Here is a 112,535-nt window from a genome sequence, read left to right on the forward strand (position 1 = left end):
CTGCGCGGCCTGGGCGCCGGCTCCACGCTGGTGCTGTTGAACGGCCGCCGCATGGCGACCTACGGCCTGGCCGACGACGGCCAGAAGGTGTTCACCGACCTGAGCACCATCCCGCTCGACGCGGTCGAGCGCATCGACATCCTCAAGGACGGCGCCTCGGCCATCTACGGCTCCGACGCGATCGCCGGCGTGGTCAACATCATCCTGCGCAGCGACTTCGAAGGCGCGATCCTGCGCGGCTCCTACGGCATCTCCGGCGACAGCGACGGCGACACCCGCAAGGCGACCCTGACCGCCGGTACCGGCAACCTGGCCAGCGATGGCTGGAACGCGTTCTTCAGCCTGGACGTGGGCAAGTCCGACGCGATCAAGATCAGCGACCGCAAGGACCGCAAGTGGATCGGCACCGGCGACACCCGTCGTTGGGGCTACGGCAACGATGCCCAGTTCCTGGGCGGCGCATTCCTCAGCGGCGGCACCCGCGGCGGCGTCGGCCCGAACGGCTCGGTGCTGGACAACACCGCACACCTGGTGGCCCTGCCTGGCTGCGCCGGCGTGACCACCATCCCCGGCCAGGACGACGCCACCGCCCAGGCCCAGGGCTGCCTGTGGGATCCGGCGCAGCAGTACCGCGACCTGAGCCCGGAAGAGAAGTACGTCAACGTGTTCGGCCGTGCCAGCTTCGCCTTCGGCGAGGGCGGCGAGATCTACACCGAGATCGGCTACTCCAAGAAGGAAACCACCTTCTCCAACACCCCCTCCGGCGTGTCCGGCGGCTGGGGCTATCCCGAAGGTCCGGTCAACGCCAACAGCGGCGACGGCGCCACCGTGCTCTACGCCAACCATCCCGACAATCCGCTGCCCTACGCCGCGCGCCTGCGCTACAGCGCCTGGGACGTGGGCCCGCGCGTGACCGACAACACCAACGAGTTCAACCGCTTCCTGGTCGGCGTCAAGGGCAACTGGGGCGAGTGGAGCTACGACACCGCCTACCTGCACTCGGGCACCGACCTGGTCAACAAGCGCACCGGTTTCCTGCGCTACAGCGCGGTGCGCTGCGTGCTGGGCAACCCGGCCTGCCCGGCCGGCACCTGGCGCATCGGCGACAACGCCAGCGAAAACTCGCAGGCGCTGTACGACTATATCTCGCCGACCATCAGCGCGCGCGCCAAGTCCAGCCTGGACATGTTCGACTTCACCGTCTCGCGTAGCCTGGCCGACCTCAAGGGCGGCCCGCTGGGCCTGGCGCTGGGCACCGAATGGCGCAAGACCAGCAACAGCCTGACCCCGCAGACCTACACCGACATCGGCGACATCATCGGCCTGGGCTACTCGGCCTACGACGGCACCCAGAACGTCTACGCCGGCTACGCCGAGCTGTCGGCGCCGGTGCTGGAGCAGCTGGAACTGTCGGCGGCGGTGCGCTACGACAAGTACGAGAGCGGCGACGGCAAGGCCACCCCGAAGCTGGGCGTGAAGTGGACCCCGGCCGACTGGATCGCCCTGCGCGCCAGCTACGCCGAAGGCTTCCGCGCGCCGAACCCGGCCGAGAACGGCGACGGCGGCCTGGCCGCGTTCTCCAACGCGTCCGACCCGGTCCGCTGCGCGATCGATGCGAGCGAGTGCGGCGCGCGTTCGGTGGCGATCATCACCCGTCCGAACCCGGCGCTGAAGCCCGAGGAGTCCAAGAGCTACTCGGTGGGCTTCGTACTGCAGCCGACCGCGACCACCTCGCTGACCGTGGATGCGTGGCAGATCAAGCGCACCAACGAAATCGCCCAGGGCAGCACCGCGGCCGCGATCGCCGCCGGCAACGTCCTGCGCGACAGCAACGACATCGGCGGCGTGGCCAACAGCGGCAGCATCCTGGCGGTCAACACCGGCTATGTGAACGCCAACTCCTCGCGTGTGCGCGGCATCGACACCGATGTGCGCCAGACCTTCGAGATCGGCCCGGGCCAGCTGGAAATGGACCTGCAGTGGAGCCACCTGCTCAAGTTCGAGCGCACCGAAGGCGGAGACACGGTCGATTACGTCGGCACCCACGGCAATTGCGACGTGACCAACTGCATCGGCACCCCGCAGGACCGCGTCAACTTCGGCACCACCTGGAAGCAGGGCGACTGGAGCGTGAGCGGCGTCGTCAACTACATCTCCAGCATGGAGAACAAGGACCGGCGCGGCGGCGACTACCTGGCGTTCTACGCCGACGGCAGCCCGGTGACGAAGATCGCCTCGTTCACCACGTTCGACCTGTCGGGCCGTTGGAACATCACCGACGCGTTCGAGCTGAACGCCTCGGTGCAGAACGTGTTCGACCGGATCGCTCCGCTGGATCCGACCACCTACGGCAGCGTCAACTACAACCCGCTGCACTTCAGCGGCGCGGTCGGCCGCTACTTCACGGTGGGCGCCAAGTACACGTTCAACTGATTGAACGCGGTATGTGGTACACGAAAAGCCCGGGCGCGAGCCCGGGCTTTTTCTTTGCGCGGCGTTCGTCCCTCGTACGTGTTGTTGGCCGAAGGCCGGCGTCGCCACCAGCGTTGCCACGGCGACGCGGCGTCCTTGCAATCGGAGTGGCGCGTGTTTTCGCCACGGCGCCCCCACGGCAGCGACGACCACGCCTGCACGCCGGCAGGAGGCTGCATCGGGAGTAACACGCGCGCGACCGCCGCACGATGCGGCATCCGCACCGGACGCTCGACTCAGCGGTCAGCGGTCAGCGGTCAGCGATCAGGCGCGATGGTAGGGATGGTTGGCCAGCATCGCGGCGGCGCGATACAGCTGCTCGGCCACCACCAGGCGCACCAGCATGTGCGGCAGGGTCAATGGTCCCAGCGACCAGGATTCGCTGGCCACCGCCAGCACCTCGTGCGAATGGCCTTCCGGGCCGCCGATCAGGAACGCCAGGTCGCGCCCCTGGCCGCGCCAGTGTTCCATGCGCTGCGCCAACTGCTCGGAACTATGCGGCTTGCCGGGCACGTCCAGCGCCACCACCAGCGCGTTCTTGGGCAGCGCGGCGAGCACGCGGCGGCCTTCGTCCTCGATCGCGCGCTGCGCATCGCGGCCCTTGCCGCGCAGGCCCGGTTCGATCTCGACCAGGTCCAGCGGCAGCCAGTGCGACAGGCGCTTGCGGTATTCGGCGAAGCCCTGCGCCACCCAGGCCGGGGCACGTTCGCCGGTGGCGATCAGGCGCGCCTTCATCGCTGCGCGTGCGCGCCGCGCCTCACCAGCGCTCGTCCAGCAGCATGGCGTCGTACATCGCCTCGTCCAGTGCCTGCTCGGCCAGCCGCGCACGCTCACGCTTCAACCAGTGCTTGAGCGTCTCGGCACTGCGCACGGCGGCGCGATCGTCGGCGCAGGAGCGGATCTCCTCCTGCACTTGTCGCTTGATCTGCGCCAACAACGCATCCAGACGCTGCGGCTGCGGGGCGCGACCGTCGTAAAGGCCGTAACGCCCCATGAAGTCGTCGACCAGCCCGGCCAATGTCCGTTCGACCTGCTGCAGTTGCGTGGCGAACAGGCTGTTGTAATCGCGGATGCGCTCCTCGGCCATCGCCGCGATGCCGGCCTGGTCCAACTGGCCGATCTCGAGTTGCAGCTCGAGCAACGCCAACAGATCGTCGTCCTGATACGCCTGGTTGAGCCGCTGCATCAGGGCGGTCTTGCGCTCGCGCTGCTGCGGATCGGGTTCGCGGTCCGGATGCAGTGCGGCCACCAGGTTGCGGTACAGCGCGCGACGCGCCTGTTGCGGATCGGCGGCGGCCTGCGCGGCCTTGCCGGCACCGGCGCGGCGGCGCTTGTCGCGCTGCTGGGCGCGTCCGGCGGCATGCGCCTGTTGTGCGTGCAGACGCTCCTGGACCTGGGCATACAGCGCTTCGGGAGACTGGATGTGGGCCAGTTCCTCCTCGGTCAGGCCGAATTCCTCGCCGACCACCGATTTCAACAACGCCTCCGATTCGGCCAGTTCCTGGTCGAAGCCGAGCGGGCTATGGCGGTCGTAGATATCCTTCAGATCGTCGTTGCCGCCATCCTCGATCAACAGGGCGGCCAACTCGCAGATCAGCTCCGACAGATCGGCGCGATCGCGCTTGCTCAACTTGTAGCCGGCGTGCGCCGCATCCAGCTCCCGCAGCAACTGGACCTGGGCCGCGTCGCGCTCCCGCAGCAAGGGATCGACCTGTTCGTGGAAACGCTGCTCCCACCGCGGCAGCGCTTCCTGCCACGCGTGCAACTGCGCGCGGGCGCGCTCCAGACGCTTGACCAGGGAGTCGAAGCGCTTGCGTGCCGGCGTCGCGGGTGTCGACACGCTCGCGCCGACACGCACGCCGACCGGCAACGTCCCGCCGCCGGCGCTGCGCGCTGGATCGCGCCGCTCAGGCATCGCGGGCCGAATCGTCGTCGCCCGGCGGCTGGTCGCCGACCGTCCACAGGCGCTCCAGCGCATAGAACTCGCGCACCCGCGGCAGCATCACGTGCACCACCACGTCGCCCAGGTCGACCAGCACCCACTCGGCCTCGCGCTCGCCCTCCACGCCCAGCGGCATCACGTCGAGCTTCTTGGCGAACTTGATCACTTCGTCGGCGATCGACTTGACGTGGCGGGTCGAGGTGCCGGAGACCACGATCATGTAGTCGGTGACGCTGGACTTGCCGCGCACGTCGATTTCCACCGCGTCCTTGGCCTTGAGCTCCTCCAGCGCGGTTCGGACATGGGCGAGCAGCACCGGCAACGGCGGCGGCGGATTGGGAAGTTGGGTCTTGATGACGTGGGCTTGTTGGCTGGACAAAGCGGCGAACTCGATGGAATGGGGCGAATTATAGGGAACTGCGCGGCGGCGCGTATTCAGCTGGCCGCGGCCGGGGCCGGCGCGTACAGCCCGGCGGCACGGATGTAGTCCGCCACCACGGCCGGCAGCAGCGCCGCCCAGTCGCCGCCGGCGGCGATGCGCGCACGCGCCTCGCTGGCCGATTCGGTGCGCAATGGCTGCCGCAGGCGCCACAGCAGGCCGCCCGGTGCGCGCGTCAGCGCCTGCGGCGCGTCGGCCCAGCGCCCGGCCACGGCTTGCGCCAGTTCGGCCGGCAGTGCGCGTTCCCAGGCGCTGCCGGGGCGGTCGGCGACCACCAGGTGCGCCGCGTCGAGCAGGCTGCGCCAGTCGCGCCAGGCGTTGAAGCCGGCGAAGCTGTCGGCGCCGATCAGCAGCGCCAGCGGCGCGTCGGCACCGAGTTCGGCGCGCAGTTCGCGCACCGTGTCGATGCTGTAGGAGGCCACGCCCGGCTGCGCCAGCGCGCGCCGCACTTCGTGCAGGTCCAGCAGCAGGCCAGGTTCGTCGGCGATGGCCAGCGCCAGCATGGCGCAGCGCTGCCGCGCGTCGGCCCCGGGCGCCGGCCGATGCGGCGGATCGGCGGCCGGCATCAGCCGCACCGGCACGCCCAGCGCATCGCGCGCCGCGCGCGCGATCGCCAGGTGACCGTTGTGGATCGGGTCGAAGGTGCCGCCGTAGATGAGGTGCAGTGGTGGGGAATCGGGAATGGGGAATGGGGAAGAAGCAACAGCCGCAGGCTGCGAGGTCTCTGGCGGGACCGCAGCGCCGCTGTTCCCATTCCCCATTCCCGATTCCCGACTCCCCGCGCTCATGCCACCAACAACCGCACCGCGCGCGCCTCGGCGATGGCCAGCAGCAGCCGCTCCAGCGCGACCCAGGCGTCGCCGTCGGCGCGGCCCTTGGCGATGCGGTCGATGCGCCCGGCCTCGGCGGCGAAGCGCTCCCAGCGGCGCGGTTCGGCGTGCCGCTGCAGGGCGCGCTTGAACGGCGCCTGGCGCGATTCCCAGATGCCCTGCCCCTTCATCTCCGCGGCCAGGTTGCCGCCAGCCGCCTGCACCTTGGCCAGCGCCGCGGTGCGCAGCAGTTCCTTGATCAGGATCGGCAGCAACGCGGCCACCGCCTCGCCCTCGGCGCGCAGGCCGGCAAGCATGCGCCCGACCGCCGGCGCCTGCCCGGCCAGGGTCGCCTCGGCCAGGCGGAACACGTCGTAGCGCGCGGCATCGGCGACCAGCGATTCCATCGCCGCCACGTCCAGGCCCTGCCCGTCGGCCAGCAGCGCCAGCTTGTCGATCTCCTGCGCCGCCGCCAGCAGGTTGCCCTCGACCCGTTCGGCCAGGCGCTGCACCGCGCCGGCATCGGCGCGCAGGCCCTTGCTGCGCAGGCGGCGCTCGATCCAGTCGCCCAGTTCGTGCGGCTTGATCGCCCAGGCCACGGCGATGACGCCGATCCGGCCGACGGCGTCGGCCCACTTGCCCTGGTGCGCCTTGCTCCACTCGTTGCAGGTGATCAGCAGCACCACGTCCGGCGGCGGATCGGCGCAGAACGCACTGATCACCTCCCCGCCCTCCTTGCCGGGCTTGCCGCTGGGCAGGCGCAGTTCGATCAAGCGGCGCGCACTGAACAGGCTCGGCGCGTTGAAGCTGGAATACAGCTGGCTCCAGTCGAAGTCGCGGCCGTCGGCATCGAACACCTCGCGCTCGCCGATGCCGGCGGCGCGGGCGCGGGCGCGCACCGCGTCGGCGGCCTCGAGCACGCGCAGGGTCTCCGGGCCAGCGATCAGGTAGACCGGATGCAGCGGCTGCGAGACCGGCTGAGTGGCGAGTTGTTCGGGACGCAATTCCATGCGATCAGCCTACGCCCTGTCGGCGCGATTGGGAGCGGTCGGCCCGCCGCGGTGGCGGCAGCGCGACCGGGCGGCCAGGGTGCACCGCGTGGCGCCACGCGGCGCGGGCGCGACGCGTTCGCCGCCGGCCATGCGCGACGGCGCCGGCACGGCCCAGGCGGTCAAGGCTGCGGCGTGGTCGCCGGCAGGCCTTCGACCGGCGTACCGTCGGCCGCCGGCGGCGCGGCGTTGACGTCCTTGCCGTCGCGCACCTGCGCGCGCACCACGCTGTCGATCCGGCGCAGCATCGAGGCCGACATCTCGCGACGCAGTTCGTCGGCGAGGATCTCGCGCTCGGTGGTGGTGCCGGTGGCGTCGGTCGGCGGCGACACGTAGTCGCGCGACAGCTCGATCACCTGCTGCGGCACCAGCACGCTGCCGTCGGCGCGGCGGAACACGAAGATCGCCGCATAGCGCAGGCTGTACTCCTGGGCGCGGCCTTCGGCGTCGAGCGCGATCGGCAGGTCGCCCCAGCGCTCGGACAACACTTCCAGGCGCGCCACGCCGGTATTGACGTCCTTCGGCGCGATCTCCGCGCCGGCGGCGCGCAGGCCGCGTTCGAGCAGCTTCACCAACTCGCTGTACGGCGCCGAGGACACCACCTTCACCGACGGCGTGCCGGCCGGCAGGGTCAGCTTGTCGCGCAGATGGAAACCGCAGGCGGTCAGGGACGTCGCGAGGACGAGGGCGAGCAGGAATCGGGTCATGGACACAGTCTGGAGGAGCCGGCTGGGCGCGGCAACAGGCGGCTAGCCTGCCCGATGCCGCGTGAACGAGGGTTGAGATGGACCGCCGCGGCGGCGCGGGCGCGCGGTGCCGCAGCGCCGCGCGTGCCGGCACCGCCCGCGGCACGCGGGTTCATGCCGCCACCAGGTTCACGATCTTGCCCGGCACGATGATGATCTTGCGGATGCTAAGGCCTTCCAGGAAGCGCGCCGCGTTCGGCTCGGCCTGGGCCAGCGCCTCGATCTGCTCGCGCGGGGTGTCGGCGCCGACCTCGATGGTGCCGCGCAGCTTGCCGTTGACCTGCACCGCCAGGGTCACCGCGTCGCGCACCAGCGCGGCCGGGTCCGGCTGCGGGAACGGCACGTCCTCCAGCAGCGTCGGCGCATGGCCCAGCGCCTGCCACAGCGCGTGGCTGGCGTGCGGGGTGATCGGATTGAGCAGCAGCACCGCCGCTTCCAGCGCTTCCTGGCGCACCGCGCGGCCCTGGTCGCTGGCGTCGTCGAACTTGGCCAGCGCGTTGGTCAGTTCCATCACCGCGGCGATGGCGGTGTTGAAGCTGTGGCGGCGGCCGTAGTCGTCGGCGACCTTGCCGATGGTCTCGTGGGTCTTGCGCCGCAGCGCCTTGTGCTCGGCGCCCAGCGCGGCCGCATCCAGCGCGGGCGCGGCGCCATCGGCGGTGTGCTTGTGCACCTGCGCCCACAGCCGGCGCAGGAATCGCGCCATGCCGTCCACGCCGGCCTCGTTCCACTCCAGCGACTGCTCCGGCGGCGCGGCGAACATCGAGAACAGGCGCACCGTGTCGGCGCCGTACTTGCCGACCATGGCCTGCGGATCGACGCCGTTGTTCTTGGACTTGGACATCTTCTCGGTGCCGCCGATCAGCACCGGCTGGCCGTCGCCCTTGTGCATCGCACCGATCACCCGCGCCTTGTCGTCGCGCTGCACGTCCACGTCGGCCGGGTTGATCCAGTCCTTGGAGCCGTCCGGGTTCTGCCGGTAGAAGGTCTCGGCGATCACCATGCCCTGGGTCAGCAGGTTGGTCGCCGGCTCGTCGCTGTCCACCAGGCGTGCGTCGCGCAGCAGCTTGTGGAAGAAGCGGAAGTACATCAGGTGCAGGATCGCGTGCTCGATGCCGCCGATGTACTGGTCCACCGGCAGCCAGTAGTTGCCGCGCTTGTCGACCATGTCCTTGGCGCCGGGCGAGGTATAGCGCGCGTAGTACCAGCTCGACTCCATGAAGGTGTCGAAGGTGTCGGTCTCGCGCTCGGCCGCCGCGCCGCACTGCGGGCAGGTGGTCTTGCGCCATTCCGGGTCGGTCTTCAGCGGCGAGCCGGTGCCGCTCAGGGCCACGTTCTCCGGCAGCAGCACCGGCAACTGGTCTTCCGGCACCGGCACCGCGCCACAGCTTTGGCAGTAGATCACCGGGATCGGGCAGCCCCAGTAGCGCTGGCGGCTGACGCCCCAGTCGCGCAGGCGATAGTTGACCCGGCGCTGGCCCTGGCCCTTGCGCTCGAAACGCTCGGCCAGCGCCTCGAACGCGCCCTGGAAGTCCAGCCCGTCGAACTCGGCGGAATTGACCAGTTCCAGCTCGCGGGTCTTGTCGCCGTACCAGTCCTGCCAGCGGGTCGGGTCGTAGCTGCGCTCGTCGTCGTGCTTCGGCGCCTTCAGCGCGATCACATGGCGGATCGGCAGGGCGTACTTGCTGGCGAACTCGAAATCGCGCTGGTCGTGGCCGGGCACCGCCATCACCGCGCCGGTGCCGTAGCCCATCAGCACGAAGTTGGCGACCCACACCGGCACCTGCTCGCCGCTGATCGGATGCACCGCGGTCAGGCCGGTGGCCATGCCGCGCTTTTCCTGGGTTTCCAGTTCGGCCTCGGAGACGCCGCCCTGCTTCAGCTCGGCCAGCAGCGCGGCCAGCTCGGGATTGGACTTGGCCGCATGCAGCGCCAGCGGATGCTCGCTGGCGATGGACACGAAGGTCACGCCCATCAGCGTGTCCGGGCGCGTGGTGAACACGCGCAGCGGATCCAGCGCGCTGCCGTCGGCGTCGCGCACATCGAACTGGATCTCCAGGCCCTCGGAGCGGCCGATCCAGTTGCGCTGCATGGTCTTGACCGACTCCGGCCAGCCCGGCAACTGCTCCAGGCCGTCCAGCAATTCCTGCGCGTAATCGGTGATGCGCAGGAACCACTGCGGGATCTCGCGCTTTTCCACCAGCGCGCCGGAGCGCCAGCCGCGGCCGTCGATGACCTGCTCATTGGCCAGCACGGTCTGGTCCACCGGGTCCCAGTTCACCACCGCGTTGCGGCGGTAAGCCAGGCCCTTGCGCATCAGCCGAGTGAACATGCGCTGCTCGTGCACGTAGTACTCGGGCCGGCAGGTGGCGAACTCGCGCGACCAGTCGATGGCGTAGCCCAGCGACTTGAGCTGGCTGCGCATGTGGTCGATGTTGGCGTAGGTCCACTTCGCCGGCGCGGTCTTGTTCTTGATCGCGGCGTTCTCGGCCGGCAGGCCGAACGCGTCCCAGCCCATCGGCTGCAGCACGTTCTTGCCGATCATGCGCTGGTAGCGGCTGATCACGTCGCCGATGGTGTAGTTGCGCACGTGGCCCATGTGCAGCGCCCCGGACGGGTACGGCAGCATCGACAGGCAATAGAACTTGGGCTTGTCGGAGGTCTCGTCGACCTCGAAGGCGCGGGTGGCGTCCCAGAACTGCTGGGCGGACGATTCGACCTGCTGCGGGTCGTAGGCGGTGGGCTCGACGGCGGACATGGAAACGGGCAAGGGCCAGGCGGCAACAAAGCGGGCAAGGGTACCGCAGCGCAGCAGGCGGCTCCAATCGTGGCGACGGACGGCGCCGCCCGCGGTCCGTCCGCGACGGGCGTGGCGCCGCGCAGGCGTGGCTGGCGAGCGCCCCCAAGGCCGGGAAAAGCGCCGATTCCGGCCATGCATGAAGGCGCGGCGGCGGCACTACGACCCGCGCGGCGCGGCGCCGGGCCGGGCTGGCGCCCGCGGCCAACTGCGCAGCGGCGGCGGCCCGCTCAGGCCGTGCGCGGCGCGCGCGGGCCCGGGCTGCAGGCCAGCAGCGCCAGCCAGGCCCACCACAGCACGAACACCAGGCGCTGCGCCACCGCTGCCGACAGCAGCGCGTCCAGCGCGAACGCGCCGAGCGCGGCCAGCAGCGCCACCGCCAGCGCGGCCCCTGCCCAGCCGCGCGCGCCCGGCCGGCGCCACGCCCCGATCGCGAGCAGGCCGGCCGCCACCACCAGCGCCACCATCCACAGCAGCCAGGCGCTGGCGTGCAGGCGATTGGCGCGCGCCTGCAGATCGGCCGGGTCCAGCGGCAGCAGGCCCATGCCGGCGAAGGCCAGCCCGGCCAGCAGCAGCGCCTGCCCGCCCACCCGCAGCGCCCACGGCGCCGCGTGGCCAGCGCGCCGCAGCAGCCGCAGCGCCAGCAGCACCGCCAGCGCCCCGGGCAAAATGAAGGCCAGCAGGTCGAACGCCCAGGCATGCGGGATGCCACGCGCGCCTAGCAGCGCGACCGGGTGCGACCACGGCAGGTAGCCGGGCAGCGCGTGGCCGAAGCCCACCACGGCGGCCAGCGCCGCCAGCGCCAGCAGCGGCCCCGCGTAGCGCAGCGCCTGATCGTATCGATTCACCCACTCGCCTCCCGGCCTCTGCGCGGCCATCGCGGCGCGTCCGACGCCCATTGTCGCCGCTGCGGCTGCCGCTGGCATCCAGGTGCGCCGCAAGCGGGCGCGCACGCGATCGCCCCGCGCGCTGTGCGCTGAAACGCTGGCCCACAGCATCCGCAAGTGGTTGATGCACATGGCGCCGCTGTCGGAGCCGGGTGCTGTTTGAAGGTTCCATCAGGCGCATCGCGGCGCGCACGCAGGCCACCACTCGCGGTCGTGCGCCCTTGCGTCATGGCCGGTCTGTCACCATAGAAGCCATCATTCTTCGCCTGCCACGATGCCCCCATGTCCGAGATGCCCCACGTATTCGACGCCAAGACCGAGACCTTCGAAGCGGACGTCCTGCAGAAATCGCTGCAGACCCCGGTGCTGGTGGATTTCTGGGCGCCCTGGTGCGGCCCGTGCAAGACCCTGAGCCCCATCCTGGAGAAGCTGGCCGCCGAGTATCACGGCGCGTTCGAGCTGGCCAAGGTCGACGTGGACCAGGAGCAGCAGATCGCCGCCGCGTTCCAGATCCGCTCGGTCCCGACCGTGTTCCTGGTCAAGGACGGGCAACTGGTCGACGGTTTCCCCGGCGCCCTGCCCGAAGGCCAGTTGCGCGAATTCCTGACCCAGCACGGCATCGTGCCGCTGCCGGCGCCGGATGCGGCGCAGGACGAGGCCCCGGCCGCGCCGCTGGACCCGCACGCCGAGGTGCAGCGCCTGCGCGAGGCGGTGGCAGCCGAACCGGACAAGGACGAGCTGAAGCTGGACCTGGCGCTGGCGCTGGTCAAGACCGGCGCCGCAGCCGAGGCCGAGGCGCTGATCGACGCGTTGCCGGCCAACCTGGCCACCGACGAGCGCGCGGTGCGGGCGCGGGCGCGGCTGGGCTTCGTTAGCGCGCTGCAGGCGGCGCCGCCGCTGGAGACCCTGCAGGCGGCCGTCGCGCAGGATCCGGCCGACCTCAAGGCGCGCTACCTGCTCGGCGTGCGCCAGTTGATCGCCGGCGACGACGAGGCCGCGCTGGAACAATTCCTGGAGATGCTGCGGCAGGACCGCGGCTTCGAGGACGGCCTGCCCAAGAAGTCGCTGATCGACGCGTTCCGGGTGATCGAGGACGAGGATCTGGTCGGCCGCTACCGGCGCAGGATGTCGGCGCTGCTGTTCTGACGCCGCGCCCCGAGGCAGCCACGGCGGCTGCCTCGCCGCCGCCCGCCAGCGGCGCGCCAGAGCACCATACCCATGCGAATGGTAAGCTCGCCCTCCCCTAGCGCTGCCTGCCGCCCGCGATGAAAGCCTCCCTGTTCCGCCTGGGCCTGAACCTGTGGCCGCCGTTCCTGTTCGCCGGCATCCACCTGGCGGAACTGAGCCCGGACTACCGCTATGCGCGGGTCGAACTGCGCATGCGCCCTTGGAACCGCAACTACGTCGGTACCCACTTCGGCGGCAGCCTGTTCGCGATGACCGATCCGTTCTGGATGCTGCTGGCGATGCAGAACCTGGGCCGCGCCTACTACGTCTGGGACAAGGCCGGCAGCATCGAGTTCGTGCGCCCCGGGCGCGGCACGGTGAGCGCGCAGTTCCGCCTGGACGAGGCGATGCTGGACGACATGCGCCAAGCCACCGCCGGCGGCGACAAGTACCTGCGCTGGTTCGACAACGAGATCCTCGACGCGCAGGGCGAAGTGGTGGCGCGCACGCGCAAGCAGCTCTACGTCAAGCGCAAGCCGGCGCGTTAGCGCGGGCGCGGCCGCCCAGGCCGGCGAACGACCAGCCTGTTGCAGCCGCGCTCGCCGAAGCGATCGATGCTGGCATGCGCTGGCTCAGTGCCGCAGCCGACTGCCCGGCAACGGCAGGCGCAGCGCGCCGCCGTCGGCATACAACGCCACCTGCATGCTCTGTCCATCGGGCGTCGCCTGCAGCGGCCGCTGATCGCCGCGCAGCGCCGGCGGCAACGCGGCCAGGCGCTGCGGCAGCGGCCGGGGGTCCGGATGCGCACGCAGCCATAGCAGCGCCGAGGTCAGCCGCATCGCCGCGGCGGTGTCCTGCAGCCGCCATTGCACAGCGCCGGCGAACGTGGACGGCGGCAGGCGCACCATCGCGCAGCCGAGCCGGTTGGCCAGGCAGGCGAACGCCGACCCCACCGGCGCGGTCATCTGCGCCGGCGTCAGCCGCCGGTCCGCGCGCAGGCTGGCGCGCACGTCGTCCGCGCATGGCCGGGTATAGGCCGGCGCGACCAGCGCCCCGCTGCGGGCGCGGTCGAACAGCAGGGGCAACCCCATCGATGCATACCAGCGCTGGCCCGGCGCGCTGCGCGTGCGGCCGAGTTCGTCCAGCGCCGCGAACAGCATCTGCGCCTCGGCGCGCAGCGGACGGCACAGGCTGACCTCCTCCACCGACAACGGCGCGAACGCCTGCGCGCACTGCGCCGGCAGCGCGTGCTGCGCGGGCAGCTCGGCGAGCATGGCGGCGAACAGCCGCGCATTGCCGCGCAACATCGCCGCGCCGATCGACGTGGTCAGGACGTTGTCGCCCGAGCGCAGCAACACCCGCGCCAGGCCGGCGTCGTTGCAGACCCCGGCCAGGGCCGGATCGACCCGGCCCTCGACGAAATCCAGGGCGCGACGCATCGGCGAGGTCTGCAGCACCGAGAACGATGGCAGCATGCGCGCTGGGTCCGACGCGAACGGGCCGCGATAGTCCGCGGTCGGCACCGGCACCGGCATGCGCGCCAGCAAGGCATCCTGCGCGGCCAGCGCCTGCGCATAGTCCTGCGTCCGCGCCCGCACCTTGGCCAGGCAATCGTCGTCGCTCCAAGCGCAGCGCGGCAGGCGCTCGGACGGCCAGTCCGGCGTCCGCGGATAGGCGCTGGCCGCGCTGCGTGGCGGCTGCCCGTCCCACGCCTGGCGGAACCGGCGTACGTCCTCGGCGAACACCGCCTGCCGCTGTGCCGGCGGAACCGCGTAAGGCAACAGCCACAGGTCCACGAACAGGTTCGGCCCGCGCAGCGGCGCCGGCGGCTGCCGCAGTTGCGCCAGCGCCGCGCGTTGCGCCGCCGGCACCGGCCACAATCGCGACGCCAGGAACAGCGCCACCACCAACACCAGCGCCACTCCGAGCCCGCCCGCGATCCACTTGCCGATCCTTGCCATGCCGCTTCCCCAATCGCACCTGCACGGTAGCGGGCCATCTTAGCCGGCGGGGCACCCGCAGGCGCAGCGCGCCGCTACACTAGGCGGATGTCGCCCGATACCCCCGCTCCGCACGCGCGCCCGTCCCTGCAACGGCTGTTCTTCACCGGTCTGCTGACCCTGCTGCCGATCTGGCTCACCTGGGTGGTGGTCAAGTTCGTGTTCGTGCTGCTCTCGGGCATCAGCAGCCCGTGGGTGGTGCCGCTGTCGGCGCGCATCGCCGCCTCGTTCCCGCGCGAGCTGGGCTGGGCCACCGCGCAATGGGTGCAGAACACCATCGCCCTGGTCGCCACCCTGGCGGTGATCCTGCTGGTCGGCATCCTCAGCCGGCGCATGATCGGCCAGCGCCTGCTGCGCTGGTTCGAGGCGGTGATGCGCCGCATCCCGCTGGCCAGCGTGGTCTACGACAGCGTGCGCAAGCTGGTGGACATCCTGCAGACCCAGCCCGGCAGCACCCAGCGCGTGGTGCTGATCGACTTCCCGCACCGGGACATGAAGTCGGTGGGCCTGGTCACGCGGGTGATCAAGGAACACGGCACCGGCCGCGAACTGGCCGCGGTGTACGTGCCGACCACGCCCAACCCGACCTCCGGCTACCTGGAGATCGTGCCGGTGGAACTGCTGACCCCCACCGACTGGAGCGTGGACCAGGCGATGAGCTTCATCATCTCCGGCGGCGCGGTGGCGCCGGACAGCGTGCCCTTCACCCGCACAGTGGACCGCTGAGGCCCGGCGCATGCGCAACGGCACGCTCGACGACCGCGCCGTCCGCCTGTTCATCGCCCTGGCGGCGTTCTTCTGCGTCAACGCCGCGCTCGCCGAGTTCATCGGGGTCAAGATCTTCGCCCTGGAAGACACCCTGGGCATCGCGCCGCTGAACTGGAACCTGTTCGGCCAGAGCGGCTCGATGAACTTCACCGCCGGCACCCTGCTGTGGCCGCTGGTGTTCATCCTCACCGACACCATCAACGAGTTCTTCGGCCGCCGCGGGGTGCGCTTCATCTCCTGGCTGGCGGTGGCGCTGATCGGCTACGGCTTCCTGTTCGCGTTCGCCGCGATCGCGCTGGCGCCGGCCGGGTTCTGGGTGTCCGCGGCGCAACACCAGGGGGTGCCGGACTACCAAGCCGCGTTCGCCGCGGTGTTCGGCCAGGGCCTGTGGACCATCGCCGGCTCGCTGGTCGCGTTCCTGGCCGGGCAGCTGATCGACGTCGCCGTGTTCCACCGCATACGCAACGTCACCGGCGAGAAACACGTGTGGCTGCGCGCCACCGGCTCCACCGCGGTGTCGCAGCTGATCGACAGCTTCGTGGTGATCTACATCGCCTTCGTGCTCGGCCCGCAGCACTGGTCGATCCCGTTGTTCCTGGCGGTGAGCACGCTCAACTACATCTGCAAGATGCTCTTGGCGATCCTGCTGATACCGCTGCTGTACCTGATGCGGTGGCTGATCACCGACTACCTGACCCCGGCCCGCGCCGCGCAGTTGCGCGAGGAAGCCGCGGCCGACTGAGCGCGCGCAACATGCGCGGCGCCGGTGCATCGGGTGGGCGTGTTGCGACGCCTGCGCGTTCGCCGGACATCGCCGCCGACGTGCCCGCAGCCAGGGGCGTGCACGCATGGCGCCAGCGCTGCAGACCACCGCCCCGCCTGGCCCGTGTCCGACCGCGCGACGGCCGCCGCGGCGCCGATGACCTGCGGCCAGCCCGATGCTTCGCTGACCGCGCACGCGGCGATGGGTGGCCTCCGCGGTGCGGATCGGGCAAGCTCCCGTGCTCGCTTGCCGTTGGAGCCCGCAATGCCGCCCAGCTTTCCCCGCCTGCTGTCGCTTGCCATCGCCGCCGTCCTGAGCCTGTCGCTGGCCGCGCCGGCGGATGCGGCCAAGAAGAAGACCGCCAAGAAGCAGCAGACCGTCCAGACCCGCAAGGCGAAGAAGGCGCGGCCGGCGCCGGCGCCGGTGGTGCTGAGCAAGGCGCAGCAGCTCAACCGCCTGTACGACGACTACTGGGAAGCCTCGCTCAAGCTCAATCCGCTGCAGGCGACCTTCCAGGGCGACAGCCGCTACAACGACCAGTTGCCGAACTTCCTCTCGCCGGCGTTCCGCCAGCAGTCGCACGACTTCACCGTGCAATGGCTGGGCAAGGCCGAGGCGATCGGCAAGGACGGGCTGAGCGGCCAGGACCTGCTCAGCTACGAGATCTTCGTCGGCGACGCGCGCAATGCGCTGGAGGCGGAGAAGTACCCGAGCTGGATGCAGCCGGTGAACCAGTTCTACAACGTCGGCAGCATCATGGTCATGCTCGGCTCGGGCACCGGCGCGCAGCCGTTCCGCACGGTCAAGGACTACGACAACTGGTCGCGTCGCGCGCTCGGCATTCCGGCGCTGTTCGACCAGGCCATCGCCAACATGCGCGAGGGCATGAAGGCCGGCGTGGTGCAGCCGCGCGCGCTGATGGAGAAGGTGCTGCCGCAGCTGGACGCGATCATCAAGCCGACCGCCGAGGAGAGCCTATTCTGGGGCCCGGTGCGCAACCTGCCGGCGGACATGCCCGAGGCCGAGAAGCAGCGCATCACCGCCGAATACAAGCGCCTGATCGAGTACCGGATCATGCCCGCCTACCGCGCGCTGCGCGGCTTCATCGCCACCGAGTACATGCCGGCCACGCGCAGCACCGCCGGCGTCGGCGCGCTGCCAGGCGGCGAGGCCTGGTACGCCTACAACGTGCGCCAGAGCACCACCACCGACCTCACGCCCGCGCAGATCCACCAGATCGGCCTGGACGAGGTGGCGCGCATCCAGGGCCAGATCCAGGCGGTGATGAAGCAGGTGAAGTTCCGCGGCTCGATGCCGAAGTTCTTCAAGTTCATGCAGACCGACAAGCGCTTCACCTTCAAGAGCGAGGACGAGCTGCTGACCTACTACCGCGGCCTGGAGACGCGGGTGGACACGGCGGTGCCGCGCCTGTTCACGCTCAAGCCCAAGGCCGCCTTCGAGATCCGCCCGGTGGAACCGTACCGCGCGCAGTCGGCGGCCGGTGGCTCGTACATGCGTCCCAGCGAGGACGGCTCGCGGCCAGGCATTTTCTACGTCAACACCTACGACCTGCCCAGCCGCAAGACCTGGGACGCCGAGGATCTGTACCTGCACGAAGCCATCCCCGGCCACCACTTCCAGCTCGGCCTGCAGCAGGAGCTGACCAACCTGCCCAAGTTCCGCCGCTTCGGCGGCGAGACCGCGTACATCGAGGGCTGGGGCCTGTACACCGAATCGCTGGGCAAGGAACTGGGCCTGTACCAGGACCCGTACAACTACTTCGGCTACCTGCAGAACGAGTTGTGGCGCGCGATCCGCCTGGTGGTGGACACCGGCGTGCACAGCAAGGGCTGGACCCGCGAGCAGGTGATCGACTACATGCTGCAGAACTCGGCCACCAGCCGCACCGACGCCGAAGCCGAGGCCGAGCGCTACATGGCCATTCCCGGCCAGGCGCTGTCCTACAAGATCGGCGAGATGAAGATCCTGCAACTGCGCGACTACGCCCGCGCGCAACTCGGCGACAAGTTCGACATCCGCGAGTTCCATGCCGAAGTGCTCAAGGACGGCTCGGTGCCGCTGAACGTGCTGCAGGAGAAGATCGAGCGCTGGGTGGCGAGCAAGAAGGGGTAAGCCGGGCGTCGGATGCGATTGCGTGTGCGATCGCACGCTGCCGATCGCACCCTCTTGTAGGAGCGGCTTCAGCCGCGACAGGCACGTTCCGTAGTGCCTGTCGCGGCTGAAGCCGCTCCTACACAGACGCTGGCTTGCGCGAAGGTTGAGCGCCCTCCGGCAACATCCGAACCGGAAGTTTCTCGCTGCGTTTCGCTGAAAGTGTCGGGACAGACGGCCCTCCCACAGGGTGATTCCTGCAAAGCGGCGAGACCTTACCCCTGCGGCGCCGCCAGGCGCTGCGCGAGTTGCGCGATGTCCTGCGGCGTGGTGCGGCAGCAACCGCCGATCAGGCGCGCGCCGGCGGCACGCCAGGCGTCGAGTTGATCAGTCAAGGTACCGGCATCGACGCTGTCGGCCCGCCAGCATTTGCGGTCGGGGTCGTAGCGTTCGCCGGCGTTCGGATACACCACCAGCGGCAGACGGGTCAGCGTCGCAAGATGACGCAGCGCGTCGGTCGCCAAGGCCGGGGCGACGCAGTTGATGCCGAGCGCGACCACCTGCGGATGGCCGTCGAGCACGGCCACCGCCTCGCGCAGCGGCGTCCCGTCGCTCAGGTGCGCGGCATCGCGCAGGGTGAACGAAAACCAGGCCACGGCCTGCGGAAACTCCTGCAGCAAGTCCAGCAGCGCCGCGACCTCGGGCAGCGACGGTTGCGTCTCGCAGGCCAGCAGGTCCACGCCCGCCTCCACCAACGCGGCGACGCGCGGACGATGGAACTCCCGCAATGCCGCCCGCGGCAACGCGTAGTCGCCGCGATACTCCGCGCCATCGGCCAGATAGGCGCCATATGGTCCGATCGAGCCGGCGACCAGCAGCGTGCCGGCCTGCGCGTGCGTCGCCCGATACGCTTCGCGCGCCTGCAGCGCCAGTTGCGCGCTGCGCACGATGAGCTGTCGCGATCGCGCCATGTCGAGGCCGCGCGCGGCGAAGCCCAGCGGCGTGGCCTGGTAGCTGGCGGTGATTGCGCATTGCGCGCCGGCGGCGAAATAATCCAGATGCACCTGCTGGATCAGCTGCGGCTGTTCCAGCAGGATCTTCGCCGACCACAGCGGATCGCGCAGATCGCAGCCGCGCCGCTCCAGTTCGGTAGCCAACGCGCCGTCGAGCAGCAGGCAACGGTCCTCGGCCAGCAGGGCGGCGAGCGGATTGTGCGGCATGGCGCGGCCTCGCAGCGACGGAACACGCAGTGTCGCAGACCGCGGCGGCGCGGTCGCGCCGCTGCGCTATGCTGCCGGCATGCCATTGCCCTGCCCTCGCACCGCACAGCGCCGCTGCACTGCCACGATGCCCCGCGCACATCGCACCACGACCGCACGCCGCGGTCGCCGGAGCGCGCCGCGATGACCTCGCCGCTGACCCTGCAAGGCGTGCACCACGTGGCGATCATCGCCTCGGACTATGCGCGCTCCAAGGAGTTCTATTGCCGCATTCTCGGCCTGCGGGTGATCGCCGAGGTCTACCGCGACACGCGCGACTCCTGGAAGCTGGACCTGGCGCTGCCCGACGGCAGCCAGGTCGAACTGTTCTCCTTCCCCGCGCCGCCACCGCGGCCCAGCCGCCCGGAAGCCTGCGGCCTGCGCCACCTGGCGTTGCGCGTGCACGACCTCGATGCCGCCGTCGCGCACTTGCAGGCGCACGGCGTGGATGTCGAGTCGATCCGCGTAGACGAATACACCGGGCGTCGCTTCACCTTCTTCGCCGACCCGGACGACCTGCCGCTGGAACTGTACGAAGCCGGCTGAGCGGCACGCGCCAGCCCGATCCCGCGGCGGGTGCAGCCGGCGCGCTCGCTCCTCGCTCGAGGCCGTGCCGGAAGCGACGGCCTCGGCACATCGTCCCAGCAGCGCAGCCCGGCCCCCGCGCCGACGACACGCTGAACCGCCGGCGGCCGCCGATTCCCAGCACCATACGCTTGGGTATACAGTCGGCGCCAGGTCGGCATCGCGCCGATCGCTTCGAACACCCTGGGAGGGGACACATGCGCACCACCTTCAAGACCCTGATGCTGGCCCTGCCGCTGAGCGTGGCCGCATTCGTGGCGCAGGCCGCCGACACCTCGCCGGTCGGCCGCTGGCAGACCATCGACGACGAGACCGGCAAGCCCAAGTCGATCGTGCAGATCGAACAGGCGGCCAACGGCACGCTGAACGGCAAGGTCGTCGAGATCCTGCAGTCCAACCATGGCCCGAATCCGATGTGCGACAAGTGCGACGGCGCGCAGAAGGGCAAGCCGATCAAGGGCATGACCATCCTGTGGGGGCTGAAGCCGGACGGCACCGCGGTGTGGAGCGGCGGTTCGGTGCTGGACCCGGCCAAGGGCAAGACCTACAAGGCCAAGGTCACCCTCACCGACGGCGGCAAGAAGCTGCAGATGCGCGGCTACATCGGCATCGAGGCGCTGGGGCGGACGCAGACCTGGATCAGGGAGTAGAAGCCGGGAATCGGGAGTGGAGAATCGGGAATCGTAAAAAGCGGCTTATGCCGGCCTGATGCCTCCCCGCTCACCACCTTTGAAGGCGCCTGCAAAGGCGCCTTTTTCGTGGGCGATCAGGTCGCGGGCAACCGCTGTCGCGACTCCCCATTCCCCATTCTCCATTCCCACCGCTCTTGCGATTCCCCATTCCCAATTCCCCATTCCCAGCTCCATGCAATAATCCTCGGCCCCCAGAAACGCCGGCCGCCATGACCCGCACCGCTCTCGTCACCACCGCCCTGCCCTATGCCAATGGACCGCTGCATCTGGGGCATCTGGTCGGCTACATCCAGGCCGACATCTGGGTGCGCGCGCGGCGGCTGCGCGGCGACCGCACCTGGTTCGTGTGCGCCGACGATACGCACGGCACGCCGATCATGCTCGCCGCGGAGAAGGCCGGGGTCACCCCGGAGAACTTCATCGCCACCATCCAGGCCAGCCACGAGCGCGACTTCGCCGCGTTCGGCGTGGCCTTCGATCACTACGATTCGACCAACTCGGCCGCCAACCGCGCCTTGACCGAAGCGTTCTACGCCAGGCTCGACGCCGGCGGCCACATCGCGCGGCGCTCGGTGGCGCAGTTCTACGACCCGGCCAAGGGCATGTTCCTGCCCGACCGCTACATCAAGGGCATCTGCCCGAACTGCGGCAGCGCCGACCAGTACGGCGACAACTGCGAGGTCTGCGGCGCCACCTATGCGCCGACCGAACTGAAGGACCCCAAGTCGGTAATCTCCGGCGCCACGCCGGAACTGCGCGACTCGGAGCACTTCTTCTTCGAGGTCGGCCGCTTCGACGGCTTCCTGCGGCAGTGGCTGGCCGGCGATGTCGCCCTGCCCGGGGTCAAGGCCAAGTTGATGGAGTGGCTGGACAGCGAGGGCGGCCTGCGCGCCTGGGACATCTCCCGCGATGCGCCCTACTTCGGCTTCGAGATCCCCGGCCAGCCGGGCAAGTACTTCTACGTGTGGCTGGATGCGCCGATCGGCTACCTGAGCAGCTTCCAGACCCTGTGCGCGAGCCTGGGCGAAGCGTTCGAACCGCATCTGGCCGCCGGCACCGCCACCGAGCTGCACCACTTCATCGGCAAGGACATCGTCAACTTCCATGGCCTGTTCTGGCCGGCGGTGCTGCACGGCACCGGCCACCGCGCGCCGACCCGGCTGCACGTCAACGGCTACCTGATGGTGGACGGCGCCAAGATGTCCAAGTCGCGCGGCACCTTCGTGATGGCGCGCACCTACCTGGACGTGGGCCTGGAGCCGGAAGCGCTGCGCTACTACTTCGCGGCCAAGTCCTCCGGCGGCGTGGACGATCTGGATCTGAACCTGGGCGACTTCGTGGCCCGGGTCAACGCGGACCTGGTCGGCAAGTTCGTCAACCTGGCCAGCCGCTGCGCCGGCTTCATCGACAAGCGCTTCGGCGGCACGCTCGCCGACGCGCTGCCGGACCCGGCGCAGTACGCGCGCTTCGTCGCCGCGCTGGCGCCGATCCGCGAGGCCTACGAGCGCAACGACCCGGCCAGCGCGATCCGCCAGACCATGACCCTGGCCGACGAGGCCAACAAGTACATCGACGAACACAAGCCGTGGGTGATCGCCAAGCAGGACAGCGCCGACGCGCAATTGCAGGCGGTGTGCACGCAGGGCCTGAACCTGTTCCGGGTGCTGGCTGGCGCGCTGAAACCGGTACTGCCGCGCACCAGCGCCGAGGCCGAAGCGTTCCTGTCGGCACCGCTGACGGCCTGGGACGACCTGGCAACGCCGTTGCTGGCGCACGTCATCCAGCCCTACGCCCCCTTGTTCACCCGTATCGACCCCAAACTGATCGACGCCATGACCGACGCCTCCAAGGACACCCTCGCCCCCGCCCCCGCCGCAACCAAGCCGGCCCCGGCCAAGGCCGAGGCCAAGCCCGCCGCGAATCCAGAATCTCCACTCTCGAATCCCGGCGTCATCGGCATCGACGATTTCGCCAAGCTCGACCTGCGCATCGGCAAGGTGCTGGCCTGCGAATTCGTGGAAGGTTCCGACAAGCTGCTGCGCTTCGAACTGGATGCCGGCGAGCTGGGCAAGCGGCAGATCTTCTCCGGCATCCGCGGCAGCTACGGCGAACCGGACAAGCTGGTCGGCCGCAGCGTGGTGTTCATCGCCAACCTGGCCCCGCGCAAGATGCGCTTCGGGATCAGCGAAGGCATGATCCTGTCGGCCGGCTTCGACGGCGGTGCGCTGGCGCTGCTCGACGCCGACGGCGGCGCGCAGCCGGGGATGCCGGTGCGGTAAGAGCCGGGAAGGGAGAATAGGGAATCGGGAATGGGAAAAGGCAAAACCTCGTCTGCACCGACACAGCCGCTTCCACCATTCCCGTTTCTCCATTCCCCATTCCCATGCACTTAGCTCTGTTCGATTTCGACCACACGGTCACCACCACCGACACCTATTCGCGGTTCCTGCGCCGCGTCGCCACGCCGCGACAACTGGCGCAGGCGAAGTGGTCGGTGGGGCCGTGGCTGGCGGGCTATCGGCTCGGCGTGGTGTCGGCGCAGGCGATCCGCAAGCGGGTCACCCGCCTCGTCTTCGCCGGCCGCCGCACCGAGGAGATCGCCGACCACGCGCAGGCCTACGCGTACGAGACGCTGCCAACACTGCTGCGGCCGGAAGTGATGCAACGCATCGCCTGGCACCAGGCGCAGGGCCACCGCGTGGTGCTGGTGTCCGCATCGCTGGACCTGTATCTGCAGCCGTGGTGCGCGCGCCATGGGATGGAACTGATCTGCAACCGCCTGGAAGCGCACGACGGCGTGCTGACCGGCCGCTATGCCGACGGCGACTGCGGACCGCGCAAGGAGGCGTTGATTCGCGCACGCTACGACCTGACCGCCTATCCGCGCGTGTTCGCGTACGGCGACAGCCGCGAGGACCGGCCGATGCTGGCACTGGCCCACGAGCGCTGGTACGGCGGGCGACGCATCGCTTGAACGTGGCGGCATGGCGCGGCGCCGCTGGCGGCACCGGGCTTAGCGCACATCCCGCGACCTTCGCGCGAACGGATGAATCCAGATGCGCGCGGATCGATCACACTGGTCGCCGGTCGCGGCATCCACACCGTCGCGGCGTCCACCATTCCACGCCACCTCTTCCCGGACCTGCATGAGCGCCACGCCGCACACTCCACCGCTCCCGCAGCCGGCCAAGCCACGCCCGCCGGATCGCGCCGCCCCCATCGCCGTGGTCATCCTGTCCATCGTCACGCTGCTGGTACTGGCCTCCGCGGTGGCTGGCGCCGCCCTGTGGTGGCTGCACCACGACCGCATCAAGCGCAGCGACGATGCCCAGGTCACCGCAGCGTCGCCGCCCGCCGCGAGCATCGTGGTGATCGCACGCTTCAAGCAGGAGGACGCCGCCGCGATTCGCGTCGGGCAACCTGCCTTGGTCGTCCCGCCGCAGATCCCGAGCATACGAGTGCCCGGCCGTGTCATCGCGGTCGGCATGCAAGCGGACCAGGCCACGCCTGAACAAGGCAACGTCGTGCAGGTCGTGCAGCGCCAGCCGGTGCAGATCCGCGTCGATGCCGCGCCCGCCAAGCGCGCGCTGTTCCTGCAGGGCATGGCGGTACGGGTGCAGGTCAAGACCCGCCCCGAGTTCTGAGCATTTCACCGCTGGCGCCAGGTAGGCGGGCATTTTCCGTCGCTGCCACGCAACCGGCCGTCGACGCGCAGCCGGCGTGCCGCACAACGCAGCGGCGAACCCGGCAAGCAGCGCGCTGGAGCCGATCGCCCTGCAGCAGGCGCCTATGCGCCGCGCGCTACAATGCCGCGACCGCTGCCTGCCGCCAATACGGGTCGTCCAGCGGATGCGCGGCGCCTTCGCTCTTTGCCGCATGCCACACCGCACGCGCCGACCCCGCCATGATGCCCAGCCACGCCGACCTGCTCGAACGCCTCGATCGCCTGCTGCCGCAGACCCAATGCGGCCAGTGCGGTTTCGACGGTTGCCGCCCCTACGCCGAGGCGATGGCGCGCGGCGCGGCGCAGGTCGACCGCTGTCCGCCCGGCGGCGACGCCGGCGCGCGCGCGCTGGCACGTGTGCTGCACACCGCGCCGCTGCCCTACGACCGCGGCCGCGGCACGCAGACGCCGCCACAGGTGGCGGTGGTGGTCGAGGCCGACTGCATCGGCTGCACCAAGTGCATCCAGGCCTGCCCGGTGGACGCCATCGTCGGCGGCGCCAAGCACATGCACACGGTGCTGGCACCGCTGTGCACCGGCTGCGCGCTCTGCGTGCCGCCCTGCCCGGTGGATTGCATCGAGCTGCGCCCGGCCTAAGGCGTCGCGATCCGGGGCGCGCAGCGTAACGCCGCAGCCGTCGCACACAAGGGCGTATCTCCACTGCCCGAGCATGCCGCGGCCCTTCGGGTTGGGCCTGGCAGGCGCCACACCGACGCCGCGCGGCTTGACCTGAAGGCCAGTCAGGCGCCGCGCCGTGCAACACCGGCGTGGCGCCGGCCAGACCCAACGCGGCATCCTCGGGGAGTGGGGATACGCCCTGGCGCGACCGTTCCCGAGCGCATCGCAGCCGCAGCACGCCCGGCATCGCGCATCGGCGCATCCGAATGGGCGCCGGCCGCGTATTGCTAGCTGTCACCCCGTCCTGCGGAAGCGCTGCGCATGCCTACGCCGATCGCCCCTGCCCCGCTCGCCCGCGCGCGCCTGGCGCCGGCGACCCTCCTGTTGTGCAGCGCCATGTTCGGCATGGCCGCCCCGGCGCGGGCGATGCTGCACTACGAGGGGTTGGCCTACGCGCCGGACAGCCAGCAACTGCTGTACCGCGAGAGCCACTGGGTCCGCGACGACGGCACGCGCTTGGTGCTGTACCGCTGCGCCGATGGCAGCGCGTTCGCGCGCAAGCGCGTCGACGGCGGCATCGCCCCGGACTTCGAACTGGTCGACGCACGCAACGGCTATCGCGAAGGCGTACGCCGTGCCGGCAGCGGCCGGGCGATGTTCAGCCAGCGCGCCGGCCAACCGGAACGCAGCTCGCCGTTGCCGGCGACAGCGGTCCCGCTGGTGATCGACGCCGGCTTCGATGCCTATCTGCGCACGCACTGGGACGCGCTGCGCCAAGGCACGCCGCAGCGCATCGCCTTCGCATTGCCGAGCGGCCTGCGCACGCTGGAGTTCCAGATCAAGCCCGCGGCCGGCGACGCCGACGTCCAGCGCTACACGCTGAGCGTGGACGCCTGGTACGGCGGCGTGCTGCCGAACATCACGGTCGCCTACGCCCGCCGCGATCGCCGCCTGCTGGAGTTCCGCGGCATCGGCAATGTGCGCGACGCGCGTGGCCGCTATGCGCAGGTGCGCATCGCGTTTCCCGAACGCCTGCGCGGCGAGGCCGATGACCGCGCCTGGAACCAGGCATTGCAGCAACCCCTGGTCGCGCAATGCGCCACGCCCTGAACCACGCAGGCGCCGCATTCACGCCGGACTCCGGCGCGGACGCTACAACCGTGCCGCGGCATCCATCCACTCCCGACAAGGAATCCCCATGGCCAAGGCCTATCTGTGGTTCAACGCCGCGCTGTACGCGGCCCTGGCGCTGTGGTGCACGCTGCTGCCGGCGCAGACCGCCGCGGCGGTCGGCTACGTCGGCCTGGACCGCTCCGGGCAATCGGAGTACCTGGTCATCTACGGCGGGCTGCAACTGGGCATGGCCTTCCTGTTCGGCTACTTCGCCCGCACCGGACAACTGCGCACCGGCTTGCTGCTGGCCTTGGCGTTCTACGTGCCGATCGTGCTCTACCGCAGCGCCAGCCTGCTGCGGCTGTGGCCGGTCGGGCCGACCACGACCGGCCTGGCCGCCTTCGAAATCGTGCTGCTGCTCGCCGCGCTGGCGCTGTGGCGCGGCCAGCGCCGTTGAGCGACGCGCGCACCGAAAGCCTGTAGCATCGCCGCGACCTTCGCCACCGCTCCCCGGCATGACCGAGACGCCCGATCACGACGAAGCAGGACAATTGCTGGTGGCCACCGCGGCCGGCGACAGCGCCGCGTTCGAGCGCCTGTACCGCAGCACCGCCGCGCGCCTGTTCGGCGTCTGCCTGCGCATCGTGCCGCAGCGCGGCGACGCCGAAGACGTGCTGCAGGAGGTGTTCGCCTCGGTCTGGCGCAAGGCCGCGCAGTTCGATCCGCAACGCGCGCGCGGCCTGACCTGGCTGACCATGATCGCGCGCAACAAGGCCATCGACCATCTGCGCGCACGCGCGCCGGCACGCCAGTCGGTGGCACTGGACGACGCCGGCGAACTGCACGACGAGGGCCGCGATCCGCTGGCCGAGACCGAGTGGCGCGTGGCCGGGCGGCGCCTGGACGTGTGCATGGGCGAACTGGAACCGCCGCGCGGCGAGCTGATCCGCACCGCGTTCTTCGAAGGCATCACCTATGAAGAACTGGCCCAGCGCAGCGGCACCCCGCTGGGCACGGTCAAGAGCTGGATCCGCCGCGGCCTGGCCAAACTGAAGGCGTGCCTGGAACGATGAACGCCTCCATGACCGATCCGCAGGACACTCCGCCGCCGCGCGACGTGCTCGCCGGCGAATACGTGCTCGGCGTGCTCGACGCGGACGAGCGCCGCGCCGCCGAGCGCCGCATCGACAGCGACCAGGCATTCGCCGCGGCGGTGCAGCAATGGCAGCAGCACCTGATGCCGCTGGCCGACGAAATCGCCCCGGTCGCCGTGCCCGAACGCGTGTGGCTGCGCATCCGCGCCACGCTCGGGCTGGAGACCCCGGCGCCGCGCGCGTCGGCGGCCGCGCCCGGCTTCTGGGAAAGCGTACGCACCTGGCGCTGGCTGAGCGCCGGCGGCTTCGCCACCGCCGCGGCGTGCCTGTTCGCGCTGATGATCGCGCGCACGCCGCTGCCCTCGCAGTTGCCGCCGCCGACGCCGCCCCCGGTGGTCGCGCCGCCGGCCGACACCGGCATCGCGATGACCTCGACGCTGATGCGCGAGGACGGCAAGCCCGGCTACGTGGCGCTGATGGACGCCGACAAGCAGCGCATCACCCTGACCCCGCTGGGCGGCAGCCGCGACGCCGAACGCGTCCCCGAACTGTGGCTGATCCCGGCAGATGGCAAGGCGCGCTCGATGGGCGTGTTCGACGACGCGCAGGCGCGGGCGGCGCGCATTCCCGATGCGCTGATGCCCCTGCTCAGCGACGGCGCGGTGCTGGCGGTGACGATGGAACCGCCGGGCGGCGCGCCGGGCGGCATGGCCACCGGTCCGGTCGTGGCGAAGGGCGGCATCAGCACCTTGCCTCTGGCGCCGTAGCGGGCGTCGCGGCGCTGACTGTTCCTTCTCCCCTCGGGAGAAGGTGCCCCGTAGGGGCGGATGAGGGTACGGGCGCAGCCGCGTGCACCCCAACTCCGCGCGTCGCTTTCGCGCCGGACCCTCACCCCAACCCCTCTCCCGATGGGAGAGGGGCTACTGGCTTTCCCTTCTCCCCTCGGGACCACGGCCCCCTTTTCGGGGGAAGGTGCCCCGAAGGGGCGGATGAGGGTGCGTGCGCAGCCTCGTGCACCCCAACTCCGCGCGTCGCTTTCGCGCCGGACCCTCACCCCAACCCCTCTCCCGACGGGAGAGGGGCTACTGGCGTTTCCTTCTCCCCTCGGGAGAAGGTGCCCCGCAGGGGCGGATGAGGGTGCGTGCGCAGCCTCGTGCACCCCAACTCCGCGAGTCGCTTTCGCGCCGAACCCTCACCCCAACCCCTCTCCCGACGGGAGAGGGGCTACTGGCGTTTCCTTCTCCCCTCGGGAGAAGGTGCCCCGCAGGGGCGGATGAGGGTGCGTGCGCAGCCTCGTGCACCCCAACTCCGCGAGTCGCTTTCGCGCCGGACCCTCACCCCAACCCCTCTCCCGACGGGAGAGGGGCTACTGGCGTTTCCTTCTCCCCTCGGGAGAAGGTGCCCCGCAGGGGCGGATGAGGGTACGGGCGCAGCCTCGTGCATCCCAACTCCGCGCGTCGCTTTCGCGCCGCCCCCTCACCCCAATCCTCTTCCAGGTGGGGAAGAGGCGGATGCAGCTTCTGCGCGCTCTGGATGACGCCGCAGACAGCACGCCTGCGTCCCGGCACCGCGCGCATTCACCCGCTCACCACCCGCATGCGGTCACCATCGCGCCGCCGTCGCGCATCCGCATGACAGCCCGATCTTCCGACGATTCCGACCGGTGTGGACGCCGCCGCGCGCGGCGCCCATGCGGCGCTGCACATGCCCAGCGTCGCGCAAGGACGAGGCGCCGCGACTGCATCCGTCTGCCGGCTTTGCCCGTATCGCCATACGACTCCCCACGAGATGCGCCTGTGCCGAGCCCCGTTCCGGACCATTCCCGTGCACCGCCCGCCGCGCCCGCGGCGGCACCTGCGCCCGGCCGCGGCCGCGTGGCGCGCACGCTGCGCCGCTGGTTCGACACCGGCGCGGAGATGGAACTGGACGAGGCGCGTGCCGACCGCATCGACTGGCTGCGCGCCGCGCCCTACATCGGTCTGCACCTGGCGTGCCTGGCCGTGTTCTGGGTCGGCGTGTCCTGGTTCGCGGTGGGCATGGCGCTGGCGCTGTACGCGGTGCGCATGTTCGCGCTCACCGGCTTCTACCACCGCTACTTCGCCCACCGCGCGTTCAAGACCTCGCGCGTGGTGCAGTTCCTGTTCGCCGCGCTCGGCGCGACCTGCGTGCAGCGCGGGCCGCTGTGGTGGGCCGCGCACCATCGCAACCACCATCGCCATACCGATACCCCGGCCGATCCGCATTCGCCGCGCCAGCACGGTTTCTGGTGGAGCCACAGCGGCTGGTTCCTGACCCCGCGCGGCTTCCGCACCGATTGGGACGCGATTCCGGACCTGCGCCGCTTCCCCGAGCTGCGCTTCCTGGACCGCTTCGATCTGCTGCTGCCGGTGCTGCTGGCGCTGGCGCTGTTCCTGCTCGGCGGTTGGCTGCAGCGTGCGTATCCGCAACTGGGCACCGATGGGCCACAGCTGTTGGTCTGGGGCTTCTGCATCTCCACCGTGGCGCTGTTCCATGCCACCTTCACCATCAACTCGCTGGCGCACCGCTTCGGCAGCCGCCGCTTCGACACCCGCGACGACAGCCGCAACAACCTGTGGCTGGCGCTGCTGACCTTCGGCGAGGGCTGGCACAACAATCACCACTTCTTCCCGGGTGCCGCGCGCCAGGGTTTCCGCTGGTGGGAGGTGGACGCGACCTGGTATGGCCTGAAAGCGTTGTCGTGGGCCGGGCTGATCCACGGGCTCAAGCCGGTACCGGCCGGGCTGCTGCGCGCGCGGGAGCGCGCCCGATGAGCCGGATCGCGGTGGTGGGCTCGGGCATCGCCGGCCTCGGCGCGGCGTGGCTGCTGTCGCAGCGCCACGCGGTGACGCTGTACGAGGCCGCGGACTATCTCGGCGGCCACACCCACACCCACATGATCGAGCTCGATGGCGCGCACTACGCGGTGGACAGCGGCTTCATCGTGTTCAATCCGCAGCACTACCCGCTGCTGAGCGCGCTGTTCGCGCAGCTCGGGGTGGACTCGCAGCCGACCACGATGAGCTTCTCGGTGCATGAGCAGCGCACCGGACTGGAGTACAACGCCGGCAGCCTCGATGGGCTGTTCTGCCAGCGGCGCAACCTGCTCTCGCCGCGCTTCTGGCGCATGCTGGGCGATCTGCGCCGTTTCTACCGGCAGGCGCCGCAGGTCCTGGCCGATGCCGCGCAGGCGCAACTGACCCTGGGCGAGTTCCTGCAGCGCCACGGTTATTCGGACGTGTTCCGCGACGCGCACCTCGTGCCGATGGCCTCGGCGCTGTGGTCCTCGCCCTCGCAGCAGATCCTCGGCTTCCCGATGCGCCAGTTGATCGGCTTCATGGCCAACCACCACATGCTGCAACTCAGCGGCCGCCCGCAATGGCGGGTGGTGCGCGGCGGCTCCAACAGCTACGTGCGCGCGCTGCGCAGCCGCTGGCGGGTCGACGAGCGCATCGGCACGCCGGTGCGCTCGGTGCAGCGGCTGGCGCAAGGCGTGTCGGTGTTGACCGCCGCCGACAGCGACGCCGACGCCCAGCACTACGACCACGTGGTGCTGGCCTGCCACGCCGACGACGCGCTGCGCCTGCTCAACGATGCCAGCGCCGCCGAACGCGAGATCCTCGGCGCCATCGCCTACCAGGACAACGACACGGTGCTGCACACCGACGCGCGCGTGCTGCCGCGCGACCGCCGCGCCTGGGCGGCGTGGAACGCGCACGTGCCGGCCGATCCGCAGGCGCCGTGCACGGTCAGCTACTGGATGAACGCGCTGCAGTCGATCCGCGCGCCGCAGCCGTTCATCGTCAGCCTCAACCGCGACGACGCCATCGACCCGGCCAAGGTGTTGCGGCGCATGCGCTACCGGCATCCGCTGCAGACCCAGGCCTCGGTGGCGGCGCAGGCGCGCAAGCACGAGATCCAGGGCCAGCGCGGCACCTGGTTCGCCGGCGCCGGTTGGGGTTTCGGTTTCCACGAGGACGGCCTGCGCAGCGCGGTCGAGGTCGCCGCCGGGCTTGGGGTACCCTGGCCGTGAGCGTGCTGCGCGGCGCTACCGTGTCCGCCCCGCCGGCTGGCGCCGTCTCGACAACGCCGGCGGCGGCGGGCGCGACCACGCATGGCCTGCACAGCGCGGTGTACACCGGCTGGGTGCGGCATCGCCGCTATGCACCCAAGCCGCTGGCATTCCGCTATCCGATCTTCCTGATGTACCTGGACCTGGCGGAACTGGAGCAGGTGTTCGCGCGGCGCTGGCTGTGGTCGGTTGGCCGCCGCAACCTGGCGCAGTTCCGCCGCAGCGACTACCTCGGCGACCCCGCGCAGCCGCTGGACGAGGCGGTGCGCGACCGCGTGCAGCAGCACACCGGCGAGCGCCCGCTCGGCCCGGTGCGCATGCTCGCCCACCTGCGCTACTTCGGCCATTGCTTCAACCCGGTCACCTTCTACTACTGCCACGACGCGCAGCAGCGCCTGCACAGCATCGTCGCCGAGATCACCAATACGCCGTGGCGGCAGCGCCATGCCTACGTGCTGCCGGTCGCCGCCGCGCGCAGCCACGGCAGCGTGCATGCGTGGCGCTTCGACAAGCGCTTCCACGTGTCCCCGTTCATGGCGATGGCGCACCAGTACGCCTGGCGCCTGAGCGAACCGGGCGCGCAGTTGCGCGTGCACATGGACGTGCTCGATGCGCAACCGGCGGCCAGGCGCTTCGACGCCACGCTGGTGCTGCGGCGGCGCGAGATGTCCGGCGCCAGCCTGGCGCAGGCGCTGCTGCGCTACCCGGCGATGACCGTGCAGGTGCTGGCCAAGATCCACTGGCAGGCACTGCGCCTGTGGCTGCGCGGCAATCCGGTGCACGACCACCCCGACCTTTCCCTTCCGCGAGAACGCTGATGAACGCTCCGCATGCGCCCTCTTCCGCCGCCGCGCTGAGGCCCGCCGCACCGCCGTTGCGCGGGCTCGATCGCCTGTTGCGGCAGCGCCTGCTCGCCACCCTGGACGGCCTGCGCGAGGGCCAGTTGCGCATCGAGGAAGCCGGCACGCTGACCACCCTGGGCGATGCCGCCGGTGCGGACCCGCTGCACGCGCACCTGCGCATCCACGACCCGCGCTTCTACCGCCAGGCCGCGCTCAACGGCAGCGTCGGCGTCGGCGAGGCGTACATGGACGGCCTGTGGGACTGCGACGACCTGGTCGCGCTGGTGCGCCTGCTGGTGCGCAACCGCGACCGCCTGGACGCGATGGAGACCGGCCTGGCCCGGCTCGGCGGCCTGGCGATGCGCGGCCTGCACGCGTTCGCGCGCAACACCCGCGCCGGCAGCCGCCGCAACATCGCCGCGCACTACGACCTGGGCAATCCGCTGTTCGAACTGTTCCTGGACCGCAACCTGATGTACTCCTCGGCGATCTTCCGCGACGCCGACGCCGCCTTGGGCGAGGCCGCGCTGGAACGCGCCGCCGAGCGCAAGCTGCAGCGCATCTGCGCCAAGCTCGACCTGCAACCGCACCACCACCTGGTGGAGATCGGCACCGGCTGGGGCGGCTTCGCCCTGCACGCGGCCAGGCACCACGGCTGCCGCGTCACCACCACCACCATCTCGCGCGAGCAGTACGACCTGGCGCGCCAACGCATCGAGGCGGCCGGACTGTCCGACCGGGTCGAGGTGCTGCTGCGCGACTACCGCGATCTGGACGGTCGCTACGACCGCCTGGTCTCGATCGAGATGATCGAGGCGATCGGCCACCAGTACCTGGACACCTACTTCGGCAAGGTCGGCAGCCTGCTCAAGGACGACGGCCAGGCGCTGATCCAGGCCATCACCATCGAGGACCACCGCTACGCGCAGGCGCTGAAATCGGTGGACTTCATCAAGCGCCACATCTTCCCCGGCAGCTTCATCCCCTCGGTGGCGGCGATGACCGGCGCGATCGGCCGCGCCAGCGACCTGCGCCTGTTCAACCTGGAAGACATCGGCCCCAGCTACGCGCTCACCTTGCGCGCCTGGCGCGCGCGCTTCATGGCCAAGCTGCCGCAGGTGCGCGCGCTCGGCTACGACGAACGCTTCATCCGCATGTGGGAGTTCTACCTGGCCTACTGCGAAGGCGGCTTCCTGGAGCGCTCGATCGGCGACGTGCACCTGTGGCTGAGCAAGCCGCGCGCGCGGCCGGCGCAGTTCGCCCCGGCGCTGGCGGGCGACGCATGAGCAACCTGATCAATTACCTCGCGCTGCAGGGGCTGTGGCTGGCCGCGGTGGTCGGCGCCACGCACGGGCAGGCCTGGGCCGGCCCGGCGGCGCTGGCGCTGTTCGCGCTGTACCAGTTGTGGCCGCGCCGCCGCGCCCGCGGCGACGCCACGTTGATGGCGCTGGCGCTGCCGCTGGGCGCCGGCGTGGATGCCGCCCTGCGCGCTGGCGACTGGGTGCGCTACGCCGCCGCGCCGCCGTCGCCGTGGCCGCCGCTGTGGATCCTGGCGCTGTGGGCCGGCTTCGCGCTGACCTTCCAGCACTCGCTGGCCTGGGTGATGCGCCATCCCTGGCGCGCGGCGCTGTTCGGCGCCACCGCCGGCCCGCTGGGCTATGTGCTGGCCGCGCGCGGCTGGCAGGCGGTGACGCTGACGCAGCCACTGCCGCAGGCGCTGCTGGCGCTGGCGCTGGACTGGGCCGCGGCGCTGACCCTGCTGAGCCTGGCGACGCGGCGCCTGATGGCGACTGCGACGCCGACCGTGCCCGCAACCGGAGCGGCACGATGAACGCCTGGCCGTTGTTGCATGTGGGCGTGTTCACCGTGCTGGTCATGCTCGCCGGCTGGGCCTGGCAGCGGCAGACCCGCAACGCCGGCGTGGTCGACGTGCTGTGGTCGGCGTGCATGGCGCTGACCGCGGTGTACTGCGCCTGGCGCGCCGACGGCGCGCTGCTGCCGCGCGTGCTGACCGCCGCGATGGGCGGTCTGTGGGGCGCGCGCCTGGCCTGGCACCTGGGCGTGCGCGTATTCGGCGATGCGCACGAGGACGGCCGCTATCGCGCCCTGCGCGAGCACTGGCACGGCGATCAGCGCAAGTTTCTGGCGTTCTTCCTCGGCCAGGCGCTGGTGGTGCTGGCATTCGCGGTGCCGCTGTCGGTGGCTGCGCACAACCCGCAGCCGCAGTGGAGCGTGTGGACCACGCTGGCGGTGGCGACGTGGCTGATCGCGGTGGGTGGGGAAAGCCTGGCCGACCGGCAACTGGCCGCGTTCCGCGCCGCGCCCGGCAACAAGGGCAGGACCTGCCGCCAGGGCCTGTGGCGCTATTCGCGGCATCCGAACTATTTCTTCGAGTTCGTGCACTGGTTCGCCTACGTGTTCCTGGCGGTGGGCGGCGGCGCGCTGTGGGTCGGCGTGGCCGCGCTGGGGCCGCTGCTGATGTTCGCGTTCCTGTACCGCGTCACCGGCATCCCCTACACCGAACAGCAGGCGTTGCGCTCGCGCGGCGAGGACTACGCCGACTACCAGCGCAGCACCAGCGCCTTCTTCCCCATGCCGCCGCGGCACTGAACCCGCGCCAGGAGATCCGCCCATGTCCAGTACCTTCGCCAGCTCTTCCCCGCCCGCCGCACCAGCCGAACCGGTGGCCACGCGCCTGGCCGAATCCGGTCTGCTGCCCGACGCCGTGCTGCGCGCGGCGATGCGCCGGCTGTGCGCGCAACGCCTGCGCGAGGAGCGCGACGGCGGCGCCGACGCGGCCTGGGAGCGCCAGCGCCTGCTGATCGAATCGCTGCGCGGCAGCGCCATCGCGATCGAGACCGATGCGGCCAACCGCCAGCACTACGAAGTGCCGCCGCGTTTCTTCGAGTTGTGCCTGGGCAAGCGGCTGAAGTACAGCAGTTGCTACTGGGACGCGACCACGCCCGACCTGGACGCGGCCGAGGAGCGCATGCTGCAGCTGTACGGCGAGCGCGCACAGTTGCGCGACGGCCAGCGCATCCTGGAACTGGGCTGCGGCTGGGGCTCGCTGACGCTGTGGATGGCCGAGCGGTTCCCCGCCGCGCGCGTCACCGCGGTGTCCAACTCGCGACCGCAGCGCGAGCACATCGAAGCGCAGTGCCGCGCGCGCGGGCTGAGCAACGTCAAGGTGATCACCCACGACGCCAACACCCTGACCCTGCCGGCGGAGAGCTACGACCGCGTGGTCTCGATCGAGATGTTCGAGCACATGCGCAACTACCGCGAACTGCTCAAGCGCATCGGCCACTGGCTGGCGCCCGGCGGGCGGCTGTTCGTGCACATCTTCTGCCACCGCGACCTGGCCTATCCGTTCGAGGTGCAGGGCGAGGACAACTGGATGGGCCGGCACTTCTTCACCGGCGGGCTGATGCCGGCCGCCGACACGTTGCTGCAGTTCCAGGACGACCTGGCGATCGAACAGCGCTGGCTGCTGTCCGGCGAGCACTACGAGAAGACCGCCAACGCCTGGCTGCGCAACCAGGACCGGCACCGCGCCGCGCTGATGCCGGTGCTGCAGGCGACCTACGGCGCCGACGCCAGGATCTGGTGGCAGCGCTGGCGCATGTTCTGGATGGCCTGCGCGGAACTGTTCGGCTACGAGCAGGGCCAGCAGTGGGGAGTGGCGCACTATCGGTTCGTGCGGCGCTGAAGGGCCGGGATTGGGGAATAGGGAATGGGGAATGGGAAAGGCGGCGTGCCGCCGTCTGATGGGCCGCGTGTAGGAGCGGCTTCAGCCGCGACGGCGTTACCGATAACGCCTCGTCGCGGCTGAAGCCTCCTACAGGCTGGCATCCGCCTGCTCCGCGACCACGCGGCGCGCGATGGCGTCCATCGCGGCGCGATCACAGCGAGAAGGTGTTTCCGCTCTCGGCCTCGGCACGCAACCACGGGAACAACTGCGCCACGTCGTCCACGATCGGAACGAACACGGCGTATTCCTCGTGCGACCAGAAGTACACCGCGCCGGCATCGGGGCCGTTGGTGCGCAGCATGAAGCAGTCGCTGGCGTCCTCGTCGCCCACGATCGGCAGCATGTGCAGCGGTTCGATGCCGCTTTCGGCGATGGCGCGATGGATGTCCTGCGCGAATTCGGGCGAACTGTCGTCGTGCATGTGCAGCCAGCCGATGAAATCCTCGTGTTTGACCAGCGCCTGGGCCACAGTGAACAGCGCATACCGTTGCCGCTGTTCGCCATCGATCACGCTGAGCGCGCGCGGCTGCCCGGACTCGCCGAGCAAGCAGCGATACGCGGCGGACACCTCCAGCGCAGCGGGAAAGCGCTCGCGCAGCTGCTGCAACTCGGCAGGCGATGCCGGCACGCCCTCCTCGTACGCGAACCGCAGGCCGGCGATGCGCTGGCGCTCGGCCTCCCGCCGCTGCGCCTGTTCCTGCTCCAGGAACGCGCGATAGGCCGCCTGCTCCATCACCTCGGGCATCTGCAGTCGCCAGTTGCGATGGATGGGGTAAGCCTCGGCGTGGCGACCGAGCTGCAGCAAGGCGGCGACCTGGAACTCGCGCAGTCGAGTGTTGGCGTAACCCGTGGTCTCGGCGACCTCGATCATCTGCAACGCCTGCTCGGGCTCGCCCGCGATGCACAACAGGTACTCGGCCACGGTCTGCGCAGCGCCGGCCAACTGCGGCGCCGCGCCGTCGTAGCGGTCGCCAAAACTGTAGCCGGCGCCGCCGGTGGACATCCGGTACGCAGCCCCGCCCTGCTCGGCCGCACGGGCGAGGATGAACCCCGCATGCTCCAGTGCGGCCGCCCAGACCTCGTCGGCCTCCGGATCCGCCAGCCCGCGGGCATGGTGGGCATGCAGGCGCCGGGCGACCGTGTGCCAATACCAGGTCTGCGCGCTGTCGCGGCACTGCTGCAGCGCCGCCAAGGCCTGGACATGGTCGCCGCACTCGGTGTGCAGCATCGCCAGGTCCATCCAGCACTCGTCGTCGGTCTTGGCGCGATAGTCCTCCAGATCGCGTGGCGCATAGAGTCGGCTGGACGGCACGATTTCCTGGAAACCGCGCTGCGCCAGGGTCGCGCGTAGTGCAAGCAGACGCTGCAGTAGCGCCCGCGGCCCTTCTTCGGGCTCCCCCTCGCAGGTGTCGACCGTGGCGAACTGGCGCGCGGAGACCGGCGCCTGTTCATGCCGCCAGTCGCTGCGCCCGGCATGGCCATGTGGCGTGAGGCTGAGTCGGACAAGCTGCGGGTCGGCGCCATCGGCGTGGGCCAGTTCCCGCCAATGGCAGGTGTAGGTGGTCATGGGCTGTGGGTCGAAGTATCGGCAGCCTGGCTTCAGGCGGCCCGACAGAGGGCGCGACGCGGCGCAGCACGCCGATCCGGCAACGTCCAGGACCGCAACGCGCGCGCCGGGGGAGCGCGCATCTCGCGCCGGAACCCCGGCAGGAACGCCATCGCGACGGCATGGCGGCGGCGACGCATCGCCAAGGTGGCGCGCCGCCGCCTCCAGGCGCAGTGGCCGGTCCCGGTTTACACGGCCGCGGTGACGACGATCTCGATCTTCCAGGCCGGATCGGCCAGCTTGGCCTGCACGGTGGCGCGCGCCGGGGTATGGCCGGGGCTCACCCATTCCTCCCAGACCTTGTTCATCTCGGCGAACTCGGCCAGGTCGGTCATGAAGATCTCCGCGCGCAGGATCTTGCTCTTGTCGGTGGCCGCGCGTCCCAGCAGCGCGTCGATCGCCGCCAGCACCTGGCGGGTCTGGCCGGCGATGTCGGCGCTGGTGTCGTCGGCGATCTGTCCGGCCAGGTAGGCCACGCCGTTGTGCACGGTCATCTCCGACATGCGCGGGCCGGTATCGAAACGCTGGATCATGATGGGCTGTCCTGAAGAGGGGAAACCCGGCCATTGTCGCGCGATTGCGCCGCCGCTGCAGGACGCCACAACCGGTACGCGACCGCCAGCAGCCAGGCCAGGATCAGCACGATCGCCAGCTTCTGGGTGAGCCCGCGCGGCGGCGCGCGCCACAGCACGTGCACCCACAACGCCACGAACGCCGCGGCCGCCAGCGCCGGCAAGGCCACCGCGCCGCCGCGCCAGCCGGGTTGCCGGCGCAGCCACGCGCTCTGCAACAGCATCGCGGTGGTCGCGCACAGGAACGCGGTCTGCGCGAACAGGCCGTGCAGCAGCGGCGCCAGCAACGGCGCGCGGTGCGGCAGGTAGCTGTCGCCGATCGCCACGCCGCACAGGCCGATCGCGGCCACCACGAACAGCAACGGCGGCGCGGCGCTGCGCGCCTGCGGCGCGGCCTGCGCGTACAGGCCGAACGCCATGCCGACGATGCCCGCGGCCAGCAGCACGTACACCGTCCGCAGCAGCAGTCCGCCGGGACCGTGCAGGTACAGGCTCAGCGTCGCCTGCTGCCAGTGCAGGTCGGCGCGCAGCAAGTGCAAGGCCAGGGCCACGCCGAGGAACAGCAGGCAGGCCAGCGTGGCCAGCGCGCCGGCGACACGCGGCCAGCGCGGCGGCGCGGCGATGGCGTCCAGGGATGGCGGCATGGCAACGGGCTCCGGTGGCGGCGGGGCGCGCGGCGGCCGCGCAGACGCACGCCGACGCGGTACCGACCTGCGATTCCACTATCATGCGCGACGCCGGCGCCGCCGGTACAGTCCTGGGCCCGGCGCGTGCGCTGGCCCAGTCCCCTTCCCCCCCGCAGGCGCGCACCGCGATGACCCGCACCGCCCATGCCGCCTCCCTGCGCGCCGCTGCCGGCGTCCGCGCATGGCCCTTCTCCCTCTTCGCCGACGCTCTCCCGCAATGACCGACGCCGCACCTACCGCTTCCCCTTCCTCGGCCGCCGGCTGGCGCCGTGCGCTGCCGGTGGTGTTCAGCCTGGTGATCCTGGCGCTGGCGCTGCGCGCCCTGGCCACCGAATTCAGCACCCACGGTTATGCCGCGATCCGCCATGCCTTCAACCAGCTCGGCGCCGGCCAGATCGCGCTGACCCTGCTGCTGGGCCTGAGCAGCTACGCCTGCCTGATCGGGTTCGATGCGGTCGGCCTGCACCGCAGCGGGCGCAAGCTGCACCCGATGCGGATCGGCATCACCGCGTTCCTGGCGCATGCGGTCGGGCAGACCCTGGGCTTCGCCGCGCTGACCGGCGGCGCGGTGCGCCTGCGCGGCTATGGCCGGGTCGGGCTGAGCCTGGCCGAGATCGGCCAGGTGGTGCTGATGAGCACCCTCGGTTTCGTGTTCGGCGCCTGGCTGCTGCTGGCGCTGGCGCTGGCGCTGGAACCGGCGTCGGCGGCGCTGGCATTGCCGCTGGCCGCGCCGGCGGTGCGCGCGATCGGCATCGCGCTGCTGGCCGCCTTCGCCCTGATGCTGCTGCTGGCCGGGCGCCACGGTCGCACGCTGCGCTGGCGCAGCCACGAACTGTGGCTGCCGGACCGGCTCACCACGCTCGGCGTCACCGCGCTGAGCGTGGTCGAACTGGGCCTGGCCAGCGCCGCGTTCTATGTGCTGTTGCCGAACGAATCGGGCATCGAGTTCGTCGGTTTCGTCGGCCTGTACCTGGTCGCGGTGGTGGCCGGCCTGATGTCGACCGTGCCGGCCGGGCTGGGCGTGTTCGAGTGGAGCCTGCTCAAGCTGCTGCCCGGGGTGGCGCCGGCGGCGGTGCTGGCCGCGGCGCTGATCTACCGGGTCACCTACTACGTGGTGCCGCTGTTGCTGTCGGTGCTGATGGCCGCCGCCTCCGGCCTGCGCCGGCCGCTGGCCGCCGGCGCCGGCGGGGTGCGCGTGGCCTGGGGCACGCTGCGCCCGTGGCTGCCGCAGATCATCGCACTGGCGGTGTTCGCGGTCGGCGCGGCGCTGGTCATCGACGGCACCCTGCCCACGCCCAAGCGCCGCCAGGGCATGGCGCCGCTGTCGATCATGGAGACCTCGCACCTGCTGGCCAGCCTCGGCGGCGTGGTGCTGCTGCTGATCGGCCAGGGGCTGCAACGGCGCAGCCACGCGGCCTGGGTGCTGGCGATCGGCATCTGCGTGCTGCTGCCGCTGCCGGCCTGGCTGCGCGGCGGCCACGCCTCGGTGGCGCTGTCCTCGCTGGTGGTGGCCGCCGGGCTGTGGGGCGCGCGCCGCGAGTTCTACCGCCAGGGCGCGCTGCTCGACGAAGCCTGGTCGTGGCCATGGCTGCGCAACCTCGGCCTGGTGCTGATCGCCACGGTGTGGCTGCTGTTCTTCGTCTACAGCCACGTCGAATACCAGAACGAGCTGTGGTGGCAGTTCGCCACCTCGGCCAACGCGCCGCGGGCGCTGCGCGCGGTGCTGCTGGTCAGCGTGGCGGTGGTGATCTTCGGCATGGCGCGGCTGCTGCACAGCACCCGCTCGCCGCTGCCGCCGGCCGATGCGGCGCAACTGGACGCGCTGGCGCCGGTGCTGGCCACCGCCACCGACACCCAGGCCTGCCTGGTGCTGACCGGCGACAAGGCGCTGCTGCATGCCGAGGACGGCCAGGGCTTCGTGATGATGCAACGCTACGGCGGCTCGCTGGTGGCGATGGGCGACCCGGTGGGGCCGCCGGAGGTCGCGCGGGCGCTGATCTGGCGCTTCCGCGAGGAGGCCGACCGCCTCGGCCTGCGCCCGGTGTTCTACCAGGTCGGCGAACAGCACTGGCAGACCTATCTGGACCTGGGCCTGACCCTGGTCAAGCTCGGCGAGGAAGCGATGGTGTCGCTGGAGGGCTTCCACCTGGAGGGCCGCGACCGCGCCGACCTGCGCCAGGCCTGGAACCGCGGCAAGCGCAGCGGCCTGAGCTTCCGCATCGTGCCGGTGGACGAGATCGACGCGCTGATGCCGGCGCTGGCCGAGGTCTCGCAGCAGTGGCTGGAGGAAAAGGCCGGCGAGGAAAAGGGCTTCTCGCTGGGCAGCTTCGATCCGGCCTATCTGCGCCGCTTCCCGATCGCGGTGGTCGAGGCCGAAGGCAGGATCGTCGCCTTCGCCAACCTGTGGCAGGCGCCGGCGGGACACGAGCTGTCGGTGGACCTGATGCGGCACATCGCCGATGCGCCGAAGGGCACGATGGATTTCCTGTTCATCGAACTGTTCCTGTGGGGCCGCGACCAGGGCTACCAGCGCTTCTCGCTGGGCATGGCGCCGCTGTCGGGCCTGGCCCAGCATCGCCTGGCCGGGCGCTGGAACCGCTTCGGCAACCTGATCGTGCGCCATGGCGAGCGCTTCTACGGTTTCACCGGCCTGCGCCGCTTCAAGTCCAAGTTCGCGCCGGCCTGGCGCACCCGCTACCTGGCCGCGCCGGGCGGCATGCATCTGCCGGCCGCGCTGCTGGACGTGACCCGGTTGATCTCGCTGGATCCGCGCAAGCCGGAGTAGCGGGGACTGGGGGCAGGATTGGGGAGTCGCCCGGTCACCGACATCTACCGCGACTCCGAGGCAGCCTTAGCCCCTCTCCCATCGGGAGAGGGGTTGGGGTGAGGGTCCGGTCGCCATGGAGCGTCCGGTGATAGCGACCGCGCTTATCGCGACGTTTCAGCGGTCAGCCTCGCGCCCAAGCCGCCCCGCCGGCGGCGCGAACTGGCCCGCACGCGCGACCAGCCCACCACTCCCCAATCCCGACTCCCCAATCCCGGCCTCTACTGAATGTGCTGCAGGATCTGCTTGGCCAGCGTCGCGTAGTCGCCTTCGAAGTGATGGTCGCCGGGCAGCTTGACCAGTTGCGCCCCACCCTTGGGCAGGTCCGGGCACAGCGCGTCGTCGTCGTCCTCGCCGTAGATGCACAGGGTCTGCGCGCTCGGCATCTTCGCCACTTCCGGTGCGATCGGCAGGCCGTCGTCGTCGGAGCTGATCCAGTTGGAGACGTGGAATTCGTAGTCGGCGGTCTTGCCCAGCGACAGCAGCGCGGTGGTCTGCACCTGCGCGCGCGTGGCCGCCGGCAACTGGTTGTACGCGGCCGGCAGCACGTCGGCGCCCTGCGAGAAGCCGATCAACACCACCCGGTCGCGCTGCCACAGGCGGCTGTAGTGGCGATAGATCCGGTCCAGGTCGGTGGCGAAGCCCTGCGGGGTGCGCTCGCTCCAGAAGTAGCGCAGCGAATCCACGCCGACCACCGGGATGCCGGCCTGGGCCAGCGCGCCGGCCACTTCCTGGTCGAGCCCGGCCCAGCCACCGTCGCCGGACACGAAGATCGCGAACACCGCGCCGTCGCCGGGCGCGGCGGCGCCGGCCGCGGCCGGCACTTCCACCACCGGCAGACCGGCCAGATCGGCCGGCGTCGGCGGCAGGCTGACCCCGGGTTGCGCGCCCAGCGAGCGCACTGCCGCGCGCAGCCCGGGCAGCGCATCGCCGCTGGCGCTGCGGCGGAACTGCCGCGCCTGCGGCACCTTCTGCACGAACGCGGCGCTCTGCTGGCTGCAGCGCGTGGCCGGCGTGGCCGGCGCCGCCACCAGCCACGGCAACGGCAACGCGGTGGGTTGCAGCGCGCGGGCCGGCGCGGTGATGCCGGCGCCGCAGATCTGGTCGTCCAGTACCTCCACCGGGCAGAACGCCTCGGTGACCATGCCGGCGAGCAGATGCTTGGGCGCCTGTGCCGCCATCGCATACGCCAGTGCCGCGCCATCGCCATCGCCGACCAGCAGCGGCAGATGGTAGGTGGGCACGTGGTAGTAGGCCTGCACGTAGCGCGAGAAATTCTCCACGTCGCCGGAGGAGAAGCCGCAGGTGCCGTCGATCTTGGCCAGCACCGCCTGCAGGTGCGCGCCGTCGATCACCGCCACCATCGCGCCGTCGCGGCGCAAGGCCTCGATCTGGCGCGCACGCTCGGCCTCGCCGTGCTTGCCGCCGGCGAACCACAGCACCACCCGTTGTGCATCGCCCTGCGGCAGCAGCACCGGCACCTGCTCGAAGCGGCCGTGGCTGAGCTTCTCCGGGGCGGCGGCGGGCGCCGCTGGCGCAGCGGGCGGCGTGGCGGCAGGCGCCGCCGAGGCGGTCGCCGCGAACAATCCGGCCAACGCACATCCCCACATCGATCCGCCACGCATTCGCATCATCCGGCAATCCTGAAAAGGCGTGTAAAGATAATCCCGAACGGCGGCAGCGCGAAGCGCGGCGCGGCGGACGGTTCATGCCAGGTACGTGCGCGCGGTGGTGCCGGCACTCAACCGCCCGCCGGCGCGTCAGGATGGCGCAGCCGCCAGGCCGCCAGTGCCTGCCGATAGCGCGCCAGTTCCTCGGCGTACAGATCGTGGACGCACAGCGGGCAGCCGCTGTCGCAGCAGTCGCTCGGTGCCGGCGGCTCGGGCGGCTGCGGGCACGGGTCGGTGGGGTCGGTAGCGCGATCGGACATCATGCGGCGTGATGGGCGGCACGCCGGCGCGTGCGCGAAGACGCCAGTGTAGACCGCATCGCCGCGACCTCAGCCGATCGCCTGGCGCAGGTTGGCGCGGGCGGCCGCGTCGTAGCGCGCATGGAACCAGTCGCTGAGGAAGATGCGCGGCTGCGCCAGCACCGTGCGCAGGAACGCGCGGCGCTTGCGCCGGTACAGCCAGCGCGGCACCACCGCGCGGTACTCCTCGGCGATGGCGGCGTCGTAGGCGGCGAACGTGGCGGGATCGGCGCCGAGAATGGCCATGTCGCAATCCAGGAACAGCGCCGTCTCCGCATCCACCGCGCCGACGCTCAGTTGCCCGTGGCGCGCGGTCAGTGCGATCAGCGCGACCACGCGCGCCGTGTCCACGCCGGCATCGGGCAGCCACTGCGCGATCGCCGCCTGCGCCAGGCGCGCCGACTGCGTCTCGTTGTCGCCGCGCCCGGCCTGGTACACCGCGTCGTGGTACAGCACCGCCAGGTAGACCTCGCGCGGCTGCCGCCAGCCCACCGCATCGGCGACCTCGGCGTAGTGACCCAGCACCGCCTGCACATGGCCGAAGTGGTGGTAGGCGCGCGGCGGCGTGGCGTACGCGGCACGCAACTGCGCCCACTGCGCCTCGGGCAGTTCGAGCGGCGCCGATGCGCTCATCGCACCGCCTCGCCGTTGTCCGCGGCAAGCACAGGGTCCGCGCGCAACGGCCAGTCCGCTTCGTGCAGATAGTGTCCCTGCCCTTGCACGCTGCGGATCAGGCTCAGCCTGGTCGCCGTCCAGCGCAGTTCCGGAACCGCCTGCGGCGGCAACGCGCGCGGGTCGTAGGCCAGGGTGAGGTGCGGGACGTAGGCCGGATCGAGGCGCGTGGCCAGGCCTTGGCGGCCGAGTTGGCGCTGCAGCGCCTCGCGCAACTGGCGCAATCCAGTCGGTTCGGCGTCGCCCAGCAGGACCAGCGGCCGCGGACCGGCGCGGTTGCCGAAACTGACGATGCGATCGAAGCACAGCGCGAACGGCCCGGCCGCCAGCGCCTGCCCGGCGGCATGCGCCTGCTGCAGCAGCCGCGGCGGGATGCCCGCGTAGTCGCCCAGATAATGCACGGTGACGTGCAACCGTTCGGGTGGCAGCGCACGTGCGTGCAGGCCATGCGCCGCGCGCAGGCGCTCGCCGACGGCGAAGGCGTGCTGCGCCGTGGCCGGATCCGGCAACAGCGCGAAGAACAGCCGCTCGCGCGGTGCCGGCGCGGCGAAGCCCAGCGAGAACTGCGCGTCTGGAGAGGAAACGTCGTGGGCCATCGGCATGAGGCGGGCGAACCCGCGGCGGACCTGCAAGCGAACGGAGCGCCATGGTAGCAAGCGCGCCGCGCCGCATGCCGCGCAGATGGCGCCTGCCGTCGCCTCGACAAAAGGCCGACCGGACACATCCGGTCGGCCTTTGCCAGGCGGCACCAAGCCGAGCGCGCGCGATGCGCAGCGGCACGGTGCCGTCGAGGGTCCGGGCCGGCAGCGGCCCGGGCTGCGGCACTTACGCCGCGTTCTTCATCGCCAGCTTGCGATTGCGCATCACGTCGTGACACGCGCGCACTTCCGGCAGCAGGCGGGTGGCGGCATCGCGCGCGGCGACCGGGGTGTCGCTGTCGGCGATGGTCTCGTTGAACGCCTTCATCAGGCGATCCTCGGACTCCTCCAACTCGGCCACGTAGCCGTACTTGGTGTCGCCCAGCGCGGCGCGCACCTTGCCGTACATCTGCTGCATGCTGCCGACCATCGTGCCGTGCTCCTCCGGCTTGCCGCCGACCGACTGCACCACCGCGCTGAGGCTGCTGACGATGTCCGACTTGACCCCGGCGATGCGCAGGAACAGCGCCGACAGTTCCGCGTCGCCGACCTTCTGTGCGGCTTCCTCGTAGAACTGCTTGCCGTCGCGGGAAATGGCGATGAGATCGTTGAGGCTGTGGGTGGTCTTGCTCTGGATGCTCATGGTGGAACTCCTGTCTGGAAGGGCCGGCGAAGTCGCGCAACGGGCACGTCGGGTCGTGTGTTCCCTGGACTGCGTTCGGCCGCGGATGGAGAGTCTTGCCGCGTTGCGTCAGTGGCGACGATGCTGGCGACGGCGGCATAAAGCGCACGTGAGCCATCGCGGCATCGTCCTCACGCACCGTTGCCGGCGATGAACATGCGTTCATGGCGCTGGCGACAGCGTGGCGATCGTTTCGCCAGGGCGAAGCGCCGCCGCGCAGACCTGGGGCCGGAGGACTTATCCCCCTGTTTGCCCGTGCATCGTCCACAGCGGCTGTGGATGAATGCGCGCGGGATCTGGGCATCCGCGCCGGAGGGCGAGAGAGGCACACCGCTCCCACCCAAAACCGGCGGTGCAGGCCTATAGTGCCGGGAGGACCCGCCGCCCGGGCCGTCGCGAGGTGCGCCATGTTCGGTTGGACTGCAGTCGTCCTGCTCGCCGCGACAGCGATCGCACCGCCGCCGTCTTCGCCGCCGTCGCTGCCGCCGCCCCCACCTCCGCCGGAGCAACTGCTGCAGATTCCGCCAGAGCTGCACGCGCTGGTGCAACAGCGTGTGAATCTGCACGCCTCGCGCGAACAGCGCTTGGAGCAGTTGGTGCAACTGGCGTTCGATGCCGATGGCCTGAACCTGCAGTACGACACCAAGGCCACCCACAGCGTCGCCGAAAGCTACGCCACCCGCCGCGTCAACTGCCTGTCCTTCACCCTGTTGTTCGTGGCGCTGGCGCGCGACGCCGGGGTCGAGGCGCAGGTGCAGGAAGTGGGCCGCGTGCTGAGCTGGTACGAGGATGGCGATGCGCTGTACAACGCCGGCCACGTCAACGTCGGCGTGCGCATCGACGGACGCCAGGTCAGCATCGACCTGGACCGCAGCGTGCTGATGGAGCGGCGCGGACCACGGCTGATCTCCGACCGCCGCGCGCTCGCGCACTACTACAACAACCGCGGCGCCGAACTGATGGCCGACGGCGCGCTGCCGGCCGCGCAGCAGTACCTGGCTATGGCGCTGCAGATGGACCGCGGCTTCGTCGCGGCCTGGAACAACCTGGGCGTGCTGGCGTTGCGCGAGGGCGACACGCAGGGCGCCAAGGAGGACTACGCCAACGCGCTGGCGATCGAGCCCGGCCACGTCGCCACGCTCTCCAACGCCGCCGCCCTGTACCGGCGCCTGGGCGACCGCCGCCAGGAAGCCGCGATGCTGGACCGGCTGCAGCGCGCGCAGCTGACCGACCCGTTCCACCAGTATCTGCTCGGCAACGAGGCCGAGCGCCGTCAGGACTACCCTGCCGCGATCGGCTACTACCGGCATGCGCTGCGCCTGTACGACAGCGCGCATCTGCTGTACTTCGCGCTGGCCCGCGCCTACCTGCTCAACGGCGATCGGCGCCGCGCCAACTGGGCGCTGCAGCAGGCGCTGGCGCATGCCGACAGCAGCGCCCAGCCGCGCTACCAGGCCAAGCTCGACGCGTTGCGCAGGCTGTCGCACAACCCGCAGGCGCGGCGCTGAGGCGACGCGCAGGTATCGGCCGACGCCGCTGCGCCTGCACGGCGCAGCCGGCTGGTACCGCGCGCAGCGTCGGGAAGGCGCTGCGCGCTAGCCGGCGGCGGCCACGCGCTGCGTGCGGCGCGCATCCCGGCGCGCCCACAGGTACACCAGCAGCCCACCGAGCGCGGTCGCCGCGCCGACGTAGCCGGTCGCGGTCCAGCCCAGCCCGGCGCTGATCGCGATCCCGCCCATCCACGGCCCCAGCGCGTTGGCCAGGTTGAAGGCGGCGTGGTTGGAGGCCGCGGCCAGGGTCTGCGCGTCGCTGGCCACGTCCATCAGGCGGGTCTGCAGCACCGGTGCCAGCGCGCCCATGGTGCCGACCGCGACCACCGCCGGCAGCACCGCCCACGGCGATTGCGCGGCCAGCGGCCACGCCAGCAGCACCGCCATCGACCACAGCAGCACCAGCGGCACCGCGCGGAACTGCAAACGGTCGAACAGCCAGCCGCCGGCCAGATTGCCGACCAGGCCACCCAGGCCGAACGCGCCCATCGCGAACGGGATCCAGCGCTCGGAGACGCCGGTGACGTGGGTCAGGGTCGGCGCCAGATAGCTGAACACGCAGAACATGCCGGCGAAGCCGATCGAGCCGATGCCCAACGCCAGCCACACCTGCGGACGGTTGAACGCGCGCAGCTCGCGCAGCGGCCGCTGCCGCGGCTCGTGCGGATCGGCCGGCAGCAGCCGCAGCACCAGCACCACGGTCAGCACCGCGATCGCCGCGACCAGCGCATAGGCGTAGCGCCATTGCGCCACCTGCCCCAGCCAGGTCGCCAGCGGATTGCCGACCAGCACCGCCAGGTTCAGTCCGAGCAGCACCCGGCTCACCGCCGCGCCGCGCTGGTCGGCGGGACTGATCGAGGCGGCGACCAGCGTGGCCACGCCGAAATAGGCGCCATGCGGCAGCCCGGCGATGAAGCGCACCAGCAGCATGCTGTGATAATCCGGGGCCAGCGCGCTGGCCAGGTTGCCGGCCGCGTAGAACGCCATCAGCGCCAGCAGCAGCGTGCGCCGCGGCCAGCGCGCGCCGACGATCGCCAGCAACGGCGCGCCGACCACCACGCCCAGCGCGTAGGCGCTGATCAGGTGCCCGACCTGCGGCTCGTCGATCGCCAGGCCCTTGGCGATGTACGGCATCAGGCCCATCGTGGAGAACTCGCTGGTGCCGATCGCGAAACCGCCCATCGCCAGCGCGAACAGGATCAGCACATAGCCGCGGCGCGACAGCGGCGTCGGGGAAGTGGCGGGAGTGGACATGCCCGGGGCCTGTTCGAGGAGGGCCGCCCATTATTGTGCATCGCAGCAAATGCGCAAACCCTCGACGCTGCAACGGCGCGTTGCGCGAGCTTCGGCCGCGCGCGCGGGCATTGGCGGGCGCATCCATCGATCCACAGTGAGGCGCTTTCCGAGCGCCGCTGGACCACGCGGTCTCTCAGGCCATGCTGGGCCGGCGCGGCTCGCAGCGGCAACGCAGTGTCCCAGCAGTCGCACGCGCAATCGCCCAATGCCGTCCCAATCTGCTGGAAAGCGATGTCCTGCGCCGCCGGCGCTGCGTCGCCCCCCTTCCTTCATGAGACCCCTTGCCGATGACCGCTAACGCTTCCCCGCTGTTCACGCCGCTGCGCCTGGGCGCGATCGCACTGGCCAACCGCATCGTGATGGCGCCGCTGACCCGCAACCGCGCCGAAGGCGAAGGCCGCATCCCCTCGCCGCTGGCCGCCGAATACTACGGCCAGCGCGCCAGCGCCGGCCTGCTCATCGCCGAGGCGACCCAGATCAGCCCGATGGGCCAGGGCTACAAGGACACGCCGGGCATCTACAGCGACGCGCAGGTCGCCGCGTGGAAGACGGTCACCGACGAAGTGCACCGCCGCGGCGGCAAGATCGTGCTGCAGCTGTGGCACGTCGGCCGCATCTCCCACGTCAGCCTGCTGCCGGACGGCGCCGCGCCGGTCGCGCCGAGCGCGCTGCGCGCCGACGCCAAGACCTTCACCGCCGAGGGCTTCACCGATGTCTCCGCGCCGCGCGCGCTGCGCCTGGACGAAATCCCCGGGTTGGTCGAAGACTTCCGCCGCGCCGCCCGCAACGCCATCGCCGCCGGCTTCGATGGCGTGGAAGTGCATGCCGCCAACGGCTACCTGATCGACCAGTTCCTGCGCGACGGCAGCAACCACCGCGACGACGCCTACGGCGGCAGCATCGAGAACCGCACCCGCCTGCTGTTCGAGGTGGTGCAGGCGGTGGCCCAGGAGATCGGCGCCGACCGTACCGGCGTGCGCCTGTCGCCGGTGACCCCGGCCAACGATGCGCGCGACAGCGATCCGCAGCCGCTGTTCGAGCGGGCGGTGGAACGCCTGGATCCGCTGGGCCTGGCCTTCGTGCACGTGATCGAGGGCGCCACCGGCGGCCCGCGCGACAACATCGCCTTCGACTACGCCGCGCTACGCGCCAAGTTCCATGGCCCGTGGCTGGTCAACAACGGCTACGACAAGGCGCTGGCCGAGGACGCCGTGGCCTCCGGCCGCGCCGACGCGGTGGCGTTCGGCCGCCCGTTCATCGCCAACCCGGACCTGGTGGAACGGCTGCGCCGCGACGCCCCGTTGAACCAGGTGGACGCCGACACGCTGTATGGCGGCGGCGCCAAGGGCTACACCGACTACCCGACCCTGGACTGAGCCGGGGCGACGACGCGGCTGGCGGTCCGCGCCGCCGGCCGCGCGTCAGGGCGTCACGGCGGCGGCGCGTCGGCGGCCAGATGCGCCTGCAGGAAGCCGGCGACGCCGCTCCACAGCGCGGCGCGGTGCTCGACCTCGGCGAAGCCGTGGCCTTCGCCCTCGAAGCGCAGCCCCACCGGCGGATTGCCGCCCAGCTCCAGCATCCGCGCCATGCGCCGGGTGTGTTCGTAGTCCACGCGACGGTCCTCCACGCCGTGCGCCAGCATCACCGGCACCTTGATCGCGTCGTAGTGGTACAGCGGCGAGGTGGCGGTCATCTGCTCCTGTTGCGTGTTCGGATCGCCGAGCAGGCGTTCCAGTTCGGCGCGGGACTTGGCGCGGCTGCCCGAATCGCTGGCGGTATAGAACAGGATCCGGTCGGCGACGCCGGCGATCGACACCGCGCAGCGGAAGCGCTGCGGCCAGCGCACCGCCATCACCAGCGCCGAGTAGCCGCCGTAGCTGGCGCCGAGCACGCACATGCGCTGCGCATCCAGCGGATAGCGCGCCAACGCCTGCTCGATCGCCGCGTCGATGTCGTCCTCGATCAGGGTGCCGAAACTGCCGCGTCCGGCCTCGCGGAACGCGCGCCCGTAGCCGCCGGAACCGCGGAAGTTGACCCGCAGCACCGCATAGCCGAGCGAGGCCAGGAACTGCGTGTCCGGATCGAAGCCCAGCGAGTCGGCCACGCCGATCGGCCCGCCATGCGGGAACACCACCAGCGGCCGCCGTCCGCCGCCGGGCGGCAGGGTCAGGAACGCCTCCAACGGCAGCCCGTCGCGGCCCTTGAACGCGATCACTTCGCTGGGGGCGAAGCGCATGCCCTGCAGCCACGGCCGGTCCTCGCCGATCGACACCGCGGTGCGCTTGCGCAGATCCAGGTGGAACAGCTGCGGCGGGCGGTCGCTGGCATCGGCCCACAGGATCACCTGCTGCCCGTCCGCGCTGCTCGCCGTCACCTGCAGGTCGCGCCCGGGCAGCGCCGCGTTCAGCGCGCGGCCCCAACGCGCGTCCTCGCTGGCGAAGTAATGGCTGACCAGGCGCCCGCCCTCGTAGTAGGTGACGCCGATCGGCGTGCGCCGCGGCCCCTGGATCAGGTCGACCACGTCGACCCCGGGCCGGCTGAACAAGGTCGCACCACCTTGCGCGTGGCCATGTCGTAGGCGACCAGGTCGCGCTGGGCGCGGTCCTGGTCGGTCGCCGCGTAGAGCTCGTCGGCGCCGAAGGACAGGCCCAGCGGCTGGAAATCGCGCAGGTCGTTGAGCTTCATCACGTCGCGATAGGTCGCGCCGAGGCCGTCGCGGTACACCAGCACATAGTCGTCGTCGCGGCGTACCACCGCCAGGCGCAATCGCCCATCGCCGTCGGTCAGCCAACCGACATCGCGTTCCAGGCCGACGTTCAACCGGTCCTGGAAGCGCGGCCGCCAGCCGTCGATCGCCGCCTGGCTGGACACGTCCAGCAACTGCACCGCGATGGCGCCGTTGTGCGCGGTGTTCGCGTACAGCACCTGATTGGGCGCGCTCGGCAGCATGCCGACGATGTAGCCGCCGTTGGGCAATGTCAGCGGCGTCCAGCGGCGCTTGCCGTCGGCGCCGACCGCCACGCGCATGCCGCGCACCACGTCCGGGCCGTTCGGCACGCGCACGCTGAACAGCAGCGTGTCGTCGCCGGCCCACTGCAATTGCTTGATCGGCTCGACGCTGGTGGCCAGCAGGCGCTGTTCGTTGCCTGGCAGGTCCAGCAGTTCGATGCGCCATTCGTCCTTACGCTCGTGCAACTGCAACGCCAGCAGGTCGCCACGCGGGTTCAACTGCAGCGTGCGGATCAGGCTGTCGCGGAACAAGGTCGCCGGCGCGATCGGCAACGCGCCCGCCGCGGGCGGCGCAGGCATGGCCGGCCTGGCCGCCGGCGTGGCATCGGGATGCTGCGCCAGCGCCTTGCGGTAGAACGGCGGGAACGGATCCGGATAGTGCCCCGAATACGTCAGTTCGTAGCGCGACCACAGCGCCGGATGGGTCCGCTGCAGCCAGTCCAGCGCCGCCAGCGCGCGGTTGACCATGCTCATGTCGGCATGGAACATCGCGCTCGGGCGGAACAGCAGGTCGCCCGGATAGGTGATGCGCCCGGCCTGGATGCGGAAACGGAACTCGTCGCTGTCGCGCAGGTTGTAGCCCAGTTGCGGCACCAGTTGCACCTTGCGCCAGGCATAGTCCCCGACCGGGGCGATGTAGAGCCGGTAGCTGATGCCCGGCTTGAGCTTGGACATGGTGCCGGCACCGAAGGTCTTGCCGTCCTTGTTCAACTCCACGCCCTGCAGTGCGACGCTGGTGTCCACCGCGACCAGCACCAAGCCCTCGTCGGGCGCCAACTGCGGCGTCTGTCCGGGTTTGACTTCCTGCATCCGCGCCCACGCCGGCAGCGCCAGCAGGCACAGCAGCCACACCCACGCCAGCCGGCGTCCGGCGTGGCCGGCGGCCGCGACAACGTGCTTTTCCATTGCATCCCCTGTGCCCATCCCGGGCGGCGCCCCCCGGCGCCCAGCGCGCATCATAGCCGTGCGCCGACCGGTCACGGCAAGCGCCGGCAAGGTCGGCGCATGCGGCCCGCATGGTGGTTCGCACGCCGCATTGCCGAGGGCGGCGTCCCGGAGCATCCTCGTTGCGCCATCGCCCCGCATCGCCGCACCGCTCCCGCCAGCCGCGCCCACGCCCCCATGCCCGCTCCCCCATCCGCATCCGCCGCAACGACGCTTCCGCCGCAGCAGGCGGCGCCGCTGGATGCCGCGATCGACGCCGCGCTGCGCCAGCAACGGTTGGTCGGCGTGGTTGTGCTGGTCGCGCACCGCGGCCGCTGCGTCTATCGCCGCGCCGCCGGCTGGGCCGACCGCGAGGCGCAACGGCCGATGCGCGAGGACACGCCGTTCCGCCTGGCTTCGGTCAGCAAGCCGATCGTCGCGACCGCCGCGCTGGCGCTGGTCGCGCAGGGCCGCCTGCACCTGGATGCGCCGATCGCGCGTTGGCTGCCGTGGTTCCGCCCGGCACTGGCCGATGGACGCGTGCCTGACATCAGCCTGCGTCAGTTGCTCAGCCACAGCGCCGGGCTCGGCTATCGCTTCCTGGAACCGGCCGATGGCGCGCATGCGCGGGCCGGCGTGTCCGACGGCCTGGACCGCAGCGGCCTGAGCCTGGAGGACAACCTGCGCCGTCTCGCCCAGGTGCCGCTGCAGTACGCGCCGGGCAGCGGCTGGGGCTACTCGCTGTCGATCGACGTCGCCGGCGCGGTGCTGCAGGCCGCCAGCGGCCAGCCGCTGCCGCAGCTGGTGCACGAGCTGGTCACCGCCCCGCTGGGAATGCGCGCCACCGCCTTCCACGCCGAGGACGCCGCCGAGCTGGCGGTGCCCTACGTCAGCGACGTGCCGATGCCGCACCGCCTGGGCGAAGGCGACGTGGTCGCGCCGGAGCCCGGCGTCGCCGGCCTCGTGTTCCATCCCTCGCGCGCGCTGGACCGCGATGCGTTCGCCTCCGGCGGCGCCGGCATGGTCGGCAGCGCCGGCGACGTGCTGCGTCTGCTGGAGACGCTGCGCGGTGGCGGCGCGCCGCTGTTGCCGGCGGATCTGGTCGCCGAGATGGGACGCGCGCAGACCGGCGAGTTCGGTCCGCCTGACGGGCCGGGCTGGGGCTACGGCCTGGGCTTTGCGGTGCTGCGCGACCCCGCGCCGACCGCGACCCCGGAAGCGCCGGGCACCTGGCGCTGGGGCGGCGCCTACGGCCACAGCTGGTTCGTCGATCCGGCGCGGCAACTGAGCGTGGTGGCGCTGACCAACACGCTGTACGAAGGCATGTCCGGCGCGTTCGTGGTCGAGCTGCGCGACGCGGTCTACGCCAGCCTGCGCGGCATGGCGCAATGAACGGTGCGCGCGCCACGCGCCGCCCGGCTGCGGTGCGCCTGGCCCGCGCGCAGGCTCAGGCCTTGCGCAGGAAGCAGGTCTTCAGCACCAGGCCCTTGATCTTGTCAGAGTTGCCCTCGATGTGCTCGGCATCGTCCTCGACCAGGCGGATGCCGCGGATCACCGTGCCCTGCTTGAGCGGGATCGACGATCCCTTGACCTTCAGGTCCTTGATCACCACCACCGTGTCGCCCGCCTGCAGCACGTTGCCGTTGCTGTCGCGCACCACCGTCGCCGCCACCGCGGCGTCCGCCGCCTGCGGCCACTCGTAGCCGCAATCGGCGCAGATCCACATCCCTCCGTCGGCATAGGTGTTCTGCAGCGTGCATTGCGGACAGGCGAGTGCGGCGGACATGGCGTTCCTTGATACGGCGACGACGGGAGGGCGCCTATTGTAGCCGCCCGCTCCGCAGCGCCGCCGCGCCCCGGCGCGCGCCGTTCCCGCACAGGAATTCCCATGTCCGCCGCTTCCGGCTCCCGCCTTGCGATCTACGCCGCGCTCGCCGGCAACCTGGCCATCGCCATCGCCAAGTTCGTCGCCGCCGCGCTGTCCGGCAGTTCGGCGATGCTCAGCGAAGGCGTGCACTCGCTGGTGGATACGGTCAACGAACTGTTGCTGCTGTACGGCCTGCGCCGCGCCGCGCGGCCCGCCGACGCGCGCCATCCGTTCGGCTACGGGCGCGAGCTGTACTTCTGGAGTTTCATCGTCGCCCTGCTGGTGCTCGCGCTCGGCGCGGGCGTCTCGCTGTACCAGGGCATCGCCCATCTGCGCCATCCGCAACCGGCCACCAGCCATACGCTCAACTACGTGGTGCTGGGCCTGTCGATGCTGTTCGAAGGCGGCTCGTGGTGGGTATCGCTGCGCGAGTTCCGCGCGCGCAAGGGCGCCATGGGCTACGTGCAGGCGTTTCGCGAAAGCAAGGATCCGAGCCTGTTCACCGTGCTGCTGGAGGACAGCGCCGCGCTGATCGGTCTGGTCATCGCCCTGCTCGGCCTGCTCGCCGCGCAATGGCTGCAGATGCCGGAACTGGACGGCGTGGCGTCGATCGGCATCGCCGCGGTGCTGGCCTGCTCGGCCTTCCTGCTGGCGCGCGAGACCAAGGGCCTGCTGATCGGCGAGCCGGCGGCGCGCGCCTTGAGCGAGGCGCTGCGTCGCATCGCCGCCGCCGATCCGGACGTGCGCGCGGTCAACGGCGTGCTCAGCGTGCAGATGGGCGCGGAGCAGGTGGTCGCCGCGCTCAGCGCCGAATTCGAGGACCAGCGCAGCACCGCGCAGATCGAGGCCTGCATCGAGCGCATCGAACGCGCCGCGCGCGCGCAACATCCACAACTGCAAGCGCTGTTCGTCAAACCGCAGACGCCCGCCGCCTGGCAGGCGCGGCGCAACGCGCTGCACGCGCCGCGGCGAGCCTGAATGCGAGCGCGGCGCGGCGACTTGCGATCCGCCGCCGCTTTTCGTTAGGGTAGCCGGGTAGCACCTCCCATCGCGCTGTGACTGTGCCGGCGTATCCCCCCTTCCTTCCTTGCATGAGGTTTCCCATGGAGATCGCCAACGGTCTTGTCGCCACCATCCATTACACCCTAACCGACGATGCCGGCGAGGTCATCGACCAGTCCGCGCCGGACAACCCGCTGAGCTACCTGCACGGCGCCGGCAACATCGTGCCCGGCCTGGAAAACGCGCTGACCGGCAAGCGTCCGGGCGAGCGCGTGCAGGTCGACGTGATTCCCGCCGAAGGCTACGGCCCGCGCCACGAGCAGTTGCAGCAGCAGGTGCCGCGCAGTTCGTTCCCGGATGCCGATGGACTCGCCGCCGGCATGCAGTTCCAGGCGCAGACCGACCAGGGCCCGCTGCTGGTCACGGTGGTCGAGGTCGGCCCCGAGCTGGTGACCATCGACGGCAACCATCCGCTGGCCGGCCAGGTGCTGCATTTCGCGGTGGAAGTGGCCGGCGTGCGCGAGGCCACCGAGCAGGAGAAGAACCAGGGCCACGCCGGCGCGGCGCTGTAGCCGCCGCGGCAACGCTGGAGAACACGGGGCCCGCGCCATGCGGGCCTCGTGCGTTTCGGGCGAGGTGCGCTGCGACGACGCGCGCCGCCGCAGCGCCTCGCGCGTGCCTGGTTTGCGGCAGCTTGCGCCGCGCAGCCGCTTGCCGCACAGTGCGCGGCCCCCTGCCCGGCCCCGCAGCGCCATGAGACTCGGCATCGATTTCGGCACCAGCAACTCCGCCGCCGCCGCGGCGATCGACGGCCGCGTGGTGCCGATCGACTTCGGCGACCAGCAGCAGTTCCGCACCACGGTGTATTTCCCCGAGGTGATGCGCGACCCGTCCGATTTCGAACTGACGCCGGCGCTGGAACGGCAGGTCGAGGACCTGATCGACGCCGGGCGGCGCGATGCGGCCGCCGCCGGACGCGAGCGCAGCCGCGAAGACCTGCGCCGCGACGCGATCCGCGTGGTGCGCCGGCAATGGATGGAAGCGCAGATGCGCGAGCCGCGCAGTTCCGCGGCGCTGCTGCAGAACGCGGTCTACGGCGACGCGGCGCTGGACGCGTATTTCCTGGAAGGCGAAGGCAGCCTGGTGCAGAGCCCGAAGTCGATGCTCGGCTACAACCTGCATCCGCGCGCCAAACAGACCATCACCGGCATCGCCACGCACATCCTCGAGCACATCCGCCTGACCGCCTCGCAGCAGCTCGGCGTGCAGGTGCGCAGCGCCCTGCTCGGGCGGCCGGTGCAGTTCCGCAGTTCGATCGGCGAGGCAGGCAACGCGCAAGCGCTGGAGATCCTGCACAGCGCCGCGCTCGCCGCCGGCTTCGACGATGTCGCATTCCTGGAAGAGCCCGCCGCCGCGGCGATGCACTATCACGCCAGCAGCCGCAAGCGCCACGACGCGGTGGTGGTGGACATCGGCGGCGGCACCACCGACATCGCCCATGCCAGCGTCGGCGGCGACGGCGCGCCCGACGTGCACCGCGCCTGGGGCATCGCCCGTGGCGGTACCGACATCGACCTGGCGCTGAGCCTGGCCAGCTACATGCCGCTGTTCGGCCGCGGCAGCACGCGCGTCCCGGCGCATCACTACGTCGAGGCGGCGATGGTGCAGGACACCACCCGCCAGCGCGATTTCCGCCAGCACCGCTACGACGCGGTGCCGGCCCCGTACGACGCCCGCCTGCGGGCGTTGCAGGACACCGGCAACACCGCGCGCCTGTACCGCGCGGTGGAACGCAGCAAGATCGGCCTCAGCGACAACGCGCAGCACGCGGAGACGCTGGACTACATCGAGGCCGGGCTGCACGTGCGGATCCGCGCCGACGAGCTGACCCAGGCCGCGCGCAGCTACCTGGAGGCGCTCGGCGAACTGCTCGCACAGGTCCGCGGCGACATCGGCCGCGATCCGGCGGCGGTGTTCCTGACCGGCGGCATGTCGCGCGCCGGCTACCTCCGGCAGGTGGTCGCCGCCGCCTTCCCGCAGGCGCGCCTGGTGCACGGCGATCCCTCGTTCGGCGTGGTCCAGGGCCTGGCGCTGGCGGCCGCGCAACGCTGAGCCAGGGCCGTTCGCACGCGGCCCTGCGCATCGCGCGCCGCCGCGGGGGCCCAACGATCGGGTAGCGACGGCCACCGGGAACGCGGCCCCAGCGCCATCGCGATGCCTCCCTGGCGCACTGCGCGATCGCTAGCGCAGGATTCGTTCATGCGCAAGAGGCGCGATTGGCGTAACATCCCGGCTCACGCTTCAGCGTCACGTTCCTACCCGCGTCTCGTCCGGCCGTTTCCGTCGCCCGACTCGCCCCTCTTCTCGCGCCAGCCTCCTTCCCGCCCGGGTCGGATCCACCGGGAGCGCCCGTGTCCGGCTACCGCTTCAGCTTCACATGTTCGCCCTGCGCGGCCAGGACGATCGCCTGCATTCGCCGCCCACGCTCCAGCACTCCGCGTCGACCGAGCTTCCGGACCGCGGCCGCAGGCGGCATGCTGCGCCTCGCGCGCGCCGGTGACGCCGCTTGAGCGCACGACCGGCAACGCCCTGCGCCAAGGCCGACACGACCGCCACCTGCGATCGCTGCGATGCGATCTGCTGCCGGCTGACCGTGCTGCTGATGCCCGAGGACCAGGTACCCGACCACTACACCGAGTACACCGCCAACGGCCTGCACGTGATGGCGCGCGACGAGGACGGCTGGTGCGTGGCCGTGGACAGCAGCCGCATGTGCTGCTCGATCTACGCACAGCGCCCGGCGGTGTGCCGCGCGTTCGCGATGGACGGCCCGTATTGCCGCGACATCCGCCGCATCCACCACGACCAGTTGGCGCGTGGCATTCCGCTGACGATGTACTGACTTCCCAGGAGACCCGCATGGCACGTCCCACCAGCAAGACCCCGCCACCGACCGCCAAGGCCGCCCGCAGCGGCGCCGGCGCCGACAAGGCGCAGAAAGGCCTGAGCCGAGAGCGCATCGAGGCCGACATGGCCGCGTTCCGCAAGGCCGGCGGCCGCGTCGAAGTGCTCGGCACCACCCGCGTGCTGAAGAAAGTGGACGAAGCCGAAGCCGGCTGAGCCCGCGTCCCAGCCGCCATCGGCGCCGTCTTCACGGCGCCGATGGCGTGCTGGCCGATACTCCCTTCCTCCTCCGCGGTCGACGCACGGCATGCTCCTGCGCTCCCTCTCCGCCGAACTCGGCCAGCCGGCTTGCGGCAACTGCCGCGGCGGCGAGCCGCTCGACTTCGGCATCCGCATGGCGTTCCAGCCGATCGTCGACGCCGACGCGCGCGCGATCTACGCCTATGAGGCGCTGGTGCGCGGCGAGGACGGCAGCGACGCGGCCACGGTGCTGGCACGGGTACGCCCGCAGCAGCTGTACCGCTTCGACCAGACCTGCAGGGTGCAGGCGATCGCCACCGCCGCGCGGCTGGGCCTGCGCACCCGGCTGTCGATCAACTTCATTCCCAATGCGGTCTATGACCCGGCCACCTGCATTCGCCTGACCCTGGCCGCGGCCGAGCACTACGGCGTGCCGACCGGCGAGCTGATCTTCGAAATGAGCGAATCCGAGCGCATCCACGACCTGCCCAAGGTGGTGCGGATCCTGCGCGACTACGCACAGCGCGGTTTCCTGACCGCGATCGACGATTTCGGCGCCGGCCACTCCGGGCTGAATCTGCTCGCCGATTTCCAGCCGCACCTGCTCAAGCTGGACATGGCGCTGATCCGCGGCATCGACGCCGACGCGCCCCGGCGACACATCGTCGCCGGCGTCGTCGGCATGGCCGCGGCGCTGGGCTGCCGGGTGCTCGCCGAAGGCGTGGAGACGGCCGCCGAGTACCGCACGCTGCGCGCACTGGGCATCGGCCTGTTCCAGGGCTTCCTGTTCGCCAGGCCGGCGCTGGAGGCGTTGCCGGCGATCGCCGCGGAACGTTGGGACAGCCTGGAACGCGACGCATAGACGCGGGCGCGAGCGCGCGACGTTGCCGCCGACCGGGGGCCGGCCGCACTTGCCCCACGCGGCCACGATTGCGACCATCGCCTCCCCCCGCCCTACGACCACGCCGATGTCCTCGTTCCACGCCATGCTGCCGCCCTGGGTCCACCGCTGGCTGGACCTGATCGTGCCGGGGGCGCAGATCGCGCTGATCGTGCTCGCCGCGTGGCTGCTGCGCACCGTGCTGCGGCGGTTGGTGCGGCGCCTCGGCGAACGCTACGCGTTGCCGCCGGAACTGGTGATGATGGCGCGCCGCGGCAGCGGCTTCGTGATCTACACGGCGGCGGCGCTGATGATCCTCGACCGGCTCGGCGTGTCCGGCACCGTGCTGTGGACCGCGTTCACCGGCTTCGCCGCCGTCGGCGCGGTGGCGTTCTTCGCCGCCTGGAGCGTGCTGTCCAACATCTTCTGCACGCTGCTGATCTTCACCACGCGGCCGTTTCGCCTGTACGACCACATCGAACTGCTCGAGAACGGCGAAAAGCCCGGACTCAAGGGCCAGGTAGTGGACATCAACCTGATCTACACCACGCTGCGCGAACCCGGCGACGCGGATGGCGGCAGCGTGCTGCAGATTCCCAACAGCCTGTTCTTCCAGCGCAGCACGCGGCGCTGGCGCGGGCATCCGGTGCCGCCCGGACTCGGGTGAGGCCGCGCGACCCGCGGCGCGTCCATCGGGTCCATCGTTGCGCGTCCGGAAACCGCGCGAACACCACCGCATGATCTCATCGGCGCACGTCGCCGAACGCATCCGCACGTCCTAACAAGACACTGATCGGGGGGACGTTATGGTGTCCGGTCACGCGCCGCGGCGCGATGCGTGCCTCCCCCTCCTTCAAGGTGCCTCCATGGAACAACCCGTCCATCCGTTCGCCGAACTGTTCGCCCAGTTGGGCCTGCCCCAAGGCGAAGCCGAGATCCGCCAGTTCATCGCGCGCCACTCGCCGCTGCCGGACACGATGCGGCTGGAGGAGGCGCCGTTCTGGACGCCGGCGCAGGCGCAACTGCTGCGCGAGGAACGCCTCGACGACGCCGACTGGGCGATGGTGGTCGATCAGCTCAACATCGCCCTGCACTCGCGGCCGGTGCCGCCGGTCAGCGACGCCGCCAACGACGACTGAGCGCGCGCCGGCAGCGCGACGCGCCCTGCACAGGCGGCACGATACGGCGTGCGCACGCGGCGCTAGCGCAGCTGACTGTCCTTGCTGCCGCGGCGGTTGTAGCCGCTGTGCTCGTGCTGCGCGCGATCGTGCGCTTCCTGACAGGATACGCACAGACGCACGCCCGGCACGGCCTTGCGCCGCGCGGCGGGAATCGGCGCATCGCAGTCCTCGCACTGGCTCAGGCCCGGTCCCTGCGGCAATTGGCTGCGTGCGCGCTTGATCGCATCCTCGACGGTGGCGTCGATCTGGTCCTGCACCGCACCGTCGTTCGCCCATCCGGTCGCCATGGCTTTCTCCACTGTGTTGCCTCCCCCGCATGATGCGGCCGCGGCGGGCCGATGCAATGAAGGGCGGCTTCACATTGCCGATGCGTTCATCGGCATCGGGATTGCGACTCGGCAACGTCCGCGCGGCGCATCCGTGTGGGATCCATGCGATGTGTCCGCGCCGGCATGCGCGCGCTCCTGCTAACCCGCCTGCTAACCCGCCGCGAGAAACGCCTGCAGGCGCGGCACCACGAAATCCAGGAACAGGCGCACGCGTTGCGGCAAGCGCGGGCCACCGCGGTACAGCGCGTGGATCTCCTCGCTGTCGCCCTCCACCGCCTCGCGCAGCACTTCCACCAGCCGCCCCGCGGCCAGATCGGCGCGCACGTGATAGTCGCCCAGCCGCGCCAGGCCGAGCCCGGCGACCGCCATGCGCCGCACCGTTTCGCCATTGTTGGCGAGCAGCGCGCCGCGCACCGTGCGGTCGACGATGCGGCCGCTGTGCGCGAGCGGCCACACCGGCGCGGCGCGGCGGAAGTTGAAGCCCAGGCAGCTGTGCCGGGACAGATCGTCGATGCCGCGCGGGGTGCCGTGGCGGGCCAGATACGCCGGCGCGGCGACGATCTTGCGCCGCGCCACGCCGACCGTGCGCGCCATCATGCTCGAATCCCGCAGCGCGCCGACGCGGAATGCGACATCGGTGCGGTCCAGGTACAGATCGACCATCTCGTCGGACAGCGACAGATCGACCACGATCTGCGGATGCGCCTGCCAGAACGCGGGCAGTAGCGGCTCCAGGCCGAGTGCGCCGAACGCCACCGACGCATTGACCCGCACGCTACCGCCGGCGCTGGCCGCGCCATGGCCGAGTTCGCGCTCCACGTCGTCGAGTTCGGCCAGCAACGCCAGGCTGCGCGCGTAGTAGACCTGGCCCTCGGCGGTCAGCGCCAGGCGCCGCGTGGAGCGTTCGAGCAGGCGCACGCCCAGCCGCGCCTCGACGCGGCCGATCAGCTTGCTGACCGTGGACGGGGTCATGCGCAGCAAGCGCGCCGCGGCCGAGAAGCTGCCGGCCTCCACCACGCGCAGGAACACCTGCATTTCGCCGATGCGATTGTCCATTGCGCCCATTCGTGAATCCGTTTCACGAATGATAGGCGGGCACGGCCGGTTATCAACCGCCGGGCGAGCGCCTATCTTGCCTCTGCCGCGCCGCGCGCCGCGCCCTGCCACCCACGACCTTCGGACGCCCCGCGCTCCTGGCGCCCGCGCGATGCCACGCGCTCGCCGCACGGCCGCAGCGTGTCGCGCTGCCCCCTTCTACCCACGGAGAAACACCATGGATCTGCAACTCGACGGCAAGACCGTCCTCGTCACCGGCGCCACCGCCGGGATCGGCCTGGCCATCGCCCGCACCCTCGCCGCCGAAGGCACCGACGTCGTCATCTGCGGCCGCAGCCAGGACACCCTGGACACCGCTGTCGCCGCGATCGGCGGCAGAGTGCGCGGCGTGCTGGCCGATCCGGCCACCGCGCAAGGCGCCCAGGCGCTCATCGCCGCGGTGCCGCAGGTCGATGTCCTGGTCAACAACCTGGGCATCTACGAATCCAAGGACTTCGGCGCGATCAGCGACGACGACTGGATGCGCTTCTTCGAGATCAACGTGCTCAGCGGCGCGCGCCTGGCCCGTCACTACCTGCCCGGCATGCTGGCGCGCGATTGGGGGCGGATCATCTTCATCTCCAGCGAAAGCGCGGTGCTGGTGCCGCCCAACATGATCCACTACGGCATGACCAAGACCGCGCAACTGGCGATCTCGCGCGGCCTGGCGGCCACCACCAAGGGCACCCGCGTCACCGTCAATGCGGTGCTGCCGGGCACCACGCGTTCGGCCGGCATCGAGGCCTTCATGCGCAGCGTCGCCAGCGATCCGCGGATGCCGCCGCAGGAGATGGAGCGCGAATACTTCGCCAAGGAACGCGCCAGTTCGCTGATCCAGCGCATGATCGAACCCGAGGAAGTGGCCAGCCTGGTCGCCTACGTGGCCAGCCCGCTGTCGGCGGCGACCAACGGTGCGGCATTGCGGGTGGATGGCGGCATCACCCCGACCATCGTCTGACGCATCGTGGGCGGGCGATGCGGCCTGGGGCGCGCATCGCTGCGCGGCACCGGGACCACGTCGGCGCATCCATCGCCTGCGGTGCGCTCGACCGCTACGTGGCGCCGTTCGGTGCCGCGCCAGAGCCACGCATCGGCCCGTCCACGGACGCGGGGTCACAGGCACCGTCCGTCGTGGCGTCAGTCGTGCGGCGCGGCCGGCACCTGCCCGTCGTAGCCGCTGTCGCGCAGGATTCGCTCCGGATCGCGCAATTCCAGCAGCGTGCGCAGCGCCGCACGTTTGTCCGTCTGCCGCTGGTAGTAGGCCAGCAGCACGCGCTGGCCGATCCAGTAGCCCAGTTCCGACGGCCAGCCCGGCGGCGCGCTGCCGTTGTTCCAGAACCAGCGCAAGGCGGCCTGCTGGCCTTGCGCATCGGGATCGGCACCGACCGGCCAATGCGCAAGCAAGGTCTGCCGGTCGGCGCGGAACCGCCGCCACAGCTGCGCTTCCTGCGGCATCGCCCAGGCGTTGTCGGCACCGCCCGGATCGCCGCCGGTGACCAGCGCGGCGACGAAATTGGCCGCGCCTTCGCGCAACGCCCACACCAGCAGGTCGCGGCGGGCCGGATCGTCGTCGGCCAGCGCCGGCTGCAGCGTGTGCAGGGTTTCGTGCGCGAACAGGTGGCGCAGCCGCGCGCGGAAGGCCTCGGGTCGGTCGATGCCGACGCACGCGGACTCCAGGCCGATCACCTGCGCGCGCGCATCGGCGCTGCCGGCGGAATTGCCGGCGCCGAACAGCGCCATCACCGGCGGCAACCGCGCCTGCGGCCACAACCCGGCGTAGGCCAGATAGATCGCGCGCAACTCGGCGTCGGCTTGGCGCGCCTGCGGCAGGCACACCGCGATCGCGTGGCGGTACTTGTCCGGGTCGGCGGCGATGGCCCGCGCCAGATGCGCGGCATCGACGATGCGGTCGGGCGTGAACACCCGCACGCCGATGCCGCCGGGCGTCAGGTAACCGTCCTGCAACTGCGCCGCGCTGGGGCGGCCGTGCGCCACCTCGAAGACCTGCACGAAGCGGTCGGCATCCTCGAGTTCGACGCGCGCGCTGAGCGGGTCGATCACTGTCGCGGGCGGCGCCGCGAGCGCCGCAGCGGCCGTACTCGCCCACGACACAGCCACGGCGAGACGCAGGGCACTCGGCAAGACGCGAGATCGACGCTGCATCGGCAGGCACTCCCTTACGCGTTAACGACGGCACCGCAGCAACGCCGCCGCGGCGCATGCCCGCACTGGCAGCGCCGCGGCGGTGCGGCCGCAGCGCGATGCGCAGGGGGCTACCAGATCAGGTCGTCGGGCACCTGGAAACGGCTGTAGTACGGATCGTCCTCGCCACTGGCGGACGCGGCGGGCAGGGTCGCGTCGAACGCGATCGCGTCCGGGTCGCGGGCGGCCACCTTCTCCACCACCGCACGCGGAATCGCCGCATAGCCTGCGTCCAGGCGCGCGATCGCCACCGCGCCGCCGATCAACTGCGTGCGCAGCGCCGCATCCACCCGCAGCCGCTGGATCTTGCCGGCATCGGTGAAGTGGAAGTCGATCTCGCCGTCGGCCTTGAGCTTGTGGCCGTCGATGAGTTGTCGGGCCTGCGCGCGCTGCTCCTGCGCCCGCGCCTGCGCGTTGCGCTCGGCCGCCAGCGCGCGGTCGCGCTCGATCCGCTCCTGCCGCAACCGCTCGCCCTGCACCTGTTCGGCGCTGGGCGGCGGCGGGGTCTTGCCGTGGCGCGCCTTGGCCTGCTCGCGCGCGACCTGCGCGACCTGGTTCTTCTTCACCAGGCCGGCCTTGAGCAGTTGTTCCTGCAGGGGGTTGCGCATCGGGAAAATCCGCTAGATCCAGGACGTCGACCGGCATCATACCCCGCTGCCGCCGCAAGCCATGCCCAGCGATGCGCCACCTGCGCACCTTCGACTCACACATTGCCCTCTACACTATTTCAGCAAACAGCGCTTCAAATATGGTTGCGGGCAAACCGTCCATCTGGGTCAGGCAGCCAGCAGCTTCTTTGTCGTAAAGCTCATAAGGCACCTCTCGATAGGACTTTTCAACAAGAAAACGCCTTACCTTGGAAATGACACGCTGCGCCACCTCCGGCAGGGCGCCAGCCGGAAGCGGATGACTATTCCCATGATGATTTCTCACCCTGCCCGTTTCATCATTTACATGTACGAAAAACAAATCCGCCTTGGATGAAATGTAAAATCTCGCCTCGAACCGCATCCTTGGCGAATGGCCGGCAGGGCTCACCAGTCGGATTCGCAGGTACTGCCCAGGGCAGTAATCCATGCTATCGCCCTGAACAACCTCGAGACCGGTCAATTCCTCGACACCTCGAGCGAGCGCCGCGACCTTCTTGGAGAAGCCCGCCGAATAGTCGGGCGCATTCCTGACGGCTCGATCAATCATCTCTCGTATGTTTTCCATCTCGGGAACCGTACTACCACGTCATCGCCTTGATATACACCAGCGTCCAGCAAAAATTTCGCCTCGACGCTGGCGCTTCCACCCCGAACCGCCACACCCCTTCCGGTCCCGCCACGTTATCCTCATCGCATGCAACCGTTGAAGTACCTCGTCGGCTACCCGCCCCATGTGCAGGATCAGGTCCGCGAGCTGATCGCGCGCGACCGCCTCGGCGACTGGCTGCGTGAGCGCTACGCCACGCCCAACCCGGTGCGCACCGACCGCCAACTGTACGACTACACGCTGGCGTTGAAGGAGCGCCACATGCGCAGCGCCGAGCCGCTGCACAAGGTGCTCTACGACAACCGGCTGCAGGCGGTGAAGCACGCGCTCGGCACCCACACCAGCGTTTCGCGCGTCCAGGGCAGCCGGCTCAAGGCCAGCCGCGAGATCCGCATCGCCGGCGTGTTCCGCGACGCGCCGGCGCCTTTCCTGCAGATGATCGTGGCGCACGAACTGGCGCACCTGAGGGAGAGCGCGCACAACAAGGCCTTCTACCAGTTGTGCACGCATCTCGCGCCGGACTACCACCAACTGGAATTCGACCTGCGCCTGTACCTGACCCAGCTCGACCTGACCGGCGCGACCGACGGCTGAGCGTCGCCGCGCCCGGCACCGATGGCCGCGCGGCGACCGCTGCCCGTACACTGCCCGGCCCGATCGCCGAAACCGTTCCGATGTCCGCACCCACCCGACTCGACAAATACCTGGCGGCGATGCTGCCCTGCTCGCGCGGCGAAGCGCAGCAGTACATCGAGGGCGGCTGGGTACGCGTGGACGGCGTGCCGGTCGAGGAACCGCAGGCCGCGATCACCACGCAACAGGTGACCCTGGACCCCGCCGCGCAACTGGGCGCGCCGGAACCGGCCACCTTGCTGCTGCACAAGCCGGCCGGCATGGACCTGGACGCGGCCCTGGCCCTGGCCAGGCCGGCTACGCACAGCGCGCTGGATACGACCGAGCTGCGCGTGCTGAAGCGCCACTTCCTGCGCCTGCAGGCGCCGCTGCCGCTGGAACCGGCGGCCAGCGGCCTGCTGGTGCTGAGCCAGGACGGCCGCGTGCTGCGCCGGTTGAACGAGGACGCGAGTGCGATCGAACAGGAGTTCGTGGTCGAGGTGCGCGGCGAACTGCGGCCCTACGGCATGCTGCGGCTGGCGCACGGCCTGACCTATCGGCAGCGCAGCCTGCCGCCGTGCAAGGTCAGCTGGCAGAACGAGGACCGCCTGCGCTTCGCGATCAAGCACGTGCAGCCCGGGCAGCTGCAGCACATGTGCGCCGAGGTCGGGCTGGAGGCGCTGAGCCTGCGGCGCCTGCGCGTGGGCCGCATCCCGTTGGGCAAGCTGGCACCGGGCGAATGGCGCTATCTGCCGGCCGGCGAGCGTTTCTGAGCCGCGGCGCGCCTATGCGAAACGCCCGCGTCGCGACCGCCTAGCGCGGCATCCGGCGGCACGAAGACCCCCTGCCTTGCGGCCTATTGCACGCCTGGATGCGCGCGGCGGACACTCGCCGCGGGCACAGGGAGACGCACATGATCGCAACGCTGCTGGCAGCCACCCTGGCCATGGCGCCGACCGATGCCGCCGTGGCGCACGCCGACCTGCAGTTCGCCGCCGCGCGCATCGCCGCCGATCATCCGGGCCTGGCCCCCGGCGTGGACCCGGCACTGGCCGCGCAGGCGCGGCAGGCGGCGCGCGCGGCGCAGGCCCAGGCGCGGCGTATCGTCGATCGTGCCGGCTATGCCCAGGTCATGCAGGCCTATGTCGCCGCGTTCGGCGACCCGCATGTTGCGATCGAGCTGGCCTCGCCCGATACCACGCCCGCAAGCGCGCCGCTGCCCGCAGCCGACACCGCCGCGCAAGGCGCATTCGAACGCCTCACGCCGGCGGCCTGGAAACTGACCCTGCCGACCTTCTATGCCGGCGACCCCGGCTTCGACACGACCCAGGCCGCGATCGCCACGGCGACGGATGCGCTGCGGCACCACACGCCCGCGCTGCTGGTGCTGGATTTGCGCGGCAACGGTGGCGGCGCCGCCGCCCCCGGCGATGCGGTGCTGGCCGCGATCTGGGGCGAACAGGCGCTGCCGGCGCTGGATGGCCGCCGCGCCAGCGCCTCGCTGTGGCGGGTCTCCGACGGCGTGATCGACAATCTGCAGACCCGCCGCGCGCGCATCGCCGCGCGCTACCCGCAGGAACTGTCCGGCTTCGATCACTTGCTGGAGGGCCTGCGCGCGGCGCGGCAGCGGGGCGAGGCGCTGTATCGCGACCCGCTGCCGCACGCGGCCATCGGCACCCCGCCACGCGGCGGCCCGGCACGCATCGCCGTCATCACCGATGGCGCCTGCATCAGCGCCTGCCTGGATTTCATGGACCGCCTGCTGGAAGGTCCCGGCGTGGAGCAGGTCGGCCAACCCACCGGCGCCGACACGCTCTACACCGAAGTGGAAAGCGTGCCGCTGCCGAGCGGCCGCGCGACGTTGCTGCTGCCGATGCAGCGCCTGGAGGGGCGCCGGCGCGGCGCGATGCACGCCTATGCGCCGCGCATTCGCCTCGACGACGACGCAGCGGTGAACGACTGGCTGCGCCGCGAAGTGGCTGCGGTCTCGCCCCCCACCAGCACCGCGCCGTAGCGCGGCACCGGGGCGATCTGCGGATCGCTCGACCCGCACGCGTCGAGCGCCCTGTACCGCACCCCGTTACGGCTGCGCCAGCGCGCGGTCCAGTGCCTGCTGCGCCAGCGGCGCCATCACCTCGTAGCCGGCGACGGTAGGATGCACGCCGTCGTAGGCCAGCGTCTTGTCCATGCCGCCCTGCCGGTTGCTGAGCTTGCCGTGGTAATCCAGATACACCGCGCCATGGTCCTGCGCGTACTGCTGGATCCAGGCATTGAGCGCGCGCACCTTCGGCGCCGGCTGCAGGCCCGGCCGCCACGGGTAGTCGCTGACCGGCAGCACCGAGGCCAGCACCACCTTGATGTGGTTGGCCTGCGCCAGTTCGGTCATCGACCGCAGGTTGTCCTCGATCATGCGCTGCGTGGTCACACCGGTGTTGCCGGCAAGATCGTTGGTGCCGGCCAGGATCACCACCGCGGCCGGCTTGAGGTCGATCACGTCCTGGCGGAAGCGCACCAGCATCTGCGCGGTGGTCTGCCCGGAAATGCCGCGGTTGACGTAGGGCTTGCCCGGAAAGAACGTGGTGCCCTGCATGCGGCCCCAGGCGTCGGTGATCGAATCGCCGTAGAACACCACGCGCCGCTCGCCCGCCGCCGGCGGCGCCAGCGCGGCATTGTCGGCGCGATAGCGTCCCAACTGCGCCCAGTCCAGCAGGCGCTTCTGCAGCTCCGCCACCTCCTTGGGCTGCAGCGAGTCGGGCGCGCGCGTGTACAGCGCATCCACCTGCTTCTGCGCGGCATCGGCGGCAGGCGCGGCGCTCTGCGCGAATGCGGGTTGCACGACACCCAGGCACAACGACACCAGCGCAACCAGCGACGACTGCTTCACGATCCACCTCCAGGTCAGGGAACGGGCCACCCTACCAAATCGCGACGGCGCGCGCGCCTCGTTTGCGCATGACGTGCGACAGCGAGAGCGCCGCGAAAGCTGGAGCAAATGCCCGCTTGCGTGCGCCACGCGCTCGCCGGTGCGCAGGCATCGCCGACGCTGCGTCATCGAGCGGTAACCGACCACGCAGCCGATCATGCACACGACAACGCGCGTCGCAGAGCAGCGTTCAGCCTTCGCTCATGCAGCCGGAATCGCATTGCATCGATTGCATGCCCGGCCAGCGCCATGCGCGACGCTCGCGCCTGGACAAGGAAACCGTTGGCCGGCAAGGCGATGCGCCGACGCCTGGGAGATGGATGCGCAAGCACGACTGCGACACGCGCCACGCCGGGCCGGACGCGATGGCGGGCATACGATTGGCTTTGGCTATGCATGCAACCTTTTCGCCGTCCCTAACCTTTTCGTGCGTACATGACATGCGCGGTTTTTCCTTCCTACCATGCGCCGGCAGTCAGGGGGGGTCCCCACTCCGAACCCCGAAGGACACCGCATGAACAGGCATTACGCGCATCAGAAACGCTCGTTGCTGTGGTTGGCGCTGGTCTCCGGATTGACGATCGGCGCAGCGGCGTCGGCACAGTCCTCCACGTCCGCGCCGGACGCGACCGGCGGCGCAGGCAATCGCGACAGCGCCGCATCCAGCGACACCCCGGCCATCGCTTCCGCACCCGCCGGCGTCGGCAACGCCACCGGCGCGTGGTTCGGCGGCAACGACGGCGCGCCGTTCGCCACCCGCAACCGTTGGGAGAGCGCCGGCGGCGGTTTTCTCAACACGCGCTATGCGCCGACCGAGTGGCAGATCACCGCGCGCAACGCGGCGCGGCTCAAGCTCGCCTGGACCTTCACCACGCAAGGCGACGTCTCCGCCACCCCGACCGTGGAAGGCACCGCGCTGTACGTGCCGGACTGGGGCGGCCAGCTGTACCGCATCGACACCATGCTGGGCAAGGCGGCGTGGCAGGTGAAACTGTCCGACTACACCGGCAACGCCAACTCGCTGTCGCGCAACAGCCCTGCGATCGCGCGCGATCGCCTGTTGGTCGGCGACCAGGCCAGCGGCACCGTCGTGGCGATCGACAAGACCACCGGCAAGCTGCTGTGGAAGACCCTGGTCGAGTCCAATCCACAGGCGCGCATCACCGCCTCGCCGGTGGTGTACGGCGACCGCGTCTACGTCGGCGTGTCCTCCGGCGACTGGGGCGGGCTGACGCCCGGCTATCAATTCTCGTTCCGCGGCAGCGTGGCCGCGCTCGACCTGAAGACCGGCAAGCTGCTGTGGAGTTTCCGCACCACGCCGGAAGGCTACACCGGCGCCTCGGTGTGGGGCACGCTGGCGATCGACCCGCAACGGCAGCGCGTGTACGCCACCACCGGCAACAACTACTCGGTGCCGCTGGACGTGGCCAACTGCGTCAAGAACGCCAACGGCGACAAGAGTGCGCAACTGGCCTGCATGGCGCCGGACAATTACGTCGACTCGGTGCTGGCGCTGGACATGCGCAGCGGCAAGCCGGTGTGGACGCGGCGCCTGCAGGGCGCCGATGCCTGGTCGCTGTCGTGCCTGGTCGCGCCGACCGTCGGCGTCTGCCAGGATCCGCAGGGACCGGACTACGACTTCAGCGGCGGCGGCGCCAACCTGTTCACCGCGATGCGCAACGGCAAGCCGCAGGCGTTGGTCGGCGCCGGGCAGAAGAGCGGCGTGTACTGGGCCCTCGACGCCGACAGCGGACAGACCGTGTGGTCGACCCAGGTCGGTCCGGGCGGCACCGCCGGCGGCATCGAATGGGGCTCGGCAGTGGATCCGTTCGCCGCGCGCGTGTACGTGGCCATCAACAACAACGAGCACACGCCGTACACGCTGGCACCGAGCAACACCGAGACCTGGAACGCCGGCTCGTGGGCGGCGCTGGACGCGGCCACCGGCCGCATCGTCTGGCAGGTCAAGGTGCCGGGCACCGATCCGGTGCAGACCAGCTTCGGCGCCGGCGGACGCGGTCCCCTCGCCGCCTCTCCCGGGCTGGTGTACGCCGGCTCGATGTCCGGGGCGATGACCGTGCTCGACGCCAAGACCGGCGCCACGTTGTGGAGCTTCGATGCCGGCGGTTCGGTGTCCAGCGCGCCGGCGATCGTGGACGGTGCGGTGTACTGGGGCGCCGGCTACAGCCGCTTCAACTTCGGCACCGGCGTGCACAAGCTCTACAAGTTCGTCCCGGCGACCCGCCGCGCGCCCTGATCGCGGCGCCACGCCGCACGGCGCTCCTCACGCCCCTCCCGCATCCGTGGGAGGGGCGTTCTTTTTTGCGCGCGCGCTGGCGTGGCGCCCTGGATTTCGCTGCATGGCGGTGGCGGAAGGACGCCGGCAAACGGGTGCGACATGTCACGGCGAAGTGACAAACGTCTACAAAATCGGCCCCCTCGACGTGACGACGCGCACGTAATCGGCCGCCCGCCGCCCGTAGCCTCGACACGCACCTCGGACGTCGGTGCATCGGCATCCGGTCCCCTGCCGGATGGTCCAGTCGTCTTCTAGCAGAAGGAAGATCCATGAATCGCAAGTCCGCATTGTCCCTGGCCCTGCTCGCCGGCATCGCCGGCCTGTCCTCCGCCGCCATCGCCGCCACTCCCCCAGCGGCCGAAATGGACTCCGCACCGGTCCAGGCGCGTCCCGACGCGGCCGCGCTCGGCGGCGCCGAGCTGCGCAGCCTCGCCACCGGCAGCGCGCATGCGCCGCGCCTGATCCAACTGGGCGCGCCCGACAGCGCCCAGGCCGCGACGATGAAGCAACTGCGCGGCCAGCAGGTCAAGCAGGGCCAGCCGCTGCAGATCGGCTTTTCGCGCAGCATCGCCAAGCCGGCGATCAACCTGCGCCGGCTGACGTGGCAGAACCTGCCCAGCGGCGCGCAGGTGACCAGCTTCGAGATCGTCTCCACCGATGCGGCCGCGCTGCGCGCGGCGCTGCAACTCAGCGCCAGCGGCGCCCAGCCGGGCGACCCGAGCAAGGCCATCTTCCGCTTCGCCGGCGACGACGGCCGCGTGTTCGAACAGAGCGGCGCCGATTTCGCCGGCAGCGAACCGGGCTGGTCGGCGGCGGTGGCCGGCGAGCGCCTGCTGGTGGAGATCGAACTGCCGGCCGGCCAGTATCCGCAGGGCTTCGCGCTGAAGATCCCGCAGGTCTCGCACATGGACATCAACCCCGTCGCCAGCGCGGACATGATGCGGCCGATGATCGGCGAGAGCGATTCGTGCGAGCGCGACATCGTCTGCCGCGCCAATCCCAGCAGCGGCTTCACCTCGGCCGCCAAGTCGGTGGCGCGCATGGTGTTCAGCACCAGCAGCGGCTCCTACCTGTGCACCGGCACCCTGCTCAACAACAGCAACTCGCCGAAGAAGTACCTGTTCTGGACCGCCGCGCACTGCATCAGCACCCAGACCGTGGCCAACACCCTGCAGACCTACTGGTTCTACGACGCAACCACCTGCAACGGCTCCACCGTCAACTCGGCCTACACCACCCTCAGCGGCGGCGCCTACCTGCGCCATGCCAACACCACCCGCGACACCTCCCTGCTTGAGCTGAAGACCGCTCCGCCCAGCGGCGCGTTCTACGCCGGCTGGAGCAGTTCGGCGATCGGCGCCACCGGCACCGCGATCGAAGGCATCCACCACCCCGCCGGCGACGTGAAGAAGTATTCGCTGGGCAAGGTCACCGCGCTGTCCAGCTCGATCGACGGCAAGTCGCCGCTGTACCGCGTGCAGTGGAGCACCGGCGTCACCGAAGGCGGTTCCTCCGGCTCCGGCCTGTTCACCGTCAACAGCAGCGGCGCCTACCAGCTGCGCGGTGGCCTGTACGGCGGCACGTCGTACTGCAGCGCGCCGAGCGATCCGGACTACTACTCGCGCTTCTCCGACGTGTATTCGAGCATCCAGCCCTACCTGAGTCCGTAAACGGCGCCTGGCGGGGCGCAGGCCTCGCAGCCGGTCCAGGCCACGCGGCAAGCGTGGCCTGGACCGGCTGCCGAGGTGGCGCCGGCGCACAGCGGTTACACTGGGGGGACATCCCTCACCACGGTAGGCATCCACTTGGCAAAGCCCAACTACTCCTTCGAAAAACGCCAGCGCGAAATCGCCAAGAAGAAGCAGCAGGACGAGAAGGAAGCGCGCAAGCGCGAAGCCCGCGAGGCGTCCAAGGCCGCGAACACCCCCGAAACGAAGACGCCCGACAGCGGCGCCTGAGTCCGGCAAGGCGGCGCGCGCTGACGTTTGCCAGCGCATGTCGACGTCCGCGCACAGCGGCGCCACCCGCGGCATGCATCGAACGGGCATCGCCAGGTGGCTACGCCCGCCCGCTTTCGCCCGCCTGCTGAATCGGGCAGTGACGCCAATGGCTGGCGATCGGCCTTGCGGGCGCATGTCCAACGCCGGATCTCCGTTCTCCCGGCAGATCCCGCATCGACCAGTGGGGCTCGCTACGGACGAGCCGCCACCGCAGGTCCAGGTCGCGGCCCGGCGACCGACCTCGCACATCCAGTCGTCCAGACGGACTGCACACGGCCTGCGCCAGATCACGCCGGCGGCGACGGCATGCGACCGCGCGATGCGGCCAATCGGATCGCGTCGCTCAGCCGACCTTCTTGGCCAGCATGGTGCCGAGCAGGAACAACACCAGCGCGATGGCGATGCCGGCCCAGAACAGGAACTTGGCGACCCCCATCGCCGCGCCCGCGGCGCCGGTGAAGCCGAGCGCGCCGGCGATGAGTCCGATGATGGCGATGATGATGGCCCACTTGATCATGTTGCGATGCTCCCGAATCCGATGAGGGAGCGCTGCGCCGGTCGGCGCAACGCCACGGTCGCCACGTGCGACCGCATCGCAGGCAATGCTAGTCAGCCGCTGATGCGCCGCATGTGAAGCGGCGCATGCGGCGCGGTGTGCCGAATTCAGGCGGCACCAGTGGCCGGCGTAGCGGCGGTCGACGCGGACGGCAGCGTCGCGGGGAACCACTCCGCGCGCGCCAGCCAGCCTTGCAGGAACTTGTCGTCGACCGGACGCTCCTGCGCCAGCCGTCGGTAGTAGGCGATGCGGCCCTGGCGATACAGCGCATAGACCTGCGCCTGGTCGGCCGCCTGCAACGCCGCCAGCGTGACCGGCCCCATCTCCCCATCCACGCCCACGTCCGTCGCGCCCGACTGCTGCAGCACCCGCTGCAACAGCAGCACCGCTTCGGTCCCGGCGTTGACGTAGAAATCGAACAGGATCTCGGCCAGCGCCTGCGTGGCGATCTGGTCGCCATCGAGCGGGGCCCAGTAGACCTGCTTGTAGAGGACGGCGGCCTGCTCCACCGTCAGCGCGCGCAAGGCGTCCAGCGTCGGCGCTTCGCCGAGCACGGGCTGCGCATAGCGCTGGAACGTCGCCAGGGTGATGCCGCGATTGGTGGCACCGCCCGGATCGGCCGGATCGTCCACATAGCCCCCCTCGAACTTCAGCAATTGCGGCAGATACAGATCGAACGAGGCCATCGCGCTGCTCCTGGAAACCGTGAAGGGGCCGCGCCTGCCGCGGCATCGGCCGCGGCGCTGCGCCGCGAGGAACATCGCCACGCCGCACGCGCCTGCGCGCACGAGGCGGCCCGGCACTCATCCGGGCGCGCTCGCCGGCGACGGCGGGTCCATCGCCGCCCCCAACAGCCGCTCCGACGCGCGCGCGGCCAGTTCGATGTCGGCCCATGCCGGCCGCGGCGGCGCCGGCGGCACCGTGCTGAGCATCAACCGTCGCGGATCCTCGAAGTCCGGAAAGGTCCCGGTCCACACCTGCGGCGACAGCAGCAAGGCGTGCCGCAACACCGTCTGCATGTTGACGATGGAATGCCGCGACAGCAGATGCACGAACAGCGCGCCGCGCACGTCATGCGCGGTGCGGAACTCCTGCCCCACCGGCACGTAGCCGAAGGTGGACGGCGGCAGGGTCGGCACGTAGTCCCAATAGTTGAAGCAGCGGGTGCTGTCGGTGACCGCGATCGCCTGCGCGTAGGCCTGGCCCCAACTCGCCTCGCCGACCATCGGACTGCAGAAATTGATGTTGCAGGCGCGCAGATCAGGTTGCGAGAGCGCCAGATCCAGCGAAAACAGCTGACTCAGCGCGCCGCCCAGGCTGTGCCCGGTGACGTACACCTGGCGCGGCGCGAAGTGCGCCAGCAGCGCGAACAACTGTTCGCGCATCGACGCGCGCATGTTCCCGCCCTTGCCGTCGTAGATGCCGTAGAAGCCCGCCGACACCCGCGGCGTCGGCGCGACCGTGCCCGCGCTGGGAACGAAATCGGTGGTGGTGAAGTCCAGATCCTCGTACACGTCCAGGTCCGAGTCGGTGCCACGGAACGCGAACAGGCAGGTGCCGGCGTCCCCGGTGGACTGGAACAGCAAGCCGAACACTTCCTCGCTGCCGCCGAACGGATCGCCGTCCCAACCGGACCAGCGCGCGACCAACCGGTAGTCGGACGGCGCCAGCACCGGCTTGCCCTCGAACGCGGCATAGGCGGCGATGCTGGCCTGGACCATCGCCAGGGTCAGCATCGGATCCAGCGGGGCTTGTTGCGGGGGTATCGCACTCATCGTCGATCGTCCTTTGCGAAAGAGCCGGTAGGGGGCGCACGCCATGGCGGCGGAGCAAGCAGCCAGACGCGGCGGCACCCAGTGTCCACCGCGGCGCGTCGTGCGTTTTCGATTCCGATCCCAGCGCCGCGGAGCGACCGCGCTTGTCTACGCGCGGTACCAGGCGCCCCGCTCGTCCCCGCACAGCGATGGCGCATGGCGTGACCTACACGCTCCGTCGACGCTTCCGTCACGGCCTGCGCGCGCGGGCCGCCGCACAGTGCACCTACGCATTCACCCACGATCGGAGACCCGCATGGCGAACCCGCAGGAACTGGAAGAGAAATTCTGGAAGGCACTGAAATCCGACCGCACGGTCATGCTCGGCCTGGACGGCGTCGAGGACGGTCACGCGCGGCCGATGACGGCGCAGTTCGAGGGCGACCGCGGCGGCCCGATCTGGTTCTTCACCTCCAAGGACAACGCCCTGGTGCAGAAACTGACCCAGAGCCGGCGCGTGATCGCCGCGTTCAGCGCCAAGGACCACGATCTGTTCGCCAGCATCAGCGGCACCCTTAGCGTGGACAACGACCAGGCGGTGATCGAGCGCCTGTGGAACGGCTTCATCGACGCCTGGTACGAAGAAGGCAAGGACGACCCGAAGCTGGCGCTGTTGCGCCTGGATCCCGACCACGCGCAGATCTGGCTCAACGGGTCCAGCCTCATGGCCGGCATCAAGGTGCTGCTGGGCATCGACCCCAAGCGCGACTACCAGGACAAGGTGGCGGACGTGCCGCTGCGCTGAGGCGCGCACCTCGCCGCGGTACGTCATCGCGACGTACCAGGCACGCGAATGGCCTTCTTCGCCGCCGCCGCGGCGCAGAAGGCGGAAAGCAGGCGCTGGGCGACGGCTCGCGCCACCCGTGCGTTCCGGCGGTATGGCCCGGACCTGCCGCCGTCACAGGCCGTCATCCCGCCGATCGCCACCCCTGCGCTGATGCGCGCAGCTGCGCCTTGACGCCATAATTGGCATCCACGCCAAACGCGCCAGGTCGTCCCGATGCCACGCCGATTGTCCGAAGAGCAGCTCCAGGATGTGCACGAGCGCGCCTACGAGTGTTTCGAGACAGGGCAATTGGAGCAGGCGGCACGCCACTTCGCGACCCTGCTGACCTACGCGCCGGACGCGCGCTATTACCACTACATGCAGGGGCTGGTGCACAAGTACCTGCTGGACTGGCCGGTCTCGCTGCAGCACAACCTGCGCGCCCTGGCGCTGGTCGACGAACCCTACGAATCCGCACACTGGAACGCCGGCATCGCGGCGACCGCGCTCGGCGACTGGGTGCAGGCACGGGCGCAATGGGCCGCCTGCGGCATCGCCATTCCCGAAGGCGACGGACCGATCGAGACGGACTTCGGCGTGGTCAGCGTACGCCTGAACCCGTGGCGCGGCGGCGAGACCTTGTATGCCCGCCGCATCGACGTGGTCCGTGCGCGCCTGCTCAATGTGCCGTTGCCGGAAAGCGGCCACCGCTATGGCGACATCGTCGTGCATGACGGCGCCTCGACCGGGGAACGCATGTTCCGGGGCCGCGCGGTGCCGGTGTTCAACGCCCTGGCGCGCACCCAGCCGTCCCCCTTCCAGACCTTCACGGTGTTCGCGCACTGCCCGGCTCCCGCTGACCGCGACGCGCTGCGGTCGACGCCCGAGGACGGCGCGATCGGCCTGGTCGAGGACTGGACCAGCAACCTGGCCAACTACTGCCTGCGCTGCAGCTACGGCGCCGTCGCGCACTCGCACCGCGAGGCGTCCGACACCGACTGGATGCCCGACCGCGACGTCGGCATCGCCGCCACCGACCGCGACGCGGTGGATGCCTGGTTGCGCGACTGGCAGGCCGGGGCACCGGGACGCCGCGTCGATGCGGTGGAAATGCGCCAGGTCGATCCGCCCGCGCGCGAGGATGGCACGGTGTGGTGGACATCGCCCGAGGATGCGGACGGCGAAGAAGAAGACGAGGACGAGGACGACGGGAAGTCCTAGCGCATCGGCGAGCGACCGGCGCCGTAGCGGAACCTCTAACAACCTGCTTTCGCCACAATCAAGCCAGATGCAGTTTTCCCTGTAGGAGCGGCTTTAGCCGCGACGAGGCGTTCCCGGGAAAGCCCGTCGCGGCTAAAGCCGCTCCTTGTATCTGGACATGAGGCCCACGTGGCCTTATGTCTTCCGACTGATCATCGGAGCAGTGCGGGAAGCCCAGTCGCTCCTAAAGCCACGAGCTTGCATTGTAGATTGGCTCCCGCATTGCATATGCTGGCCCATCGGTGTCCGTACGGTATCCAGAGTCCGCCGCAGGCGTGAACTCGCATCCACAAGGCAGGACCGGGCGCAGCGGTGATCGTGTTCACCCTACGATGGAGGAATTCCCCATGTCCCCAGTCGTCGGTATCGACGTCGCCAAACACCGTTTCGACCTGGCCATCGACCTGGCCAACGGCAAGTACCGCACCAAGGCCAAGCTTTCCAACGATCCGAAGGGGTTCCAGGCCCTACGGACGTGGCTGCAGAGCCATGCGCAGGCGGACAGCTGGATCGTGATGGAAGCCACCGGCACCTACCACGAGGCCCTGGCTGAGTTCGTGCACGCCTTGGGCTACCGCGTATGCGTCCTCAACCCGGCGCAGACGGCGCTGTATGCCCGCAGCCAGCTGACTCGGGTCAAGACCGATCGCAGCGATGCCAAGCTGATCGCCAGCTACGGCCTGCGCCATGCGTCGCAATTGCGGCCGTGGCAGCCCGATCCGCCGGCGCTCAAGCACCTCAAGGCGCTGGTGCGTCGGCGCGAGGACCTGCTGCAGATGCTGCAGATGGAGCGCAACCGCCTGGACGTCGCCGCGCCGGTGGTGCGCGCCTCGCTGCTAGAGACTATCGGCCAGCTGCAAGCGAACATCGCCCAGATCGAACGGGCCATCGACGACCAGATCGACCAGGATCCTACCCTGCGCGGGCAGCGCGAGCTGCTGGTCAGCATCGACGACATCGCCGAGAGGAGCGCGGCGCTGTTGCTGGCCGAGCTCGGCGACGTGGAGCGCTTCTCCCAGGCCTCGGCGGTGACCGCCTTCGCCGGGTTGAATCCACGGCTGCAGGAGTCCGGCAAGCGCAAGGGGCAGGCCTGCATCTCCCGTACCGGCTCCCCACGCCTGCGCGCCGGCCTGTTCCTGCCGGCCTTGGTCGCCATGACCCACAACCCGGTCGTGCGTGCGCTGAAACAACGCCTGCGCGAACGCGGCAAGGCCAACAAGCAGATCATCTGCGCCGCCATGCGCAAGCTGCTGCATATCGCCTACGGCGTGCTCAAATCGCGCACGCCCTTCGACCCTCAAAAGGCCCTTGCCTGTTAGGGGGGAAGACGGTATCTACAGGACACTTTCCGAAGTTACTAGAGGTGCCCATCGGCCGTCGTCGCGACCGCAAGGTTCCCCGCACGCCACCCTCGCCTCCAGCCGCGGACGCGTCTTGGTGGTCAGACGCCCCGATGTGCTCCACAGCCCATCTGCATGGGAACCTCGGCGGCAGCGCGCGGCTGCCGATGCACTACCGCGTGGGCGCCGCCGCCGCGCGGTGCCCGTAGCTGAGCACGCGAGTCAGCCTCCAGCCGTCCGAATCCTGCCGCCACACCATCACGAACTTGGCGATCCCCTCGCAACGCCCGCTGGCTAGTTCGCAGAAGCGGTGTTCGCCCTCCTCGATCGCGCCGAAGTCCTTGACCGGATAGACCCGCAGCGTCCCTTGCAACAGTTCGCGGCGGACCTTGCCGCAGATCCACTTGCGGGTGTTGTCGACCACGGTCTGGCGATCCCGGCTCACCCCGCCGGTATCGTGATAGAACTCCACGTCGGGCACGAACAGCGCCTCGAACGCCGCCATGTCGCAGCGGTTGTAGGCGTCGAACAGGCGCTGGTCCAGCGCCGCGACCGTGTCGAACAGCGGCCCCGCCGTGCTCTCGTCCTTCGGCTCGGCCGCGCGCGCCGTCGCCGCGCAGGCCAGCAACAGCAACCACGTCATGCAGGTCTTCATCGTCGTGCCCCCGGCCACCGATGCGCCACTATGGGCCTCCGCGAGCGGTCGCGACAAGAGCGGACGACACGCGCGAAACCATGCGCGAAGCAGCCGGCGGCACGCGATGCGCTGGACACGCGCGCGACGGGCACACCGCTCCCGATCCCGCGACAACGGCCGCCGCCGCACTACATATTGCGCCGATATTCCCCGCCCACTTCGTACAGGGCATGGCTGATCTGGCCGAGGCTATGGGTCTTGACCGCCTCCATCAGCGCGGCGAACACATTGCGCCGATCGCGCGCGGTGCGCTGCAGGCCGCCCAGTCCGGCGCCGTCGGGCTGCAGCGCCAGCGCATTGCGGCGCTGTTGCCAATCGCGCACGTTGCCGATCTGCTGGTCCTTTTCCGCGTCGGTGGAGCGGATCAGTTCGATCACGGTCCCGGTCTCGCCGGCATGCTCCTTGGGCAGGAAGGTGTTCACGCCCACCAGCGGCAGGCTGCCATCGTGCTTCTTGTGCTCGTAGTACAGGCTCTCCTCCTGGATCTTGCCGCGCTGGTACATGGTGTCCATCGCGCCGAGCACGCCGCCGCGCTCGCTGATCGCCTCGAACTCCTTGTACACCGCCTCCTCCACCAGGTCGGTGAGCTGCTCGACGATGAAGCTGCCCTGCCAGGGGTTCTCGCAGAAGTTCAGCCCCAACTCCTTGTTGATGATCATCTGGATCGCCACCGCGCGGCGCACGCTCTCCTCGGTCGGCGTGGTGATCGCCTCGTCGTAGGCGTTGGTGTGCAGGCTGTTGCAGTTGTCGAACAGCGCGTACAGCGCCTGCAGCGTGGTGCGGATGTCGTTGAACTGGATCTCCTGCGCGTGCAGCGAACGGCCCGAGGTCTGGATGTGGTACTTCATCATCTGGCTGCGTTCGTTGCCGCCGTAGCGCTCGCGCATCGCCCGCGCCCAGATGCGCCGCGCCACCCGACCGATGACGGTGTATTCCGGGTCCATGCCGTTGCTGAAGAAGAAGCTCAGGTTCGGCGCGAAATCGTCGATGCGCATGCCGCGCGCCAGGTAGTACTCGACGATGGTGAAGCCGTTGCTCAGGGTGAAGGCGAGCTGGCTGATCGGGTTCGCCCCGGCCTCGGCGATGTGATAGCCGGAGATCGACACCGAGTAGAAGTTGCGCACCTTGTGTTCGACGAAGTACTGCTGGATGTCGCCCATCATGCGCAGCGCGAACTCGGTGCTGAAGATGCAGGTGTTCTGCGCCTGGTCCTCCTTGAGGATGTCGGCCTGCACCGTGCCGCGCACGCTTGACAAGGTCTGCGCCTTGATCTGCGCATAGGTCTGCGCATCCACCAGTTGGTCGCCGCTGACCCCGAGCAGGCCCAGGCCGAGGCCGTCGTTGGTCGGCGGCAGGCTACCGTGATAGCGCGGGCGTTCGCGGCCCTCGAACAGCCGCGCCAGATCCTGCTCGGCCTGCGCCCAGCGCTGCGCGTCGGCCTTGAGGTACTTCTCCACCTGCTGGTCGATGGCGGTGTTCATGAACATCGCCAGGATCATCGGCGCCGGGCCGTTGATGGTCATCGACACGCTGGTGGTCGGCGCGCACAGGTCGAAGCCGGAGTACAGCTTCTTCATGTCGTCCAGGGTCGGGATGTTGACCCCGGAATTGCCGACCTTGCCGTAGATGTCCGGGCGCGGCGCCGGGTCCTCGCCGTACAAGGTGACGCTGTCGAAGGCGGTGGACAGGCGCGCGGCCGGCTGGCCCACGCTGAGGTAATGGAAGCGGCGGTTGGTGCGCTCGGGCGTGCCCTCGCCGGCGAACATGCGGATCGGGTCCTCGCCGGCGCGTCGGTACGGATACACGCCGCCGGTGTACGGATAGCTGCCGGGCAGGTTCTCCTTGCCGAGGAAGGTCAGCAGTTCGCCCCAGCTCTTGTAGCGCGGCGCGGCGATCTTGGGGATCGGCTGCTGGCTCAGCGACTGCCGGTAGTTCTCCACGCGGATCGCCTTGCCGCGCACTTCGTACTCGGTGACCGGATCGGTGATCGACTTGAGCCGCTGCGGCCAGTCGCGCAGCAATTTCAACGATTCGCTGGACAGCGACTGCACCGCATCGTTGTAGCGCTGGCGCAGCAGCACCAAGGTCGCATCGGCCGCGTCGGCGGCCGGGCCGGCCGACGCCAGCAGGTCCTGCGCGGCGTACAGTTCGAGCTGGGCGGGCAACTGCGGATCCTGCAACGCATGCAGCGATTGCCAGAACGCCTGCGCGCGATCGGCGGCCTCGGCCTGGCGCACGATGCCGGCGTTGAGCGCGCGGCCCTGTTCGGCGATCTCGGCCAGGTAGCGCACGCGCGCGCCCGGGATCAGCACAGTGGCGCGCGGCTCCTTGAGGCTGGTGTCCAGGTCCGGCTGGAAGTCGCAACGCGGCGCGTCGCCGGCCGTGGGGGCGGCCAACTCCAGCTTCTCGCGCACCAGCCGGCACAGGTTGACGAACATCCAGCTGATGCCGGGATCGTTGAACTGGCTGGCGATGGTCGGATACACCGGCACTGCCTCGTCCTCGAGCTGGAACGCAGCGCGGTTGCGCCGCCATTGCTTGCGCACGTCGCGCAGCGCGTCCTCGGCGCCGCGGCGGTCGTACTTGTTCAGCACCACCAGTTCGGCGAAGTCGAGCATGTCGATCTTCTCCAACTGGCTGGGCGCGCCGTAGTCGCTGGTCATCACGTACACCGGGAAATCGACCAGATCGACGATCTCCGAATCGCTCTGGCCGATGCCGGCGGTCTCCACGATCACCAGGTCGTAGCCGACGCATTTCAGCAGCGCGATGCAATCCTTGAGCACGCGATTGGTGGCCGCGTGCTGGCGCCGCGTGGCCATCGAGCGCATGTACACGCGCGGGCTGCGCAGGGCGTTCATGCGGATGCGGTCGCCGAGCAGCGCACCGCCGGTGCGGCGCCGGCTCGGGTCCACCGACACCACCGCGATGCGCATCTGCGGGAAGGCGGCCAGGAAGCGGTTGAGCAGTTCGTCGGTGACCGAGGACTTGCCGGCGCCGCCGGTGCCGGTGAGGCCGAGCACGGGCGCCAGGCGCGTGCCGCGCGGCCCCTGCCCCCGCGACTCGGACACGCCCGGCGCGCCGGCCTGCCACTGCTTGCGCAGCAGGGCCAGTTCGGCCTCGGAGAACGCGCCGTCCTCGATCGCCGACAGCATCCGGCCGATGCCGATGTCGTCGTCGATGTCCGGCAACGGGCTGCCGGCCGGCGCCGCGCCATCCGTGTCCGCCGCGACAGCGCGCGCCCGTCCGGCGCGCGCGACCACGTCCTCGATCATTTCTACCAGGCCCATCTTCATGCCGTCGTTGGGGTGGTAGATGCGCTCCACGCCGTAGGCCTGCAGCTCGGCGATCTCTTCCGGGGTGATGGTGCCGCCGCCGCCGCCGAACACCCGCACATGGCCGGCGCCGCGCTCGCGCAGCATGTCCACCATGTACTTGAAGTATTCGACATGGCCGCCCTGGTAGGACGACAGCGCGATGGCGTCGGCGTCCTCCTGCAGCGCCGCGCGCACCACGTCCTCGACGCTGCGGTTGTGGCCGAGATGGATCACCTCGGCGCCCTGCGCCTGGATCAGCCGGCGCATGATGTTGATCGCCGCGTCGTGGCCGTCGAACAGGCTGGCGGCGGTGACGAAACGCAATGGGCTGCTGTCCGCTTGCGGCAGCGGAACGCGGGACGCGGGAATGCTCATCGAGAGGACATCGGCAAGAGAATGCCGCAATTCTAGGCGTGCCGCGCAGGTCGGGCAGGTTGCGCTGCAACATGCGACGACGGCGGACCCGCCGCGACCGCTGCGGAGCGCCGCGGTGTCGCTGGTCTCCGGTTCGCCCCGCGCGTGCGCCTGCGCGGCGACGCGAGCGTGTTCGCGATCGCGCGTGCGCCCTTCGCCCGCGCGGCATCGCGGTGGCCACGCCACGCGAGCCGTCGCTCGCTTGGCGCGGCGGCACGCGGCCCGCACTACCAGACGCGCCGGATGGTCGCTGGCTATCCAGGCGCTGAATGCGGCCGTGCGCCGCGTCAACAGCGCGGGCGCCCGCGACGTTTGCATCGGGGTCGGCGCATTGCCGATGTCGCTGGAGAATCGCATGTCGCTTCGCCCTTTCTTGCTGGCCTCGCTGCTCGGCGTCACGCTCGCCGCGGGCATGGTGGCCGCACCCGCGCAGGCGCGGTCGGTCGTGGAACTGTCGGTGCGGACCGCTCCGCCGCCGCCGCGCTTCGAACGCGTGGTAGTGCGACCGGGCTATGTGTGGGCGCCCGGCTACTGGCATTGGAACGGCCACCGCCACGTCTGGGTCGGCGGCCACTACGTGCGCGAACGCCCGGGCTACGTCTACGTCGGCCCGCGCTGGGAGCCCTACGGCCCCGCCTATCGCTTCCATGGCGGCTACTGGGTGCATCGCTAGGGCGTGTCACCACTCCCCGAGCATGCCGCGTTGGGTCTGGCAGGCGCCACGCCGGCGTTGCACGGCGCAGCGCCTGACTGGCGGTCAGGTCAAGCCGCGCGGCGTCGGTGTGGCGCCTGCCAGGCCCAACCCGAAGGGCCGCGGTTGCGCGCGCCCGTGGCCGCGTCATCACTCGGGCGTGGACGGACGTCCACTTCCTCGTTCTTCCTTGCCACAGGCGCGCGCAACCGCGGCGCGGCATGCTCGGGGAGTGGTGACACGCCCTAGGCGGCGGCGATGCTGCGCGGCGACGTGACCGACGCCGCCGCGCTTTGCGATAGTGCGCGGACCACGGCAATGCGCCGGTCCCAGGGGGAACGCATGTCCAGGCATCCGCTGTCGCATGCGCCCCGACTGGCGCCACGGCCAGCCGCACATGGCGCGGCGGCTGACGCCGCGTCCACCCCGCCGCCGGCCCTCGGGCGTGGGCGTGCAGCCCCTGCCCCGTATTCGTCTCACGGCCGCTCCTAGCGATGCCATCGCGACTGCCGCCGGGAACCTACGCGATCGCCATCACCGTGGTGGCGGTGGCGATCGCCAGCGTCGCCGCCTGGCGCGACCGCCCCACCGATGCCGCGTCGCGCCGAAGCCTGGGCGAGGCCATCGGCGCCACCGCGACCGCGGTGCGCCGCCCCGTCGCGGCCACGCCCGCCTCCCCTGGCACGCCGCCGGACACGGCCGCCGACGCTCCGGCGGGCGACGAGCCCGCGTTCGATCGGCAGGGCCAGGTCATCCCGGACCTGGCATTGCGCCACTACCTGGACCGCTACCTGACCGCCCGGGACGCGCCATCGCCGCTGGAGCGGCGCCAGCGCCTGCAACGCGACCTGGCCACCGCCCGCATGCCCGCCGCGCGATCGCGGCAGATCCTCGACTGGTTCGACCGCTACGCCGCGTATCGGCAGGCCGAGGCCGCCGCCCCGGCGCCGATGGCCGCTGCGCAGCGGCACGCACTGCGCGAGCGCCTGCTCGGTCCTGCCGCAGCCGCCGCGTTCTTCGCCGACGAGGCCGCCGCGCCCTGAGCGTCTAGGCGACCGGCGTGCCACGCGCTGGTGTCGCGTCCGCCGCTCCCGTGCGCGCCGACATGGGCAGTCCGAGGTATCCATATAGCCCCGTGCTTCGCAACGCAGGCCAGGCGCGAGGCGCGGTGCGCCGCGGGAGCGGGCCACCGATGCAACCGATGCGCATGCCGCCGGCACCCAGGCCAAGAGGACGCCTGCTGACGCGCGAGCGCCCCTCCCGCGTCGCACGCCGCACCGAGATGCCCGTATCGCCTGGGCCGGGGCCAACCCGGCAACGGCCGCGCGGCGCCCGGGCAATTGCTTTAAAATGCGCCCATCGCGACGATCAGGACCCGTTCCCGAACCCGTCGCGTTTTTCGTTTTACGCCCCTCAACTAGGCAAGTTCCTGGAATCCAGGTGTCCTGCACCTGCACCGCCAGCGGAGCCCCCCATGCTTTTCGAAACGCTAGCCACCACCGGACACGAACAGGTCGTCTTCTGCCACAACCGCGACGTGGGCCTGCAGGCGATCATCGCCATCCACAACACCGTCCTCGGCCCGGCCCTGGGCGGCGTGCGCATGCGCCCGTACCCCAGTACCGAGGCCGCGCTGCACGACGCGCTGCGGCTCAGCCGCACCATGACCTACAAGAACGCGCTGGCCGGGCTCAACATCGGCGGCGGCAAGGCGGTGATCATCGGCGACCCCAAAGCCGACAAGTCCGAAGCGCTGTTCCGCGCCTTCGGCCGCTATGTCGATTCGCTGGGCGGCCGCTACATCACCGCCGAGGACGTGGGCACCGACGTCAACGACATGGAGCAGATCTACCTGGAGACCGAGTACGTCACCGGCGTGCACCAGGTGCATGGCGGCTCCGGCGACCCGGCGCCCTTCACCGCCTACGGCGCGCTGCAGGCGCTGATGGCCTCGCTGCAACGCAAGCTCGGCCACGAGGAGATCGGCAAGACCAGCATCGCCGTGCAGGGCCTGGGTCACATCGGCATGGAGCTGGTGAAGCTACTGAAGGAACGCGGCGCCAAGCTGTACGTGACCGACCTGGACCCGGCGCTGGCCGAGCGCGCGGTCGCCGACTACGGCGCCGAGGCGGTCAAGCCGGACGAGATCTACGACGTGGCCGCCGACGTGCTGGCGCCGTGCGCGCTGGAAAGCGCGATCGACGAAACCACCCTGCCACGGCTGAAGGCGAAGATCATCTGCGGTACCGCCAACAACCAGCTGGCCAACGCCGCGGTCGGCGAGGAACTGCATCGGCGCGGCATCCTGTATGCCCCGGACTACGCGGTCAACGCCGGCGGCGTGATGAACGTGTCGCTGGAGATCGACGGCTACAACCGCGAACGCGCGATGCGCCTGATCCGCAGCCTGTACCACAACCTGGGCAAGATCTTCGACCTGTCCGAACGCGACAACATCCCGCCGCAGCAGGCCGCCGACCGCATCGCCGAGGCGCGCATGCAGGCGATCGGCAAGCTCAAGCTGCCGCTGGGCCGCACCGCGCCGCGCTCGATGGGGCATCTGCGCGGGGAGTGAGCCGCGCGTCGCGGCGCCCAGGCGCAAGACACATCGGCACCGACGTGACCATGCGTGGGGACGAAAAGCCCCTCCCACACGAGGATCGGCGTCGCCGCATTCTGTCGCCGCTGCGGAGCGACAGGGCACCTCTAACACCATGGGGAAGTGTCCTGTAGGAGCGGCTTCAGCCGCGATAGGCGTTAGCGGGAAAGCCTCGTCGCGGCTGAAGCCGCTCCTACAGCGCAAACTGCAAGTGGCTGGTTGTGGCGAAAGCAGGTTATCGAGAGGTGCCCTTCAGCCCTGTGGGAGCGACGTCAGTCGCGACGAGCGAAGAGGACATCCGACGCCGACGCGGCACGTCGGGACCACATCATCCTCCGCGGAACAACCCGACGCATCTGCGCCGGCTTGCCCCCAGCTCAGAACCCCAACCGATACCGCAGCGACAGCGCATGCGCATCGCCGCGCGGGCCGAAGCGCTGGTCGTAGCCCAGGCCCAGCGCGCTGGCGTTCCAGCGCCGGTCCAGGCTCAGCCCGAACAGCCCGCCCGAGCGCGCCGGCTGCAGATCGAGCAGCGGCGCCCACGCATCCACGCCGACGAAACTGGCTTGGCGCTGCAAGCCTTGCGCGGCCAGGGTCTGCTGCCATTCGCCATACCCCTGCAGCGCCCAACCCTGCCAGCGATAGCCGGCGCGCAAACCGGCCAGCGCCTGGCTGCGCGACGAGGACGCGGCGCCGGCCATCAGGCCGAAACCGTCGCCGCCCTGTTCGCGAAAACCATCGCTGTCGATACGGCTGTAGTCGGCGCCGGCGTACGGCGTCAGCCACGCCTTGCCGTGCCCGAAGCGGTAGCCGACCTCGACGCTGCCCGACAGGAAGCGCCCGGCATAACGGCTGGACGCATCGGCCACGGCATCGCCGAGCAACAGGCCGCGGTCGAGCTGGCGCCGGTACTGCCCGGTGCCCAGTTGCGCCAGCGCATAGGCGTCGCCGCCGACCGCGCCGAGATAGGCCTGGCCCTGCACCTGGCGATCGCGGCTGCGGTCCAGGCCGCCGTCGCTGCCGCCGCTGACGCGGGTTTCGCCGAAGGCGAAGCCGGCCACGGCGTGCTCGCCCAGGCGCAGGTCCTGGCCCATCATCCAGCCATCGAGCTGATCCTGGCCGCCGGCGAAACTGCCCTGCCCGCTGTCGCCCAGGCGCTGGCTCCACGCGCCGACCGCGCGCGGTCGCGCGAGCAGGCTGTCGAAGCGGCCGGACAGCGCGCGGCGCTGCAGGTCGATGCTGTCGAAGGTCATCGCGGTGGCCGCCGCGTGCGCTTCGCCGGACAGGCTGCGCAGGGTCGCCGAGGCCGCCGCCGCGGTCGGCGCTTGCTGCACCGCGCCGGCCGCCTTCAGCAAGGACGCATCGACCGACGTCGGATCGCGGCGCAGCTGCGTGTTCAGTTGCGAAAACGCCGCATCCACGCGCGTGGCCGAGGCCAGCGTGGCGGCGGTCGCGGTGCCGAACGTCGCCGCGGCGGCGGTGACGCTGAGCGCCTGCACGGTGATCGAGGCGCTGGTGCCGTCGTAACTGAGCGAGGAGGTCAGGAACACGTTGGACGGCGTGGTGACCGAGCCGAACGTGCCGCTCAGCCCGCCGCTGGTGTCCAGCACCTTGTAGGCGGTGTTGTTGGCCACGTAATCGCGTTTGCCGAGCACGTACAGCGAGCCGCCCTGCAGGGTCGCGGTGCCGGTCACCGAGAGCTTGTCGCCGACCAGCAGGGCCAGCCGGCCGGTGCTGGCCTGCACGTAGTTGCCGGTCAGGCTCAGCGTCGCGGCGCCGACCTGGAACGTGCCGGCATTGGCGACATTGCCGCGCAGCGGCCCGGTGCCGATGAAGGTGGCGCCATTGCCGACGGTGACGTCGGAGCCGCCGAGGCTGGCCGCGCTGAGCGTGCCGGCCTGGACCTGGGTCGCGCCGCTGTAGCTGTTCTGGGTGCCGCTCAGGGTCAAGGTCCCGCTGCCCTGCTTGATCAGGCCGCCGCTGCCGGCGATGTCGTTGGCCCAGGTCGAGGTGCCGGCGAAGGACACGCTGACGTCGCCCCAGTCGAACCGCGCCGGCCCCCACACCGCCTTGCCCACGTTGAGCAAGCCGTAGCCGAAGGTGGCATCCACGCCTGGCGCGCCCAGGTCGGTGGCGGTGCCGAGCAGGGTCTGCCGCACCAGGTCGTTGCTGAAATAGGGAAACGCCTGCCACACCAGCGTGGCCGCGCCCGAGACCAGCGGCGCCGCGAACGAGGTGCCGCTGCCGTAGTAGTAGCCGGGATTGGCGGTGGCGGTGGTCGCCTTGGGATCGACGAACACCTCCGTGCCCGGCGCGACCAGGCAATAGCGCATGGCCGCGCCGCACGCGTTGGAATAGGACTCCAGCGTGCTGCCGGTACTGGCGTCCACCGCCGCCGCCACCAGCCAGCCGCGCTCCAGGTCCGCCGCCGGGCGGGTGCCGCCGGGACCCGGCTGGCTGGGCAGCGAGGCCACGTCCGACGGCGTCGACTTGGATTCGTTGCCCGCCGCGAACACCACCAGCCCGCCGTTGCCCACCACGAACGGGCGGTACTCGTCGGCGATCGCGCTGGTCGCGCTGGGATCGGTCCAGTAGATGCCGCCCCAGGAATTGTTCATCACCTTGACCCCGGCATTGATCAGGTCCTGGTGGATCGAGGCCAGGCCCAGCGCGCCGCTGGTCTGGTTGCCCTTGCCGCTGCCATCGTCGTCGGGCGAGGTGTCGTTGATGATTCGCGCCGACACGATCTGCGCGCCCGGCGCGATGCCGCCCGGCCAGGCGCCCACCGCCTTGCCCGCGGCCAGTTGCGCGACCGTGGTGCCATGGCCATCGACGTCGTCGACCTTGACGTTGTTCTGGGCCGGATCGACGTAGATCAGGTTGGACACCACGCGTCCGGACAGCGCCGGGTGATTGCGGTTCACGCCGGTGTCCACCACGCCGATGCGATAGCCGCTGCCGTCGTAGCCGGCGTTGTGCGCGGCCAGGGTGTTGGTCAGCGCCAGATGCGCGTCGAACGCCGGCTGCGGCGGCGGCGGCGAGGTCGGCGGCGAAACCGGGGGAGACGACGGCGGCGGGGGCGGCGGCGAACTCGGGGGTGGCGAGGTCGGCGGCGGCTCGCTGCGGGTCAGCCCGCCACCGCCGCCACCGCCGCACGCGCCCAACGCCATCGCCAGTGCCGTCGCCAACAGCGACCGGGCCATCAACTTCCGCATGTGCTCTCTCCAGATCGGCACGCCGGCCACGACGGCCGGCCATCTTCCGTTAGCGACCGCGAACGGACAGCCCTGAACCTGGCCGAATCTACACCGGAAATCGGCGCCCGCAACGACCGTCGGGCGTGGCGCGATTGGCAGACGCCGCGCCGAGGCAGATAATCGGCGGCTCATCTTCGTAAGGGTTTGCCATGACCGAGATCGTCATCGCCGCAGCCAAGCGCACCGCTATCGGCGCGTTCCTGGGCCAGTTCAACGGCGTGCCCACACCGCAGCTCGGCGCCGCCGCGATCCGTGCCGCGCTGGAACAGTCCGGCATCCCCGCCGCCGACGTGTCCGAAGTCATCATGGGCTGCGTGCTGCCGGCCAACCTCGGCCAGGCGCCGGCGCGCCAGGCCGCGCGCGCCGCCGGCGTGCCGGACGCCACCGGCGCCACCACCGTCAACAAGGTCTGCGGCTCGGGCATGAAGGCGATCATGCTCGGCCACGACCTGATCAAGGCCGGCTCGGCCAGCATCGTCGTCGCCGGCGGCATGGAGTCGATGAGCAACGCGCCGCACCTGCTGCCGAACTCGCGCACCGGCAACCGCTACGGCAACTTCCAGGCGGTCGACCACATGGCCTGGGACGGCCTGACCAATCCCGACGACGGCCAGGCGATGGGCGTGTTCGGCGAGGCCACCGCGGAGAAGTTCGGCTTCAGCCGCCAGGACCAGGACGCCTACGCGATCGAATCGGTGACCCGCGCGCAGGCCGCGCAGCGCGACGGCGCGTTCGCTGCGGAGATCGTTCCGGTCAGCGTCGCCACGCGCAAGGGCAACGTGGAAGTCGCCAGCGACGAACAGCCGGCCAAGTCCGATGTCGCCAAGATCCCCACGCTGAAGCCGGCCTTCAAGAAGGACGGCACGGTCACCGCCGCCAGTTCCTCCAGCATCTCCGACGGCGCCGCCGCCACCGTGTTGCTCAGCGCCGACGAGGCGGCGCGCCGCGGTCTCGCGCCGCTGGCGCGCATCGCCGGCCACGCGACGTTCTCGCAGGCGCCGGAATGGTTCACCACCGCCCCGGTCGGCGCGATCAAGAAGCTGCTCGATCAGGTCGGCTGGAGCCTGGACCAGGTCGATCTGTTCGAGATCAACGAAGCGTTCGCGGTGGTGGCGATGGTGCCGATCAAGGAATTGGGCCTGGACCCGGCCAAGGTCAACGTCAACGGCGGCGCCTGCGCGCTCGGCCATCCGATCGGCGCCTCCGGCGCGCGGCTGGTGGTGACATTGCTAAATGCGTTGCGCACCCGCGGCGGCCGTCGCGGCATCGCGACCCTGTGCATCGGCGGCGGCGAGGCCACCGCGGTCGCCATCGAATTGATTTGATTGGGATTAACCCCTGAAACACAAAAATGAATGCGCGTGCGCTTGACAGCCGACTTTGGCTTGTCATCATGTTGAGGGCGCGCACTCGCGCGTTGCCTAACTAAACGACGAGGATAGACACAATGAGCATCAACAAGCTGCTGATCGCAATGGCCCTGGGCCTGGCCCTGGCCGCGTGCTCGAAGCAGGAGCAGGCCCAGGACGCCGCGCAGAACGCGAACGAAGCCGCCACCGACGCGCAGGCCGCCGCCGACCAGGCTTCGGCTGCCGGCACCGGCACCGCCGATTCCGCCCAGGCTGCTGCCGACACCGCTGCGACCGCTGCGAACACCGCTGCTGACGCCGCCAACACCGCTGCCGCTGCCCCGACCGACGCTGCTGCCGACAAGGCTGCCGACACCGCCAAGGCTGCGGAAGACACCGCCGACAAGGCCAAGGACGCCGCCGAAGAAGCCAAGAAGTAATCACTTCTTGCTTCAGGCACGTCTGGAAAAGCCGCTGGTTCGCCAGCGGCTTTTTCTTTGCCCGACACCCGGGCCGCTACGCCCACTGCCGCGCACCCCGCCATTCCCCTTTTCCGATAAGCGACCGCGATTTTGCAGCGAGTGCGCAGGGATCGGCGACAGCAAGCCGAGTCCGCCCCATGGCTTCGACAGACGCATCCCAGCGCAAGCGCCATGGCGAGTGTCGGCCTGCGGCAAGCCGATATGCCGCTCCGCTGCCGAGCGCCCTAGCTGAACACGAGCCCGTCGCGCGCGTCGGCCTTGACATCGGCTGCATGCGCGTCCGCCTAGGCTGCGCCGCATCCCAACCGCAAACGGAGAATGCGCATGAACAAGACCCCGATCGTGGCAGCGAGCCTGGTGGCCGCGTTGGCGCTGTCCGCCTGCCAGGGCCCGGAATCGCAGAAGGCGCAGCAGGACGCCAAGGCCACCGCCGAGCAGACCGGCGAGGCCGCCAAGGAAGCCGCCGACCAGGCCGCGCAGACCGGCCGTGAGGTCGCCGCCGAAGCGCGCGACGCCGCGCACCGCGCCGCCAATTCCGAGGCCGTGCAGGACGCGTCCGCCGCCGCCAAGGAAGCCGCCGCCGATGCCACCGAGGCCACCGCCAGCGCCGCACAGAAGCTCGCCGACAAGGCGCGCGAGAACGCCAATCAGGATCCGCACAACGACAACGCCGAGAAGCACTGAGCGGCGACGTTTGATCCAGCACCCGCCGCATCCGCGCAAGATCCGGATGCGGCGGGTTACCGCGCAGAGGCCATCACCCTTTTCGCGCCCCTTCTTCTCAGCGGCATCGTCCGCCGCCTTCGCCGCATCGATTGATCCTGGCGTCGACTCGACGGCCATTCGAATCGATTCGCTCGCAGGCACCAAGATCTCCCTGCGTAAACGTCCTGCATGCGATCGGACGAAACGTCTCCCGCGCGCCGACGCCGCGCCCAGATCGGACATGATCCGGATCCACCAGGTGCTCGGCGTGTTTGCCGGCAGGGCCGACAATCTCCCCATTAGCGGACACATTTTGCGTTGCTGCCGATCGACGCAACGCGCTCATCGCAGCGCGAATCCCGCACACAACGTGACCTGTGGCTCCCTTTCACCGGGCCGGCGCCTCAAGATGACCTGGCTGGTTACAATCCGTGGATGTCGACGTTCCACCGTGTGCGGATCAGAACCCGCCTAGCGCTGCTGTTCTCCGCCCTGGTCTTCGTGTCGATCGGATTCGGCGTGTTCACCGGCGCCCAGCGCTCGATCTCCGATGCCGCGCGCGTGGCGCACACGCACCAGGTGTTGCGCAGCATCGACGAAGTGCAGTCGACCCTGCTGCAGGCCGAGACCGCGGTGCGCGGCTACGAGCTCACCGACAACCAGGCCTACCTGAGCAACTACCGCGACAGCGCCGAACGCGTGCCGCGGCACCTGGCGCAATTGCAGACGCTGGTCGCCGACAACCCGGTGCAACTGGCCAACCTGCGCATCCTGCAGCAGTTGGTGCAGGCGCGACTGGCGCAGATGCAACAGATGCTCGAACTCTACCAGCGCGACGGCCGCGAGGCCCTGCAGCGCGCGATGGCGCCGAACGTGTTCAAGGATTCCAGCGCGATCCGCGACCACGTGCAGCAGATGATCGAACTGGAGCAACAGTTGCTGCAGAGCCGCGACCGCTCCAACCAGCGCAGTTCCGACCTGCTGCTGGCGCTGGCCCTGGCCGGCATCCCGTTCGGGCTGGGCAGCGTGGGCGTGGTGTACGCCCTGCTGTTCCGCGAGCTGCGCAATCGCGCCGCCGCCGAGCAGGCCGCCTCGGTCGCCAACGAGAAACTCGGCAGCAGCATCGAGGAACTGCAGCGCGCCAGCGCCGATCTCAATGCGCTCAGCCGCTACACCGGCCTGCTGCAGAGTTGCATGGATCCCAAGGAGGCGCTTGCGGTGACCGCGCGCATGCTGGCCGCGCTGATGCCCGACGCCGGCGGCAGCGTGTACCTGCTGCGCGCCTCCAGGGACCGCGCCGAATCCATCGTCGCCTGGGGCCAGGCGCCGGTGCGCAGCGAGCCGACCGTGGCGCCCGAGGAATGCTGGGCGCTGCGCCGCGACAAGGCGCACTTCGTGCATGGCGCGCGCCACGACTCGGCGTGCGCGCACCTGCTCGAGGATCCGCAGGCGGTCGGCGCCAGCACCGCCTGCATTCCGCTCTCGGCGCAGGGCACGCAACTGGGCTTCGTGTTCCTGGCCGGACCTGGGCCCGGCCCGCTGCCGCGCATCGCCATCGCCGAGGCGGCGGCCGAGCAGCTGTCGCTGGCGCTGAGCAACCTGCGCCTGCGCGAATCGCTGCGCCTGCAGTCGATCCGCGATCCGCTCACCGGGCTGTTCAACCGGCGCTACCTGGAGGAGTCGCTGAACCACGAGCTGGCGCGCTGCGCGCGCCGCTCGATGCCGCTGTCGCTGCTGATGCTGGACGTGGACCACTTCAAGCGTTTCAACGACCTGCACGGCCACGGCGGCGGCGACAGCCTGCTGGCCGCGGTCGGGCAGATGCTGTCCTCGCGGCTGCGCGGCGAAGACATCGCCTGCCGCTACGGCGGCGAGGAATTCACCGTGATCCTGCCGGAGACCGGCCCGGAGGCGGCCCTGGCGATCGCCGAGCAGTTGCGCAGCGCCGCGCAGCAACTGGGCACCACCCTGGACGGCAAGGCCCTGCCCGGGATCACCGTGTCGATCGGGCTGGCCAGCTATGCGCGCGATGGCGTGGTCGCCACCACCCTGCTGCGCAAGGCCGACGCGGCGCTGTACCGGGCCAAACGCAGCGGCCGCAACCAGGTGCAGCCGTTCGATCCGGCCCTGGACGGCGGCGCCTGATCCGTACAGCGGCGACACGCCAAGCTCGCTTTAGAGATGACTGTCACAAAAGAGACGCGATAGAGCGGCGATAGTCCGGGTTCCCCCGACTGGAGACGTTCGCGCATGTCCATTTGGAAAGATCAGGGTACCCCGCGCAAGGATGGCCTGCCGCTGCCTGGCACGCCCGCCCCCGCCCCCGTCGCCGAACCGCGCCCCATCGACCCGCCGGCGGGCGAACCGGCGGTCGCGGTCGCCGCGGCCGCCCCCCTCCCCGCGCGTGCCGCCGCGCCGGCGGCGAAGGAGTCGCTGATCGCCGCCGACATCACCATCGAAGGCAAGATCGAAGGCACCGGCCACATCCGCATCGCCGGCAAGTTCAAGGGCGACGTCAACGTGCAGGGCGACCTGACCATCGAGACCGGCGCCAAGCTCAGCGGCGGCGTGCGCGCCAACAAGGTCACCATCGCCGGCGAGTTGGAGGGCAACATCGAATCGGCCTCGCAGGTGGACCTGCTGGCATCCGGCGCGCTGATCGGCGACGTCAAGGCCGGGTCGCTGACCGTGGCCTCCGGCGCGCGCATGCGCGGCCAGGCCGACTTCGGCTGGGAAGACGACAAGGGCCGCAAGGGCGGCAAGCCGACGGAGCCCGACGCCGGCGCATGAGTACGCCGCGTCCCGGCACTCCGGGGGCGACCCGGACCTGCCCGCATTGCAAGGCGACGATCCTGGAGAGCGCCAGCGTCTGCCCGGCCTGCAGGCACCATCTGCGCTTCGACTCGGCGGCGCTGCAGCAGTCGGCGCCGACCGCGATGGTGCCGCTGCGCGTGCAGGGCACCATCCAGCACCCGGCAGACGGCACCGCGTGGGAGTACACCGTGGTGGTGACGATCCGCAACGGCCGCGGCGAGGAGATCAAGCGCCAACTGGTCGGCGTCGGCGCGATGCTGGATGGGGAGGAGCGCAGCTTCACCCTGTCTGTCGAGGCGACGCAGGCCAAGGGCGGCAAGCGTGGTACCCGGCATTGAGGGCGGGATTGGGGAATCGGGAATCGGGAAAAGCGTAGCCCCACTCCCACCGGGAGAGGGGTTGGGGTGAGGGTACGACGCGAAAGCGACGCGCGGAGTTTGGGTGCACGAGGCTGCGCCCGTACCCTCATCCGCCCCTGCGGGGCACCTTCTCCCAAGGGGAGAAGGAAAAGCCAGTAGCCCCTCTCCGTCGGGAGAGGGGTTGGGGTGAGGGTTCGGCGCGAAGCGACTCGCGGAGTGTGGGGTGCACGAGGCTGCGCCCGTACCCTCATCCGCCCCTGCGGGGCACCTTCTCCCAAGGGGAGAAGGAAAAGCCAGTAGCCCCTCTCCCATCGGGAGAGGGGTTGGGGTGAGGGTTCGGCGCGAAGCGACTCGCGGAGTTTGGGGTGCACGAGGCTGCGCCCGTATCCTCATCCGCCCCTGCGGGGGCACCTTCTCCCAAGGGGAGAAGGAAAAGCCAGTAGCCCCTCTCCCACCGGGAGAGGGGTTGGGGTGAGGGTCCGGCGCGAAAGCGACTCGCAGAATTTGGGGTGCACGACGCTCCGCACGCACCCTAATCCGCAACTGCGGGACACCTTCTCCCGAGGGGAAAAGGGAGCAGTCGGCCAGCCCCGCTCTACCCGCCAACCAGGACGCGATGCGCAGCCATGCCCCACGCCTACGGCAATGCACGCGCCAGCAATTCCTCGACCGGCACGCCCGCCTCCAGCGTGCCGAACGCCAATCCATGCGCGCCTGCCAGGCGGCTGCGCACGAACGCGGCGGCGGCTGGGCTGGCGCTACGCAGCAGCAGCGCGGCCTGCAGGGCCAGCGCGATGCGTTCGGCGAGGCGCCGTGCGGCGTATTCGTCCACCTCGGCAGTGCCGGCCAGCGGCGCGCGCAATGCGTCCAGCGCCGCGTCGTAGGCCGGATCGGTACCCGCCGCCGTCTCCAGTTCGGCCAGCACTACGGCCGCGCTGGCCGGCTCCCGCGCCAATGCGCGCAGCACGTCCAGGCACTGGATGTTGCCGCTGCCTTCCCAGATCGAATTCAACGGCGCCTGCCGGTACAGCCGCGGCAGGATCGACTCCTCGACATAGCCGGCGCCGCCCAGGCATTCCTGCGCTTCGTTGACGAAGGCCGGCGCGCGCTTGCACAGCCAATACTTGCCCAGCGCGGTGGCGATGCGGGCGAACGCGGCCTCGGCCGGGTCGCGCTCGCCCGCATCCACCGCGCGCGCCACGCGCATCGCGAAGGCGGTGGCCGCCTCGGACTCGATCGCCAGGTCGGCCAGCACGTTGCGCATCAGCGGCTGCTCGATCAGGCGCTTGCCGAAGACGATGCGATGCCGCGCGTGATGCAGCGCCTGCGCCAAGGCCATGCGCATCTGCGCGGCCGCGGCGAGCATGCAGTCGAGCCGGGTCAGCATCACCATGCCGATGATGCGCGCCACGCCGCGCCCTTCCTCGCCGATGCGCTGCGCCCAGGCGCCGGCGAATTCCACCTCGCTGGAGGCGTTGGACCAATCGCCGAGCTTGTCCTTCAGCCGCATCAGGCGCAGCGCGTTGAGTTGGCCGTCGGGCAGGCGTCGCGGCAGCAGGAAACAGCTCAGGCCGCCCGGTGCCTGCGCCAGCACCAGGAAGCCGTCGGACATCGGCGCCGAGAAGAACCACTTGTGCCCGACCAGGCTGTACGCGCCGGCGCCGTCCAGCGGCGTGGCGACGGTGGCGTTGCTGCGCACGTCCGAGCCCCCCTGCTTTTCGGTCATGCCCATGCCGAGGGTGATGCCGGCCTTGTCGGCGATCGGCACGTCGCGCGGGTCGTAGTGCGGCGCGGCGGCCTTGTCCCCCCACGCGCGCAGCGCCGGCTGCTGGCGCAGCACCGCGACCGCGGCATGGGTCATGGTCAGCGGACAACTGGTGCCGGCTTCGGCCTGGTGGTGCAGATAGCTCAACGCCGCCCGCGCCACGTGCGCGCCCGGCTGCGGCGCGTGCCAGGACAGGCCAGCCACGCCGTGCGTCTTCGCCGCATCCAGCAACTGGTGGTAGGCCGGATGGAACTCCACCGTGTCGATGCGATGGCCGTGGCGGTCGTGCGTGCGCAGCCGCGGCCGGTCGCGGTTCGCGTCGAAGCCGAGCCGGTACAGCGTGTCGCCGGCGAGCGCGCCGTAGCGCGCCAGTTGCGCGGCGAAGCCGTCGCCGCCCTCGCGCGCGACCGCGGCGCGCAAAACCGCATCGTCGTTCCATACGTCGCGCGGCTCGAACGGCGGCGGCTGGTTGTCGACCACGTGCGTGGCGAACGCGGGCAGGTCCCGTGGCATGCATCTCCCTCCCAGAAGCGCTGGCCGCATTGTGGCCGATCCAGCCCGATAGCGTGAACCGCAGCGCCCGATTCTCATCTCCTGCACACCGCCTTGGACACAGTGGCGGGCATGCCCACCGCCGCCACCAAGGACCTGATCGTGCTGCGCCCGGAAGGGCTGTATTGCCCCGCCGGCGACTTCCACATCGATCCCTGGCGGCCGGTACCGCGCGCGGTCATCACCCACGGCCACGGCGATCACGCGCGCGCCGGCATGGGCGAGTACCACTGCACCGCCGCCAGCTTGCCGATCCTGCGCTGGCGGCTCGGGGAGCAGGCGTACCACGCCTACGCGTACGGCGAACGCTTCGCGCTGGGCGCGGCGACCGTCTCGCTGCACCCGGCCGGGCACGTGCTCGGCTCGGCGCAGGTGCGTGTGGAGGTGGACGGCGACGTGTGGGTGGCTTCCGGCGACTACAAGCGCCAGCCCGACCCGACCTGCGCGCCGTTCGAGGTGGTGCGCTGCGACACCTTCATCACCGAGGCCACCTTCGCCCTGCCGGTGTACCGCTGGCCGGACACCAGCACGGTGGCGCGCGAGATCGTCGCCTGGCGCCACGAATGCGCCGCGCGCGGCGAGGCGGCGGTGCTGTTCTGCTACGCGCTGGGCAAGGCGCAACGGGTGCTGGCCGAGCTGCAACCGTGGGACGACCAGCCGGCACTGCTGCACGGCGCGATCGCCGCCGGCGTGGCGGTGTACCGGCAGGCCGGGATCGCGATGCTGGACACGCAGCCGGTGGCCGACCTGGACAAGCGCGCCGACTACGCCGGGCAACTGGTGCTGGCGCCGCCGTCGGCCGCGGGCAGTCCCTGGCTGCGGCGCTTCCGCCATGCCCAGCTCGGCTTCGCCTCAGGCTGGATGCGGCTGCGCGGCAACCGCCGCCGGCGCAACTACGACCGCGGCTTCGTGGTGTCCGACCACGCCGACTGGCCCGACCTGCTGCGCACCATCGCCGAGACCGGCGCGCGGCGCGTCATCGCCACCCACGGCAACACCGACGCGATCATCCGCGCGCTCAACGAACGCGGCGTCGCCGCCGAGGCGTTCCGCACCGACTACGGTGCCGAGGAATGAAGCGCTTCGCAGCGTTGTACCGGCAACTGGACCAGAGCACCGCGACGCTGGACAAGCGCGCCGCGCTGGTCGCCTACTTCGAGCAGGCGCCGCCGGCCGACGCGGCCTGGGCGATCTGGCTGCTCAGCGGCGGCAAGCTGCGGCGCATCGCCAACACCCGCGAATTGCGCGAGTGGATCGCGCAGGAAAGCGGCCTGCCCGGCTGGCTGGTGGACGACAGCTACGACCATGTCGGCGACCTGGCCGAAACCCTCACCCTGCTGCTCGACGACCCGGCGGAGACGTCGGATCCGGCGCCGCTGCGCGACTGGATCGAGGAACGCCTGCTGCCGGTGGCCGCGCAGGACGACGCCGCGCGTCGCGCCGCCGTGGTCGCCGGCTGGCGCAGCCTGGCCTTCGACGAGCGCCTGCTGTTCAACAAGCTGCTGACCGGCGCGCTGCGCGTGGGCGTGTCGCAGCGGTTGGTACAGCAGGCGCTGGCGGCGATGTCCGGGATCGACATCGCGCGCATCGCCCAGCGCATGCTCGGCGCGTGGTCGCCGACGCCGGCCGCGCTGGAGGATCTGCTCTCGCATGACGTGTTGCCCAGCGATCGCCAGCAGCCCTACCCGTTCTTCCTTGCCTCGCCGCTGGAACACGACGCTGCCACGCTGGGCGCGATCGATGAGTGGCAACTGGAATGGAAATGGGACGGCATCCGCCTGCAGCTGATCCGCCGCGACGGCGAGGTGGCGCTGTGGTCGCGCGGCGAGGAACGCCTGGATGGACGCTTCCCGGAAATCGAGGCCGCCGCGGCGACGCTGCCGCGCGATGCGGTGATCGACGGCGAACTGCTCGGCTGGCGCGCGGGCGAGGACGCGCCGTTGCCGTTCACCGCCCTGCAGACCCGCATCCAGCGCCGCAAGCCCGGCGCCAAGACCCTGGCCGACACCCCGGCGCGGGTGCTGGCCTACGACCTGCTGGAATTGGACGGCGTCGACCTGCGCGAGCAACCGCTGGCGCAGCGCCGCGCGCAGTTGCAGGCCTTGCTCGATACGCATGCGGATCCGCGCATCGTGCTGTCGCCGCAGGTGCGGGCCGCGGCGTGGGACGAGGCCGCAGCACTGCGCGCGAAGGCGCGCGAACGCGGCGTGGAAGGGCTGATGCTCAAGCGCGCCACGTCGCCGTATCAATCCGGGCGCCGCCGCGGCGACTGGTGGAAGTGGAAGATCGAGCCGCTGACCATCGACGCGGTGCTGCTGTACGCGCAGGCCGGCCATGGCCGCCGCAGCACGCTGTACACCGACTACACCTTCGGGCTGTGGGACGGCGACCACCTGGTGCCGGTGGCCAAGGCGTATTCGGGCCTGGACGACAGCGAGATCCTGGCCTTGGACCGCTGGATCCGCGCGCACACCACCGAGCGTTTCGGCCCGGTGCGCGCGGTGACCCCGTACCACGTGTTCGAACTCGGCTTCGAGGCGGTGAACAAGAGCAGCCGGCACAAGTCCGGCATCGCGGTGCGTTTCCCACGCATCCTGCGCTGGCGCCACGACAAGCCCTACGCCGAGGCCGACCGGCTAGCCACGCTGCAGGCGCTGGCGCGATGACCTCGCCGCAGGCGCGCAAGCGCCCAGCCGATGCACCGTTGTACGCGTGGTTCGCCGCGCAAGGCTGGCAACCGCTGCCGTTCCAGCGTGCGCTGTGGACGCACTATCTGGGCGGCGTCTCGGGCCTGCTGCATACGCCCACCGGCAGCGGCAAGACCCTGGCCGCGTTCGGCGGCCCGCTGCTGGAAGGCCTGCGCGAACAGGCCGCGCTGCAGGCCGCGACAGCCAAGCGGCCGCGCCGCGCCAAGGCGGCCGCTACCGACCGGACCGCAGCGGCGCAGCGGGCGCGCCGGCAGCCGCAGCGCGCGCTGAAAGTGCTGTGGATCACCCCGCTGCGCGCGCTCGCCGCCGACACCTTGCGCGCGCTGCGCGAACCGGTGGCGGCGCTGGGCCTGGACTGGCAGGTCGGCCTGCGCACCGGCGATGCCAGCGCGCGCGACAAGCGCCTGGCGCGCAGCGGCAAGCTCGACGTCCTGGTGACCACGCCCGAGTCGCTGGCGCTGCTGCTGTCCTATCCCGACACCGCACCGCAGTTGGCGACGCTGCGCTGCGTGATCGTCGACGAGTGGCACGAACTGCTCGGCAACAAGCGCGGCGTGCTGCTGCAACTGTGCCTGGCGCGGCTGCGCGCGTGGGCGCCGGCGCTGCGCACCTGGGGCCTGTCGGCCACGCTCGGCAACCTCGACGAGGCACGTGACGTGTTGCTGCCGCATCTCGCCGACGCGCCGATCGTGGCCGGGGTCAAGCCGCGCACATTGACCCTGGAAACGCTGGCGCCGGCCAGCGGCGAGCGCTTCCCCTGGGCCGGGCACCTGGGCCTGTCGCAATTACCGCGGGTGCTGGAAAACCTGTTCGCGGTGCGCACCAGCCTGCTGTTCACCAACACCCGCGCGCAGGCCGAACTGTGGCACCAGGCACTGGAATCGGTATGGCCCGAGGACACGCAGAGCCTGGCCCTGCATCACGGCTCGCTGGATCCGGCGCTGCGCCGCGCCGCCGAGCAAGGCCTGCGCGACGGCAGCCTGCGCTGCGTCGTCGCCACCTCCAGCCTGGACCTGGGCGTGGATTTCCCCGCGGTCGACCAGGTGCTGCAGATCGGCAGTCCCAAGGGCGTGGCGCGGCTGCTGCAACGCGCCGGCCGCGCCCGGCATCGTCCCGGCGAAGCCGGCCACGTGCTGTGCGTGCCCACCCACGCGCTGGAATTGGTCGAATACGCCGCCGCGCGCCGCGCCATCGCTCATGGCCGCGTCGAATCGCGCCCGGCGCCGCGGCTGTCGCTGGACGTGTTGGCGCAGCATTGCGTGACCTGCGCGCTGGGCGGCGGCTTCCGCGCCGACGCGCTGTTCGCCGAGGTGCGCGGCAGCGCCGCGTTCGCCGCGCTCGACGCCGCCACCTGGGCCGCGGTGCTGGAGTTCGTGGTGCAGGGCGGGCGCGCGCTGGCGCAGTACCCGGACTACCGCAAGGTGGTGCGCGACGAGGACGGCGTGTACCGCGTGCACGACCGCCGCATCGCGCTGCGCCACCGACTGTCGATCGGCACCATCACCAGCGACGGCAGCGTCGCGGTGCGCTTCCTGCGCGGCGGCCGGCTCGGCGCGGTGGAGGAGCAGTTCGTCGGCCGCCTGCGCCGCGGCGACCGTTTCCAGTTCGCCGGGCGCCTGCTGGAGCTGGTGCGGCTGGAGGACATGACCGCCTACGTGCGCCTGGCCAAGGGCGGCGACGGCAGCGTGCCGAAATGGATGGGCGGGCGCATGCCCTTGTCCTCGGCGCTGGCGCACGAAGTGGAAGCGGTGTTCGCCGAGCCGCGCGGCGAGGAGGAACTGCGCGCGCTGGCGCCGCTGCTCGGCCTGCAGCGCGCACTGTCGGCGCTGCCGGCGCCGGGGCGGCTGCTGGTGGAAAGCGTGCGCGCCCGCGGCGGCCGCCACGTGTTCGTCTACCCGTTCGCCGGGCGCCAGGTGCACGAGGGCCTGGCCGCGCTGCTGGCGCTGCGCTGGGGCCGGCGGCAGCGCAACACTTTCAGCTTCGCCGCCAACGACTACGGGTTGGTGCTGTCGCCGGCACAGGACGTGGTGGTCGAGGACGCGTTGCTGCGCGAACTGCTCAGCCCCGAGCATCTGTTCGAGGATCTGCGCGAAAGTCTCAACCTGGGCGAACTGGCGCGCCGCCAGTTCCGCGAGATCGCGCGCGTGTCCGGCCTGCTGCCGCCGAGCCTGCCCGGCGGCACGCCGCGCAGCCTGCGCCAGTTGCAGGCCTCCAGCGGCCTGCTGTACGACGTGCTGAGCCGCTTCGACCCCGGCCACCTGCTGCTGGCGCAGGCCGAGCGCGAAGTGCTGCAGGGCGAAATGGAACTGACCCGGCTCGCCGCCACTCTGCACGACTGCGCCGCGCGCGAACTGGCCGTGTACACGCCGCGCAGCCTGACCCCGCTGTCGTTCCCGCTGTGGGCCGAGAGCATCCGCGGCCAGCTCAGCACCGAGGACTGGAAGGCGCGGGTGATGCGCGCGGCCGCGCAGCTGGAACAACGCCATGCGCGCTGAACTGGACTGGTGCCTGGCCGGCGAGCCGATGCTGCTGCTCGGCGAACGCGCGCTGTACTGGCCCGCGCGGCGGCGGCTGCTGATCGCCGACCTGCATCTGGGCAAGGCCGACGTGTTCCGCCGCGCCGGCATCGGCCTGCCCAGCGGCGGCACCGCACTCGACCTGCAGCGCCTCGCTGCGTTGATGCAGGCGCAGGCGGCGCAGGAACTGTGGATCCTCGGCGACGTGCTGCACGGCGCTGCGCCCGCCGCCGCTTGGCAACGCGACTGGCATGCCTGGCGCGCGGCGCATCCGCAGTTGCGCGTGGCCGCGATCGCCGGCAACCACGACCGCGCGCTGGCCGGCGCCGGATTGGACATCGCGCTGCTCGGCGAACAGGTCGAGGACGGTCCGTTCGCGCTGCGCCACGACCCGGCGCCGCACGCGCATCTGCACGTGCTGTGCGGGCACCTGCATCCGCTGGCGAAACTGCCCGGCATGCGCCAGCGCTGGCCCGCGTTCTGGCTGCGCGAACGGATGACGGTGCTGCCCGCGTTCTCGCAGTTCACCGCCGGTGTGGTCCCGATCCTGGAGGCAGGCGAACGCCTGGTCGCCTGTGTCGAGGGCGAGGCGCTGGCGTTGCCGTAGCGACGGGGAAACGCGCTACCCAGCGGGCATCGCGCGCCCTGTGGCATCGCACCCTTTGTAGGAGCGGCTTCAGCCGCGACGCCTTACCGGTAAAGCGTCGCGGCTGAAGCCGCTCCTACAGAAAAGCCAGGGCGCTTCGTCGGCATCGTGTTCAGCGCGGCTGTTCCACCAACGGCGCCGCCGTCGCCTCCGCCAGCGCCTGCAAAAATCCAGGCGCCAGCGGCAGCTTGCCGAACCAGCCATGCTGCGTGCCGCTGAGCACGCGCAGCATGTGGCCGCGGCCGCCGGGCATGCGCCCGGCCGGCAGCATGCCGAGGTCGCGCACCCGCGCCACCAGGTCGCGCTCGGACTGGAACAGCGGCGTCAGCCAGCGGCTCCAGAACTGGTACACCGCCACGTGCGCCTGCCGCCGCGCCTGGTAGCGCGCCAAGGCCGCGTCCAGGTCCGGCGTCTCGCGCAAGGCCTCGCTCAGCGCCCAGGCATCCATCAGCGCCATGTTGACGCCCTGCCCCAACTGCGGACTCATCGAATGCGCCGCGTCGCCGGCCAGCACCAGGCGGCCGCGGTACCAGCGCCGCTGCACCGCGTCGCGGTAGCTGGCGCGCGCCAACTGCGCCGGCGCGCACACCTGCGCCAGGCGCTCGCGCGCCTGCGGCCACAACTGCGCGACCTCGTCCAGCCACGCCTCCATGCCGCGCGCCTGCCAGGCCTCGAACTCGGCGGTGGGCAGGCTCCAGAAGAAACTCATGCGCGGCTCGGGATCGCCGGGCCGGGTGCCGACCGGCAACAGCCCGATCATCTTGCGCGCGGCCACGTAGCGCTGCCGCAACTCGTCGGCGAAGGCCCAGCCGCCGCGCGGCAGTAGGCACCACAGCGCGCCCCACGGATAGACCCGGTCCAGCCGCGTGCCCTGCACCTGCGCGCGCAGCGCCGAGGCCGAGCCGTCGCAGGCGATCACCAGATCGAACGGGCCGTGCCAGCGGCCGTGCTGGTCCTGCACCCGGCGCAGGCCGTCGTCGATGGCGACGATGCGCGTGTCGCGCTGCAGCTCGGCGTAGCCGTCCCAGGCCTGCGCCAGCAGCGAGAACAGCGCGCCGCGCTGCATGCCCAGCCCGAACAGGCGCGCGTCCAGGTCGCGGTAGCGCATGTCCATCACCGCGCGGCCGCACGGCGTCTCGCCGTACAGGCGCCGCACCGGCGCGCCGTGCGCCAGCGCCTGCTCGAGCAGGCCGATCCGCCACAGCACCTGCAGCCCGGTCGGCTGCAGCAGGAAACCGGCGCCGACCGGACCCGGCTGCGGCGCGCGTTCGAACACCTGTACTCGATGGCCGTCGCGCGCCAGCAGCAGCGCCAGGGCCTGGCCCGCCGTGCCATAGCCGACGATGCCGATCTGCATCCGTTGCGTCATTGCGTCCACTACCCCGCGGCGCCGCGATGGCGACGCCTCCCATAAAAAACCCCGCCGAAGCGGGGTTCAAAAACAGCTCAGCCGAGCAAGCGATTTACTCGACAGGCGTGATATTGGAGGCCTGCGCGCCCTTCGGACCCTGGGTCACGTCGTAGCTGACACGCTGTCCTTCCTGCAGGCTGCGGAAGCCCTTGGAATTGATCGCCGAGAAGTGCGCGAACACGTCGGCGCTGCCGTCTTCCGGCGAAATAAAGCCAAATCCCTTGGCGTCGTTGAACCACTTGACGGTACCGTTCGGCATGGTGATGCGAGACCTTGTGCAATGATGGGTGGTGGTTGTGCGGCATACCGCACCGGCGGAGTATGCAAAGCTTGGGCAGCGAAGACAATCACCCGCGCGCCAGTTCGCCGATCAGCTCCGGCAGCCCCGCCGAGGCTGCCTCCACGTTCGCCAGCACCTCGGCCAGGGTGATCTCCTGGGCGTCGCCGCAGCCGGCGGCCCAGTTCGCCACGATCGCCAGGCAGGCGTAGTCCAGCCCCAGTTCGCGCGCCAGCCCGGCCTCCGGCATGCCGGTCATGCCGACCAGGTCGCAGCCGTCGCGGCGCAGCCGCGCGATTTCCGCAATCGTTTCCAACCGCGGTCCCTGGGTGGCGCCGTAGCAGCCGCCATCGACCACCGCCACGCCGGTCAAGCGCGCGGCGGCCAGGACCTTGCTGCGCAGCAGCGGCGTGTAGGGATGGCCGAAATCCACGTGCAGCACCTCGCTGCCCGGCTCCTCGCACAGGGTGGAGATGCGCCCCCAGGTGTAGTCGATCAACTGGTCCGGGCAGGCCAGCACGCGCGGCCCGAAGCGCTCTCCGATGCCGCCGACGGTATTGAGCGCGAGCACCCGGGTGGCGCCGATCTGCTGCAGCGCAGCGAGATTGGCGCGGTAGTTGATCTTGTGCGGCGGCAGCGAATGGCCCTCGCCGTGGCGGGCCAGGAACGCGACCCGGTGGCCGAGCAGCGTGCCGACGCGCAGCGGGCCGGACGGGCTGCCGTAGCGGGTGTCGACCTCGCGGGTTTCCACGTCGTCCAGTTGCGCGAGCGTGTAGACGCCGGTGCCGCCGATCACGGCCAGTGCGATGTTGTCCATGCGGATCCTCGATCAAAACGGACGCGCGCCGCCGACCGGCCGCGCGCGGAGACGATGGCGGCGCCGTGCGGCGCGCGCTACTCCTTCATCGCGTAGATCGCCGGCAGGTTGCGCAGGGCTTCGTTGACGTCCATGCCGAAGCCGAACACGTAGCGGTCCGGGACCTCCACGCCCGTGTAGTCGGCGCGCACGTCGTCCAGGCAGCGGTCGTGGCGCTTGACCGTCAGCGCGGCGATGCGCACGTCGGTGGCGCCCTGCTCCAGGCACCACTCGCGCACCGCCTTCAGGGTCAGGCCTTCGTCGAGGATGTCGTCGAGCAGCAGCACGCGGCGGCCGTACAGCGCGGTGGCCGGGCGGTGCTTCCACACCAGTTCGCCGCCGACGGTCTCGCCGCGGTAGCGGGTGGCGTGCAGGTAGTCCAGCTGCAGGTCCTGGCCGCGCGCGCCCAGTTCCAGCGCCAGTTGCCCGGCGAACGGCAAGGCGCCGTGCATGATGGTCAGGTAGACGGGAATCTCGCCGCGGTAATCGGTGGCGATGGCGTCGGCAATGCGGGCGATGGCCTCATCGAGTTGCGGACGATCGACCAGCAGGTCGGCCTGGGCCAGGGCCTGGGCGATGGTGAGAGTGGACATCAGGCGGTTCTTCCGAAGGTGGCGAGCAAGTGGGATTGGGTGTGGCCGTAGCGGGCATCGGCGAGCAGGCCGTCCCAGCCGAGCGCGCCGCGCCCGATCAGGCCGAGCAGCGCGGCGGTATTGAGCGGGCGGTCGCGCACGGCCTGCAAGGATGCGTCGACCAGTTCCGGGTGGCAGACCAGGACCACGTCGCAGCCGGCGTCCAGGTGCGCGACGACCCGCGCGGCGACGCCGCCGGCGGCGAACGAGGCGGCCATGCCGATGTCGTCGGAGAACACCACGCCGCGGAAGCCCAGCTCCTGGCGCAGGATCTGCTGGATCCAGCGCGGCGAATACCCGGCCGGCTCCGGCGCCACCTGCGGGTAGACCACGTGCGCCATCATCACCGCGTCGGCGCCGGCGGCGATGCCCGCGGCGAACGGGACCAGGTCTTCCTGGCGCAGCGTCTCCAGCGCGCGCGGATCCTCCGCGGTGTCGACGTGGGTGTCTTCGAGCACGGTGCCGTGGCCCGGGAAATGCTTGAGCGTGGCGGCCATGCCGACGCTGTGCATGCCGCGCACGTAGGCGGCGGTGAACGCGGCCACCACCTGCGGATCGTCGCTGAAGGCGCGGTCGCCGATCGCGCGGTTGCCGCGCGCCAGGTCCACCACCGGGGCGAAGCTCAGATCCACGCCGCTGGCGCGCACCTCGCTGGCCATCAGCCAGGCGTGCTGCTCGGCCAACGCCAGCGCCGCGTCGCGATCACGCGCGTACAGCGCGTCGAAGCCGTGCAGCGGCGGCAGCGCGCTATAGCCCTCGCGGAAGCGCTGCACGCGCCCGCCCTCCTGGTCCACGCAGATCAGTTGCGGGCGCGGCGCCGCGGCGCGGATCGCCGCGGTCAGTTCCTGCAGTTGCGCGCGCGAGGCGAAATTGCGCTTGAACAGGACCACGCCGGCGACCGCGTCGTGCTGCAGCCAGTCGCGTTCCTGGGCGGTGAGTTCGGTACCGGCGACGCCGATCGCGAGCATGCGGGGGATTCTCCTGCCAGCGCGGTGGGTGCGCCTGGGCGGGCATTGTCGCAGATGCCGGCGCCGGCGGCAGGCCGCCACGCCGCGTGCCCTGCCGCGGCGCCGTGCCGGCCCTGCGCCGCTGGGGCGGCACGCCGCGACGCGGCTACACCGCGCAGCCGTCGGGGCCGCAGGCCGGGTCCGTGGCCGGGGCCTGTGCCAGCAATCCGCGCAGGGCCGCGGCGAAGGCCTCCGGCGGCTGCGCGCCCTGGATCGCATGGCGCCCGTCGATGACGTAGGTCGGCACCGCGCGAATGCCCATCGCCTGCGCCTGCTGCAGCTGCGCCTGGATCTCGGCCAGGCCCTCGTCGCCGTCCAGCAGCGCCTGCACGCGCGCCGCGGACAGCCCGCCGGCGGCGCCGGCCTGCAACAGCGTGGCGGTGTCGGCCAGGTTGCGGCCCTCGGCGAAATGCGCGTGGAACAGCGCCTCGGCCACCGCATCCACGTCGCCCTCGCGCGCGGCCAGCCACAGCAGCCGGTGCGCCGGCAGCGTCGTCACCCGCACCTGGCCGCGGTCGAAATCGAACGGCAGGCCTTCGGCGCGTGCGGTGGCCTGGGTCTGCGCCAGGATCTGTTCGGTGCGCGCGGCGCCGCCGAACTTGGCCGCATAGGCCTCGCGCAGCGGCACCGGCTCGGTGCCGGCCTCGGGATCGAGCAGATAGGGATGCCAGTGGATCTCCAGCGCCGGCGCCTGCGCGCCGAGCGCGGCGATGCCTTGCTGCAACCGGCGCTTGCCGATCCAGCACCAGGGACAGACGACGTCGGACCAGATATCGATGCGCATGGCTGGGAATGGGGAATGGGGAATGGGGAATGGGGAATGGCAAGAGCATAGAGCCGATTGCCGTGCGAAGCAGGGATTCGGGACTCGGAATTCGGGATTGGCAAAAACGTAAAGCCAAACGCCGCACGCGGCCTGCTTTTACGATTCCCTACTCCCGATTCCCCATTCCCGGCCACTTGGAGAACGGATGCGAGGCCAGCGCCACATTGTAATAACGCGGGTCGTCGGTGACTTCGGCGCCCAGCCAGTCCGGCGTGGCGAACGCCTCGTCGGCGCTGTCCAGCTCGATCTCGGCGACGACCAGCCCGGCGTTGTCGCCGAGGAATTCGTCCACTTCCCACAGATGGCCCTGGTGCCGCACCAGATGCCGGCGCTTGTCGATCAGCCCCCCCACGCACAACGCCAGTAGCGCGCGCGCATCGTCCAGCGGAATCGGATACTCGAACTCCTGCCGGGTATGCCCGAGCTCGCGCGACTTGAGGTTGAGGAACGCCTCCTCGCCCTGAATGCGCACGCGCACCGACGCCTTCTGCGCCCCGCTGACCAGCGCCGCCTGGTCGTTGATGTAACCCTGCGCCATCGGGGTCACCGCATGCGCGGCAGCGCGCCAACCGTCGCCGGTCACCAGGAATTTGCGTTCGATTTCGATGGCCATGGGAGTCGGAATGGAGAATGGAGAATGGAGAATGGAGAATAGAAAAAGCTTAAATCAGCGCACATCTGCCGCTGTTACGAATCCCTACTCCCGATTCCCCACTCCCGGCTTCTCGAACACCGCGATGCTCTCCACATGCGCCGTATGCGGGAACATGTCCATCGCGCCGGCCGCCTTCAGCGCGAAGCCCTGCTCGTTGACCAGGTAGCCGGCGTCGCGCGCCAGCGAGCCGGGATGGCAACTGACGTAGACGATGCGCTGGAAGCGCTCCAGCGGCAGTTGCCGCAGCACCTCGATCGCGCCGGAACGCGGCGGATCCAGCAGCAGCTTGTCGAAGCCCTGGCGCATCCACGGCGCCTGGCGCTGGTCCTGGGTCAGGTCGGCGGCGAAGAACGCGGCATTGTCCAGGCCGTTGCGCTGCGCGTTCGCGCGCGCGCGCGCCACCAGGCCCGCGTCGCCCTCCACGCCGACCACCTCGCGCACCGTGCGCGCCAGCGGCAGGGTGAAGTTGCCCAGCCCGCAGAACAGGTCGAGCACGCGGTCGTCGGGGCCGGCGCCCAGCAGCTCCAGCGCCAGCGCGATCATCTTCTGGTTGAGCGCGGCGTTGACCTGGATGAAGTCCAGCGGCCGGAACGCCAGCTCAACGTCCCACTGCGGCAGCCGGAACGACAGCGGCACCTCCTGTGGGTACAGCGGATGCACGCTGTCCACGCCGCCGGGCTGCAGGAAGATCGCGAACCCGTGTTCCTGGGCGAAGGCGATCAGCGCCGCCTGGTCGCCCGCGCTGAGCGGTTGCATGTGGCGGAAGGTCAGCGCCACCGCCGCATCGCCGGCGATGAACTCGATCTGCGGGATGTCGCGCTTGCCCTCCAGACTCTCGACCAGTTCGGCCAGTGCGCCGACCTTGAAGCCGATCTGCGGGATCACCGTATGGCACACCGACAGGTCGGCGACGAAGCGCGGATCGAGCTCGCGGAAGCCGACCAGGGTCTTGTCCTTCTTCTCCACCCGGCGCACCGAGAACCGGCCCTTGCGCCGATAGCCCCAGGGCTCGCCCGCCAGCACCGGCAGCACCGTCTGCGGGGTCACGTGGCCGATCCGCTCCAGGTTCTCGGTCAGCACCCGCTGCTTGGCCACGATCTGCTGGTCCTCGGCCAGGTGCTGCAGCACGCAGCCGGCGCAGACGCCGAAGTGCGGGCAACGCGGCGGCACCCGCTGCGGCGAGGCCTGCAGCACCTGCACGGTGCGCGCCTCGTCGAAATGGCGATTGCGCGCGGTGGGCTCGGCGAGCACGGTCTCGCCCGGCAGCGCGCCGGTGACGAAGGCGACCTTGCCGCCCTCGCCCTCGCGGCGGGCGACGCCACGGCCATCGTGGCTGAGGTCGGCGATATCGGTCTGGAACGGGGTGCGGTCTAGGCGGTTTCTGGATCGGGCCACGTGGCGGCAGGCTGCGGGCGGAAAAGGGCGGCCATTGTCGCAGATGCGTCCGGGCCTGCCGATGCGTGCGGATCCGCGCCGCGTCCGGGGGGAGCGTGTCGCGCGCGGGGGCCGCGCGCCTCGGCGGCCTCGCCCCGGGTGAAGGGCCCCGGCCTCGGCGACCCGTGCTGCGCAACGGCTTGCGCAGGCCGCCGCAGCGTTGCAAAGTGGTGCGACGCATCGTCGCAGCCGCTAAGATGCGCCCAGGCCGCATGGAGGCATAAGGATGGCATCGACCCAGGACCCTGTGACGCGACTCTTGCTGGTCGAGGACGACCCGATCAGTCGCGCGTTCTTCCAGGCCACGCTGCAGGCCCTGCCCGCGCAGGTCGATCTGGCCGACAGCGTCGCCGCGGCCTTGGCCTGTGCGCAGACGCCGCACCACGACCTGTGGCTGATCGACGCCAACCTGCCCGACGGCACCGGTGCCGACCTGCTGCAACAGCTGCAGCGGCAGCGTCCCGGCACCCTGGCCCTGGCGCATACCGCCGATGCCAGCGACGCGGTCCGCGCGCAGCTGCTCGGCGCCGGCTTCGCCGAGGTGCTGCTGAAACCGCTCGGGCCCGACCGCCTGCTGCAGGCGGTACGCCGCCTGTTGGCGCGCGGTCGCGCCGGTGCGGCGCCCGGCGCCGCCGAGGTCGCGGTGGACTGGGACGAGACCACGGCGCTGGCCGCGCTCAACGGCGAGCGTTCGCACCTGATCGCGTTGCGCGAGCTGTTCCTGGCCGAACTGCCGGGCACCCGCGACGCGGTCGCCTCGGCGCTGCAGACCAGCGACGAGCAGGCCGTGCGCAGCCATCTGCACCGGCTGCAGGCCAGCTGCGGCTTCGTCGGCGCCGCGCGCCTGGCCCGCGCGGTGCGCCAGCTGCATGGCGACCCGGCGTCCTCGCAGGCGCGTCACCAGTTCAGCGAGGCGGTGGCGGCGTTGTTGCATTGAGGCTGGGAGTGGGGAATGGGGAATCGGGATTCGTAAGAGCGGGCGTCTCGCTCGCTGTGGGCTGCGTGTGGACGTCGCGGGTCGTCGCGCATCTTCGATACGCAGCCGCGGGCGACGGACGTCAGGTACATCGCGCTGTCTGCGCTGAAGGCCGGGGCCGCGGGCCTTCATCCCATCATGCATCTGGCCGCCAGCCGCAGCCCCTGTAGGAGCGGCTTCAGCCGCGACGAACGCAACCGGCAAACGTACCTACCACGCAATCGGTGGAGCTGACTGACCTCAGCGGAATCCCGCCGGCTGACGCCACGGCTGCAGGCATCTAGGCACACCAGCACGCGCATCCGCACTGGCTTCCGACTCCTACAGCCGCGCGGCTCAATCGGCCTTCGGCGCCGGCGTCTCCGGCGTCCCGGCTACAGCCACCTCGTCCAGCGATTCAGGCACGTCCACGCCGCGGCGCTGGCGGGCCAGATCCTGCAGCATTTCCCACGACTTCAGCCCACGCCCGCCGAGGTGATGCAGCAACACCACGCGCATGCCGCGGCGCAGGCTGGGCAGGTCCTCGGCGACCGGTTCGGTGTCGTCGGCCAGCGCCAACAGGGCGCGGCCGGTGGCCATGCCGCTGCGCTGGTCGTGGCCGCGGTCGCTCAACAGGCGGCGCGGCCCGTGCTCGGCATCGAGCACGTAGCGCGCCGCCGGGTCGATCGGTTCGCCGTCGCCGTCGTGGCGCAGGTCGAAGCCCACGCCCAAGGCCTCCAGCAGGTCGCGTTCGAAGCAGCGCAGCGACCAGGCCAGCGGCGCCTCGGCGGCGAGCCGCGCGCGCACCCGCGCGTAGGCCAGGTACAGGTCCGGCGCGGGATCGTCGCGCGGCGCCAGGCGCAGGGTCAGTTCGTTGATGTAGAAGCCGGCGAGCATCGCCTCGCCGCTCAGCCGCGGCGCCGTGTCCACGGCCTCGGCC

Annotated in this window: 104 protein-coding genes (2 of these 104 cut by a window edge); 60 read left to right on the forward strand and 44 right to left on the reverse strand. The window is 70.7% G+C overall.

The annotated features are described in order from the left end of the window. A protein-coding gene (locus AB3X07_RS15335) for a TonB-dependent receptor (protein ID WP_369939453.1) crosses the window boundary here: on the forward strand, window positions 1-2,433 show its 3' portion. The gene continues 327 nt to the left of window position 1, outside the view; 2,433 of the gene's 2,760 nt are visible here — the last part of the coding sequence; its start codon lies beyond the left edge, outside the window; it ends in the stop codon at window positions 2,431-2,433. A gap of 303 nt (window positions 2,434-2,736) precedes the next feature. Here AB3X07_RS15335 and rlmH read toward each other — a convergent pair whose 3' ends face one another. The 8 genes from rlmH to AB3X07_RS15375 form a co-directional block, all read right to left on the reverse strand. Next, window positions 2,737-3,207 carry a 23S rRNA (pseudouridine(1915)-N(3))-methyltransferase RlmH gene (gene rlmH / locus AB3X07_RS15340; RefSeq protein ID WP_369939454.1) on the reverse strand — a complete coding sequence of 157 codons (471 nt, stop codon included), beginning with the start codon at window positions 3,205-3,207 and terminating at the stop codon, window positions 2,737-2,739. A 22-nt stretch (window positions 3,208-3,229) separates the two neighbouring features. Then, complete coding sequence (locus tag AB3X07_RS15345) at window positions 3,230-4,312, reverse strand: J domain-containing protein (protein ID WP_369939455.1); 1,083 nt, start codon at window positions 4,310-4,312, stop codon at window positions 3,230-3,232. Between the two features lie 67 nt (window positions 4,313-4,379). Next, the gene (gene rsfS / locus AB3X07_RS15350) at window positions 4,380-4,793 is read right to left on the reverse strand and encodes a ribosome silencing factor (protein WP_369939456.1); all 414 of its coding nucleotides are present in this window, start codon (window positions 4,791-4,793) and stop codon (window positions 4,380-4,382) included. A 56-nt stretch (window positions 4,794-4,849) separates the two neighbouring features. After that, window positions 4,850-5,614, reverse strand: coding sequence for a nicotinate-nucleotide adenylyltransferase (gene nadD / locus AB3X07_RS15355; protein WP_369939457.1), 765 nt, complete (start codon window positions 5,612-5,614; stop codon window positions 4,850-4,852). 23 nt (window positions 5,615-5,637) lie between these two features. Then, window positions 5,638-6,672 (reverse strand): DNA polymerase III subunit delta, encoded by a 1,035-nt coding sequence (gene holA, locus AB3X07_RS15360; protein ID WP_369939458.1) that lies wholly within the window; start codon window positions 6,670-6,672, stop codon window positions 5,638-5,640. Between the two features lie 161 nt (window positions 6,673-6,833). Then, window positions 6,834-7,418: an LPS assembly lipoprotein LptE gene (gene lptE, locus AB3X07_RS15365; protein ID WP_369939459.1), complete on the reverse strand. Its 585-nt coding sequence runs from the start codon at window positions 7,416-7,418 to the stop codon at window positions 6,834-6,836. A gap of 151 nt (window positions 7,419-7,569) precedes the next feature. Then, window positions 7,570-10,212: a leucine--tRNA ligase gene (leuS, locus tag AB3X07_RS15370; protein ID WP_369939460.1), complete on the reverse strand. Its 2,643-nt coding sequence runs from the start codon at window positions 10,210-10,212 to the stop codon at window positions 7,570-7,572. Window positions 10,213-10,481: 269 nt separating this feature from the next. Beyond that, on the reverse strand, window positions 10,482-11,099 hold the full coding sequence (locus AB3X07_RS15375) for a DUF998 domain-containing protein (RefSeq protein ID WP_369939461.1): 618 nt from the start codon (window positions 11,097-11,099) through the stop codon (window positions 10,482-10,484). A 321-nt stretch (window positions 11,100-11,420) separates the two neighbouring features. Between AB3X07_RS15375 and trxA the strand changes: the two genes are divergently transcribed. Together trxA and AB3X07_RS15385 are read left to right on the forward strand one after the other, a co-directional pair. Beyond that, window positions 11,421-12,284, forward strand: coding sequence for a thioredoxin (gene trxA, locus AB3X07_RS15380; RefSeq protein ID WP_369939462.1), 864 nt, complete (start codon window positions 11,421-11,423; stop codon window positions 12,282-12,284). Window positions 12,285-12,403: 119 nt separating this feature from the next. Then, window positions 12,404-12,853, forward strand: coding sequence for a DUF4442 domain-containing protein (locus AB3X07_RS15385; protein ID WP_369939463.1), 450 nt, complete (start codon window positions 12,404-12,406; stop codon window positions 12,851-12,853). Between the two features lie 84 nt (window positions 12,854-12,937). Here AB3X07_RS15385 and AB3X07_RS15390 read toward each other — a convergent pair whose 3' ends face one another. Further along, window positions 12,938-14,266 (reverse strand): hypothetical protein, encoded by a 1,329-nt coding sequence (locus AB3X07_RS15390; RefSeq protein WP_369939464.1) that lies wholly within the window; start codon window positions 14,264-14,266, stop codon window positions 12,938-12,940. A gap of 87 nt (window positions 14,267-14,353) precedes the next feature. On the opposite strand from AB3X07_RS15390, the gene AB3X07_RS15395 reads away from it, so the two are divergent. The 3 genes from AB3X07_RS15395 to AB3X07_RS15405 all read left to right on the forward strand — a co-directional run bounded on the left by AB3X07_RS15395 (window position 14,354) and on the right by AB3X07_RS15405 (window position 17,969). Continuing rightward, window positions 14,354-15,031 carry a DUF502 domain-containing protein gene (locus AB3X07_RS15395; protein ID WP_369939465.1) on the forward strand — a complete coding sequence of 226 codons (678 nt, stop codon included), beginning with the start codon at window positions 14,354-14,356 and terminating at the stop codon, window positions 15,029-15,031. A 10-nt stretch (window positions 15,032-15,041) separates the two neighbouring features. Then, on the forward strand, window positions 15,042-15,815 hold the full coding sequence (locus AB3X07_RS15400) for a queuosine precursor transporter (protein WP_369939466.1): 774 nt from the start codon (window positions 15,042-15,044) through the stop codon (window positions 15,813-15,815). A gap of 285 nt (window positions 15,816-16,100) precedes the next feature. Next, window positions 16,101-17,969, forward strand: a complete 1,869-nt coding sequence (locus AB3X07_RS15405) for a DUF885 domain-containing protein (protein WP_369939467.1) — start codon at window positions 16,101-16,103, stop codon at window positions 17,967-17,969. Window positions 17,970-18,223: 254 nt separating this feature from the next. Here the strand turns inward: AB3X07_RS15405 and mmuM are convergent, their stop codons facing one another. After that, entirely contained in the window at window positions 18,224-19,168 is a 945-nt protein-coding gene (gene mmuM / locus AB3X07_RS15410; RefSeq protein ID WP_369939468.1) for a homocysteine S-methyltransferase, read from the reverse strand. A gap of 195 nt (window positions 19,169-19,363) precedes the next feature. Between mmuM and AB3X07_RS15415 the strand changes: the two genes are divergently transcribed. The 17 genes from AB3X07_RS15415 to AB3X07_RS15495 all read left to right on the forward strand — a co-directional run bounded on the left by AB3X07_RS15415 (window position 19,364) and on the right by AB3X07_RS15495 (window position 35,674). Beyond that, complete coding sequence (locus AB3X07_RS15415) at window positions 19,364-19,753, forward strand: VOC family protein (RefSeq protein ID WP_369944783.1); 390 nt, start codon at window positions 19,364-19,366, stop codon at window positions 19,751-19,753. Window positions 19,754-19,989: 236 nt separating this feature from the next. Next, the gene (locus AB3X07_RS15420; protein WP_369939469.1) at window positions 19,990-20,442 is read left to right on the forward strand and encodes a DUF2147 domain-containing protein; all 453 of its coding nucleotides are present in this window, start codon (window positions 19,990-19,992) and stop codon (window positions 20,440-20,442) included. Window positions 20,443-20,693: 251 nt separating this feature from the next. Then, entirely contained in the window at window positions 20,694-22,763 is a 2,070-nt protein-coding gene (gene metG / locus AB3X07_RS15425; protein WP_369939470.1) for a methionine--tRNA ligase, read from the forward strand. Window positions 22,764-22,867: 104 nt separating this feature from the next. Further along, window positions 22,868-23,458: an HAD family hydrolase gene (locus tag AB3X07_RS15430; RefSeq protein WP_369939471.1), complete on the forward strand. Its 591-nt coding sequence runs from the start codon at window positions 22,868-22,870 to the stop codon at window positions 23,456-23,458. Between the two features lie 172 nt (window positions 23,459-23,630). Beyond that, window positions 23,631-24,128, forward strand: a complete 498-nt coding sequence (locus tag AB3X07_RS15435) for a hypothetical protein (RefSeq protein WP_369939472.1) — start codon at window positions 23,631-23,633, stop codon at window positions 24,126-24,128. 260 nt (window positions 24,129-24,388) lie between these two features. After that, window positions 24,389-24,805: an Rnf electron transport complex subunit RnfB gene (rnfB, locus tag AB3X07_RS15440; protein ID WP_369939473.1), complete on the forward strand. Its 417-nt coding sequence runs from the start codon at window positions 24,389-24,391 to the stop codon at window positions 24,803-24,805. 342 nt (window positions 24,806-25,147) lie between these two features. Further along, a complete protein-coding gene (locus AB3X07_RS15445) occupies window positions 25,148-25,936 on the forward strand; it encodes a hypothetical protein (protein WP_369939474.1) in 789 nt (262 codons plus the stop codon). A gap of 88 nt (window positions 25,937-26,024) precedes the next feature. After that, complete coding sequence (locus AB3X07_RS15450; RefSeq protein WP_369939475.1) at window positions 26,025-26,396, forward strand: DUF4345 domain-containing protein; 372 nt, start codon at window positions 26,025-26,027, stop codon at window positions 26,394-26,396. 58 nt (window positions 26,397-26,454) lie between these two features. Then, on the forward strand, window positions 26,455-27,012 hold the full coding sequence (locus tag AB3X07_RS15455; RefSeq protein ID WP_369939476.1) for a sigma-70 family RNA polymerase sigma factor: 558 nt from the start codon (window positions 26,455-26,457) through the stop codon (window positions 27,010-27,012). Then, complete coding sequence (locus tag AB3X07_RS15460) at window positions 27,009-27,800, forward strand: anti-sigma factor (protein WP_369939477.1); 792 nt, start codon at window positions 27,009-27,011, stop codon at window positions 27,798-27,800. Before AB3X07_RS15455 ends, AB3X07_RS15460 begins: the two co-directional genes overlap by 4 nt. 1,119 nt (window positions 27,801-28,919) lie before the next feature. Beyond that, window positions 28,920-29,825, forward strand: coding sequence for an acyl-CoA desaturase (locus AB3X07_RS15465; RefSeq protein WP_369944784.1), 906 nt, complete (start codon window positions 28,920-28,922; stop codon window positions 29,823-29,825). Continuing rightward, window positions 29,822-31,084: an NAD(P)/FAD-dependent oxidoreductase gene (locus tag AB3X07_RS15470; RefSeq protein WP_369939478.1), complete on the forward strand. Its 1,263-nt coding sequence runs from the start codon at window positions 29,822-29,824 to the stop codon at window positions 31,082-31,084. The genes AB3X07_RS15465 and AB3X07_RS15470 overlap by 4 nt, the downstream gene beginning before the upstream one ends. Continuing rightward, entirely contained in the window at window positions 31,081-31,941 is an 861-nt protein-coding gene (locus AB3X07_RS15475; RefSeq protein WP_369939479.1) for a DUF1365 domain-containing protein, read from the forward strand. The genes AB3X07_RS15470 and AB3X07_RS15475 overlap by 4 nt, the downstream gene beginning before the upstream one ends. Next, window positions 31,941-33,251: a class I SAM-dependent methyltransferase gene (locus AB3X07_RS15480; RefSeq protein ID WP_369939480.1), complete on the forward strand. Its 1,311-nt coding sequence runs from the start codon at window positions 31,941-31,943 to the stop codon at window positions 33,249-33,251. Before AB3X07_RS15475 ends, AB3X07_RS15480 begins: the two co-directional genes overlap by 1 nt. After that, the gene (locus tag AB3X07_RS15485; RefSeq protein ID WP_369939481.1) at window positions 33,248-33,796 is read left to right on the forward strand and encodes a DUF2878 domain-containing protein; all 549 of its coding nucleotides are present in this window, start codon (window positions 33,248-33,250) and stop codon (window positions 33,794-33,796) included. Before AB3X07_RS15480 ends, AB3X07_RS15485 begins: the two co-directional genes overlap by 4 nt. Continuing rightward, entirely contained in the window at window positions 33,793-34,575 is a 783-nt protein-coding gene (locus tag AB3X07_RS15490) for a DUF1295 domain-containing protein (RefSeq protein ID WP_369939482.1), read from the forward strand. The genes AB3X07_RS15485 and AB3X07_RS15490 overlap by 4 nt, the downstream gene beginning before the upstream one ends. A 22-nt stretch (window positions 34,576-34,597) precedes the next feature. Further along, window positions 34,598-35,674: an SAM-dependent methyltransferase gene (locus AB3X07_RS15495; protein ID WP_369939483.1), complete on the forward strand. Its 1,077-nt coding sequence runs from the start codon at window positions 34,598-34,600 to the stop codon at window positions 35,672-35,674. A gap of 193 nt (window positions 35,675-35,867) precedes the next feature. Here AB3X07_RS15495 and AB3X07_RS15500 read toward each other — a convergent pair whose 3' ends face one another. From AB3X07_RS15500 to AB3X07_RS15510, 3 genes are all read right to left on the reverse strand, one after another. Continuing rightward, window positions 35,868-37,283, reverse strand: a complete 1,416-nt coding sequence (locus AB3X07_RS15500) for a hypothetical protein (protein WP_369939484.1) — start codon at window positions 37,281-37,283, stop codon at window positions 35,868-35,870. Between the two features lie 227 nt (window positions 37,284-37,510). After that, window positions 37,511-37,855, reverse strand: coding sequence for a RidA family protein (locus tag AB3X07_RS15505; RefSeq protein ID WP_369939485.1), 345 nt, complete (start codon window positions 37,853-37,855; stop codon window positions 37,511-37,513). After that, complete coding sequence (locus AB3X07_RS15510; protein WP_369939486.1) at window positions 37,852-38,538, reverse strand: DUF998 domain-containing protein; 687 nt, start codon at window positions 38,536-38,538, stop codon at window positions 37,852-37,854. Before AB3X07_RS15510 ends, AB3X07_RS15505 begins: the two co-directional genes overlap by 4 nt. Window positions 38,539-38,797: 259 nt before the next feature. Between AB3X07_RS15510 and mprF the strand changes: the two genes are divergently transcribed. Beyond that, complete coding sequence (gene mprF, locus AB3X07_RS15515) at window positions 38,798-41,365, forward strand: bifunctional lysylphosphatidylglycerol flippase/synthetase MprF (RefSeq protein ID WP_369939487.1); 2,568 nt, start codon at window positions 38,798-38,800, stop codon at window positions 41,363-41,365. Window positions 41,366-41,625: 260 nt separating this feature from the next. Here mprF and AB3X07_RS15520 read toward each other — a convergent pair whose 3' ends face one another. From AB3X07_RS15520 to AB3X07_RS15540, 5 genes are all read right to left on the reverse strand, one after another. Further along, window positions 41,626-43,029: a virulence factor family protein gene (locus AB3X07_RS15520; RefSeq protein ID WP_369944785.1), complete on the reverse strand. Its 1,404-nt coding sequence runs from the start codon at window positions 43,027-43,029 to the stop codon at window positions 41,626-41,628. A 116-nt stretch (window positions 43,030-43,145) separates the two neighbouring features. Then, on the reverse strand, window positions 43,146-43,334 hold the full coding sequence (locus AB3X07_RS15525; protein ID WP_369939488.1) for an oxidoreductase-like domain-containing protein: 189 nt from the start codon (window positions 43,332-43,334) through the stop codon (window positions 43,146-43,148). Window positions 43,335-43,403: 69 nt separating this feature from the next. Continuing rightward, on the reverse strand, window positions 43,404-44,006 hold the full coding sequence (locus tag AB3X07_RS15530) for a hypothetical protein (protein ID WP_369939489.1): 603 nt from the start codon (window positions 44,004-44,006) through the stop codon (window positions 43,404-43,406). Next, entirely contained in the window at window positions 44,003-44,647 is a 645-nt protein-coding gene (locus AB3X07_RS15535; RefSeq protein ID WP_369939490.1) for a 2'-5' RNA ligase family protein, read from the reverse strand. Before AB3X07_RS15535 ends, AB3X07_RS15530 begins: the two co-directional genes overlap by 4 nt. Before the next feature lie 223 nt (window positions 44,648-44,870). Beyond that, window positions 44,871-45,326 (reverse strand): PA2169 family four-helix-bundle protein, encoded by a 456-nt coding sequence (locus tag AB3X07_RS15540; protein ID WP_369939491.1) that lies wholly within the window; start codon window positions 45,324-45,326, stop codon window positions 44,871-44,873. Window positions 45,327-45,772: 446 nt separating this feature from the next. Here AB3X07_RS15540 and AB3X07_RS15545 point away from each other — a divergent pair, with 446 nt between their 5' ends. After that, window positions 45,773-46,873 (forward strand): tetratricopeptide repeat protein, encoded by a 1,101-nt coding sequence (locus tag AB3X07_RS15545; protein ID WP_369939492.1) that lies wholly within the window; start codon window positions 45,773-45,775, stop codon window positions 46,871-46,873. An 87-nt stretch (window positions 46,874-46,960) separates the two neighbouring features. Here the strand turns inward: AB3X07_RS15545 and AB3X07_RS15550 are convergent, their stop codons facing one another. Beyond that, window positions 46,961-48,169, reverse strand: a complete 1,209-nt coding sequence (locus tag AB3X07_RS15550) for an MFS transporter (RefSeq protein ID WP_369939493.1) — start codon at window positions 48,167-48,169, stop codon at window positions 46,961-46,963. A gap of 329 nt (window positions 48,170-48,498) precedes the next feature. Between AB3X07_RS15550 and AB3X07_RS15555 the strand changes: the two genes are divergently transcribed. Then, window positions 48,499-49,587: an alkene reductase gene (locus AB3X07_RS15555; protein WP_369939494.1), complete on the forward strand. Its 1,089-nt coding sequence runs from the start codon at window positions 48,499-48,501 to the stop codon at window positions 49,585-49,587. A 53-nt stretch (window positions 49,588-49,640) separates the two neighbouring features. On the opposite strand, the gene AB3X07_RS15560 is transcribed toward AB3X07_RS15555, so the two are convergent. Both AB3X07_RS15560 and AB3X07_RS15565 read right to left on the reverse strand, forming a co-directional pair. Next, entirely contained in the window at window positions 49,641-50,756 is a 1,116-nt protein-coding gene (locus AB3X07_RS15560; RefSeq protein ID WP_369939495.1) for an alpha/beta hydrolase family protein, read from the reverse strand. Then, entirely contained in the window at window positions 50,720-52,126 is a 1,407-nt protein-coding gene (locus tag AB3X07_RS15565; RefSeq protein WP_369939496.1) for a hypothetical protein, read from the reverse strand. Before AB3X07_RS15565 ends, AB3X07_RS15560 begins: the two co-directional genes overlap by 37 nt. Window positions 52,127-52,342: 216 nt before the next feature. Here AB3X07_RS15565 and AB3X07_RS15570 point away from each other — a divergent pair, with 216 nt between their 5' ends. Beyond that, on the forward strand, window positions 52,343-53,536 hold the full coding sequence (locus AB3X07_RS15570; RefSeq protein WP_369939497.1) for a serine hydrolase domain-containing protein: 1,194 nt from the start codon (window positions 52,343-52,345) through the stop codon (window positions 53,534-53,536). 55 nt (window positions 53,537-53,591) lie between these two features. Here the strand turns inward: AB3X07_RS15570 and AB3X07_RS15575 are convergent, their stop codons facing one another. Continuing rightward, window positions 53,592-53,930 carry a zinc ribbon domain-containing protein YjdM gene (locus AB3X07_RS15575; protein WP_369939498.1) on the reverse strand — a complete coding sequence of 113 codons (339 nt, stop codon included), beginning with the start codon at window positions 53,928-53,930 and terminating at the stop codon, window positions 53,592-53,594. Window positions 53,931-54,032: 102 nt separating this feature from the next. Here AB3X07_RS15575 and AB3X07_RS15580 point away from each other — a divergent pair, with 102 nt between their 5' ends. From AB3X07_RS15580 to AB3X07_RS15615, 8 genes are all read left to right on the forward strand, one after another. Continuing rightward, window positions 54,033-54,989 carry a cation diffusion facilitator family transporter gene (locus tag AB3X07_RS15580; protein WP_369939499.1) on the forward strand — a complete coding sequence of 319 codons (957 nt, stop codon included), beginning with the start codon at window positions 54,033-54,035 and terminating at the stop codon, window positions 54,987-54,989. Between the two features lie 125 nt (window positions 54,990-55,114). Next, entirely contained in the window at window positions 55,115-55,585 is a 471-nt protein-coding gene (locus tag AB3X07_RS15585) for an FKBP-type peptidyl-prolyl cis-trans isomerase (RefSeq protein ID WP_369939500.1), read from the forward strand. A gap of 181 nt (window positions 55,586-55,766) precedes the next feature. After that, window positions 55,767-57,125, forward strand: a complete 1,359-nt coding sequence (locus AB3X07_RS15590; RefSeq protein WP_369939501.1) for an Hsp70 family protein — start codon at window positions 55,767-55,769, stop codon at window positions 57,123-57,125. Between the two features lie 454 nt (window positions 57,126-57,579). Further along, window positions 57,580-57,915, forward strand: coding sequence for a YkgJ family cysteine cluster protein (locus AB3X07_RS15595; RefSeq protein WP_369939502.1), 336 nt, complete (start codon window positions 57,580-57,582; stop codon window positions 57,913-57,915). Window positions 57,916-57,932: 17 nt separating this feature from the next. After that, the gene (locus AB3X07_RS15600; RefSeq protein ID WP_369939503.1) at window positions 57,933-58,133 is read left to right on the forward strand and encodes a hypothetical protein; all 201 of its coding nucleotides are present in this window, start codon (window positions 57,933-57,935) and stop codon (window positions 58,131-58,133) included. 91 nt (window positions 58,134-58,224) lie between these two features. Next, window positions 58,225-59,019 carry an EAL domain-containing protein gene (locus AB3X07_RS15605; protein ID WP_369939504.1) on the forward strand — a complete coding sequence of 265 codons (795 nt, stop codon included), beginning with the start codon at window positions 58,225-58,227 and terminating at the stop codon, window positions 59,017-59,019. Window positions 59,020-59,125: 106 nt separating this feature from the next. Further along, on the forward strand, window positions 59,126-59,704 hold the full coding sequence (locus AB3X07_RS15610; protein WP_369939505.1) for a mechanosensitive ion channel domain-containing protein: 579 nt from the start codon (window positions 59,126-59,128) through the stop codon (window positions 59,702-59,704). A 199-nt stretch (window positions 59,705-59,903) separates the two neighbouring features. After that, complete coding sequence (locus AB3X07_RS15615) at window positions 59,904-60,176, forward strand: DUF2789 domain-containing protein (RefSeq protein WP_369939506.1); 273 nt, start codon at window positions 59,904-59,906, stop codon at window positions 60,174-60,176. Window positions 60,177-60,238: 62 nt separating this feature from the next. Here the strand turns inward: AB3X07_RS15615 and AB3X07_RS15620 are convergent, their stop codons facing one another. Together AB3X07_RS15620 and AB3X07_RS15625 are read right to left on the reverse strand one after the other, a co-directional pair. Then, the gene (locus tag AB3X07_RS15620; protein ID WP_369939507.1) at window positions 60,239-60,505 is read right to left on the reverse strand and encodes a DksA/TraR family C4-type zinc finger protein; all 267 of its coding nucleotides are present in this window, start codon (window positions 60,503-60,505) and stop codon (window positions 60,239-60,241) included. A 192-nt stretch (window positions 60,506-60,697) separates the two neighbouring features. Continuing rightward, window positions 60,698-61,603 carry a LysR family transcriptional regulator gene (locus AB3X07_RS15625; protein ID WP_369939508.1) on the reverse strand — a complete coding sequence of 302 codons (906 nt, stop codon included), beginning with the start codon at window positions 61,601-61,603 and terminating at the stop codon, window positions 60,698-60,700. A gap of 217 nt (window positions 61,604-61,820) precedes the next feature. On the opposite strand from AB3X07_RS15625, the gene AB3X07_RS15630 reads away from it, so the two are divergent. Next, window positions 61,821-62,600, forward strand: coding sequence for an SDR family NAD(P)-dependent oxidoreductase (locus tag AB3X07_RS15630; RefSeq protein ID WP_369939509.1), 780 nt, complete (start codon window positions 61,821-61,823; stop codon window positions 62,598-62,600). 179 nt (window positions 62,601-62,779) lie between these two features. On the opposite strand, the gene AB3X07_RS15635 is transcribed toward AB3X07_RS15630, so the two are convergent. The 3 genes from AB3X07_RS15635 to AB3X07_RS15645 form a co-directional block, all read right to left on the reverse strand. Continuing rightward, window positions 62,780-63,703 carry a hypothetical protein gene (locus AB3X07_RS15635; RefSeq protein ID WP_369939510.1) on the reverse strand — a complete coding sequence of 308 codons (924 nt, stop codon included), beginning with the start codon at window positions 63,701-63,703 and terminating at the stop codon, window positions 62,780-62,782. 212 nt (window positions 63,704-63,915) lie between these two features. After that, complete coding sequence (locus tag AB3X07_RS15640; protein WP_369939511.1) at window positions 63,916-64,452, reverse strand: DUF2058 domain-containing protein; 537 nt, start codon at window positions 64,450-64,452, stop codon at window positions 63,916-63,918. A gap of 109 nt (window positions 64,453-64,561) precedes the next feature. Next, window positions 64,562-65,059: a hypothetical protein gene (locus AB3X07_RS15645; RefSeq protein WP_369939512.1), complete on the reverse strand. Its 498-nt coding sequence runs from the start codon at window positions 65,057-65,059 to the stop codon at window positions 64,562-64,564. Window positions 65,060-65,188: 129 nt separating this feature from the next. On the opposite strand from AB3X07_RS15645, the gene AB3X07_RS15650 reads away from it, so the two are divergent. The 3 genes from AB3X07_RS15650 to AB3X07_RS15660 all read left to right on the forward strand — a co-directional run bounded on the left by AB3X07_RS15650 (window position 65,189) and on the right by AB3X07_RS15660 (window position 67,727). Further along, window positions 65,189-65,695, forward strand: coding sequence for a YgjP-like metallopeptidase domain-containing protein (locus AB3X07_RS15650; protein ID WP_369939513.1), 507 nt, complete (start codon window positions 65,189-65,191; stop codon window positions 65,693-65,695). Window positions 65,696-65,775: 80 nt separating this feature from the next. Beyond that, window positions 65,776-66,486, forward strand: a complete 711-nt coding sequence (locus AB3X07_RS15655; RefSeq protein ID WP_369939514.1) for an rRNA pseudouridine synthase — start codon at window positions 65,776-65,778, stop codon at window positions 66,484-66,486. A gap of 140 nt (window positions 66,487-66,626) precedes the next feature. Further along, on the forward strand, window positions 66,627-67,727 hold the full coding sequence (locus AB3X07_RS15660) for a S41 family peptidase (protein ID WP_369939515.1): 1,101 nt from the start codon (window positions 66,627-66,629) through the stop codon (window positions 67,725-67,727). Between the two features lie 66 nt (window positions 67,728-67,793). On the opposite strand, the gene AB3X07_RS15665 is transcribed toward AB3X07_RS15660, so the two are convergent. Further along, entirely contained in the window at window positions 67,794-68,597 is an 804-nt protein-coding gene (locus AB3X07_RS15665; RefSeq protein ID WP_369939516.1) for an SGNH/GDSL hydrolase family protein, read from the reverse strand. 553 nt (window positions 68,598-69,150) lie between these two features. Here AB3X07_RS15665 and AB3X07_RS15670 point away from each other — a divergent pair. The 3 genes from AB3X07_RS15670 (at window position 69,151) to AB3X07_RS15680 (ending at window position 72,893) form a co-directional block, all read left to right on the forward strand. Next, a complete protein-coding gene (locus AB3X07_RS15670; RefSeq protein ID WP_369939517.1) occupies window positions 69,151-70,893 on the forward strand; it encodes a PQQ-binding-like beta-propeller repeat protein in 1,743 nt (580 codons plus the stop codon). 311 nt (window positions 70,894-71,204) lie between these two features. Next, the gene (locus AB3X07_RS15675) at window positions 71,205-72,605 is read left to right on the forward strand and encodes a trypsin-like serine peptidase (RefSeq protein ID WP_369939518.1); all 1,401 of its coding nucleotides are present in this window, start codon (window positions 71,205-71,207) and stop codon (window positions 72,603-72,605) included. A 75-nt stretch (window positions 72,606-72,680) separates the two neighbouring features. Further along, on the forward strand, window positions 72,681-72,893 hold the full coding sequence (locus tag AB3X07_RS15680; protein ID WP_369939519.1) for a hypothetical protein: 213 nt from the start codon (window positions 72,681-72,683) through the stop codon (window positions 72,891-72,893). A gap of 385 nt (window positions 72,894-73,278) precedes the next feature. On the opposite strand, the gene AB3X07_RS15685 is transcribed toward AB3X07_RS15680, so the two are convergent. From AB3X07_RS15685 to AB3X07_RS15695, 3 genes are all read right to left on the reverse strand, one after another. After that, the gene (locus tag AB3X07_RS15685; RefSeq protein WP_369939520.1) at window positions 73,279-73,452 is read right to left on the reverse strand and encodes a DUF1328 family protein; all 174 of its coding nucleotides are present in this window, start codon (window positions 73,450-73,452) and stop codon (window positions 73,279-73,281) included. Window positions 73,453-73,598: 146 nt separating this feature from the next. Beyond that, window positions 73,599-74,177 carry a glycoside hydrolase family 108 protein gene (locus AB3X07_RS15690; RefSeq protein ID WP_369939521.1) on the reverse strand — a complete coding sequence of 193 codons (579 nt, stop codon included), beginning with the start codon at window positions 74,175-74,177 and terminating at the stop codon, window positions 73,599-73,601. 117 nt (window positions 74,178-74,294) lie between these two features. Beyond that, window positions 74,295-75,266 carry a lipase family protein gene (locus tag AB3X07_RS15695; RefSeq protein ID WP_369939522.1) on the reverse strand — a complete coding sequence of 324 codons (972 nt, stop codon included), beginning with the start codon at window positions 75,264-75,266 and terminating at the stop codon, window positions 74,295-74,297. Window positions 75,267-75,561: 295 nt separating this feature from the next. Between AB3X07_RS15695 and AB3X07_RS15700 the strand changes: the two genes are divergently transcribed. From AB3X07_RS15700 to AB3X07_RS15715, 4 genes are all read left to right on the forward strand, one after another. After that, window positions 75,562-76,050 carry a pyridoxamine 5'-phosphate oxidase family protein gene (locus tag AB3X07_RS15700; protein WP_369939523.1) on the forward strand — a complete coding sequence of 163 codons (489 nt, stop codon included), beginning with the start codon at window positions 75,562-75,564 and terminating at the stop codon, window positions 76,048-76,050. Window positions 76,051-76,098: 48 nt separating this feature from the next. Continuing rightward, window positions 76,099-76,263, forward strand: coding sequence for a hypothetical protein (locus AB3X07_RS15705; RefSeq protein ID WP_369939525.1), 165 nt, complete (start codon window positions 76,099-76,101; stop codon window positions 76,261-76,263). A 42-nt stretch (window positions 76,264-76,305) separates the two neighbouring features. Continuing rightward, window positions 76,306-77,292 (forward strand): hypothetical protein, encoded by a 987-nt coding sequence (locus AB3X07_RS15710; RefSeq protein WP_369939526.1) that lies wholly within the window; start codon window positions 76,306-76,308, stop codon window positions 77,290-77,292. Window positions 77,293-77,678: 386 nt separating this feature from the next. Then, on the forward strand, window positions 77,679-78,650 hold the full coding sequence (locus AB3X07_RS15715) for an IS110 family transposase (protein WP_369939527.1): 972 nt from the start codon (window positions 77,679-77,681) through the stop codon (window positions 78,648-78,650). Between the two features lie 193 nt (window positions 78,651-78,843). On the opposite strand, the gene AB3X07_RS15720 is transcribed toward AB3X07_RS15715, so the two are convergent. Both AB3X07_RS15720 and AB3X07_RS15725 read right to left on the reverse strand, forming a co-directional pair. After that, entirely contained in the window at window positions 78,844-79,314 is a 471-nt protein-coding gene (locus AB3X07_RS15720) for a nuclear transport factor 2 family protein (protein ID WP_369939528.1), read from the reverse strand. 182 nt (window positions 79,315-79,496) lie between these two features. Then, complete coding sequence (locus tag AB3X07_RS15725; protein ID WP_369939529.1) at window positions 79,497-83,060, reverse strand: methylmalonyl-CoA mutase family protein; 3,564 nt, start codon at window positions 83,058-83,060, stop codon at window positions 79,497-79,499. 394 nt (window positions 83,061-83,454) lie between these two features. Between AB3X07_RS15725 and AB3X07_RS15730 the strand changes: the two genes are divergently transcribed. The 3 genes from AB3X07_RS15730 (at window position 83,455) to AB3X07_RS15740 (ending at window position 86,365) form a co-directional block, all read left to right on the forward strand. Next, entirely contained in the window at window positions 83,455-83,772 is a 318-nt protein-coding gene (locus tag AB3X07_RS15730; RefSeq protein ID WP_369939530.1) for a YXWGXW repeat-containing protein, read from the forward strand. A gap of 512 nt (window positions 83,773-84,284) precedes the next feature. Continuing rightward, window positions 84,285-84,833, forward strand: coding sequence for a hypothetical protein (locus tag AB3X07_RS15735; RefSeq protein ID WP_369939531.1), 549 nt, complete (start codon window positions 84,285-84,287; stop codon window positions 84,831-84,833). 431 nt (window positions 84,834-85,264) lie between these two features. Next, complete coding sequence (locus AB3X07_RS15740) at window positions 85,265-86,365, forward strand: Glu/Leu/Phe/Val dehydrogenase dimerization domain-containing protein (protein WP_369939532.1); 1,101 nt, start codon at window positions 85,265-85,267, stop codon at window positions 86,363-86,365. A gap of 401 nt (window positions 86,366-86,766) precedes the next feature. Here the strand turns inward: AB3X07_RS15740 and AB3X07_RS15745 are convergent, their stop codons facing one another. After that, window positions 86,767-89,604, reverse strand: coding sequence for a S8 family serine peptidase (locus AB3X07_RS15745; RefSeq protein WP_369939533.1), 2,838 nt, complete (start codon window positions 89,602-89,604; stop codon window positions 86,767-86,769). A gap of 191 nt (window positions 89,605-89,795) precedes the next feature. On the opposite strand from AB3X07_RS15745, the gene AB3X07_RS15750 reads away from it, so the two are divergent. The 6 genes from AB3X07_RS15750 to AB3X07_RS15775 all read left to right on the forward strand — a co-directional run bounded on the left by AB3X07_RS15750 (window position 89,796) and on the right by AB3X07_RS15775 (window position 95,334). Then, the gene (locus AB3X07_RS15750) at window positions 89,796-90,971 is read left to right on the forward strand and encodes a thiolase family protein (protein WP_369939534.1); all 1,176 of its coding nucleotides are present in this window, start codon (window positions 89,796-89,798) and stop codon (window positions 90,969-90,971) included. A gap of 122 nt (window positions 90,972-91,093) precedes the next feature. Then, window positions 91,094-91,435, forward strand: coding sequence for a hypothetical protein (locus AB3X07_RS15755; protein ID WP_369939535.1), 342 nt, complete (start codon window positions 91,094-91,096; stop codon window positions 91,433-91,435). A 366-nt stretch (window positions 91,436-91,801) separates the two neighbouring features. Continuing rightward, the gene (locus tag AB3X07_RS15760; RefSeq protein WP_369939536.1) at window positions 91,802-92,161 is read left to right on the forward strand and encodes a hypothetical protein; all 360 of its coding nucleotides are present in this window, start codon (window positions 91,802-91,804) and stop codon (window positions 92,159-92,161) included. Window positions 92,162-92,617: 456 nt separating this feature from the next. Continuing rightward, window positions 92,618-94,327: a diguanylate cyclase gene (locus AB3X07_RS15765; RefSeq protein WP_369939537.1), complete on the forward strand. Its 1,710-nt coding sequence runs from the start codon at window positions 92,618-92,620 to the stop codon at window positions 94,325-94,327. A gap of 105 nt (window positions 94,328-94,432) precedes the next feature. Then, complete coding sequence (locus tag AB3X07_RS15770) at window positions 94,433-94,972, forward strand: bactofilin family protein (protein WP_369939539.1); 540 nt, start codon at window positions 94,433-94,435, stop codon at window positions 94,970-94,972. Then, complete coding sequence (locus AB3X07_RS15775) at window positions 94,969-95,334, forward strand: hypothetical protein (RefSeq protein WP_369939541.1); 366 nt, start codon at window positions 94,969-94,971, stop codon at window positions 95,332-95,334. The genes AB3X07_RS15770 and AB3X07_RS15775 overlap by 4 nt, the downstream gene beginning before the upstream one ends. Before the next feature lie 658 nt (window positions 95,335-95,992). Here AB3X07_RS15775 and AB3X07_RS15780 read toward each other — a convergent pair. Further along, window positions 95,993-97,633, reverse strand: coding sequence for an acyl-CoA dehydrogenase family protein (locus AB3X07_RS15780; RefSeq protein WP_369939543.1), 1,641 nt, complete (start codon window positions 97,631-97,633; stop codon window positions 95,993-95,995). Window positions 97,634-97,744: 111 nt separating this feature from the next. On the opposite strand from AB3X07_RS15780, the gene AB3X07_RS15785 reads away from it, so the two are divergent. The 4 genes from AB3X07_RS15785 to pdeM are packed head-to-tail and all read left to right on the forward strand — an operon-like array spanning window position 97,745 to window position 103,503. Continuing rightward, window positions 97,745-98,749 carry a ligase-associated DNA damage response exonuclease gene (locus AB3X07_RS15785; RefSeq protein WP_369939545.1) on the forward strand — a complete coding sequence of 335 codons (1,005 nt, stop codon included), beginning with the start codon at window positions 97,745-97,747 and terminating at the stop codon, window positions 98,747-98,749. Then, complete coding sequence (locus tag AB3X07_RS15790; RefSeq protein ID WP_369939547.1) at window positions 98,746-100,338, forward strand: ATP-dependent DNA ligase; 1,593 nt, start codon at window positions 98,746-98,748, stop codon at window positions 100,336-100,338. The genes AB3X07_RS15785 and AB3X07_RS15790 overlap by 4 nt, the downstream gene beginning before the upstream one ends. Continuing rightward, a complete protein-coding gene (locus AB3X07_RS15795; protein WP_369939549.1) occupies window positions 100,335-102,875 on the forward strand; it encodes a ligase-associated DNA damage response DEXH box helicase in 2,541 nt (846 codons plus the stop codon). The genes AB3X07_RS15790 and AB3X07_RS15795 overlap by 4 nt, the downstream gene beginning before the upstream one ends. Beyond that, a complete protein-coding gene (gene pdeM / locus AB3X07_RS15800; protein WP_369939552.1) occupies window positions 102,865-103,503 on the forward strand; it encodes a ligase-associated DNA damage response endonuclease PdeM in 639 nt (212 codons plus the stop codon). The genes AB3X07_RS15795 and pdeM overlap by 11 nt, the downstream gene beginning before the upstream one ends. A 151-nt stretch (window positions 103,504-103,654) precedes the next feature. Here the strand turns inward: pdeM and AB3X07_RS15805 are convergent, their stop codons facing one another. The 8 genes from AB3X07_RS15805 to rlmD all read right to left on the reverse strand — a co-directional run bounded on the left by AB3X07_RS15805 (window position 103,655) and on the right by rlmD (window position 110,601). Beyond that, entirely contained in the window at window positions 103,655-104,911 is a 1,257-nt protein-coding gene (locus AB3X07_RS15805; RefSeq protein ID WP_369939554.1) for an FAD-dependent oxidoreductase, read from the reverse strand. A gap of 94 nt (window positions 104,912-105,005) precedes the next feature. Further along, window positions 105,006-105,212, reverse strand: a complete 207-nt coding sequence (locus AB3X07_RS15810; RefSeq protein ID WP_003488188.1) for a cold-shock protein — start codon at window positions 105,210-105,212, stop codon at window positions 105,006-105,008. An 88-nt stretch (window positions 105,213-105,300) separates the two neighbouring features. Then, the gene (locus AB3X07_RS15815) at window positions 105,301-106,047 is read right to left on the reverse strand and encodes an S-methyl-5'-thioinosine phosphorylase (RefSeq protein ID WP_369939555.1); all 747 of its coding nucleotides are present in this window, start codon (window positions 106,045-106,047) and stop codon (window positions 105,301-105,303) included. A gap of 77 nt (window positions 106,048-106,124) precedes the next feature. Continuing rightward, a complete protein-coding gene (locus AB3X07_RS15820) occupies window positions 106,125-106,679 on the reverse strand; it encodes a hypoxanthine-guanine phosphoribosyltransferase (RefSeq protein ID WP_369939557.1) in 555 nt (184 codons plus the stop codon). Beyond that, a complete protein-coding gene (gene nagZ, locus AB3X07_RS15825) occupies window positions 106,679-107,686 on the reverse strand; it encodes a beta-N-acetylhexosaminidase (protein WP_369939559.1) in 1,008 nt (335 codons plus the stop codon). The genes AB3X07_RS15820 and nagZ overlap by 1 nt, the downstream gene beginning before the upstream one ends. Window positions 107,687-107,831: 145 nt before the next feature. Continuing rightward, window positions 107,832-108,509 carry a DsbA family oxidoreductase gene (locus AB3X07_RS15830; protein WP_369939560.1) on the reverse strand — a complete coding sequence of 226 codons (678 nt, stop codon included), beginning with the start codon at window positions 108,507-108,509 and terminating at the stop codon, window positions 107,832-107,834. Between the two features lie 148 nt (window positions 108,510-108,657). Continuing rightward, window positions 108,658-109,164, reverse strand: coding sequence for a CYTH domain-containing protein (locus AB3X07_RS15835; protein ID WP_369939561.1), 507 nt, complete (start codon window positions 109,162-109,164; stop codon window positions 108,658-108,660). An 84-nt stretch (window positions 109,165-109,248) separates the two neighbouring features. Further along, the gene (gene rlmD, locus AB3X07_RS15840; RefSeq protein WP_369939564.1) at window positions 109,249-110,601 is read right to left on the reverse strand and encodes a 23S rRNA (uracil(1939)-C(5))-methyltransferase RlmD; all 1,353 of its coding nucleotides are present in this window, start codon (window positions 110,599-110,601) and stop codon (window positions 109,249-109,251) included. 265 nt (window positions 110,602-110,866) lie between these two features. On the opposite strand from rlmD, the gene AB3X07_RS15845 reads away from it, so the two are divergent. Then, entirely contained in the window at window positions 110,867-111,577 is a 711-nt protein-coding gene (locus AB3X07_RS15845) for a response regulator (protein ID WP_369939565.1), read from the forward strand. Between the two features lie 375 nt (window positions 111,578-111,952). Here the strand turns inward: AB3X07_RS15845 and recO are convergent, their stop codons facing one another. Beyond that, on the reverse strand, window positions 111,953-112,535 hold the 3' portion of the coding sequence (recO, locus tag AB3X07_RS15850) for a DNA repair protein RecO (RefSeq protein ID WP_369939566.1). It continues 218 nt past the right edge of the window; 583 of the gene's 801 nt are visible here — the last part of the coding sequence; its start codon lies beyond the right edge, outside the window; its stop codon occupies window positions 111,953-111,955.

It is taken from the genome of Xanthomonas sp. DAR 35659, assembly GCF_041242975.1.
GTDB classification, from domain to species: Bacteria; Pseudomonadota; Gammaproteobacteria; order Xanthomonadales; family Xanthomonadaceae; genus Xanthomonas_A; species Xanthomonas_A medicagonis.

Coding starts and splice junctions, on each gene's coding strand:
- mmuM (WP_369939468.1), bottom strand. CDS start 19,168: ATGCCGCACAATCCGCTCGCCGCCCTGCTGGCCGAGGACCGTTGCCTG.
- nagZ (WP_369939559.1), bottom strand. CDS start 107,686: ATGCTCGCGATCGGCGTCGCCGGTACCGAACTCACCGCCCAGGAACGC.
- AB3X07_RS15400 (WP_369939466.1), top strand. CDS start 15,042: ATGCGCAACGGCACGCTCGACGACCGCGCCGTCCGCCTGTTCATCGCC.
- AB3X07_RS15815 (WP_369939555.1), bottom strand. CDS start 106,047: ATGGACAACATCGCACTGGCCGTGATCGGCGGCACCGGCGTCTACACG.
- AB3X07_RS15715 (WP_369939527.1), top strand. CDS start 77,679: ATGTCCCCAGTCGTCGGTATCGACGTCGCCAAACACCGTTTCGACCTG.
- AB3X07_RS15610 (WP_369939505.1), top strand. CDS start 59,126: ATGTCCTCGTTCCACGCCATGCTGCCGCCCTGGGTCCACCGCTGGCTG.
- AB3X07_RS15460 (WP_369939477.1), top strand. CDS start 27,009: ATGAACGCCTCCATGACCGATCCGCAGGACACTCCGCCGCCGCGCGAC.
- AB3X07_RS15645 (WP_369939512.1), bottom strand. CDS start 65,059: ATGGAAAACATACGAGAGATGATTGATCGAGCCGTCAGGAATGCGCCC.
- AB3X07_RS15600 (WP_369939503.1), top strand. CDS start 57,933: ATGGCACGTCCCACCAGCAAGACCCCGCCACCGACCGCCAAGGCCGCC.
- AB3X07_RS15745 (WP_369939533.1), bottom strand. CDS start 89,604: ATGCGGAAGTTGATGGCCCGGTCGCTGTTGGCGACGGCACTGGCGATG.
- AB3X07_RS15430 (WP_369939471.1), top strand. CDS start 22,868: ATGCACTTAGCTCTGTTCGATTTCGACCACACGGTCACCACCACCGAC.
- AB3X07_RS15770 (WP_369939539.1), top strand. CDS start 94,433: ATGTCCATTTGGAAAGATCAGGGTACCCCGCGCAAGGATGGCCTGCCG.
- rlmH (WP_369939454.1), bottom strand. CDS start 3,207: ATGAAGGCGCGCCTGATCGCCACCGGCGAACGTGCCCCGGCCTGGGTG.
- pdeM (WP_369939552.1), top strand. CDS start 102,865: ATGCGCGCTGAACTGGACTGGTGCCTGGCCGGCGAGCCGATGCTGCTG.
- AB3X07_RS15820 (WP_369939557.1), bottom strand. CDS start 106,679: ATGTCCACTCTCACCATCGCCCAGGCCCTGGCCCAGGCCGACCTGCTG.
- AB3X07_RS15740 (WP_369939532.1), top strand. CDS start 85,265: ATGCTTTTCGAAACGCTAGCCACCACCGGACACGAACAGGTCGTCTTC.
- AB3X07_RS15530 (WP_369939489.1), bottom strand. CDS start 44,006: ATGAGCGCATCGGCGCCGCTCGAACTGCCCGAGGCGCAGTGGGCGCAG.
- AB3X07_RS15575 (WP_369939498.1), bottom strand. CDS start 53,930: ATGTCCGCCGCACTCGCCTGTCCGCAATGCACGCTGCAGAACACCTAT.
- AB3X07_RS15760 (WP_369939536.1), top strand. CDS start 91,802: ATGAACAAGACCCCGATCGTGGCAGCGAGCCTGGTGGCCGCGTTGGCG.
- AB3X07_RS15755 (WP_369939535.1), top strand. CDS start 91,094: ATGAGCATCAACAAGCTGCTGATCGCAATGGCCCTGGGCCTGGCCCTG.
- AB3X07_RS15830 (WP_369939560.1), bottom strand. CDS start 108,509: ATGCGCATCGATATCTGGTCCGACGTCGTCTGTCCCTGGTGCTGGATC.
- AB3X07_RS15735 (WP_369939531.1), top strand. CDS start 84,285: ATGCCATCGCGACTGCCGCCGGGAACCTACGCGATCGCCATCACCGTG.
- AB3X07_RS15520 (WP_369944785.1), bottom strand. CDS start 43,029: ATGCGTGGCGGATCGATGTGGGGATGTGCGTTGGCCGGATTGTTCGCG.
- AB3X07_RS15605 (WP_369939504.1), top strand. CDS start 58,225: ATGCTCCTGCGCTCCCTCTCCGCCGAACTCGGCCAGCCGGCTTGCGGC.
- AB3X07_RS15510 (WP_369939486.1), bottom strand. CDS start 38,538: ATGCCGCCATCCCTGGACGCCATCGCCGCGCCGCCGCGCTGGCCGCGT.
- AB3X07_RS15565 (WP_369939496.1), bottom strand. CDS start 52,126: ATGGAAAAGCACGTTGTCGCGGCCGCCGGCCACGCCGGACGCCGGCTG.
- AB3X07_RS15700 (WP_369939523.1), top strand. CDS start 75,562: ATGGCGAACCCGCAGGAACTGGAAGAGAAATTCTGGAAGGCACTGAAA.
- AB3X07_RS15685 (WP_369939520.1), bottom strand. CDS start 73,452: ATGATCAAGTGGGCCATCATCATCGCCATCATCGGACTCATCGCCGGC.
- AB3X07_RS15625 (WP_369939508.1), bottom strand. CDS start 61,603: ATGGACAATCGCATCGGCGAAATGCAGGTGTTCCTGCGCGTGGTGGAG.
- AB3X07_RS15485 (WP_369939481.1), top strand. CDS start 33,248: ATGAGCAACCTGATCAATTACCTCGCGCTGCAGGGGCTGTGGCTGGCC.
- AB3X07_RS15405 (WP_369939467.1), top strand. CDS start 16,101: ATGCCGCCCAGCTTTCCCCGCCTGCTGTCGCTTGCCATCGCCGCCGTC.
- AB3X07_RS15395 (WP_369939465.1), top strand. CDS start 14,354: ATGTCGCCCGATACCCCCGCTCCGCACGCGCGCCCGTCCCTGCAACGG.
- AB3X07_RS15810 (WP_003488188.1), bottom strand. CDS start 105,212: ATGCCGAACGGTACCGTCAAGTGGTTCAACGACGCCAAGGGATTTGGC.
- AB3X07_RS15435 (WP_369939472.1), top strand. CDS start 23,631: ATGAGCGCCACGCCGCACACTCCACCGCTCCCGCAGCCGGCCAAGCCA.
- AB3X07_RS15660 (WP_369939515.1), top strand. CDS start 66,627: ATGATCGCAACGCTGCTGGCAGCCACCCTGGCCATGGCGCCGACCGAT.
- AB3X07_RS15480 (WP_369939480.1), top strand. CDS start 31,941: ATGAACGCTCCGCATGCGCCCTCTTCCGCCGCCGCGCTGAGGCCCGCC.
- AB3X07_RS15785 (WP_369939545.1), top strand. CDS start 97,745: ATGCCCACCGCCGCCACCAAGGACCTGATCGTGCTGCGCCCGGAAGGG.
- nadD (WP_369939457.1), bottom strand. CDS start 5,614: ATGGGGAATGGGAACAGCGGCGCTGCGGTCCCGCCAGAGACCTCGCAG.
- AB3X07_RS15620 (WP_369939507.1), bottom strand. CDS start 60,505: ATGGCGACCGGATGGGCGAACGACGGTGCGGTGCAGGACCAGATCGAC.
- AB3X07_RS15690 (WP_369939521.1), bottom strand. CDS start 74,177: ATGGCCTCGTTCGATCTGTATCTGCCGCAATTGCTGAAGTTCGAGGGG.
- AB3X07_RS15670 (WP_369939517.1), top strand. CDS start 69,151: ATGAACAGGCATTACGCGCATCAGAAACGCTCGTTGCTGTGGTTGGCG.
- AB3X07_RS15525 (WP_369939488.1), bottom strand. CDS start 43,334: ATGTCCGATCGCGCTACCGACCCCACCGACCCGTGCCCGCAGCCGCCC.
- AB3X07_RS15500 (WP_369939484.1), bottom strand. CDS start 37,283: ATGACCACCTACACCTGCCATTGGCGGGAACTGGCCCACGCCGATGGC.
- AB3X07_RS15640 (WP_369939511.1), bottom strand. CDS start 64,452: ATGCGCAACCCCCTGCAGGAACAACTGCTCAAGGCCGGCCTGGTGAAG.
- AB3X07_RS15705 (WP_369939525.1), top strand. CDS start 76,099: ATGGCCTTCTTCGCCGCCGCCGCGGCGCAGAAGGCGGAAAGCAGGCGC.
- leuS (WP_369939460.1), bottom strand. CDS start 10,212: ATGTCCGCCGTCGAGCCCACCGCCTACGACCCGCAGCAGGTCGAATCG.
- AB3X07_RS15495 (WP_369939483.1), top strand. CDS start 34,598: ATGTCCAGTACCTTCGCCAGCTCTTCCCCGCCCGCCGCACCAGCCGAA.
- AB3X07_RS15835 (WP_369939561.1), bottom strand. CDS start 109,164: ATGGCCATCGAAATCGAACGCAAATTCCTGGTGACCGGCGACGGTTGG.
- AB3X07_RS15750 (WP_369939534.1), top strand. CDS start 89,796: ATGACCGAGATCGTCATCGCCGCAGCCAAGCGCACCGCTATCGGCGCG.
- AB3X07_RS15535 (WP_369939490.1), bottom strand. CDS start 44,647: ATGCCGATGGCCCACGACGTTTCCTCTCCAGACGCGCAGTTCTCGCTG.
- AB3X07_RS15650 (WP_369939513.1), top strand. CDS start 65,189: ATGCAACCGTTGAAGTACCTCGTCGGCTACCCGCCCCATGTGCAGGAT.
- AB3X07_RS15570 (WP_369939497.1), top strand. CDS start 52,343: ATGCCCGCTCCCCCATCCGCATCCGCCGCAACGACGCTTCCGCCGCAG.
- AB3X07_RS15545 (WP_369939492.1), top strand. CDS start 45,773: ATGTTCGGTTGGACTGCAGTCGTCCTGCTCGCCGCGACAGCGATCGCA.
- AB3X07_RS15790 (WP_369939547.1), top strand. CDS start 98,746: ATGAAGCGCTTCGCAGCGTTGTACCGGCAACTGGACCAGAGCACCGCG.
- AB3X07_RS15590 (WP_369939501.1), top strand. CDS start 55,767: ATGAGACTCGGCATCGATTTCGGCACCAGCAACTCCGCCGCCGCCGCG.
- AB3X07_RS15550 (WP_369939493.1), bottom strand. CDS start 48,169: ATGTCCACTCCCGCCACTTCCCCGACGCCGCTGTCGCGCCGCGGCTAT.
- AB3X07_RS15490 (WP_369939482.1), top strand. CDS start 33,793: ATGAACGCCTGGCCGTTGTTGCATGTGGGCGTGTTCACCGTGCTGGTC.
- AB3X07_RS15775 (WP_369939541.1), top strand. CDS start 94,969: ATGAGTACGCCGCGTCCCGGCACTCCGGGGGCGACCCGGACCTGCCCG.
- AB3X07_RS15710 (WP_369939526.1), top strand. CDS start 76,306: ATGCCACGCCGATTGTCCGAAGAGCAGCTCCAGGATGTGCACGAGCGC.
- AB3X07_RS15385 (WP_369939463.1), top strand. CDS start 12,404: ATGAAAGCCTCCCTGTTCCGCCTGGGCCTGAACCTGTGGCCGCCGTTC.
- metG (WP_369939470.1), top strand. CDS start 20,694: ATGACCCGCACCGCTCTCGTCACCACCGCCCTGCCCTATGCCAATGGA.
- AB3X07_RS15845 (WP_369939565.1), top strand. CDS start 110,867: ATGGCATCGACCCAGGACCCTGTGACGCGACTCTTGCTGGTCGAGGAC.
- AB3X07_RS15555 (WP_369939494.1), top strand. CDS start 48,499: ATGACCGCTAACGCTTCCCCGCTGTTCACGCCGCTGCGCCTGGGCGCG.
- AB3X07_RS15695 (WP_369939522.1), bottom strand. CDS start 75,266: ATGAGTGCGATACCCCCGCAACAAGCCCCGCTGGATCCGATGCTGACC.
- AB3X07_RS15725 (WP_369939529.1), bottom strand. CDS start 83,060: ATGAGCATTCCCGCGTCCCGCGTTCCGCTGCCGCAAGCGGACAGCAGC.
- AB3X07_RS15585 (WP_369939500.1), top strand. CDS start 55,115: ATGGAGATCGCCAACGGTCTTGTCGCCACCATCCATTACACCCTAACC.
- AB3X07_RS15390 (WP_369939464.1), bottom strand. CDS start 14,266: ATGGCAAGGATCGGCAAGTGGATCGCGGGCGGGCTCGGAGTGGCGCTG.
- AB3X07_RS15450 (WP_369939475.1), top strand. CDS start 26,025: ATGGCCAAGGCCTATCTGTGGTTCAACGCCGCGCTGTACGCGGCCCTG.
- AB3X07_RS15455 (WP_369939476.1), top strand. CDS start 26,455: ATGACCGAGACGCCCGATCACGACGAAGCAGGACAATTGCTGGTGGCC.
- trxA (WP_369939462.1), top strand. CDS start 11,421: ATGTCCGAGATGCCCCACGTATTCGACGCCAAGACCGAGACCTTCGAA.
- AB3X07_RS15795 (WP_369939549.1), top strand. CDS start 100,335: ATGACCTCGCCGCAGGCGCGCAAGCGCCCAGCCGATGCACCGTTGTAC.
- AB3X07_RS15445 (WP_369939474.1), top strand. CDS start 25,148: ATGCCTACGCCGATCGCCCCTGCCCCGCTCGCCCGCGCGCGCCTGGCG.
- AB3X07_RS15720 (WP_369939528.1), bottom strand. CDS start 79,314: ATGACGTGGTTGCTGTTGCTGGCCTGCGCGGCGACGGCGCGCGCGGCC.
- AB3X07_RS15420 (WP_369939469.1), top strand. CDS start 19,990: ATGCGCACCACCTTCAAGACCCTGATGCTGGCCCTGCCGCTGAGCGTG.
- holA (WP_369939458.1), bottom strand. CDS start 6,672: ATGGAATTGCGTCCCGAACAACTCGCCACTCAGCCGGTCTCGCAGCCG.
- AB3X07_RS15470 (WP_369939478.1), top strand. CDS start 29,822: ATGAGCCGGATCGCGGTGGTGGGCTCGGGCATCGCCGGCCTCGGCGCG.
- AB3X07_RS15805 (WP_369939554.1), bottom strand. CDS start 104,911: ATGACGCAACGGATGCAGATCGGCATCGTCGGCTATGGCACGGCGGGC.
- AB3X07_RS15630 (WP_369939509.1), top strand. CDS start 61,821: ATGGATCTGCAACTCGACGGCAAGACCGTCCTCGTCACCGGCGCCACC.
- AB3X07_RS15655 (WP_369939514.1), top strand. CDS start 65,776: ATGTCCGCACCCACCCGACTCGACAAATACCTGGCGGCGATGCTGCCC.
- AB3X07_RS15615 (WP_369939506.1), top strand. CDS start 59,904: ATGGAACAACCCGTCCATCCGTTCGCCGAACTGTTCGCCCAGTTGGGC.
- lptE (WP_369939459.1), bottom strand. CDS start 7,418: ATGACCCGATTCCTGCTCGCCCTCGTCCTCGCGACGTCCCTGACCGCC.
- mprF (WP_369939487.1), top strand. CDS start 38,798: ATGACCGACGCCGCACCTACCGCTTCCCCTTCCTCGGCCGCCGGCTGG.
- AB3X07_RS15765 (WP_369939537.1), top strand. CDS start 92,618: ATGTCGACGTTCCACCGTGTGCGGATCAGAACCCGCCTAGCGCTGCTG.
- AB3X07_RS15505 (WP_369939485.1), bottom strand. CDS start 37,855: ATGATCCAGCGTTTCGATACCGGCCCGCGCATGTCGGAGATGACCGTG.
- rnfB (WP_369939473.1), top strand. CDS start 24,389: ATGATGCCCAGCCACGCCGACCTGCTCGAACGCCTCGATCGCCTGCTG.
- AB3X07_RS15580 (WP_369939499.1), top strand. CDS start 54,033: ATGTCCGCCGCTTCCGGCTCCCGCCTTGCGATCTACGCCGCGCTCGCC.
- AB3X07_RS15540 (WP_369939491.1), bottom strand. CDS start 45,326: ATGAGCATCCAGAGCAAGACCACCCACAGCCTCAACGATCTCATCGCC.
- AB3X07_RS15730 (WP_369939530.1), top strand. CDS start 83,455: ATGTCGCTTCGCCCTTTCTTGCTGGCCTCGCTGCTCGGCGTCACGCTC.
- AB3X07_RS15780 (WP_369939543.1), bottom strand. CDS start 97,633: ATGCCACGGGACCTGCCCGCGTTCGCCACGCACGTGGTCGACAACCAG.
- AB3X07_RS15675 (WP_369939518.1), top strand. CDS start 71,205: ATGAATCGCAAGTCCGCATTGTCCCTGGCCCTGCTCGCCGGCATCGCC.